This is a genomic window from Streptomyces sp. NPDC087310 (genome assembly GCF_044744405.1).
GTDB lineage: Bacteria > Actinomycetota > Actinomycetes > Streptomycetales > Streptomycetaceae > Streptomyces.
Genome location: NZ_JBIUYF010000002.1, coordinates 497,892 through 613,234, shown reverse-complemented (window position 1 = coordinate 613,234; position 115,343 = coordinate 497,892). Strand labels below are relative to the sequence as shown.

The 115,343-nt window shown below is 72.3% G+C and carries 93 protein-coding genes and 2 pseudogenes (2 of these 95 cut by a window edge); 54 read left to right on the top strand and 41 right to left on the bottom strand.

What is annotated here, in order from left to right; genetic code table 11:
* The 3 genes from ACIO3P_RS08480 to ACIO3P_RS08470 form a co-directional block, all read right to left on the bottom strand.
* Positions 1-1,257, bottom strand: the 5' portion of a protein-coding gene (locus ACIO3P_RS08480; RefSeq protein ID WP_401848451.1) for a family 43 glycosylhydrolase. Its footprint begins 648 nt before the window's first position; the window shows 1,257 of its 1,905 coding nt (coding positions 1-1,257); its start codon is at positions 1,255-1,257; its stop codon lies off the left edge, out of view.
* A gap of 190 nt (positions 1,258-1,447) precedes the next feature.
* Positions 1,448-2,323 carry a hypothetical protein gene (locus tag ACIO3P_RS08475; protein WP_401848452.1) on the bottom strand — a complete coding sequence of 292 codons (876 nt, stop codon included), beginning with the start codon at positions 2,321-2,323 and terminating at the stop codon, positions 1,448-1,450.
* 136 nt (positions 2,324-2,459) lie between these two features.
* On the bottom strand, positions 2,460-3,695 hold the full coding sequence (locus ACIO3P_RS08470) for an erythromycin esterase family protein (protein WP_401848454.1): 1,236 nt from the start codon (positions 3,693-3,695) through the stop codon (positions 2,460-2,462).
* Between the two features lie 113 nt (positions 3,696-3,808).
* Between ACIO3P_RS08470 and ACIO3P_RS08465 the strand changes: the two genes are divergently transcribed.
* Positions 3,809-4,516, top strand: coding sequence for a MerR family transcriptional regulator (locus tag ACIO3P_RS08465; RefSeq protein WP_329828091.1), 708 nt, complete (start codon positions 3,809-3,811; stop codon positions 4,514-4,516).
* Between the two features lie 10 nt (positions 4,517-4,526).
* Here the strand turns inward: ACIO3P_RS08465 and ACIO3P_RS08460 are convergent, their stop codons facing one another.
* Positions 4,527-5,582 carry a zinc-dependent alcohol dehydrogenase family protein gene (locus ACIO3P_RS08460; protein ID WP_401848455.1) on the bottom strand — a complete coding sequence of 352 codons (1,056 nt, stop codon included), beginning with the start codon at positions 5,580-5,582 and terminating at the stop codon, positions 4,527-4,529.
* A 188-nt stretch (positions 5,583-5,770) separates the two neighbouring features.
* On the opposite strand from ACIO3P_RS08460, the gene ACIO3P_RS08455 reads away from it, so the two are divergent.
* Complete coding sequence (locus ACIO3P_RS08455) at positions 5,771-5,992, top strand: hypothetical protein (RefSeq protein WP_329828089.1); 222 nt, start codon at positions 5,771-5,773, stop codon at positions 5,990-5,992.
* 176 nt (positions 5,993-6,168) lie between these two features.
* Here ACIO3P_RS08455 and ACIO3P_RS08450 read toward each other — a convergent pair whose 3' ends face one another.
* A complete protein-coding gene (locus ACIO3P_RS08450) occupies positions 6,169-6,363 on the bottom strand; it encodes a hypothetical protein (protein ID WP_329828088.1) in 195 nt (64 codons plus the stop codon).
* Here ACIO3P_RS08450 and rsgA point away from each other — a divergent pair.
* The gene (rsgA, locus tag ACIO3P_RS08445; protein ID WP_401848456.1) at positions 6,350-7,435 is read left to right on the top strand and encodes a ribosome small subunit-dependent GTPase A; all 1,086 of its coding nucleotides are present in this window, start codon (positions 6,350-6,352) and stop codon (positions 7,433-7,435) included. The two genes, ACIO3P_RS08450 and rsgA, sit on opposite strands and share 14 nt — an antisense overlap.
* A gap of 147 nt (positions 7,436-7,582) precedes the next feature.
* On the top strand, positions 7,583-9,109 hold the full coding sequence (locus ACIO3P_RS08440) for a bifunctional transcriptional activator/DNA repair enzyme AdaA (protein ID WP_401848835.1): 1,527 nt from the start codon (positions 7,583-7,585) through the stop codon (positions 9,107-9,109).
* On the opposite strand, the gene ACIO3P_RS08435 is transcribed toward ACIO3P_RS08440, so the two are convergent.
* The 3 genes from ACIO3P_RS08435 to ACIO3P_RS08425 are packed head-to-tail and all read right to left on the bottom strand — an operon-like array spanning position 9,051 to position 11,001.
* A complete protein-coding gene (locus ACIO3P_RS08435; RefSeq protein WP_399287916.1) occupies positions 9,051-9,416 on the bottom strand; it encodes a PPOX class F420-dependent oxidoreductase in 366 nt (121 codons plus the stop codon). The two genes, ACIO3P_RS08440 and ACIO3P_RS08435, sit on opposite strands and share 59 nt — an antisense overlap.
* Positions 9,417-9,469: 53 nt before the next feature.
* Complete coding sequence (locus ACIO3P_RS08430; RefSeq protein WP_401848458.1) at positions 9,470-9,955, bottom strand: DUF456 domain-containing protein; 486 nt, start codon at positions 9,953-9,955, stop codon at positions 9,470-9,472.
* 53 nt (positions 9,956-10,008) lie between these two features.
* On the bottom strand, positions 10,009-11,001 hold the full coding sequence (locus ACIO3P_RS08425; protein ID WP_329828083.1) for a helix-turn-helix domain-containing protein: 993 nt from the start codon (positions 10,999-11,001) through the stop codon (positions 10,009-10,011).
* 396 nt (positions 11,002-11,397) lie between these two features.
* Here ACIO3P_RS08425 and ACIO3P_RS08420 point away from each other — a divergent pair, with 396 nt between their 5' ends.
* Both ACIO3P_RS08420 and ACIO3P_RS08415 read left to right on the top strand, forming a co-directional pair.
* Positions 11,398-12,660, top strand: coding sequence for a protein phosphatase 2C domain-containing protein (locus ACIO3P_RS08420; protein WP_329828082.1), 1,263 nt, complete (start codon positions 11,398-11,400; stop codon positions 12,658-12,660).
* A gap of 149 nt (positions 12,661-12,809) precedes the next feature.
* On the top strand, positions 12,810-14,552 hold the full coding sequence (locus ACIO3P_RS08415; RefSeq protein WP_329828081.1) for a pyruvate dehydrogenase: 1,743 nt from the start codon (positions 12,810-12,812) through the stop codon (positions 14,550-14,552).
* A gap of 66 nt (positions 14,553-14,618) precedes the next feature.
* Here the strand turns inward: ACIO3P_RS08415 and ACIO3P_RS08410 are convergent, their stop codons facing one another.
* Positions 14,619-17,729, bottom strand: coding sequence for an alpha-mannosidase (locus ACIO3P_RS08410; RefSeq protein ID WP_401848461.1), 3,111 nt, complete (start codon positions 17,727-17,729; stop codon positions 14,619-14,621).
* Between the two features lie 222 nt (positions 17,730-17,951).
* Between ACIO3P_RS08410 and ACIO3P_RS08405 the strand changes: the two genes are divergently transcribed.
* On the top strand, positions 17,952-18,344 hold the full coding sequence (locus ACIO3P_RS08405) for an ATP-binding protein (protein ID WP_399287900.1): 393 nt from the start codon (positions 17,952-17,954) through the stop codon (positions 18,342-18,344).
* Positions 18,345-18,544: 200 nt separating this feature from the next.
* On the opposite strand, the gene ACIO3P_RS08400 is transcribed toward ACIO3P_RS08405, so the two are convergent.
* Positions 18,545-19,600 carry a DUF2637 domain-containing protein gene (locus ACIO3P_RS08400; protein WP_329828078.1) on the bottom strand — a complete coding sequence of 352 codons (1,056 nt, stop codon included), beginning with the start codon at positions 19,598-19,600 and terminating at the stop codon, positions 18,545-18,547.
* Positions 19,601-19,811: 211 nt separating this feature from the next.
* A complete protein-coding gene (locus tag ACIO3P_RS08395; protein WP_329828077.1) occupies positions 19,812-20,660 on the bottom strand; it encodes a (2Fe-2S)-binding protein in 849 nt (282 codons plus the stop codon).
* A gap of 152 nt (positions 20,661-20,812) precedes the next feature.
* Here ACIO3P_RS08395 and ACIO3P_RS08390 point away from each other — a divergent pair, with 152 nt between their 5' ends.
* Both ACIO3P_RS08390 and ACIO3P_RS08385 read left to right on the top strand, forming a co-directional pair.
* Positions 20,813-21,685, top strand: coding sequence for a GntR family transcriptional regulator (locus tag ACIO3P_RS08390; RefSeq protein ID WP_401848462.1), 873 nt, complete (start codon positions 20,813-20,815; stop codon positions 21,683-21,685).
* A gap of 408 nt (positions 21,686-22,093) precedes the next feature.
* Complete coding sequence (locus ACIO3P_RS08385) at positions 22,094-24,001, top strand: acyl-CoA dehydrogenase (protein WP_329828075.1); 1,908 nt, start codon at positions 22,094-22,096, stop codon at positions 23,999-24,001.
* Positions 24,002-24,025: 24 nt separating this feature from the next.
* Here the strand turns inward: ACIO3P_RS08385 and ACIO3P_RS08380 are convergent, their stop codons facing one another.
* Genes ACIO3P_RS08380 through ACIO3P_RS08360 form a run of 5 tightly spaced genes read right to left on the bottom strand, consistent with a single transcriptional unit; the run spans position 24,026 to position 27,944 of the window.
* On the bottom strand, positions 24,026-25,393 hold the full coding sequence (locus ACIO3P_RS08380) for a cytochrome P450 (protein WP_329828074.1): 1,368 nt from the start codon (positions 25,391-25,393) through the stop codon (positions 24,026-24,028).
* Between the two features lie 11 nt (positions 25,394-25,404).
* Positions 25,405-25,995 carry an ATP/GTP-binding protein gene (locus tag ACIO3P_RS08375; RefSeq protein WP_329828073.1) on the bottom strand — a complete coding sequence of 197 codons (591 nt, stop codon included), beginning with the start codon at positions 25,993-25,995 and terminating at the stop codon, positions 25,405-25,407.
* Positions 25,970-26,350: a DUF742 domain-containing protein gene (locus ACIO3P_RS08370; protein WP_329828072.1), complete on the bottom strand. Its 381-nt coding sequence runs from the start codon at positions 26,348-26,350 to the stop codon at positions 25,970-25,972. The genes ACIO3P_RS08375 and ACIO3P_RS08370 overlap by 26 nt, the downstream gene beginning before the upstream one ends.
* Entirely contained in the window at positions 26,347-26,757 is a 411-nt protein-coding gene (locus ACIO3P_RS08365; RefSeq protein ID WP_329828071.1) for a roadblock/LC7 domain-containing protein, read from the bottom strand. Before ACIO3P_RS08365 ends, ACIO3P_RS08370 begins: the two co-directional genes overlap by 4 nt.
* Positions 26,754-27,944, bottom strand: a complete 1,191-nt coding sequence (locus ACIO3P_RS08360; protein WP_401848465.1) for an ATP-binding protein — start codon at positions 27,942-27,944, stop codon at positions 26,754-26,756. Before ACIO3P_RS08360 ends, ACIO3P_RS08365 begins: the two co-directional genes overlap by 4 nt.
* Before the next feature lie 518 nt (positions 27,945-28,462).
* Between ACIO3P_RS08360 and ACIO3P_RS08355 the strand changes: the two genes are divergently transcribed.
* The 6 genes and pseudogenes from ACIO3P_RS08355 to ACIO3P_RS08330 all read left to right on the top strand — a co-directional run bounded on the left by ACIO3P_RS08355 (position 28,463) and on the right by ACIO3P_RS08330 (position 36,730).
* On the top strand, positions 28,463-30,214 hold the full coding sequence (locus tag ACIO3P_RS08355) for an ABC transporter transmembrane domain-containing protein (RefSeq protein ID WP_401848466.1): 1,752 nt from the start codon (positions 28,463-28,465) through the stop codon (positions 30,212-30,214).
* Entirely contained in the window at positions 30,211-32,025 is a 1,815-nt protein-coding gene (locus ACIO3P_RS08350; protein WP_401848468.1) for an ABC transporter ATP-binding protein, read from the top strand. The genes ACIO3P_RS08355 and ACIO3P_RS08350 overlap by 4 nt, the downstream gene beginning before the upstream one ends.
* A 355-nt stretch (positions 32,026-32,380) precedes the next feature.
* Positions 32,381-33,667, top strand: a complete 1,287-nt coding sequence (locus tag ACIO3P_RS08345) for an ABC transporter substrate-binding protein (RefSeq protein WP_401848470.1) — start codon at positions 32,381-32,383, stop codon at positions 33,665-33,667.
* A gap of 10 nt (positions 33,668-33,677) precedes the next feature.
* On the top strand, positions 33,678-34,688 hold the full coding sequence (locus tag ACIO3P_RS08340; protein WP_401787511.1) for a carbohydrate ABC transporter permease: 1,011 nt from the start codon (positions 33,678-33,680) through the stop codon (positions 34,686-34,688).
* Positions 34,678-35,547 carry a carbohydrate ABC transporter permease gene (locus ACIO3P_RS08335; RefSeq protein WP_329828065.1) on the top strand — a complete coding sequence of 290 codons (870 nt, stop codon included), beginning with the start codon at positions 34,678-34,680 and terminating at the stop codon, positions 35,545-35,547. Before ACIO3P_RS08340 ends, ACIO3P_RS08335 begins: the two co-directional genes overlap by 11 nt.
* Positions 35,548-35,687: 140 nt before the next feature.
* A pseudogene (locus tag ACIO3P_RS08330) lies at positions 35,688-36,730 on the top strand (LacI family DNA-binding transcriptional regulator).
* Positions 36,731-36,820: 90 nt separating this feature from the next.
* On the opposite strand, the gene ACIO3P_RS08325 reads toward ACIO3P_RS08330, so the two are convergent.
* The 3 genes from ACIO3P_RS08325 to ACIO3P_RS08315 all read right to left on the bottom strand — a co-directional run bounded on the left by ACIO3P_RS08325 (position 36,821) and on the right by ACIO3P_RS08315 (position 40,053).
* The gene (locus tag ACIO3P_RS08325) at positions 36,821-37,087 is read right to left on the bottom strand and encodes a hypothetical protein (protein WP_401848472.1); all 267 of its coding nucleotides are present in this window, start codon (positions 37,085-37,087) and stop codon (positions 36,821-36,823) included.
* A 13-nt stretch (positions 37,088-37,100) separates the two neighbouring features.
* Positions 37,101-37,886 (bottom strand): hypothetical protein, encoded by a 786-nt coding sequence (locus ACIO3P_RS08320; protein ID WP_329828063.1) that lies wholly within the window; start codon positions 37,884-37,886, stop codon positions 37,101-37,103.
* Between the two features lie 367 nt (positions 37,887-38,253).
* On the bottom strand, positions 38,254-40,053 hold the full coding sequence (locus ACIO3P_RS08315; protein WP_401848474.1) for a PucR family transcriptional regulator: 1,800 nt from the start codon (positions 40,051-40,053) through the stop codon (positions 38,254-38,256).
* A gap of 386 nt (positions 40,054-40,439) precedes the next feature.
* Here ACIO3P_RS08315 and ACIO3P_RS08310 point away from each other — a divergent pair, with 386 nt between their 5' ends.
* The 5 genes from ACIO3P_RS08310 (at position 40,440) to ACIO3P_RS08290 (ending at position 47,283) form a co-directional block, all read left to right on the top strand.
* A complete protein-coding gene (locus ACIO3P_RS08310; RefSeq protein WP_401785600.1) occupies positions 40,440-41,339 on the top strand; it encodes an FAD binding domain-containing protein in 900 nt (299 codons plus the stop codon).
* A 2-nt stretch (positions 41,340-41,341) separates the two neighbouring features.
* Positions 41,342-41,905: a (2Fe-2S)-binding protein gene (locus ACIO3P_RS08305; RefSeq protein ID WP_401848476.1), complete on the top strand. Its 564-nt coding sequence runs from the start codon at positions 41,342-41,344 to the stop codon at positions 41,903-41,905.
* Positions 41,906-41,910: 5 nt separating this feature from the next.
* Entirely contained in the window at positions 41,911-44,298 is a 2,388-nt protein-coding gene (locus tag ACIO3P_RS08300) for a xanthine dehydrogenase family protein molybdopterin-binding subunit (RefSeq protein WP_401848837.1), read from the top strand.
* 293 nt (positions 44,299-44,591) lie between these two features.
* Positions 44,592-46,064 carry an NCS2 family permease gene (locus ACIO3P_RS08295; protein WP_401848478.1) on the top strand — a complete coding sequence of 491 codons (1,473 nt, stop codon included), beginning with the start codon at positions 44,592-44,594 and terminating at the stop codon, positions 46,062-46,064.
* Positions 46,065-46,131: 67 nt separating this feature from the next.
* Positions 46,132-47,283, top strand: a complete 1,152-nt coding sequence (locus ACIO3P_RS08290) for an XdhC/CoxI family protein (protein ID WP_329828057.1) — start codon at positions 46,132-46,134, stop codon at positions 47,281-47,283.
* A 366-nt stretch (positions 47,284-47,649) separates the two neighbouring features.
* On the opposite strand, the gene ACIO3P_RS08285 is transcribed toward ACIO3P_RS08290, so the two are convergent.
* The gene (locus tag ACIO3P_RS08285; protein ID WP_329828149.1) at positions 47,650-48,684 is read right to left on the bottom strand and encodes a LacI family DNA-binding transcriptional regulator; all 1,035 of its coding nucleotides are present in this window, start codon (positions 48,682-48,684) and stop codon (positions 47,650-47,652) included.
* A gap of 215 nt (positions 48,685-48,899) precedes the next feature.
* On the opposite strand from ACIO3P_RS08285, the gene ACIO3P_RS08280 reads away from it, so the two are divergent.
* Positions 48,900-50,177 carry a VWA domain-containing protein gene (locus ACIO3P_RS08280; RefSeq protein WP_401848480.1) on the top strand — a complete coding sequence of 426 codons (1,278 nt, stop codon included), beginning with the start codon at positions 48,900-48,902 and terminating at the stop codon, positions 50,175-50,177.
* On the top strand, positions 50,177-51,040 hold the full coding sequence (locus ACIO3P_RS08275) for a hypothetical protein (RefSeq protein ID WP_401848482.1): 864 nt from the start codon (positions 50,177-50,179) through the stop codon (positions 51,038-51,040). The genes ACIO3P_RS08280 and ACIO3P_RS08275 overlap by 1 nt, the downstream gene beginning before the upstream one ends.
* A gap of 104 nt (positions 51,041-51,144) precedes the next feature.
* On the opposite strand, the gene ACIO3P_RS08270 is transcribed toward ACIO3P_RS08275, so the two are convergent.
* Positions 51,145-52,026: a response regulator transcription factor gene (locus tag ACIO3P_RS08270; protein WP_401848484.1), complete on the bottom strand. Its 882-nt coding sequence runs from the start codon at positions 52,024-52,026 to the stop codon at positions 51,145-51,147.
* Positions 52,027-52,132: 106 nt separating this feature from the next.
* Between ACIO3P_RS08270 and ACIO3P_RS08265 the strand changes: the two genes are divergently transcribed.
* Together ACIO3P_RS08265 and ACIO3P_RS08260 are read left to right on the top strand one after the other, a co-directional pair.
* Positions 52,133-53,857 carry an AMP-binding protein gene (locus tag ACIO3P_RS08265; protein ID WP_401848486.1) on the top strand — a complete coding sequence of 575 codons (1,725 nt, stop codon included), beginning with the start codon at positions 52,133-52,135 and terminating at the stop codon, positions 53,855-53,857.
* Positions 53,854-55,470 carry an AMP-binding protein gene (locus ACIO3P_RS08260; protein ID WP_401848487.1) on the top strand — a complete coding sequence of 539 codons (1,617 nt, stop codon included), beginning with the start codon at positions 53,854-53,856 and terminating at the stop codon, positions 55,468-55,470. The genes ACIO3P_RS08265 and ACIO3P_RS08260 overlap by 4 nt, the downstream gene beginning before the upstream one ends.
* Here the strand turns inward: ACIO3P_RS08260 and ACIO3P_RS08255 are convergent.
* From ACIO3P_RS08255 to ACIO3P_RS08245, 3 genes are all read right to left on the bottom strand, one after another.
* Entirely contained in the window at positions 55,433-56,005 is a 573-nt protein-coding gene (locus ACIO3P_RS08255) for a GNAT family N-acetyltransferase (protein WP_329828051.1), read from the bottom strand. The two genes, ACIO3P_RS08260 and ACIO3P_RS08255, sit on opposite strands and share 38 nt — an antisense overlap.
* A 50-nt stretch (positions 56,006-56,055) precedes the next feature.
* Positions 56,056-56,841, bottom strand: coding sequence for a hypothetical protein (locus tag ACIO3P_RS08250; protein ID WP_401848489.1), 786 nt, complete (start codon positions 56,839-56,841; stop codon positions 56,056-56,058).
* Positions 56,842-57,037: 196 nt separating this feature from the next.
* On the bottom strand, positions 57,038-57,880 hold the full coding sequence (locus tag ACIO3P_RS08245; protein ID WP_401848491.1) for a TIM barrel protein: 843 nt from the start codon (positions 57,878-57,880) through the stop codon (positions 57,038-57,040).
* A gap of 151 nt (positions 57,881-58,031) precedes the next feature.
* Here ACIO3P_RS08245 and ACIO3P_RS08240 point away from each other — a divergent pair, with 151 nt between their 5' ends.
* Together ACIO3P_RS08240 and ddaH are read left to right on the top strand one after the other, a co-directional pair.
* The gene (locus tag ACIO3P_RS08240) at positions 58,032-58,532 is read left to right on the top strand and encodes an Lrp/AsnC family transcriptional regulator (protein WP_329828048.1); all 501 of its coding nucleotides are present in this window, start codon (positions 58,032-58,034) and stop codon (positions 58,530-58,532) included.
* A gap of 138 nt (positions 58,533-58,670) precedes the next feature.
* Positions 58,671-59,504: pseudogene (ddaH, locus tag ACIO3P_RS08235) on the top strand (dimethylargininase); the annotation flags it as partial.
* 62 nt (positions 59,505-59,566) lie between these two features.
* Here the strand turns inward: ddaH and pcaD are convergent.
* From pcaD to ACIO3P_RS08205, 6 genes are read right to left on the bottom strand one after another with little or no spacing between them, the layout of a single operon-like run.
* A complete protein-coding gene (gene pcaD / locus ACIO3P_RS08230) occupies positions 59,567-60,727 on the bottom strand; it encodes a 3-oxoadipate enol-lactonase (RefSeq protein ID WP_401848493.1) in 1,161 nt (386 codons plus the stop codon).
* Entirely contained in the window at positions 60,724-62,121 is a 1,398-nt protein-coding gene (gene pcaB, locus ACIO3P_RS08225; RefSeq protein ID WP_401848839.1) for a 3-carboxy-cis,cis-muconate cycloisomerase, read from the bottom strand. Before pcaB ends, pcaD begins: the two co-directional genes overlap by 4 nt.
* A gap of 2 nt (positions 62,122-62,123) precedes the next feature.
* Positions 62,124-62,705, bottom strand: coding sequence for a protocatechuate 3,4-dioxygenase subunit alpha (pcaG, locus tag ACIO3P_RS08220; RefSeq protein WP_401848495.1), 582 nt, complete (start codon positions 62,703-62,705; stop codon positions 62,124-62,126).
* Positions 62,705-63,490 (bottom strand): protocatechuate 3,4-dioxygenase subunit beta, encoded by a 786-nt coding sequence (gene pcaH, locus ACIO3P_RS08215; RefSeq protein ID WP_401848496.1) that lies wholly within the window; start codon positions 63,488-63,490, stop codon positions 62,705-62,707. The genes pcaG and pcaH overlap by 1 nt, the downstream gene beginning before the upstream one ends.
* On the bottom strand, positions 63,487-64,161 hold the full coding sequence (locus ACIO3P_RS08210; RefSeq protein WP_401785641.1) for a CoA transferase subunit B: 675 nt from the start codon (positions 64,159-64,161) through the stop codon (positions 63,487-63,489). Before ACIO3P_RS08210 ends, pcaH begins: the two co-directional genes overlap by 4 nt.
* On the bottom strand, positions 64,161-64,916 hold the full coding sequence (locus tag ACIO3P_RS08205) for a CoA transferase subunit A (RefSeq protein ID WP_329828042.1): 756 nt from the start codon (positions 64,914-64,916) through the stop codon (positions 64,161-64,163). The genes ACIO3P_RS08210 and ACIO3P_RS08205 overlap by 1 nt, the downstream gene beginning before the upstream one ends.
* Before the next feature lie 201 nt (positions 64,917-65,117).
* Here ACIO3P_RS08205 and ACIO3P_RS08200 point away from each other — a divergent pair, with 201 nt between their 5' ends.
* The 4 genes from ACIO3P_RS08200 to ACIO3P_RS08185 all read left to right on the top strand — a co-directional run bounded on the left by ACIO3P_RS08200 (position 65,118) and on the right by ACIO3P_RS08185 (position 66,933).
* Complete coding sequence (locus tag ACIO3P_RS08200) at positions 65,118-65,576, top strand: MarR family transcriptional regulator (RefSeq protein ID WP_329828041.1); 459 nt, start codon at positions 65,118-65,120, stop codon at positions 65,574-65,576.
* Positions 65,577-65,661: 85 nt separating this feature from the next.
* Entirely contained in the window at positions 65,662-66,165 is a 504-nt protein-coding gene (locus ACIO3P_RS08195) for a peptidylprolyl isomerase (RefSeq protein WP_329828040.1), read from the top strand.
* 79 nt (positions 66,166-66,244) lie between these two features.
* Complete coding sequence (locus ACIO3P_RS08190) at positions 66,245-66,517, top strand: thiamine-binding protein (RefSeq protein ID WP_329828039.1); 273 nt, start codon at positions 66,245-66,247, stop codon at positions 66,515-66,517.
* Positions 66,518-66,570: 53 nt separating this feature from the next.
* The gene (locus tag ACIO3P_RS08185) at positions 66,571-66,933 is read left to right on the top strand and encodes a helix-turn-helix domain-containing protein (RefSeq protein WP_401787516.1); all 363 of its coding nucleotides are present in this window, start codon (positions 66,571-66,573) and stop codon (positions 66,931-66,933) included.
* A gap of 46 nt (positions 66,934-66,979) precedes the next feature.
* On the opposite strand, the gene ACIO3P_RS08180 is transcribed toward ACIO3P_RS08185, so the two are convergent.
* Positions 66,980-68,365, bottom strand: a complete 1,386-nt coding sequence (locus ACIO3P_RS08180) for a glycoside hydrolase family 43 protein (RefSeq protein WP_401848497.1) — start codon at positions 68,363-68,365, stop codon at positions 66,980-66,982.
* A gap of 288 nt (positions 68,366-68,653) precedes the next feature.
* On the opposite strand from ACIO3P_RS08180, the gene uraD reads away from it, so the two are divergent.
* The 3 genes from uraD (at position 68,654) to ACIO3P_RS08165 (ending at position 72,031) form a co-directional block, all read left to right on the top strand.
* Positions 68,654-69,583, top strand: coding sequence for a 2-oxo-4-hydroxy-4-carboxy-5-ureidoimidazoline decarboxylase (uraD, locus tag ACIO3P_RS08175; protein ID WP_401848498.1), 930 nt, complete (start codon positions 68,654-68,656; stop codon positions 69,581-69,583).
* Between the two features lie 6 nt (positions 69,584-69,589).
* The gene (pucL, locus tag ACIO3P_RS08170) at positions 69,590-70,564 is read left to right on the top strand and encodes a factor-independent urate hydroxylase (RefSeq protein WP_329828036.1); all 975 of its coding nucleotides are present in this window, start codon (positions 69,590-69,592) and stop codon (positions 70,562-70,564) included.
* 90 nt (positions 70,565-70,654) lie between these two features.
* Complete coding sequence (locus ACIO3P_RS08165) at positions 70,655-72,031, top strand: 8-oxoguanine deaminase (RefSeq protein WP_329828035.1); 1,377 nt, start codon at positions 70,655-70,657, stop codon at positions 72,029-72,031.
* Between the two features lie 90 nt (positions 72,032-72,121).
* On the opposite strand, the gene ACIO3P_RS08160 is transcribed toward ACIO3P_RS08165, so the two are convergent.
* From ACIO3P_RS08160 to ACIO3P_RS08145, 4 genes are all read right to left on the bottom strand, one after another.
* Positions 72,122-72,928 carry a chitosanase gene (locus tag ACIO3P_RS08160; protein WP_401848499.1) on the bottom strand — a complete coding sequence of 269 codons (807 nt, stop codon included), beginning with the start codon at positions 72,926-72,928 and terminating at the stop codon, positions 72,122-72,124.
* A gap of 144 nt (positions 72,929-73,072) precedes the next feature.
* A complete protein-coding gene (locus ACIO3P_RS08155; protein WP_329828033.1) occupies positions 73,073-73,669 on the bottom strand; it encodes a TIGR03086 family metal-binding protein in 597 nt (198 codons plus the stop codon).
* A gap of 75 nt (positions 73,670-73,744) precedes the next feature.
* Positions 73,745-75,376 (bottom strand): malate synthase A, encoded by a 1,632-nt coding sequence (gene aceB / locus ACIO3P_RS08150; protein WP_329828032.1) that lies wholly within the window; start codon positions 75,374-75,376, stop codon positions 73,745-73,747.
* A 165-nt stretch (positions 75,377-75,541) separates the two neighbouring features.
* Entirely contained in the window at positions 75,542-76,216 is a 675-nt protein-coding gene (locus tag ACIO3P_RS08145) for an NTP transferase domain-containing protein (protein WP_401848500.1), read from the bottom strand.
* Positions 76,217-76,499: 283 nt separating this feature from the next.
* Here ACIO3P_RS08145 and ACIO3P_RS08140 point away from each other — a divergent pair, with 283 nt between their 5' ends.
* Positions 76,500-76,817: a DUF5955 family protein gene (locus tag ACIO3P_RS08140; RefSeq protein ID WP_329828030.1), complete on the top strand. Its 318-nt coding sequence runs from the start codon at positions 76,500-76,502 to the stop codon at positions 76,815-76,817.
* A gap of 54 nt (positions 76,818-76,871) precedes the next feature.
* Here ACIO3P_RS08140 and ACIO3P_RS08135 read toward each other — a convergent pair whose 3' ends face one another.
* Positions 76,872-77,684, bottom strand: coding sequence for an IclR family transcriptional regulator (locus ACIO3P_RS08135; RefSeq protein WP_329828029.1), 813 nt, complete (start codon positions 77,682-77,684; stop codon positions 76,872-76,874).
* A 347-nt stretch (positions 77,685-78,031) separates the two neighbouring features.
* Between ACIO3P_RS08135 and allB the strand changes: the two genes are divergently transcribed.
* The 4 genes from allB to ACIO3P_RS08115 all read left to right on the top strand — a co-directional run bounded on the left by allB (position 78,032) and on the right by ACIO3P_RS08115 (position 82,565).
* The gene (gene allB / locus ACIO3P_RS08130) at positions 78,032-79,330 is read left to right on the top strand and encodes an allantoinase AllB (RefSeq protein ID WP_401848840.1); all 1,299 of its coding nucleotides are present in this window, start codon (positions 78,032-78,034) and stop codon (positions 79,328-79,330) included.
* Complete coding sequence (gene alc / locus ACIO3P_RS08125) at positions 79,327-80,517, top strand: allantoicase (protein ID WP_401848842.1); 1,191 nt, start codon at positions 79,327-79,329, stop codon at positions 80,515-80,517. The genes allB and alc overlap by 4 nt, the downstream gene beginning before the upstream one ends.
* A gap of 123 nt (positions 80,518-80,640) precedes the next feature.
* Positions 80,641-81,867, top strand: a complete 1,227-nt coding sequence (locus ACIO3P_RS08120) for a histidine kinase (RefSeq protein ID WP_329828026.1) — start codon at positions 80,641-80,643, stop codon at positions 81,865-81,867.
* Complete coding sequence (locus ACIO3P_RS08115) at positions 81,864-82,565, top strand: response regulator (protein ID WP_401785670.1); 702 nt, start codon at positions 81,864-81,866, stop codon at positions 82,563-82,565. The genes ACIO3P_RS08120 and ACIO3P_RS08115 overlap by 4 nt, the downstream gene beginning before the upstream one ends.
* Positions 82,566-82,613: 48 nt before the next feature.
* On the opposite strand, the gene ACIO3P_RS08110 is transcribed toward ACIO3P_RS08115, so the two are convergent.
* Entirely contained in the window at positions 82,614-83,618 is a 1,005-nt protein-coding gene (locus tag ACIO3P_RS08110) for a Gfo/Idh/MocA family oxidoreductase (protein WP_329828024.1), read from the bottom strand.
* A 101-nt stretch (positions 83,619-83,719) separates the two neighbouring features.
* Between ACIO3P_RS08110 and ACIO3P_RS08105 the strand changes: the two genes are divergently transcribed.
* The 6 genes from ACIO3P_RS08105 (at position 83,720) to ACIO3P_RS08080 (ending at position 89,538) form a co-directional block, all read left to right on the top strand.
* Positions 83,720-84,541, top strand: coding sequence for a GntR family transcriptional regulator (locus tag ACIO3P_RS08105; protein ID WP_329828023.1), 822 nt, complete (start codon positions 83,720-83,722; stop codon positions 84,539-84,541).
* 130 nt (positions 84,542-84,671) lie between these two features.
* Entirely contained in the window at positions 84,672-85,685 is a 1,014-nt protein-coding gene (locus tag ACIO3P_RS08100) for a sugar ABC transporter substrate-binding protein (protein ID WP_329828022.1), read from the top strand.
* On the top strand, positions 85,682-86,704 hold the full coding sequence (locus tag ACIO3P_RS08095) for an ABC transporter permease (RefSeq protein WP_329828021.1): 1,023 nt from the start codon (positions 85,682-85,684) through the stop codon (positions 86,702-86,704). The genes ACIO3P_RS08100 and ACIO3P_RS08095 overlap by 4 nt, the downstream gene beginning before the upstream one ends.
* Complete coding sequence (locus ACIO3P_RS08090) at positions 86,701-87,516, top strand: ATP-binding cassette domain-containing protein (protein ID WP_329828020.1); 816 nt, start codon at positions 86,701-86,703, stop codon at positions 87,514-87,516. Before ACIO3P_RS08095 ends, ACIO3P_RS08090 begins: the two co-directional genes overlap by 4 nt.
* A 265-nt stretch (positions 87,517-87,781) precedes the next feature.
* On the top strand, positions 87,782-88,939 hold the full coding sequence (locus ACIO3P_RS08085; RefSeq protein WP_401848501.1) for an ROK family glucokinase: 1,158 nt from the start codon (positions 87,782-87,784) through the stop codon (positions 88,937-88,939).
* Positions 88,936-89,538 (top strand): hypothetical protein, encoded by a 603-nt coding sequence (locus ACIO3P_RS08080; RefSeq protein ID WP_329828018.1) that lies wholly within the window; start codon positions 88,936-88,938, stop codon positions 89,536-89,538. Before ACIO3P_RS08085 ends, ACIO3P_RS08080 begins: the two co-directional genes overlap by 4 nt.
* A gap of 19 nt (positions 89,539-89,557) precedes the next feature.
* Here ACIO3P_RS08080 and ACIO3P_RS08075 read toward each other — a convergent pair whose 3' ends face one another.
* From ACIO3P_RS08075 to ACIO3P_RS08065, 3 genes are all read right to left on the bottom strand, one after another.
* On the bottom strand, positions 89,558-90,784 hold the full coding sequence (locus ACIO3P_RS08075) for an FAD-dependent monooxygenase (RefSeq protein WP_401848502.1): 1,227 nt from the start codon (positions 90,782-90,784) through the stop codon (positions 89,558-89,560).
* A gap of 8 nt (positions 90,785-90,792) precedes the next feature.
* Complete coding sequence (locus ACIO3P_RS08070) at positions 90,793-98,115, bottom strand: amino acid adenylation domain-containing protein (protein ID WP_401848504.1); 7,323 nt, start codon at positions 98,113-98,115, stop codon at positions 90,793-90,795.
* 61 nt (positions 98,116-98,176) lie between these two features.
* Positions 98,177-104,479 (bottom strand): SDR family NAD(P)-dependent oxidoreductase, encoded by a 6,303-nt coding sequence (locus ACIO3P_RS08065; protein ID WP_401848505.1) that lies wholly within the window; start codon positions 104,477-104,479, stop codon positions 98,177-98,179.
* 579 nt (positions 104,480-105,058) lie between these two features.
* On the opposite strand from ACIO3P_RS08065, the gene ACIO3P_RS08060 reads away from it, so the two are divergent.
* From ACIO3P_RS08060 to ACIO3P_RS08020, 9 genes are all read left to right on the top strand, one after another.
* Positions 105,059-106,162: a glycoside hydrolase family 43 protein gene (locus tag ACIO3P_RS08060; protein WP_401848507.1), complete on the top strand. Its 1,104-nt coding sequence runs from the start codon at positions 105,059-105,061 to the stop codon at positions 106,160-106,162.
* 182 nt (positions 106,163-106,344) lie between these two features.
* Positions 106,345-107,637, top strand: a complete 1,293-nt coding sequence (pcaC, locus tag ACIO3P_RS08055; protein WP_329828010.1) for a 4-carboxymuconolactone decarboxylase — start codon at positions 106,345-106,347, stop codon at positions 107,635-107,637.
* 89 nt (positions 107,638-107,726) lie between these two features.
* Positions 107,727-108,359, top strand: coding sequence for an MBL fold metallo-hydrolase (locus ACIO3P_RS08050; protein ID WP_329828009.1), 633 nt, complete (start codon positions 107,727-107,729; stop codon positions 108,357-108,359).
* 76 nt (positions 108,360-108,435) lie between these two features.
* Positions 108,436-109,215: an exodeoxyribonuclease III gene (locus tag ACIO3P_RS08045; protein WP_401785686.1), complete on the top strand. Its 780-nt coding sequence runs from the start codon at positions 108,436-108,438 to the stop codon at positions 109,213-109,215.
* Positions 109,216-109,297: 82 nt separating this feature from the next.
* Positions 109,298-109,735, top strand: coding sequence for a DUF6278 family protein (locus tag ACIO3P_RS08040; RefSeq protein ID WP_329828006.1), 438 nt, complete (start codon positions 109,298-109,300; stop codon positions 109,733-109,735).
* Positions 109,736-109,863: 128 nt separating this feature from the next.
* Complete coding sequence (locus ACIO3P_RS08035; protein WP_329828145.1) at positions 109,864-110,607, top strand: amino acid ABC transporter ATP-binding protein; 744 nt, start codon at positions 109,864-109,866, stop codon at positions 110,605-110,607.
* A gap of 101 nt (positions 110,608-110,708) precedes the next feature.
* Positions 110,709-111,596 carry a glutamate ABC transporter substrate-binding protein gene (locus tag ACIO3P_RS08030; RefSeq protein WP_329828004.1) on the top strand — a complete coding sequence of 296 codons (888 nt, stop codon included), beginning with the start codon at positions 110,709-110,711 and terminating at the stop codon, positions 111,594-111,596.
* A gap of 9 nt (positions 111,597-111,605) precedes the next feature.
* Complete coding sequence (locus tag ACIO3P_RS08025) at positions 111,606-112,250, top strand: amino acid ABC transporter permease (RefSeq protein WP_329828003.1); 645 nt, start codon at positions 111,606-111,608, stop codon at positions 112,248-112,250.
* On the top strand, positions 112,247-113,104 hold the full coding sequence (locus ACIO3P_RS08020) for an amino acid ABC transporter permease (protein WP_329828002.1): 858 nt from the start codon (positions 112,247-112,249) through the stop codon (positions 113,102-113,104). The genes ACIO3P_RS08025 and ACIO3P_RS08020 overlap by 4 nt, the downstream gene beginning before the upstream one ends.
* A 138-nt stretch (positions 113,105-113,242) precedes the next feature.
* On the opposite strand, the gene ACIO3P_RS08015 is transcribed toward ACIO3P_RS08020, so the two are convergent.
* Positions 113,243-113,986: a hypothetical protein gene (locus ACIO3P_RS08015; protein WP_329828001.1), complete on the bottom strand. Its 744-nt coding sequence runs from the start codon at positions 113,984-113,986 to the stop codon at positions 113,243-113,245.
* Positions 113,987-114,111: 125 nt separating this feature from the next.
* Here ACIO3P_RS08015 and ggt point away from each other — a divergent pair, with 125 nt between their 5' ends.
* On the top strand, positions 114,112-115,343 hold the 5' portion of the coding sequence (gene ggt, locus ACIO3P_RS08010; RefSeq protein WP_401848509.1) for a gamma-glutamyltransferase. 595 nt of this gene lie beyond the right edge of the window; 1,232 of the gene's 1,827 nt are visible here — the first part of the coding sequence; it begins with the start codon at positions 114,112-114,114; its stop codon lies beyond the right edge, outside the window.

Sequence of the window (115,343 nt, the reverse complement as noted above, 5' to 3'; positions counted from 1 at the left end):
GATCAGGCTCGGGTCACGTATCAGCCCCGAGGGCGGGGTGTACGCGGGCCCCTTCAGCAGCGTGTACCCCAGCGCGTCCGCCGACTCGTACACGTACATGTTGGACTCGCTGGAGTTGGTGAACGCCGTCATCGTGTACCGCGTCACCGCCGCGGAGGTGTCAGGGACCGGCACGTCGGCCACCGGCACCCCGAAGTCCGGGGTGCCGTCCGCCTTCCAGCCGAGACCCTGGATCCGGGTGTGCCGGTTCGGGTCGTTGAGCGGATCGCCGGTGATCTCCTTGTACTGCCGCGCGTGGTAGACGAGCACGTCCGTCCGCCCGTCCTCGGCGACGGTGAACGAGTTGTGGCCCGGACCGTACTGCCCGTTCGCCTCGCTGCTGACGAAGACCGGCGTGGGCGACTTCGACCAGGACGCGGGGTCGAGCAGATCGCTGTCCGCGCCGGCGGTGAGCAGCCCCATGCAGTAGTGGTGGTCGGTGGCGCTCGCCGAGTACGAGAGGAAGACCCGGCCGTTCCGCTGGATGACGGCCGGCCCCTCGTTGACCTTGAACCCGATGGTCTCCCAGGCGAACTCCGGTGTGCTGAGCCGTATTTGGGGGCCCTTCAGGGTCCACGGGTTCGCCATCGCGGAGAGGAAGAGACCGCTGTTGTTGTCGAGTCCTGGCTCCTGCTGCGCCCAGGCGAGATAGCGGGTGCCGCGGTGGCTGAAGGTGGTCGCGTCGAGGGAGAAGGTGTCCCAGGCGGTGGTGATCCGCCCCTTCTCCGTCCAGGTGCCCCGGAACGGGTCCGGGTGGTCGTTCTCCAGCACCCAGATCCGGATCTTCCACACGTCGTCGGCGCGTCCCGCGGCGAAGTAGATGTACCACTTCCCGTCGATGTGATGGATCTCCGGCGCCCAGATGTGCGCGCCCATGTCGCCGCTCGTGTGTCTGCGCCAGATCACCGACTCCTCGGCGGTCGACAGCCCGCGCAGGGAGCGGGATCGGCGCAGGATGATGCGGTCGTACTCGGGCGACGTCGCCGTGAAGTAGTAACGGCCGTCGGTGTGCCGGTGGATGTACGGATCGGCCCGCCGCTCCACCAGCGGGTTGCGGTACGCGGGCCCCGCGGCGGGCGTACGGTCCGCACCGGGGCCCGCGGCGTGGGGGGCGCCGGGCGTGGCGGCGTGAGCGAGGCCGGGTACGGCGGCGAGGGCGCCCGCGCCGAGCGCCCCTTTCAACAGCAGGCGTCGGCCGGGGACATCACTGCGGCTCATGCAGTCTCCCTTTCCGGGACGGTTCCGGAACAGTTCCGGGACAGAGGGAGCGTTCGGGATGCCGAACGCCATCTGTGATTCCGAACGCCGAAACCGTAAGGGCGTGTTACAGGGAGGTCAACGGGCCGGACGGGACGAACCTCGCCCCCGTCCCGCCCGCCCCGGGGCCGAGGCCCGCCCGCCGGATGCGTCAGAGCCCGTAACGGCTCTTCATGTGCCGCCAGAAGTCCCGGTACATCCACTGGTCGAACTCCGTGATGCGGGTGGCGCTGCCCGCCTTCATGATGAAGCCGCCGACACCGGTCGGGGTCCAGTCGTAGAAGTCGTCCAGACCGTAGGTGTGTCCGATCTCGTGCTCCAGGATGTGGATGTCCTCCTGGCCCCGCGCGCCGACCATGTACTCGCTGCCGATCCGCTGCCCCCAGTCACCGCCCGCGCCGCCCTGGAACCCCTTGGTCAGCCACAGCGACTGGTCGTAGTGGCGGGCCGCTCCGCCGGGACACTTGGAGTAGTCGCCGTTCTGGTGGAAGAAGCGCCCGCAGTCGGGTGCGCACTGCGGCGCGCCGCCGCCGTCCAGGACGTTGGTGTAGATGTCGACGGAGTTGTCCGTCCACTGGAGCGTCGAGCGGTTCTTGACGGCCCAGCCGACGATGTCGACCGGGACGTTCTGGTACGGGAAGCCCTCGAAGCCCGCGACGGTGTCCGTCCACTTCTTCGACTGGCGCTTGAGCGCGGTGTGGATCTCGTCGCGCAACTGCGCGCTGACCGGCTGGTCGGACTCCCAGCGGACGCAGTAGGAGATCCGGCCCTTGTTGGCCATCACCTGGTCCCAGCCGTAGTTCCGGAACCCGTACAGGTCCGGGTACGTGGATTCGACGTGCCGCCAGACCTCGTCCAGCGGCTGGACGAGCTGGGCGGGCGGGTTCCAGGCCGCCGCGGCCACGGTGGTCGGTGTGGGGTCGGCGGTGACGACGGGCGCGGCGCCGGCGGGTGTGACGAGACCGAGGACGGTCAGGGCGCCGGCCGCGAGGGAGATCACGGCGGTACGGAGCGGGTGCAAGGACATCACGACTCTTCCCGGGTGGGGGGCAGGGGGTGTGGGCACGGTCGCCCACACCCCCAGGTCTCCACCGGGCGCCGAAAGGTTGCCGTCGCGCGGACGGCCGGGCCGCTCCCCGGGAACGCGCGCGGCCCGGCGGTCGCTACGCCGCTTCGGCCGCCGGCCCCGGCGGGTCGAGGTGGGGCAGGAACAGGACGGCGTCGAAGTCGTCGAGCGCCCCGGGATCGAGCGGGAAGTAGCTGGGGTACTCGCTCGCGCGCGTGGTCAACTCGCCCTCTCGCGCGGCCAGTTCGGTCAGCTCGGCCGCGGTCACGAGACGCGGCGCCGACGCGGTCGCGGCCAGCAGCCCCTCCAGGGTGTCCGCCGGTGGTGCGCCGATGCCCAGGTGCGGTGCGGAGCCGATCGCCGTGGCGACGACCGCGTAGTCAGCACCGTACGTACGGGCGAGATGGGCACCGGCCGGGCTCCACACCACGTCCATGGCGCCGAACCGGGTCCGCGCCGCGTTGCGTCGCAGATGCAGATTGTGGGCGAAGGCCAGGACCGGGCCCCGGCCCTGTTCGCGGGCGGCGAGCGCGCCCAGGTTGGCCGCCATCATCGCGTCGCGGATCCCCGTGCACCGCGCCAGCCGCTCCTGGGGATCGGTCCGGGCCAGGACCGCGTGGTAGGCGAGCAGCCCGGCGGCGGCGCGGGCGCCGAGTTCGGCGTCGCGCAGCGCCTCCGCCGAGCCGTCCACGGTGAGATGAGGTGCGCCGGAGCTGAGCAGCCAGGCGAGATCATCGGTGATCACGCGCAGTTCGCGGGCCTCCGCCGTGTCCCCGATGGAGTGCGAGGGGTCCATCGTGGCGCGGGGATCGGACCAGCGGCTGTCGTCGCCGAGCAGCGCCTCGATCCGGCTCCACGGGTGCGGCACCGTCGCGCCGCTCGCGGTGAGGAAGGTGTGCAGCAGGCGCAGGGCCGCGCGGGGGCTGTACGCCCCGCTCTCCGCGCTGTTCTCCATCGGCGCGTCGAACCCGGCGAACCGCACCTGATCGGCCGGGGGCCGGCTGCGGTTGTGCGCGGCGATCCACTCGACCAGCGCGCGGTTGGCGGGGAGGGCCCCGAACCCGTGGCTGAAACCGTCGGCCATCACCTGGTCGACATGCCCGTCGCCGCCCCGGACATGGTCGTCGACCAGGCGCCCCGCGAGGCAGTCCGATTCCAGCGTCACACAGCGGCACCGCTCCTGGGCGACGAGCCCTTGGAGGAGGCTGTTGCGCAGGCGCGGGAGGGTGTCGTCGCCGTGCAGAGCCTCGCCCAGGGCCAGCACGCGGGGCCGCCGCGCCCGCTGGTCCAGGAACCGCTCGACGGCCGTGTACATCAACTCGTCTGTCGTCATGGCTTCGACGGTATCGTTGATGTTTCGGTTGAAGGTTGGGCCGAAAAATCCCCGAAGAACACCGGAATCAACGGTGACAACCTTCAAACCGAGCGACACCCGGAGGAGAACGCATGAGGCCCGTGGACCTGGCGCGCCCGCACGGACTGTCCGGCCAGGCGGTCCGCAACTACGAGGCCGCCGGCATCCTGCCCGCCGCCGAGCGCACCCCCTCCGGCTACCGGCGCTACACCGGCGAGCACGCCGCCGCGCTGCGGACCTTCCTCGCCCTGATCCCCGCCCACGGCCACGCCGCGGCCCGGTCGGTCATGACCCTGCTCAACGCCGGCCGAACCGACGAGGCGCTCACCGTCATCGACCGCGGCCACGCCGAACTGCTCACCGACCGGGAGACGTTGGACGCCATCGAACAGGCACTCACGGAACTGGCGCACGTACCCGACGAGCGGCCGGCCCACGGCCCCACCACCGTCGGGGCCCTGGCCCACCGGCTCCGGCTCCGCCCGGCCACCCTGCGTCGGTGGGAACGGGCCGGTCTGCTGCACCCGGGCCGGGATCCCGCCACCGGGTACCGGATCTACACCCCGGCCGACGTCCGGGACGCCCACATCGTTCACCAGCTACGACGCGGCGGGTATCCGCTCACCCAGATCGCGCCGCTCCTGGGCGAACTGCGCGAGGCCACCTCACCCGCCTCGGCCGCGTCCGCGATCGCCGCCCGCCGCGACCGCCTCCACACCCGCGCCCTCGCCATGCTCCACGCGTCCGCCGAGACCGGTCACTACCTCCAGGAGCGCGACAGGTACGCCGACCGGAACTGACCGTCGGCCGTCAGCCCGGTACGAGCACGGCGGCGCCGGTCACCCGGTCGGCCGCGAGATCGGCGAGCGCCCGGTCCGCGTGGTCCAGGGGGTACGGGGTGACCGTGACGCGGATACCGATCCGGTCGGCGACCGCCAGGAAGTCACGGCCGTCCCGCCGGGTGTTGGAGGTGACGCTGCGCAGGTCGCGCTCCTGGAAGAGATGGCGCTGATAGTTCAGTACCGGGATGTCGGAGAGATGGATCCCGGCGACGGCGAGCGTGCCCGCCCGGTCCAGGGCCGCCAGCGCCACCGGCACCAGATCGCCCACCGGGGCGAAGAGCACCGCCGAGTCCAGCGGCTCCGGCGGCGCATCGTAGGCATCGCCGGCGGAGGACGCGCCGAGATCCAGGGCGAGCGCACGCGCCCGCGGCGACCGGGTCAGCACATGGACGGTGGCACCCTCGGCCAGCGCGACCTGCGCGGCCAGATGCGCGGAGGCGCCGAAACCGTAGATCCCCAGCCGCCCGCCCGGAGGGAGCGCGCTGCGGCGCAGCGACCGGTAGCCGATGATCCCCGCGCAGAGCAGCGGCGCCAGCGAGGCCGCGTCACGGTCCTCCGGCAGCCGGTACGCGAACGCGGCGGGGACGATCGCGGTATCGGCGAAGCCGCCGTCCGCGTCCCACCCCGTGTAGCGGGACCGGGGGCAGAGGTTCTCCCGTCCGGAGCGGCACCACCGGCACTCCCCGCAGGTCGAGCGCAGCCACGCCCCACCGGCCCGGTCGCCGGTACGGAACCGGTCGACCCCGTCGCCCGCGGCCACCACCCGGCCGACGATCTCGTGCCCCGGCACGGTGGCCGGGCGGTGCGGGGCCAGATCGCCCTCGGCGAGATGCAGATCCGTACGGCACACACCGCACGCCTCGACGCGCAGCAGCAGCTCACCCGGGCCCGGCACCGGCGCCGGGCGGCGGATCCGTACCAGCGGACCGGTGCGGACCGGGCCGGGTGTCCCCACGGCCCAGCCGCCGAGGAGCGCGCCAGGCTCGTCCTTCGCCTCGTCCTTCGCGGGAACGGAAGCAGCCATGCTTCCAGCCTGCGTCCGCCGCCCGCCACCGGCAAACGCCGCCACCCGGGGTGTGCGACCGATGGCCGGAAGTGACCGTACGGCCCGTTTCTTGGGAACCCCTTTACCTTGCGCGGGCGTTCAGCCTGCGGCCGTACCCGCGGCCGCCCGCCGCAGCGGTGGGGCTCCCCGTACTCCAGGAGGCAGCAGTGGCCCAGATCGACCTCGACAAGGTGTTGGACAAGGCGTGGGCGGACAAGGACCTGCCCGCCGTGCTCGACGCGCCGGTCTCCGCGCTGAAGGGGGTCTCGGACCGCCAGGGCAAGCTTCTTGACGAGGCGTTCGGCGTCAAGACGGTGGCAGATCTGGCCAACCTGAAGTACGCCCGCTGGGCGCAGGCGCTGGCGACGCTCGATCCCTCCGCCAAGTAGCGTTCCGTACCGCTGAACAGGCCCCGGGACACGGCGCGGAAAATACCTCGCGCCGTGTCCCGGGGGCCGGTTAGAGTGACCGCGTCAGCCGTTGAGCGCGCAGTGCGCGAGCGCACGGAAAGCGACCGGGAGGTGAGGACATTGATGACTGTCACGGCGCTGGGCGCTGCCCAGGTTCAGAAGATCATCATTCTCACCCCTGTGGTCTCCGGCTGACTCTCCTTCTCTTTCCACGCCCGTGCGGGCGTGCCGGGGCCACCCTTCGAAGGGTCACCCTTGTCTTTCCCGCTCGCCACCACCAACTCCTCCAACTCCTCGAACTCTTCCAGCTCCTCCGGTTCTTCCGGCTCTTCCGGGGTGCCGTCCGTCACGCACCCGCTCACCCCGTACGGCTGGGACGCGGGCTGGGCCACGGCGTTCGCCCCGTACACCGAGCGGGGGCTGCTGCCCGGCCGTGTCGTACGGGTCGACCGCGGCCAGTGCGACGTGGCCACCGCCGAGGGTGTCGTACGGGCCGACACGGCCTTCGTGACCCCGCACGATCCGCTGCGGGTCGTCTGCACCGGCGACTGGGCGGTCGTCGACCCGGACGGTGACCCCCGGTTCGTCCGGGAGTACCTGCCGCGCCGTACCGCCTTCGTGCGGTCCACCTCGTCCAAGCGGTCCGAGGGGCAGGTCCTCGCCGCCAACGTCGATCACGCGATCATCGCGATCTCCCTGGCCGCCGAACTCGACCTGGGCCGGGTCGAACGGTTCCTCGCCCTCGGGTGGGAGAGCGGCGCCCTCCCGCTCATCGTGCTCACCAAGGCCGACCTCGTCGAGGACCCCGCCGTACGGGCCCATCTCGTCGAGGACGTCCAGACCACCGCCCCCGGGGTGCAGGTGCTCGCCGTCAGCTCGGAGACGGGGGAGGGGATCGAGGTGCTGTCCGCCGTGCTGTCGGGCGGTACGAGCGTGCTGCTCGGCGCGTCCGGGGCCGGGAAGTCGACGCTCGCCAACGCCCTGCTCGGGGCCGATGTGATGGAGGTCCAGGCCACGCGTGACGTGGACGGGAAGGGCCGGCACACCACCACGACCCGCAACCTCCTCGTCCTGCCCGGGGGCGGCGTCCTCATCGACACCCCCGGGCTGCGCGGCGTCGGGCTGTGGGACGCGGTGACCGGGGTCGGACAGGTGTTCTCGGAGATCGAGGGCCTGGCGGATGAGTGCCGCTTCCAGGACTGCGCCCATACGGCGGAGCCCGGATGCGCCGTGCTCGCCGCGGTCGAGGACGGCGCGCTGTCCGTACGGCGGCTGGACAGCTACCGCAAGCTGCTGCGGGAGAACCAGCGCATCGTCGCCAAGACCGACGCCCGGCTGCGGCACGAGATCCGGCGCGACTGGAAGCGCAAGGGCGCGGAGGGCCGCGCAGCGATGGAGGCCAAGCGCGGCCGGGTCCGCTGAGCGATCCCGGGTCCGCTGGGCGACGGCGGGGGCGGGTGACGCGGGGCACGTGCGGAGGCCGGGGCGGGCGCGGTGGGCGCGGTGGACGGATGCGACGTCCGAAAACCGCGAGTACGCCCGCCCCGGCCGGCGCACACTGGACTCGTGATGGACGAAGAGACCAGGTACGAGGCGGTCGCCAGCCGCGACGCCCGGTTCGACGGCGCGTTCTTCTTCGCCGTCGAGACCACCGGCATCTACTGCCGGCCGAGCTGCCCCGCCGTCACCCCCAAGCGCAAGAACGTCCGCTTCTACCCGACCGCCGCGGCCGCCCAGGGCCACGGCTTCCGCGCCTGCCGCAGGTGCAGGCCGGACGCCGTGCCCGGGTCCGCGGAGTGGAACGTACGCGCCGATGTCGTCGGCCGCGCGATGCGCATGATCGGCGACGGGATCGTGGACCGGGAGGGCGTGCCGGGGCTGGCCGGACGCCTCGGCTACAGCACCCGGCAGATCCAGCGCCAGCTCACCGCCGAACTGGGCGCGGGCCCCGTCGCCCTCGCCCGCGCCCAGCGCGCGCACACGGCCCGGGTCCTGCTCCAGACGACCGGCCTGCCGGTCACGGAGATCGCGTTCGCGGCCGGGTTCGCGAGCGTGCGCCAGTTCAACGACACGATCCGGCAGATCTACGCCCGTACGCCCAGCGCGCTCCGTACCGAATCCGGTACGGGAACGGGCGCCCGGCGCGGCGCCCACGCCGCCGCGACCGCCGGGGCGCCCGCCCTCGCCGGAATCCCCCTGCGGCTCGCCTACCGGGGCCCGTACGCCGCCTCCGACGTCTTCGACCTGCTCGCCCTGGAGGCCCTTCCGTCCGTCGAGGAGGTGACGGGGCAGCCCGGCGCCCGCACCTACCGCCGTACGCTGCGGCTGCCCCACGGCCCCGGCGTCGTCGCCGTCGACGAGGCACGGCCCGTGGGCGGCGACCCCGCGGGGCGGTCCGCCAACGGCTGGCTGGAGGCGCGGATCCACCTCACCGAGCTGCGCGACCTCACCACCGCCGTACAGCGGCTGCGCCGCCTCTTCGACCTCGACGCCGACCCGTACGCCGTGGACGAACGCCTCGGCGCCGACCCGGATCTCGCCCCGCTCGTCGCGGCCCGCCCCGGGCTGCGCTCGCCCGGCGCGGCGGATCCGGCGGAGTACGCGCTGCGCGCGCTCCTCGGGGACGCCGCCGCGCGGGCCGTGGAGACATACGGGGAGGTGGTGGAGCGCCCGTGCGGCGGGCTCACCCGGCTCTTCCCCGGGCCCGAGGCGCTGCGCGAGGACCCGGTGGCCGGCCCGCTCGCGACCGCGCTCGCCGACGGCACCGTACGGCTCGACGCGGGCGCCGACCGGGACGCGGCCGAACAGGCGCTCCTGGCCGTCCCCGGGCTCACCCCCGCCGTGGCCGCGCTGATCCGGACGCGGGCCCTCGGCGACCCCGACGTGGCGCCCGAGGGGGAGCGCGACGAGGAGGCGTGGCGGCCGTGGCGCTCCTACGCCGCCGGGCACCTGCGCGCGGCCCGCGCCCGCGCCCGCGCCCGCGCTTGCGCTTGCCGGGACGGCGCGGTGCCGGTCGGTCGGGTCGGCGCGGCGCCGGTCAGTCGAGACCCCAGCTATGGATCTTGTGCGGATGGATCCGGATCAGCTCCTCGCTGAAGTGCGGGCCGAGGTCATGAGGGCCCGTCAGCAGTTCCGCCTCGCCCCGGACGTCGACCCCGCGCACCGTCCACGGCGTCGTGCTGACGATGTCGTCGACGACCAGGGCGACCCGCGGATTGGCCTGGAGGTTGCGCCACTTCTTCGTCGTACCGAGGGCGAAACCACCGATCAGGATGGTCCCGTCGTCCTGCGGGAAGAAACCGACCGGATTGGCCTGCGGCTGCCCCCGGGGATCGACGGTCGCCATCCGGCCCAGCCGCTGGGTCCGCAGATACGCGCGTTCGGCCTCGCTGAATTCGGTCATGACCCCACCTTCACACGGGACCCGGGCCCGCCGCACCGGTCCCCGTCCCGCCGTCAGCCCCGGGTCAGGACCACGCCCAGCCACCCGCCCACCACCAGCAGACACGCGAACAGCTCCACCAGCAGGGACGCCCCCGCGGTCCGCATGACGGTACGGGTCGACGCCCAGCCGTCCCGGTGGCTGCCCAGCCGTACCCGTTCCGCGCCGTAGATGCCTCCGACGAACCCCAGGATCCCGCCCACCACCGGCACCACGAAGAACCCCACGATGCCCGCGACGCCACCGGTCAGCAGGGTGCGGCGCGGCACCCCCGCCCTGCTGGGCCTGCGGGCCGGCAGCAGCGGTCTGAGCGCCTGGTTGAGCAGCAGGAGTGCCGTCGCGCCGATCAGCAGGGCCCAGGCGGGGCGGGTGGTGTCGGTCAGCGCCCACCAGAGCACGGCGGCCCAGACGATCGCCTGGCCCGGCACACCGGGGACGAGCACGCCGAACACACCGAGCAGCATGACCAGGGCGACCAGCACGAGCTGCCACACTTCCATCCGCCAACTGTGCAGGACGCCGCCCGTTCCCGCAGGTCGCGCCCGCGGCGTGTTCAGGCCCCGGGCCCGCGCGCCACCCAGCCCCGCTCGTACGCGTGCCACCCGAGCTGGAGCCGGGTCGTCACCCCGCTCAGCTCCATCAGCCCCTTCACCCGGCGCTGTACGGTCCGCAGCCCCAGGTCGAGCTGTTTGGCGACGCTCGCGTCCGTCATCCCGGCGAGCAGCAGCGACAGGATCTCCAGGTCGGTGGGGTCGGGGCCGGGCGGACCGTCCTCCCGTACCGCCCCGTCCGTGCCCAGCCGCAGCGGCAGCCCCTCGCGCCACACCGCCTCGAAGAGCCCCATCAGCGACTCCAGCAGCCCGCTGGCGTGCACGACCAGCGCGGCGGGCCCGACGCCGCGGCCCGTCAGCGGCACCATCGCCAGCGCGCGGTCCGCGACCACCAGCTTCGTCGGTACCCGCTCGGTGACCCGGACCCGCTCCTGCCGGCCGAGCGCCGCGGCCAGTTCGGTGAGCCCGGTGGGCTGGGCGAGCACCTCGCGCTCGATCACCACCCGATAGGCGACCCCCCGGCTCGCCGCGCCGTCCTCGGCCTCGTTCTCCCGCCCCGTCACGGCGACGGGCTGCCCCGTGACCAGGGCGCAGACCTCCTCCGTGGCGCCGAGCTGGAGCTGGAGGAAACGATGGGCCACGGCGCTGGCGCCCGTCACCACCTCGATCAGATCGTGCACGGCGGGCTCCGCCGCCTCCGCGCGGTACTCCTCGGCGAGCAGCACCGCCGCCAGCTCCGCCTGTTCGAGCTGATGACGGTGCTGGGTCAGCAGCGCGCCCAGCGCGACGGCGGGCGGCGCGGCGACCCACCGGCCCGCCCGGGAGGAGGACTGGGCGGCCAGACCCTGCCGCTCCAGCCTGCGCAGCGCCCGTTCGGTGTCCGGCTCGGGGAGGGCGAGCCGGTGCGCCAGATCAGCGACCTCCGCGGCCCCGATCGCCACCAGCGCCCGGTACGCGGCCTCGTGTCTCTCGTCAAGACCTATGGCTCCCAGCACCCTGCCCACCCCTCCCCGCTCACCCCGCGCGACCTCCTCGGACGCGTCGGTACCCCGGCCCACAGTGGCGGATACCGGCCACGGCGTAAACCCGCCGTGCTCATCATCCCCTGTAAGCCCCGGCACTCTGTCATGGTGGCGCCATCACAGCAGCAACAGTCCCGGTCATATGCCTCCGCGCCGCTTCGGCCGGGGTGTGCCGGGAGAGCGATACGCGTGGCCGGGCGGCCCGCGTATCCGCCCGCGCTGGATCTGTGACCGTTCGCCGGGCGTCCTTCCCGTGGGGGGTGGGGTCGCCCGGCGGACTCGAACCCACCGGCACAGCCAAGCGGCGTCGCGGTCCTATTTTTGGCGATGCCCGTTTTCGCTCCCCGGGAGCGGTCGACAATAAGGGACATGAGCGAGCAGGGGGAGCGACCGACCGCCGACGACTGGTGGAACCGCCTGTACGACGCGTCGGCGCCGGACACGGGCCCCGCCGCGAAGTCCGGGGACACGCTCGACGACCGCTTCGACTCGGCGGCGGGCGCGGTGAACGGGGGCGCGACCGCTCCGGGACCTACGGCGCCCTCGGCGGCCGCCGCCGCGGTGGCGGCAGCGACATCGGCGCGGCCCGCAGCTCCGGACCCGCGGCCCGCGGCTCCGGTTCCCGACCCGCGGTCCGCGCGGCCGGCGGGCGCACCCGCCCCCGCCCCGGATCGCGCGCGGGTCACCCATCTCGGAGACCGGCCGCCCACCTACGCGCCCGAACCCACCGCACTGCCCGCCGCCCACCCCGACCGGCTGGACGAACTCGTCGCCGACACCGTCCTCGACGGCGCCTCCTACGGGACGTACACCCTGCGGGCCGTGTCCGTACGGGGCGACTCCGCGCGGTTCCGGGGCGAGCCCCGGCGCGACGCGCTGCTCACCGCCCGGTTCGGGGCGGGCCCCGGCGCGCTCGTCCTCGTCGCCGTGGCCGGCGGCGCCCGCGCGGCCGAGGACGCCCACCGGGCCGCGGGCGACCTGTGCCACTGGATCGGCGGCGCCGTCGGGCGCAGCCACAGCAGGCTCTCCGAGGACATCAGGGCCGACCGCAGGGACGCGCTCAGATCCGGTCTGCACCGGCTCACCGACCGGGGGTTCGGCAGGCTCAGGGCCCACGCCGCCGAACGGGGCCTGGCGCCGGAGGAGTACACCGCCGGTCTGCGCTGTCTGCTGCTCCCCGCCGATCCCGGCTGCCGGACCCGGGTGTTCTTCGGCGCCGGCGCCGGTGGCCTCTTCCGGCTCAGGGACGGCGGCTGGCAGGACTTGGAGCCCCCGGCCGCCGCCCCCGCGGCCGCCGCGACCGGCCCGCCCGCCGAGACCCCCGAGGGCGACCGGACCACCATGGACCTGACGATCACCAAGAGCCACGCCCCGTACATCGAGGGCCCGCTCCCGCCACCGCCCGAACCGTTCCGGTTTCGGGCGTCGGCCGCCCGGCCGGGCGACACGCTCGTGCTGTGCAGCGCCGGGTTCGCCGAGCCGCTGCGCGGGGAGCCCGCGTTCGCCGGGGAACTGGCCGGCCGCTGGAAGGCGCAGGAACCACCGGGGCTGGCCGACTTCCTCGCGGACACCGCGCTCAGGGTGAAGGGGTACGCCGACGACCGTACGGCGGTCGCCGTCTGGGAGGCATGACCCCCGCGAGGCATGACCCCCGCCCGTACGCCCGCCCGGCGTGTGCCGTGGTGGCGTAGCTGCGGAGGCGCGAGGGGCCCCGCCGTGGGTTGATGGAGACCGCAGGGCGGGCCGGCGGCCCGGCCCGTCACCGGAGAGGGCTCGGATCCATGGCCAAGCAGAACGTGGCGGAACAGTTCGTCGACATCCTCGTCAGGGCGGGCGTCCAGCGGCTGTACGGAGTCGTGGGCGACAGCCTCAACCCCGTCGTCGACGCCATCCGCCGGACCCCCGCCATCGACTGGATCCAGGTCAGGCACGAGGAGACCGCGGCCTTCGCGGCCGGTGCCGAGGCCCAGGTCACCGGCGCGCTGGCCGCCTGCGCCGGCTCCTGCGGCCCCGGCAACCTGCACCTCATCAACGGCCTGTACGACGCGCACCGATCCATGGCCCCCGTCCTCGCCCTCGCCTCCCACATCCCCTCCGCCGAGATCGGCCTCGGCTACTTCCAGGAGACCCACCCCGAGCGGCTGTTCAACGAGTGCAGCCACTACAACGAGATGATCTCCAGCCCCCGGCAGATGCCCCGGCTGCTCCAGACGGCCATCCAGCACGCCATCGGCCGGAGCGGGGTCAGCGTCGTCACCCTGCCCGGTGACATCGCCTCCTCGCCCGCCCCGGAGAAGGCGGTGGAGCACGCCCTCGTCACCTCGCGGCCCTCCGTACGCCCCGGGGACGCGGAGATCGAGAAGCTCGTCCGCATGATCGACGAGGCGGACCGGGTCACCCTCTTCTGCGGCAGCGGTACGGCGGGCGCGCACGCCCAGGTGATGGAGTTCGCCGAGCGGGTCAAGTCCCCGGTCGGCCATGCGCTGCGCGGCAAGGAGTGGATCCAGTACGACAACCCGTACGACGTCGGGATGAGCGGGCTGCTCGGCTACGGCGCCGCCTACGAGGCCACCCACGAGTGCGATCTGCTGATCCTCCTCGGCACGGACTTCCCGTACAACGCCTTCCTCCCCGACGATGTCAAGATCGTGCAGGTCGACATCAGGCCCGAGCGTCTGGGTCGCCGCTCCAAGCTGGACCTCGCCGTGTGGGGCGACGTCCGCGAGACGCTGACCTGTCTGACCCCGCGCGTGCGCGCCAAGGCGGACCGCCGCTTCCTCGACAAGATGCTGAAGAAGCACGCCGACGCCCTGGAGGGCGTGATCAAGGCGTACACCCGCAAGGTCGAGAAGCACACCCCGATCCACCCCGAGTACGTCGCCTCCGTGCTGGACGAACTCGCCGACGAGGACGCCGTGTTCACCGTCGACACCGGGATGTGCAACGTGTGGGCGGCCCGCTATCTCACGCCCAACGGGCGCCGCCGGGTCATCGGCTCGTTCAGCCACGGCTCGATGGCCAACGCGCTGCCGCAGGCCATCGGCGCGCAGTTCACCGACCGGAACCGGCAGGTCGTCTCGATGTCCGGGGACGGCGGATTCTCCATGCTGATGGGGGACTTCCTCACGCTCGTCCAGTACGACCTGCCGGTGAAGGTCGTCCTCTTCAACAACTCGGCCCTGGGCATGGTGGAGTTGGAGATGCTGGTGGCCGGGCTGCCCTCGTACGGCACCACCAACCACAACCCCGACTTCGCCGCGATCGCCCGCGCCGCCGGTGCCTACGGGGTACGGGTCGAGAAGCCCCGGCAGCTCGCGGGCGCCCTCAAGGACGCCTTCAAGCACCGGGGCCCCGCGCTGGTGGACGTGGTCACCGACCCGAACGCACTCTCCATCCCGCCGAAGGTCAGCGCCGAGATGATGACGGGCTTCGCCCTCTCCGCGAGCAAGATCGTGCTGGACGGCGGGGTGGGCCGGATGGTGCAGATGGCCCGCTCCAACCTGCGGAACATGCCCCGGCCCTGACCCCGGCCCTGAACCCGCCCACCCTGACCCCGGCCCTGAACCCGGCCCGTCCCTGGGGCGGGCGGCTCACGCCGGGGTGAGCCGCAGCGTCAGGATCTGGAACGGCCGCAGCCGCAGCCGTACCCCCTCCTCGCCCGGCTCCGCGTCGTGCAGCGGCCGTTCCAGCAGATCGGTCACCCGCGCGCCGCGCACCGGGAAGCCGACGCGCAGCGTGGTGTCGGCCCGGCCGCCGGCCGACTCGTAGAGCCGTACGATCACATCGCCGCTCCGGTCCTCGGCGAGCTTGACCGCCTCCACGGTCACCGCGGAGTTGTCGACGTCGACCAGCGGCGCCAGTTCGGGGGCCGCCGCCACCCGCAGCGGCAGATTGAGCGCCAGCCCCTCCTGCACGGTCTCCTCCACCGTGGCGCCGGGCAGCAGCGCGTAGCGGAAGCGGTGCGTGCCCTGATCCGTCTCCGGGTCCGGGCTGTGCGGGGCGCGCAGCAGCGTCAGCCGTACGGTCGTGCCCAGGCCCTCCGCGTGGGGCGTCCGCGTCACGTCGTGCCCGTACGTCGAGTCGTTGAGCACCGCCACCCCGTAGCCGGGCTCGGCGACCCGCAGCCAGCGGTGGGCGCAGATCTCGAACCGGGCCGCGTCCCAGCCGGTGTTGTCGTGCGTGGCCCGGTGCACATGGCCGAACTGGATCTCGGCGGTGGACCGTTCGGCGTGCACATCGAGCGGGAACGCGGCCTTGAGGACCTTCTCCGACTCGTGCCAGTCGATGTCGGTGACGACATCGATCCGATTGCTGCCCGCCGTGAGCCGGATCTCCTGTGTGATCCGGGACGCCCCGAACTCCCGTACCACCCGCACCGATGCCCGCAGCGGGCCCGTCTCCACCAGCTCGACGGACTCGGCGGCGGTGAGATCGGTGTGCCGGTGCCGGTAGTGCCGGTCGATGTCCCAGGCGTCCCACTGGTTGGGGTGGTCGGGGTGGAGCTGGAGCAGATTGCCCCGGCCGCCGGGCGCCAGCACTTCGCGGCGCGCCACCAGATCGCGTACGGAGGAGAGGAGCCCGTCCGCGTCGACCACCACCTCCACCAACTGGTTCCGGAGCGTGATCGACCCGCCCTTGGCCGCACCGGAGACCCCCGACCGGTCCAGGGCGCCGGTGAACGACCCCGACGCCAGCGACCGGGTGAACGCGGCGGCCAGCACCCGGCCGCCCGCCAGCGGCTGCGCCCGCACCGAAGCGGGCACGTCGGCCGCGTCGAACTCGACCGGCTCACGGCGCGCGAACGGCGCCGCGTTCAGCACGGCGGGCCGCCCGCCGCCCAGCGCCGCCACCGCCTCGGCGACGATCCCCTCCAGCTCCTCCCGTACCGCCCGGTACGTGGCACGCGCCTCCCGGTGCACCCAGGCGATCGACGAACCCGGCAGGATGTCGTGGAACTGGTGCAGCAGCACCGTCTTCCAGATCCGGTCCAGCGCCTCGTACGGATAGGCGTACGGCCGCGCCCCCGGCCCCCCGCGCGCGTGCAGCGCCGCCGCCGTCGCCCACAACTCGGCCTCCCGCAGAAGGTGTTCACTGCGCCGGTTGCCCTGCTTGGTCTTGGCCTGGGTGGTGTACGTCGCCCGGTGCAGTTCCAGGTACAGCTCGCCCGACCAGACCGGCGCCCGCTCCCCGTACTCCTCCCGCGCCGCCGCGAAGAACGCCGCCGGGTGCTCGATCTCCACACGGGGCGAGCCCTCCAGGGACTTCAGCCGCCGCGCCTTCTCCAGCATCTCCCGGGTGGGGCCGCCCCCGCCGTCCCCCCAGCCGAACGGCACCAGGGAGCTCGACGCCCGGCCCTTCTCCGTGAAGTTCCGTTCCGCGTGCGCCAGTTCGGAACCATGGAACTGCGCGTTGTACGTGTCCACCGGCGGGAAGTGGGTGAAGACCCGCGTGCCGTCGATGCCCTCCCACCAGAATGTGTGGTGCGGCATCCGGTTCGACTGGTTCCAGGACAGCTTCTGCGTGAGGAACCACTTCACCCCCGCCAACTGCGCCAACTGCGGGAACGCCGCCGTGTATCCGAAGGAGTCCGGCAGCCAGATCTCCTCCGTCTCCACCCCCAGCTCCTCCTGGAAGAAGCGCTTGCCGTGCACGATCTGCCGGGCCAGCGCCTCACCGCCGGGCATGTTGGCGTCGGACTCCACCCACATCGAGCCCACCGGCGCCCACGTACCGTCCTTCACGGCCTGTTTGATGCGCTGCCAGATGTGCGGCTGGTGGTCCCGCACCCACGCGTACTGCTGCGCCTGCGAACAGGCGAAGACCAGCTCCGGATAGTCGGCCGCGAGCGCCGTGACATTGGCGAACGTCCGCGACGCCTTCCGCACCGTCTCGCGCAGCGGCCACAGCCACGCCGAGTCGATATGGGCGTGGCCCGCCGCCGAGACGCGGTGCGCGCTCGCCGACGCGGGCCGCGACAGCGCGTCCGCCAGCTCCCGGCGAGCCCCGGCCGCCGTACCCGCCACGTCGTGCAGGTCCAGCGCGTCCAGCGCCGACTCCAGGGCGCGCAGGATCTCGTGGCGCCTCGACCGGTCGGTGGGCAGCTCGGCCATCAGCTCGGAGAGCACCTCGATGTCCAGGACGAGATGCCACACCTCCTCGTCCAGGACGGCGAGTTCGGCCGAGGCGAACCGGTACAGGGGGCGGTCGCCCGCCGTCAGCACGTCCCCGAGGAGCGTCGGCTCGAAGGAGCGCAGCACGGCCGGGTTGGCCGCCGCCTCCAGCAGCAGGTCCACGGACTCGCCGCCCTCCGCCGGGGCGGCCACCGGGATGTGCCGGTTGCGCGGATGGATGCCCTTGAGCGGCACCCCCGACGCGTCGTACACCAGCCCCTCGGCCTGGAACCCGGGCCCCTCACCGGTGAACCCGGGGTCGATCACCGCCTCCACCCGGCGCCCCGCCCAGCCCTCCGGCACGGTCCCCGTCAGCCGGAACCAGCTCGTCGACCACGGCGAACCCCACTCCGTACCCGTCGCGAAGGGCTCGTAGGCCCCGCGCAGCGCCCGCTCCACCGGTACCGGTTCGCCCGGCGCGTGCCAGACGGCGAGCGTCAGCGGCTGCCGCGCCGCGTACTGCGCGGGGCGGATGAACTGGCGCAGCGCGCGCTCCAGCCGCCCTTCCACCTGAGTGCGGTCGTCGTGCATCGGGGCTCCTCGCTCCTCGGAATCGCTCTCCCCAGGACTTCCCCGCAGCCGCCGTGCGCATCCACCCGGCCGTGGCGTACGGCCGACGGGAGGCCGACAGTGACGAACACCATGAGTGGCCCATTCCGGCAAGGGGAATACACCTCTTGTACGCATGCGCACGAGCCATTTCAGGCGGGGGCCGGACGGGGGGTCAGAAGTGACGAGCGGGGGGACCGAGTGATGAGAGGGCTACGGCGCAGAGTGGGGGGCGCCGATCTGGCGGCCGTCCCCGAGGTGCGGCACGCCTTACGGGAGATGCTGGGCCACTGGCGGGAGCGGGACTCCGCCGCGGTGGCCGAGCTGCTGATGAGCGAGCTGGTGACGAACGCGCTGGTGCACACGGAGACGGGGGCGGTGGTCACGGCGACCGTCGCGGACTCGCGCCTGCGCGTGGAGGTAAGGGACTTCGTCGCCGCGCTGCCCGCGCCGCCGGAGCCGCACCGTCCGGTTCCCGACGACGCCACGAACGGCAGGGGGCTGGCGCTGGTGAGGAGCCTCGCGGACGACTGGGGGATACGGGCGAGGCCGGTGGGCAAGGTGGTCTGGTTCGAGCTGGACGGTGAGGCCGCGTAGCGGGTGGAGCGTGAACGGGGCCCGTCACGGCGGGTGGTGAGGGGGGAACGGCAGCGGACCGGCGTGACGGTCGTCCGTCACACCGGTCCGAAGGATGCCGCTGCACAGCCTTGCCCGGGTCCACCCATGGTGCTCGTGTCACCGGTACCGCTGGTACTGCTGGTACTTCCTGTACTACGGGCACTACAGGTACTACGGACTCAGCCGAACTGCCGCTCCATCTCCTTGAGCTTGCGCTCCAGGGAGTCGAGCCTCGGCAGTGCCTGGGTGTCGTCCTCGGCGGTGAGGTCGACCGTACGGGGCTCAGTACCCTTCACGGGCTGAAGGGAGAGCCGGGAACGCTGGGGAAGTTGCGGCTGCTCTCCTATAGCAGGCTCCGCTGCGGCCTCGACGGCCGGCGGCGAACCCGACCCCGAGCCGGCCGAGGGCAGGGCGACCTGACGGCCGCCGCGGCCCCGACCCCAGGAGGCGCGGTGCTGCCGGTTGAGCGCCTTGATCTGCGCCCGGTCCAACTTCCCCTGCTCGCGCCTGCGGTGACGGCTCTGTTCCTTCTGGCGCCGGTCCTCGCGGACCTCGTCGACGGCCTCGTCCAGCGTGCGCACGTTCTCGAGAAGCATCAGCGACCAGGCACCGAAGGTCTCGCGCGGCGCCCGGAGCCACCGTACGATCCGGATCTGCGGCAGCGGACGGGGGACGAGCCCCTGCTCGCGCAGCGCCGCCCGGCGGGTCTGCTTCAGCGCGCGGTCGAAGAGCACCGCGGCCGAGAGGGACATGCCGGCGAAGAAGTGCGGGGCGCCCTCGTGACCGAGGCCCGTGGGCGCGTGCACCCAGTTGAACCAGGCGGCGGCACCGGCGAACGTCCACACGAGCAGACGCGAACCGAGGGCCGCGTCACCGTGGCTGGCCTCGCGCACCGCGAGGACCGAGCAGAACATCGCCGCGCCGTCGAGACCGAACGGTACGAGGTACTCCCAGCCGCCCGAGAGGTTCAGGTTCTCCTGGCCGAAGCCGACCAGACCGTGGAACGAGAGCGCCGCGGCCACGGCGGCACAGCAGAAGAGCAGCGCGTAGGACGCGATGCCGTAAATGGCTTCCTTGCGCCTGCGGCGCTCCTCGCTCCGCTCCCAGGAGTCCTCGACGGCCGGCTTCTCCCTGGCGCGCTTGCCACCGGCGAGCACCGCCACCGCCACCAGGGCTCCGACGATCAGCACGACGCCGGGAATCAGCCAGTTCAGCGATATGTCTGTCAGTCGCATGCGGTGTTCCTTGCATCGCAGTAGGGCGTTTGAGACGCCATTTTGGCGGAAGTGCGGTGCCCCTCAGAGGGTTTCGGGACAAGAGAACACCAACGAGGCGGTGTGGCACACAAATATGCACGATCGGCTAGAGCTGCCGTTCGGCAGGTGGCTGTCATGTTCGATTAATATCACTACTGAGGGTGGCGTGGAATCCACGGGTGACGGAGGGTCAGACGGTGGCGCTGAGCTTCCTGACCCGGTCGTCGTCGCAGGTACGCGGACACGTGACGCAGGTGTCCGCGGGGCGCAACGTGTAGAAAAGGCAGCAACTCGCTCGGTCACGGGTCGGCAAAGATTCGCCGCCGGGACCCGTCAGCTCGCGGAACCCCGCCGCGCCGACGTACGGCTTGGTCGCCCCCGGCAGCAGCAGCTCCAGCTCCGCCATCGCGCGCCGCTCCTCGCCGAGCAGATGCGCGACGTACCAGAGCCCTTCGACGATCTCGTCGGTCGCCATGCCCCACAGCGCCCGCCTGCCCCGCCGCATGCGCGGGGCGAACCCCTCCAGGACCGGGCCGAGATGCTCGGCGACGGCCGTCCGCACCTCGTCGCGCAGCGCCTCCTCGTCCGGTACGACACGGGCGCCGGGCAGGGCGGCGGCGGGGTCGTCCGGGAGGCAGGCGAACTCGTCGACACGGACGGTCATCCGGCCCAGCGCCCGCTGGAACGAGACGGACCCGACCGGGATCCGGGGCACCCGGCGGTGCAGGAACCACGGCACGGTCATCAGCAGACAGGCCGGCCAGGCGTAGCGGTGCAGCGCGAAGCTGGCGATCACGTCGGGCCGGGCCCGCTGCCCGTAGTCGCGCAGCACCTGCGCCTCGTCCCAGGCGAGGAACGTGTCCAGGGCAGGGCCGCCGGCCGCCAGCTCGGTCGCGCCGACCCAGCCGCCCCCGACGGGCGGCTGCTCACTGTCCGTGAGCTGATCGATGCTCAGCGCGGGAAAAACCTCGGTCAGACGGGCGTACGCGCCCGTCACGGGAGAGGCGAGAAGGCCGGGCAGCACAGCGGGCACGGTCATGCAGGGACCACCGAATCGGGATCGTTTGCAGGTAAGCCTTACCTTACCCGATGTGATCGAGGTTTGAACTGCGCCCCTGTCGGCCTATCGTGCACAGGGAGGATCCGGCCCTCCCGCGAGCCGGGCTGACGGGACGGCCGAGGAGGACCCGGGTGGAGCAGGGCAGAGCGCGTGAGACCACCGCGCCGGTGGCGCCCGCGCCACGGGCGCCCGAAGGGGTTCGGGTGCCGGAACAGGCGCGTACGGACGCGTGCGAGCCGGTGCGAGGGGAGCACACGCACGGTGAGCGTCCGGCGCCGCCGCGGGGACGGACCCGGACCGGGACGGGCTCCGGGGCGGGCTCCGGCTCGGGCTCCGGTTCCGGGGCAGGGGGCCGGGCGGGGAACCCCGGTCACTCCGTACGGCGGCACTCGGTACGCGGCCAGATCCTCGCCGCCCTGCGGGACGCGCTGGTCGGTGGTGAGCTGGTGCCGGGCGAGGTCTACTCGGCCCCCGTGCTCGCCGAACGCTTCGGGGTCTCCGCCACCCCCGTACGCGAGGCCATGCAGCAACTCGCGCTGGAGGGGGCGGTGGAGACCGTCCCGAACAGGGGGTTCCGGGTGACCCGGCGCACCCCCGGGGAGATCGCCGAACTGGCCGAGGTGCGGGCCCTGCTCGAAGTGCCGGTGATGCTGCGCCTCGCCCGCACCGTCCCCGCCGAACGCTGGGCGGAGATACGGCCGCTGGCGGAGGCGACGGGGAGGTCCGCCGCGCTCGGTGACCGCGCGGCCTACGCGGAGTGCGACCGCGCCTTCCACCGCGCGCTGCTCTCCCTCTCCGGCAATCAGCACCTGGTCGCCGTCGCCGACGACGTACACCGGCGCTCGCAGTGGCCGCCGGCCGGCGCCCCCGCCGTACGCCGCGCCGACCTGATCGCGCACGCGGCCGAACACCTGGCGCTGCTGGAGGCGCTGACGGCGGGTGACCTGCCGCTCGTGCAGTCGCTGGTACGCGCGCATTCCACGGGGGAGTGGAACACCGCCTGAGAGGAATTGCGGTAATTCCCCGATGGGCTGTCCGGTGCCGTGAAAAAGTCTTCCATATACCCGTGATTTCCCCTCGGGGGCGAATGTCCTTTCCGTCTTTCTGTGGTGGTCGCGCCGGGCCTGCCGGACGGGGCGCCGTCCCTGCACGGCTCCGTGGACGGGTAAATGTCCTATGACTTCCCAGGCTGGATGGGGTGTAACCTCGGGTTTCCGCTGATTCGGATGTTTACGCCGTGGAGTCGAGTGGGAGCCGAGGGTAATGGAGCCCGGGTGGTTTCTCAAGCCCACCGGCCGGTGATCTTCGGCTCAAAAAAAGATCATGTCAGCTCTGGAACAGGACGCGTTGGCCGGTATTCAATTGTTTCAACTTTCCGTCCATCGGTGTAAGGCGTCCATGCGGAGCAATTCATGACCATGCTGCCATTCCGTGACAAGGACCTCCCTGGAGCTGAGCCGGAGCGTGCGCGCCGCGTCCCTGAGCTGAGCCACGAGCTGACCTACCTCCTCTTCGACGGAGAGGACCGCGCTCAGGTACACGGTGCCTGGCGTGAACTGATCGCCCGGGACGACTTCCGGCACCGTTCCACGCTGTCCACCGCCGAGCGCGTCCAGCTCTCGTACTCCCGGCTCGCCCTGGTCAACGACGCCGCCGGCGAAGCCCGGGAGCTGGCCCTCGACCCGCGCCGGCTCGCGGCGCTGCACGAGTGGACCGGGGTCGTGGACAGTGGTCTGGGCACTCTGGCGGGCATCCACTACAACCTGTTCCTCGGCAGCCTCCTCGAACAGGACGGCGGCGCCGACCCGCGCGACCTCTCCGACTTCACCTCGATGCGGCGTACGGGAACGTTCCTCTGCACCGAGGTGGACCACGGCAACGACGCCTCGGCTCTCCGGACGACCGCCGAGTTCGAGCCGGCGACCGGCGAGTTCATCCTGCACACGCCCACGCCGGGCGCGCAGAAGTTCATGCCCAACACCAGCCTGACCGGCGGCCCCAAGAGCGCCGTCGTGGCGGCGCGGCTGCTGGTCAACGGCGAGGACCAGGGAATCTTCCTGTTCCTGACCCCGCTGAGCGATCACCGCGGCCATCTGCCCGGCGTACACGTCCGGCGGCTCCCCGACCGTACCGGCACCCCCGTCGACCACTGCCTCACCTCCTTCGACCGGGTACGGCTGCCACGCGAGGCGCTGCTCGAAGGCGAGCACGGCCGACTCGACCGGGACGGGAACCTGCGCAGTACCCTGGGCAGCGCCCGCAAGCGGTTCCTGCACTCGATAGGACGCGTCACCAGCGGAAAGCTCTGCATGAGCGGGGGCAGTGTCGGTGTGTCACGGGCGGCGCTGGTCATCGCCGTACGGCACGCCCACTCCCGGCACATCAGCGGGCCGAAGCTCGGAGAACGCGTCCCGCTGGTGGCGCACCGCAGCCATCACGGAAGGCTGCTGGACGCGATCGCGACGGCGTACGCCATGACCTTCCTCCACCGGGAGGTGGTGAACCGCTGGGTCACGCACACCCCGGAGAACCGGGCGGACACCGAACGCCTGGTCGCGATCGCCAAGGGGTGGATCACCTGGCAGGCCCGCGCGATCGCCATCGAGTCCCGGGAACGGTGCGGGGCGCAGGGGTTCTTTCCGGTCAACGGTCTGTCGGACCTGCCGCTGAACATAGAGGGCAGCATCACCGCGGAAGGTGACAATCTTGTCATCTGGGTGAAGGCCGCCTCCGAGATGGTCTTCAACCACCAGGCGGAGCGCCGCCAGGACTCCGCGACGCCGCTGGCCGAGAGATCGCTGAACGATCTCGCCTTCCTGCGCGATCTCCTCGCCCGGGTCGAGGCCGCCGCGCAGACGCGGGCGCGCGAGGCCCTGCGCAGGGGGCCGTCGGGGGATCCGCTCGGCCGCTGGAACGAGGCGTCCACCCCGGCTCTGGAGATGGTCTCGGCGCATGCCTGCCTCCAGGCCGCCGACGCCTTCGTCGCCGCTGCGGCCCGGGCCGCCGACCCGATGGCACGCAATCTGCTGGAGGATGTGTGCCTGCTGTTCCTGGTCCGTCAACTCGCCCCGCACACAGGGACGTTGCTTGCCGAGGGCGAGCTGACCGCCGATCATGTCCGGGCGTTCCACGAGACCGGCGACGCCCTGGTGGCCGGTCTGGCGCCGCATATGATGACGCTGGTGGACGCGTTCGATCTGCCCGCGGAGTTCCTCTCCGCCGTCCCGATCGCCCGTGGTGGCGGGATCGGTGACGAAGAGGACACCTGGTCCACCTGGAGCCTGCGCACCTCGGACCGGCACGAGGCCGCGGTACGGTGACGGTCGCCCGGCCCGGTCGGGGTGCTACCCCTTCCACCAGGCCAGGAAGCCGCTCCAGAACTTGCCCTTCTGCGGCGAGGCGTACGGCACCGGGGCCTGGGGGCCGCCGACCGTACGTGCCGCGGGGGTGGCGGGTCCGGGGCGCGACTGCGCCCTCCGCTCGGGGGTGAAGCGGGCCGGCAGCGAGCCCAGCGCCCGGTGGAACGGACCGGGCCGGTAGACCAGGTCGTCCGGGGAGACCGACAGCTCGATGTCGGGCAGGCCGTTGAGCAGCCTCTCGATGGCCTGCACCGATATCAGCAACGCGGGATCCTTGGCGGGGCAGGCGTGCGGCCCGGCGCCCCAGGCGAGATGTGCGCGCTTGCTCAACGTCTGCCGGCCCATGGAGAGATTCGGGTCCGTGTTGGCGGCCGCGAAGCTGATGAGCACCGGGTCCCAGGCGTCGAGCTTGACCCCGGACAGATCGACGTCCTGTACGGGGAAGTGCGTGGCCCAGTTGGCGATGGGTGCGCTGTTCCACAGGATGTCGTTGATCGCGTCCTCGACCAGCAGACTGCCGGACTGCTCCCCGTCCGCGTACTTGTCGTCGGAGAGCAGGACCCGCAGCGAGTTGGAGATGAGATTCGACAGCGGCTCCGTGCCACCGCCGATGAGCTGGAGGATCTGCGGGATCATCTCCTCGTCGGTCAGCTTGACCGGATGCTGCATCAGCCACGAGGTGATGTCGTCGCCCGGCTGTGACCGCTTCAGCATCACCAGCTCGACCAGGGCCTCCTGGAGGACCTCGTTCGCCTTCGCCGCGTCGACCCCGTCGAAGATGCCGGAGATGCCGAACACCATACGGTCGCCCAGCTCACCGGGGCAGCCGAAGAGGTCGTTGAAGACGAGCAGGGGCAGCACCTGCGCGTACTCGCTGACCAGGTCGACCTTGCCGCGGCCGCTGAACTGGCTGATCAGATAGGTGGCGGTGCGCTCCACCAAGCGGGTCAGCCGGTGGGTGTCGATCCGCGCCAGACTGTCGGTCGCCGCCTGACGGAGCCTCAGGTGCTGGGCTCCGTCGGTGAGGAGGGGGCCCGGCATGTACGCCATCATCGGCAGGACAGGGCTGTCCAGCGGTACCCGGCCCTCGTTGAGGGCGCGCCAGCGCCGCGAGTCCCGGACGAACATGTCGGGGTTCTGGAGCACATGGAGCGCGGCGGCGTAGTCCGTGATCAGTGACGCCTCGACGCCGGGCGCCAGTTCCACGGGCGCCGCGGGGCCGAAGTTCCGCATGTACGCGTAGTGCGTGGCCGGGTCCTTCACGAACTCCGGCGTGTACAGGGGGACTCCCCGGCCGCTGTTGTGTGCTGGGCAACCCGGTGGCGGTGCGGGGAACTCCGAAGGGGATTGCATCTGCCGGACTCCTAGTTGAGACGTGACTGAAGGTAACGGACGAGACTGATGAGGGCGTTCGCCGAGGAACGCTGGTCACGCGCGTCACAGTTGACCAGGGGTGTCTCGGGGAGCAGATCGAGGGCTTCCCGTATCTCCTGGTCCGCGTGGTTCGGACGGTCGTCGAATCGGTTCACCGCGATCGCGTACGGGATCCCGTAGTGCTCGACGAGGTCCATCACGGGGAAGGACTCCTCCAGACGCTCCGGATCGACCAGCACCAGGGCCCCGAGCGCACCCCGCGTCATGTCCTCCCACACCTGGACGAAGCGCTGCTGTCCCGGTGTGCCGAACAGGTAGAGGACCAGCCGGTCGCTGAGGGTGAGGCGGCCGAAGTCCATCGCCACCGTCGTGGTGGTCTTGCCGGGGGTGCCCTTGAGGTCGTCGACCCCCTCGCCCGCCTGCGTCATCACCTCTTCGGTGCGCAGCGGAGGGATCTCGGACATGGTCCCGATGAATGTCGTCTTGCCGACGGCGAAATGCCCGACGACAAGAATCTTCGCCGCGGTCTGCACCGACTCACGTAGATAGACACCGTCATCCAAAACGGGCTTGAAGGCCATTCAGCACCTCCTCAAGTATGTGCCGCTCGACCAGCTTCGCGGGAGGTATGGGGGCACGCGTGACGAGATACCCCTCCTGCGTGAGATCGGACAGCAGGATTTTCACGACCCCGACGGGAAGCTGGGTGTGTCCGACTATCTCGGCGACGGAGAGGTGGCCGCCCGCGCACAACTCCAGAAGATCGCGCTTCTCAGGATCGAGATGTCCCGCTCTGGGAGCGTCCTGAGCCGTCGTGACCAGCGTGATCAGTGAGAACTCGTGGTCATCGAGCAGACTGCGGCCGTTGGTGATGACATACGGACGTACTAATTGCGGGGCTTCTGGTTCCTGATCCGGCTCTTCTGGTGTGGTCATGCTTTCGTGTCAGCAATCTCGCGAGGGGGACTGGTCAGGGCCTTGCCGAGCTGGCCGACAAGCTGCTGCATACGGAAGGTGATCTCGGCCATGTCCACCTCCGGTGTCGCCGAGACACCGAGGTAGGCGCCCTCGCCGGCCGAGATGAGGAACGCCCAGCCGTGGTCGAACTCGACCACCGTCTGACGCCATTGCGCCCGGTTGTTCGGCGGGGTGCCACAGAATTCCGCCAGTGTGCGGCTCAGCGACTGCATACCGCTCATCGCGGCGGCGACGGTGTCGGCGTGGTCCTTGCCGACCTCCTTCGACCGCGCCATGAGGAGACCATCGGCGGAGACGAGAATCGCGTGACGCGCTTCGGGCACTTCCAGAGCACTGTCAAGCATCCATGACAGATCGTAATTCACTGATTCTCATGCCCTTCACTGCTTGCGTTGTTGAAACGACGGCCTGATTGCGTTCCGCGCTGGAACGCTCCCATCACGGAAGCCGCCTGCTCACTGTCACGAGCCGGCGCCTCCTCGCTCTCGGCAGATGGAACGATCGATATCGCGCCTCTGCGACGGCGTTTCGGGAGACCGCCGAAGGTGGTCGAAGGGGCCGCCGGAGTCTCTTCGGGCGGCATCGGGGAGGACGCGGCCACGGTGGGGAACTCCTTGGGCTCGGGCTGGGGCGCGGGACGGGGCGCGGGCTTGAGCTCGGGCTGGGGAGCGGGCCTGGACTCGGGATCCGGCATGGCGGTGAGCAACTCGTCGGGGAGGAGCACGACCGCGCGCACCCCGCCGTAGGGCGAGGTGGAATCCACGGACACGGTGAAGCCGTACCGGGCGGCGAGCACGCCGATCACGGTGAAACCGAACTGCGGCGGATTGCCGAGACCGGAGACACCGGGCGAACGCTCACTCGACAGAAGCTTCGCCGCCCTGCTCTTCTCCTCCTCGTTCATACCGACACCGGCGTCGTCGACGACGATGCAGACGCCCTTGGGCACGGGCCGGATATTGATCTCGATGATCGTTTCCGGCGCGGAGTAACTGGTGGCGTTGTCGAGGAGTTCGGCGAGCGTGAGCGCGACGGGCTCCACGGCCCGGCTGACGATGGCGAAGTTACTCTGGGCCCGGATCTCCACACGGGTGAAGTGGCGAATACGGCCCTTGGCGCTGCGCACCACGTCGTAGAGCGACGCGGCGGACCGCTGCCGGCCCAGCCAGCCGTCGCAGAGAACGGCGATGGACTGCGCGCGCCGTGCGAACTGCGAGTTCATGTGGTCGATGTCGAGGAGGTCCTGGAGAATCTGGAGTTCTCCGTACTTGTCCTGAAGCTTGGTGATCGCGAGCTGCTGTTCGCTCGCCAGACCCTGAAGCGTTCGCATCGCCGACTTCAGCGCGGTCTTGGTGTCCTCTTCCGCCCTGTCCTTGGCCTCTTCGACGGCCTCGGTGTAATGCTCTTCGAGGTTCGCGTAGTGCGCCTTGAGTTCCTGTTTCTCCTTTCTCAGCTCGGCAATCGACCTTCTGCCGCGAATGATCGCGGTTGCGGCGACAGGAGTACCGGCGATCAAACCCCAAATCGCTGGATCCTGAAAGTATTGCGTCATAAGGCTCTCTTCGGGCGAGTGGGCCACCGGGTACTGAATGTCTGGAGTGTGCGTTGAAAAGGGCTCGCGGTCACAGACAAACGGAATAGGCCGCGCACGCTCGCCTGCCGGACTGCCTTGAAAGGCCCGGCTAATGGCATAGTTCTCCCCGGGGTGGCGGATTTCTGGGCCGATGCGCTGACTTTCCTTTATGCCATAGCGGGTTTGGTGCCACTTGGCAAGCCTGGTGATCTTATCACCAGGGCATGTGCCTCCGGCCAGGTCGATCTGTTCTGTTTCTGACGTCTGACAGTAATTCAGCGGCGTTTCCCTTTTGGGGTCGTTGGGGGCTGTTAGGCGCCCGTCGGGGACCCCTCGGGATCGGGGGCGTTGCATGTCCTTGTGTGGAAACCTCCCTTATGTGCCGGAGCCGGTCACGTGCCAGAGGCATGTTCGTGAGGGGGCCGTGACGAGGACGTGGGGAGGTCGTGCGGATGCGTGTGGGCGTGTGTGACGGAGGTGTCGTTAGGGTGCGGGGAATGGGTGACATGGACAGGGACCCCGGGACGCCGGACCGACGGGGCGCCTGGCGCTACCTGTGGTGGCTGGTGACCAGCCAGCGGGGCCGTGTGACGGCCGGCGCCATGTGGGGCAGCGTCTGGATGGTCGGGCTCACCCTGCAGCCGTACCTGCTGTCGCGGGCGATCGACGACGGCCTCGAACCCGGGGACCGGGGCGCCCTGTGGGCCTGGGCCGGGGCGCTGTTCGCGGTCGGGGTGGCCAACGCGCTGGTGGGTATGGCGCGTCACCGCACCATGACCCGGGTCCGGATGGACGCCACCTTCCGTACCGTACGCGTCGTCGTCCGCCAGGCGACCACGCTCGGCGCCACACTGCCCCATCGGATCACGGCCGGAGAGATCGTCACCATCGGCATCTCCGACGTCATCGGGATGAGCCAGAGCCTGACCGTCACCGGCCCCGGGGTCGGCGCCGTCCTCGCCTACGCGGTGGTCGCCGGGCTCCTGATGTCCGTGTCCCCGGTCCTCGCCGCCGTCGTGCTGCTCGGCGTACCGCTGCTCGCGGTCGTGGTCGGCCCGCTGCTGGGACGGTTGCAGGGCAGGGAGACGGCCTACCGCGAGCGGCAGGGCGCACTGGCCGCGCGCTTCACCGACATCGTCGGCGGACTGCGCGTGCTCGGCGGACTCGGCGGCAAGGACGTCTACGCGGCCCGCTACCGGCGCGACTCCGAGCGGCTCAGGGACGAGGGCTACCGGGTCGGGGCGGTGACGAGCTGGATCTCCGCGTTCGGCCTCGGTCTGCCCGTGCTCTTCCTGGCCGCCGTGACCTGGCTGGGGGCCAGGCTGGCCGCGCAGGGGGAGATCACGGTGGGTGAACTGGTCGCGGTGTACGGCTACACGGCCGTCCTCGTCGTCCCCGTGGGCTTCTTCATCGAGGGCGGTTACGACGTGAGCCGCGGCCTGGTCTGCGCGCGCAGGGTCATACGGTTCCTGGAGCTGGAACCCGAACACACCGACACGGCGGTGGTGACGACGGACGGGGACGGTGGCGCGCCCGCGTCGCCCGCCCCCTTGCGCGACCCCGCCTCCGGCGTCGAGGTGGCACCCGGGAGCCTCACGGTGCTCGTCGCCGCCCGGCCCTCGGACGCCACCGAAGTGGCCGACCGGCTGGGCCGGTTCACCGCCTCCGACGCGACCTGGGGAGGCGTGAGGCTCGACGCGATCCCCCTCCGCCAGGTCCGCGACCGCATCCTCGTCGCCGACAACGAGGCCGACCTCTTCGCGGGCACCCTGCGCGACGCCGTCGAAGGCCGCTGGAACCGCGCGGACGAGGCCGTCGAGGCGGCCCTCGCCGCGGCGGCGGCCCAGGACATCGTCCTCGGTCTGCCGGACGGACTCGGCTCCCGCCTCCTCGGCCGGGGCCGCAACCTCTCCGGCGGCCAGCGCCAACGCGTACGGCTGGCCAGGGCGCTGCTCGTCGACCCCGAGGTGCTGATCGCCGTGGAACCCAGCTCGGCCGTCGACGCCCACACCGAAGCCGCACTCGCCGCCGGGCTGCGCGCCGCCCGCTCCGGCCGCACCACGCTGGTCACCAGCACCTCGCCACTGATGCTGGAGCACGCGGACACCGTCCACTACCTGGTCGACGGCCGTACGGAGGCGGTCGGCACCCACCGGGAACTGCTCGCCGGACCGACGGGCTACCGCGCCCTCGTGTCACGCGGCACGGACGACGACGAACCGGACCGGTACCAGGAGGCCGTGCGATGACCGTACGCGAGACGAGGACGACCGGCGGGCTGCCGGTCGCCGATCCCCCGCGGGTACGCCGCGCCGCGCTCGCGCTGCTGCGCCAGGACGCACCCGCCTTCGCCGCCGCGATCGGCCTCAACGCCCTGGCGGCGGCCGCCGGACTCGCCGGACCCTGGCTGCTCGGCCGGATCGTCAACGCCGTCAGGGCCGGGGAAGGCGTGGACACCGTCGACCGGTACGCGCTGATCCTCCTGGTGTGCGCGCTCGCCCAGCTCCTGCTGGCGCGCTACGCCCGCTTCGTCGGACACCGCTTCGGTGAGCGCACCTCGGCCCGGATCCGCGAACAGTTCGTCGACCGGGCGCTCGGGCTGCCCGCCCCGGTGGTCGAACGCGCGGGCCCGGGCGATCTGACGGCGCGCGGCACGACCGACGTCACCACCGTCGGCACCACGCTGCGCGACGCGGGCCCGGACGTCTTCATCGCCGGGATCCAGGTGCTGTTCATCCTCGGCGCGGTCGTCGTGCTGGCCCCGCCGCTCGGCGCCTGCGCCCTGCTCGGCCTGGTCGGGATCTGGTTCGCCACCCGCTGGTACCTGCGGCGCGCGCACGCCGCGTACCTGGCGGAGGGCGAGGCCAACTCGGCCCTGGCGGAGATCCTTTCCGCGACGGCGGCGGGCGCGCGTACGGTCGAGGCGTTCGGGCTCCAGCGGCGCCGCCTCGACGCCTGCGAGGAGGCCGTCGGCCGCTGCGCACGCACCCGTACCAGGACCCTGTTCCTGCGCAGTGTCCTCTTCCCGGCGGTCGACGCCTCGTACATCGTCCCGGTCGTGGCCGTCCTGCTGGCCGGTGGCGCGCTGCACGACCACGGCGCGGTGAGCCTCGGGGCCGTCGTCGCTTGCGCGCTGTACATGCGACAGCTCGACCAGCCGCTCGACGAGATCCTGCGGTGGGTGGAGCAGATGCAGAGCAGCGGGGCGTCCTTCGCCCGGGTGGAGGGGCTGGCGAGGACGCCGGGGGAGAAGGACGGGTCCGGCAACCGCCCGCCGGGGGACCGGCCCACCGGGAGCCGCGCTCCGCGGCCCCGTGTTCCGGCCGACGACCGCATCGAGGTCGCCGGTGTGCGGTACGCGTACGACGGCGGGCGCGATGTGCTGCGCGGGGTCGATCTGGCCGTAAGGCCCGGCGAGCGGCTGGCCGTCGTCGGCCCGTCGGGCGCCGGCAAGTCCACCCTCGGCAGGCTGCTCGCGGGCATCGACAGGCCGCGCGAGGGAGCGGTGACGGTGGGACGGGTACCGATCGCCGCGCTCGATCCCGAGGAACTGCGCCGGCAGGTGGTCCTGGTCACGCAGGAACACCATGTCTTCCGCGACAGCGTCCGGGCCAATCTGCTGATCGCCGCACCGGGGGCCACGGACGCGGAGGTACGCGCGGCCCTCGCCGCCGTCGGCGCCGACTGGGTCGACGAACTGCCGGACGGCCTGGACACCGAACCGGGCGTGGGCGAGACCTCCCTGGACGGCGCACAGGCCCAGCAACTGGCCCTGGCGAGAGTGGTGTTGGCCGATCCGCATACGTTGATCCTGGACGAGGCCACCGCCCTCCTCGACCCCGCGTCCGCGCGCCACGCGGAACGGGCCCTGGCGGCGGTCCTCGACGGCCGTACGGTCATCGCCATCGCCCACCGCCTCCAGACGGCGCGCGACGCTGACCGGGTGGCCGTGATGGACGACGGCCGACTCACCGAACTGGGCACGCACGACGAGCTGGTGGCCCGGGGCGGCGCGTACGCGGCCCTGTGGCGCTCGTGGCACGGGGATCCGCCGCGGTAGGGACGGGGCTGGCGAGGTGGTGCCGGTTGGTCATCGGTGACGGCGACAGAGCCGACCACGGTGACGACGCAGCCGACCACAGTGACGACGACACAGCCGACCACAGAGCCGACCACATAGGCGTTGCACGTCTCTTGACACTGGTTTTCGGCCGCGCCGATACTCAACGGCAACGTTCACGTGAACGTTCACGGCCCCCGAAACGCTGTTGGCCAGAGCCCAGGAACCACCGCCGACATCGTTGTCAGAGTCGAGTCGTCACGTACTTCCTCACCCCGTCAGCGGGCCGAGTCGGCGCCATGCCCTGGCCGAGCCGTGTCCGGAAAGCGAGTGCGAGCCCATGGAACACCGAACGATGTCCCGCAGGCGTCTGCTGGGCGCCTCCCTGGGGGGCGCGGGCGCCGCCCTGCTGGGCCTGTCGGGATGCGGGGCGGGCAGCGGCTCGGCCTCGGCGGGCACCGACCACCTCAGCATCTGGTACTGGAACGGAGCACTGAGCGAGAAGCTGCTCGCCGCCTCCGCGCGGTCCGTCCCCGGGGTGTCCGGACTGAAGGTGAAGGGTTCGCCGATCGCCGGCGACTACAAGTCGAAGCTGCGCACCAGCATGGCCGCCCAGGCGTACGTACCGGACCTTGCCTGCGTGAACTCCGGTATCTCGGAGTTCTTCCCGGACGAACAGGAGTTCCTGGACCTGCGGGACCTCGGTGCGGGGGCCGTCGAGGACCAGTACCTGGAATGGAAGTGGAAGAGCGGCATCAGCCCCTCCGGACGGCTGATCGGCTTCCCGCTCGACGCGGGCCCCACCGCCCTCTACTACCGGCCGGACCTCTTCGCGAAAGCCGGACTGCCCACCGAGCCGGGAGAGGTCGCCGAGGCCACCTCCACCTGGGAGAAGTACCTCTCGGCCGGCCGGACCCTCAAGGCCAAGGCGCCCGGCAAGCCCTTCCTGGTCTCCCAGATCAGCTACATCTTCCGGATGGTCCTGTACCAGAGCCCGCGCCAGTTCGTCGACACCGACGACCGCTTCATCGGCGACCAGGAGCACGTCAAGCACGCCTGGGACGTGGCCGTGGAGGCACACCGGCAGGGGCTCAGCGCCGGGTTCCTGGACAACCAGCCCGACTACAACGCGGCCGTGAGCGGCGGCCGGGTCGCCTCCCTGCTCAACGCGGTGTGGGGCATCAACGGCCTCAAGAACGTGGCGCCGAAGACCTCCGGGTCCTGGCGGCTGACCGCGATGCCGGCCGGGCCGACCAACTACGGCGGCTCCTACGTGGGCATCACCCGCTACTGCCGTGACCCGGAAGGGGCGTTCGCCTTCCTGAAGTGGATGCTCGGCCCCGAGAACCAGTTGAAGAGCTACCAGGAGATGGCGCTCTTCCCCACCACCCCGGCCGTCTACACCACGTCCGCGATGCGCAGGCCCGACCCCTTCTTCGGCGGCCAGATCCCCGTCGACGTCTTCGGCCCGGCCGCCGAGAAGGCCCCGGTCATCTACTCCAGCCCCTACGAGGCGACCGCCAACACCCCCGTCTTCCAGGAGCTGACCAACGTGGAAACCCTCGGCAAGAACCCCGACAAGGCATGGCGGGACGCCATGAACGCCGCCGAAACCGCCCTGTCCCAGCGGGGGGTGAGCTGACATGGCGAGCATGACGGAAGCGGCCAAGGCTCCCGCGGCCGACAGCGGCAGGAGGGCGGGCAACCGCCGTACCGGCACCGGGGGCCCGCGCGCACGGTGGCGGCGCCATCTGCCGTCGTACCTCGCCATCTCCCCGTACTACCTGCTCTTCGCCGCCTTCGGCGCCTTCCCCGTCTTCTTCTCGCTCTACCTCTCCTTCCAGGACTGGGACGGCATCGGGGACATGCGCTTCGTGGGGCTCCAGCAGTACTACTGGCTGCTCCACGACCCGGTGTTCTGGCACGCGATCCTCAACACCTTCGAGATCTGGTTCCTCTCCACGGTGCCGATGCTCTTCCTGTCCCTGGGGCTCGCCTTCCTGCTCCACTCACAGGTGCGGTTCTCCGCCACCTACCGGGTCGCGTACTTCATCCCCAACGTCACGTCGATGGTCGCCATGACCATCGTCTTCGGCTCGGTCTTCGCCCAGACCGGCCTGGCCAACTCGCTGCTCAAGGCGGTCGGGCTGGACGGCGTCGGCTGGCTGAGCTCCTCCCTCGGCATCAAGTCGGCGCTCTCCATCATGATCATCTGGCGGTGGGTCGGCTACAACGCCCTGATCTTCCTGGCCGGTCTGCAGGCCATCCCCACCGAACTCTTCGAGGCCGCCCGGGTCGACGGCGCGAACAGCCGGCAGCTCCTCTTCCGCGTCGTGGTCCCGCAGTTGCGGCCGGTTATCCTCTTCGCCGTCATCACCTCCACCATCAACGGCCTGCAGATCTTCACCGAGCCCCAAGTGCTCTTCTACTCGGACGACCCGGGATCCACCGGCGGGCCCGGCCAGGAAGGTATGACCATCGTGCTCTATCTGTGGCAGAGGTCCTTCAACGACCTCCAGTTCGGTTACGGGGCCGCGATGGGCTGGCTCCTGTTCGCGCTCATCGCCCTCTTCGCGATCATCAACTGGCGGCTGGTGTCCGGCTCCGACCGCGACGACCGGCGCGGCATCGCCCTGCGCAAGGGGGCTCGCAATGGCCGCTGACCGTACGAACTCCCACGCGGGGCTCGCCATCGGCGCGGGCAGCAGGGCGGCCCGGATCTGGGTCCGGGTGGCCCTGATCCTCGGGGTGCTGGTCTCGATGTTCCCCTTCTACTGGCTGGTGGTGATGGCCTCGGTCACCACCCAGGACATCCTGAGCTACCCGCCCAAGCTGGTGCCCGGCACCCAACTGCTGCACAACATGCAGGAGGTGATCCATCGCATCGACTTCTTCACCTCGCTGTTCAACACCGTCGTGGTCGCCGTGACGGGCACGGTGCTGGTGCTGTTCTTCGACTCGCTGGCCGCCTTCGCCTTCGCCAAGTACGACTTCCCGGCCAAGAAGCTCCTCTTCGGTGCCCTGATGGCGACGTACATGATCCCCGCGCAACTCTCGCTGGTGCCGCAGTTCGTCACCATGGCCGAGTTCGGATGGGCCGGCACACTGAAGGCGCTGATCATCCCCGGCGCCGCCAACGCCTTCGGGATCTTCTGGATGCGCCAGTACGCGCAGAACTCGCTGCCCGACGAACTCCTCGACGCCGGACGGATCGACGGCGCGGGCTTCTTCCGGCTGTACTGGCAGATCGCGCTGCCGCTCTTCCGGCCCGCGCTGGCCTTCCTCGGCATCTTCACCTTCATCCAGATCTGGAACGACTACATCTGGCCGCTGGTCGTGATGGTCGACCCCGACCGGCTCACCCTCCAGGTCGCCCTCGCCAACCTCAACGTCGCCTACAACACCGACTACGCCGTCGTGATGGCAGGGGCGTTGATGAGTGTCATCCCGCTGATCGTCGTCTTCCTGATCGGGGCACGGCACTTCCTGCGGGACCTCGCCGCCGGAGCGACCAAGATGTGACCGCCCGCGGTACAAGGAAGACCACGCGCGACACCAGGACGACCATCCGCGGAACCGGCCGACGGCGACCGGGAATCGCCCGGGTTTCCCGCACGGGCCACCCGGCGCCGGCGCCGTCGCCACCGGCTACAGTGCACAGCGTGTGGGCCGACAACCAGCAACGGGAGCCACGATCGACGAGCCTGACGGCCCTCACCACCGGGCCACGATCCACGATGTCGCACGACTGGCCGGGGTGTCACGCCAGACGGTCTCCCGTGCGGTCAACAACAAGGGAGAGATCGACCCGGCCACGAAGGCACGCGTGCTGGAGACCGCACGCCTGCTGGACTACCGGCCGAGCCGGTTCGCGCGGGGACTCGTCCGCAAGGGGGCGGTGACGGCGGGCCTGGTGATCCCGGACCTGATGAACCCCTTCTTCCCCGAGGTGGCCGCCGGTGTGCTGGAGGCCGCCGAGCAGCGCGGCTGGCAGGTGGTGGTGTGGGACTCCCGCACCGACGACGCCAGGGAGCGGGAGGCCCTCGACGTGCTGTCCCATCAGGCGGACGCGGTCGTCGGCTACTTCAAGAACGAGGACGACGCCCTCGCCAGGCATCTCGGCGGTGTGCCGCTCGTGCTGCTGGAACGCGGCCCGCAGCAGACCCGGTTCGCCGCCGTGGGCATCGACGCCGCCGCGGGCCTGGAGCAGGGCATCGCTCATCTGGTCCGGGCGGGGCACCGCAGGATCGGCATGCTGGACGGCGACCGGCCGGACGCCCCCGGCCCCCGGCGCGAGGCGTTCCTCGCCGAGGTGCGCCGGCACGGTCTGCCCCTCGACGAGAGCTGGATCGTGCTCTGCCCCGACCACAGCGTCGCGGGCGGCGAGGCCGGGCTGGAACGGATGGTGGAGGTACGGCCCGAGGTCACCGCGGTCTTCGGCTTCAACGACCTGATCGCCGTCGGAGCGATACGCGCCGCCCGGCGCCACGGCCGGCGCGTACCCGACGACCTGGCCGTCATGGGCTTCGACGGGCTCTCCCTGGGAGAACTCGTCGAACCCGCCCTGACCACCCTCCACCTCGACAAGCGGCAACTGGGACGGCTGGCCGTCGAACAGGTGGCCCGGCTGCGCGCGGGCCAGGAACCACTGACCGGCGCGGACGCGTGGGTACGGCCCGAACTGGTGGTACGGGCCTCCGCCTAGGGCTGGCCACCGCCTGGTACGGGCAAACCTCCGCCTGGTACAGGCGGGCCTCCGCCTGCTACAGGCGGAGGCCCGCCCTGGGCGAGTCCGTCACCGCCATTGCTTCGGTACGTTCCGCAACTGCTCCCTCGGGTCCCAGCCCGGCGGGCGGCACGACGGGTCGTGGAAGGGGAACCCCTCGCTCTCCCACCGGGCCCTGATGGTCCGGACCCCCGGAAGCGTGGTGTCCCCGTACCCGGACTGGACATCGCAGCACTCACAGATGTCGTGGCTGGGCTCTCCCGCCTTCCACACGGGATGGCCGTCGTGGTCGTAGCCGCACACACGACAGACGTACTCGTCGTCACCGATCTCCATGGACCGTAGCCTCTCAGACCACCGGTGCCGGCGGCGTGGGCGTGAGCTGGTCCGCCAGCCAGGTGGGGACGCCGCCCAGCAGACGGAACAGGCGGCTCGCCTCGGCGCGGAGACGGGTGGCCTCCGGTTCGGGTTCAGCGTCGGCCAACGCGGCCAGGGCCGGCGCCGTACCGACGAGGTAGCCCAACTCCTCCCGGATACGGAGCGATTCGCCGAAGCCGTGCCGCGCCTCGGCCAACTCACCTTCCCTCAGGGCCAGTCCGGCGAGATGGCGCCAGGTGAAGGAGAGCAGCAGCGTTTGGCCGTGCGCCGTCGCCGCGGCGTGGGCGCGGCGGTAGGCGGCGCGCGCCGACTGGGGGGAGTCCGCGAGGTGTTCGGCCACCAGCCCGCGCCGGAAGTCGAGCAGGGCGCGGCCCGGCGCCGTCGGGTCCAGCAGCGCCGCAGCCCGTCCCAGGGCCGAGCGCGCCTCGTCCGCGCGGTCGCGGACACCGAGGACGGTCGAGGCGTAGGCGAGATGGCCGCGTTCGCACGCGGCGGCGCCCCGCTCACCGTCCTCGCGGGCCGTGGCCTCCGCCGAGCGCAGCGCGTCCTCGGCCTCGGGCCAGCCGTCACCGGTGAACAGGCAGCGCTCCACGAGCAGCGCGGCCCGCTGGAGCGCCGGGCCGGGGGAGTTGGCGTGGGGGGTCAGCAGGGCCGCTGCGTCGGTCCAACAACCGCGCGAGCGCAGCCGCCATACCGCGGTCTGGAGTGGGTCGTCACCAGCGGTGGTTCCGGAACCAGACATGGCGGTATACGCCACATTGCCCTCCCCTAGCGCGCCATTGTGCTGTTGAGTGTGGACGCATCTCAGCATGGATCACCACGCCGGGCCAATAGGTCAGGTGAAAGAATTCACAATCACCGGGGCGCCCGCGGTGGTATCGGGGGAGCGCGGCCCGGGTGCCGACCAGGGGCCGCGCTACGGCCGTACGCCCCGGGCCCACCGGCCGTCAGGGCTGTCACCTGGGGTGATCGTCCCGTCCCGCGGTGACCCCGGCGACCGCCGCCCGTCTCCGCTCCCGCCGGGCCCGACGGCTGAACGCTCCGTGGCCGTTTCGGGTGACGGCGGTCAACACGATGCGACGCCGGGCATGGTCCGCGCGGCCGAGGCCGCGTCCGCCACCGCCTCAGGTCATGCGCAGCGCCAGGAAGAAGTCCAGCTTGTCCTCCAGCCGCGACAGGTCACGGCCCGTCAGTTGTTCGATCCGGCCCACCCGGTAGCGCAGCGTGTTCACATGCAGATGGAGGCGCGCCGCGCAGCGCGTCCAGGAGCCGTCGCAGTCGAGGAACGCCTCCAGCGTGGCGATCAGCTCGGCGCGGTGGCGGCGGTCGTAGTCGCGCAGGGGGTCGAGCAGCCGCGCGGTGAAGGCCCGGCGTACGTCGTCGGGTACGAACGGCAGCAGCAGGACGTGCGAGGCCAGTTCGTGGTGGCCCGCCGCGCAGACGCGGCCCGGCCGGGCCGCCGCCACGCGACGGGCGTGCCGTGCCTCCTCCAGGGCGCCCCTGAGCCCCTCGGCCGAGTGCACCGCGGCGCTCACGCCGAGCGTCAGCCGGCCCTCGTCGCCGAGGCCCGCGGCGAGCGGGGCCCGTACGGCGGCCAGCAGCGAGTCCGCGTGCAGCCGGGGGTCCTCCGGCACCGGACCGGCCTCGGCAGCCGCCCCCGAGTCCGCGCCCGAAGCGGAAGCCGTTCCCGAAGCTGGACCCGCCCCCGAAGCCGGAGCCGCTGGAGCCGGAGCCGCGCCCTCCTCCGCCATCGCCAGCGGTACGAGTGCGATCGCCTCGTCACCCATGTGGCCCACGGCGATACGGTCCGCCGAGTCGACGCCCGCCGGACCGCCCGGACCCGCCGGACCGGCCGCCCCCACCAGGATCTCCTCCAGCAGCGACTGCGCCACCGGGGCGCCGGACGCGTCGCCCCCGCCCTCGCCCCCGCCGTCCCGCGCCCACTCGATCCGCGCCACCACGACCTGCCAGTGCGGCGCCGTACCGCTCAGTCCCGGCAGCAGGACCGGGGCCGCCACCCGCAGCCGGGCGGCGATCTCCGCCGGGGCCGCGCCCGCCTGGACCAGCTCCAGGACCTCCTGGGCGAGCTGGCGCCGTACCGTACGGGCCGTGTCCCGCCGGTCGCGCTCGACCGCGATGAGCTGGGTGACGCCCTGGAGCAGATCGAGCCGGGCCTCCGGCCAGTCGCCCGCGTCCGCCTCGACCGCGAGCAGCCAGTCGGCCAGCGCCGCCCCGCGCGGCTCGGCCGCCTCCCGGCCCTGCGTACGGATCGGGAAGAGGGAGTACGCCGTACCGTCGACGGCCGTACGGTGCGGGCTCCTGAGGCCCGCGCGGGTGGCCGAGAGGTGGTCGCCCGCGAGTGCGGCTCCCCGCGCGGCGGGCAGCGGTGCGCCCGATCCCGCGATCTGCCGGCCGGTCGGGGAGAGCACCCAGGCCCGCAGGTCGAGATCCGAGCCGAGGAGGTCGAGGACCACATCGGGGCCGCCGCCCGCCGGGCCCGAGGTCATCAGCCTGCGGTGCCGGTCGACGACCGCCGCCAGATCACCGGCGCGCTCCCCGGACACCTGGCGGACCACGTACTCGGTGATCGTGGCGAACGCGACCTTCTCGTGCACCGCGAAGAGCGGCAGCCGGTGCCGGGCGCACGCCGCGACCAGGTCGGCGGGGATGTCGCCCAGCTCCGCCTCGCCCGCCGCGAGCCCGGCGACCCCGGCGCCCGCGAGGATGCGGACGAAGGGCTCCGAGTCCTCGGCCGCCCGGCGCCAGGCGAGGCCGCTGAGGACCAGCTCGCCGCCCGAGAGATAGCGGCTCGGGTCGCGCAGGTCGGTGGTCATCACCCCGCGTACGGCCCGGTTCAGCTCGTCCTCGCCGCCGAGCAGCCGCAGCCCCAGCGCGTCGGTCTCCAGCAGTGCGCGCAGCCGCATCGTGTCGCCGCCGATCTCTTTCCTCGTCCGTCGTCCGGGGGTCGCCCTCTCGGAGCTGCCGCCCCGACGGAAGTGTCTTACGTTTCGACGGGAAGGCCGTTCGGTTTCCGGCATCCCATCATTCGTTCGAATCTACAAGACGGAGTGGTGGACCAGCCAACTCCTTCATGGTTTCGGTGACTGCACCGGGGGCGTCGGCGGCTTGTGTACTGGTGAGAAGCCCTTCGGAGCTTCAGCCATTCACCTGCCACCCCTGAGCCACCCGTGCACGAGCACCACCCGTGCACCAGCACCACTCACGTGCCACTCAGGCGCCACCCTGTGCGAGGACCGGCCGTCCCCGGGCCCGGCGACAACGATCGTGACGATCGGGAAGAGAGCCGTTCATGGACTTCCTTCGCCCCGGAAGCTGGGAGGAGGCGCTCGCCGCCAAGGCCGAGCACCCCGGCGCCGTCCCCATAGCGGGCGGCACGGACATCATGGTCGAGATCAACTTCGACCACCGGCGGCCGGACCAGCTCCTGGACCTGAACCGCATCGACGAACTGCGCGAGTGGGAGGTCGGCGCGGACGAGGTCGCGCTGGGCGCCTCCGTCCCGTACACCCACATCATGGAGCATCTGCGCGCCGAGCTGCCGGGCCTCGCGCTCGCCTCGCACACCGTCGCCTCGCCGCAGATCCGCAATCGCGGCGGCGTCGGCGGCAACCTCGGCACCGCCTCCCCGGCGGGCGACGCGCACCCGGCGCTGCTGGCGGCGGGCGCCGAGGTGGAGGCCGTATCCGTACGGGGCTCCCGGCGCATCCCGATCGACGCGTTCTACACCGGGGTGAAGCGCAACGCGCTCGCGCCCGACGAACTCATCAGGGCCGTCCACATCAGGAAGGCGGACGGGCCGCAGCAGTACTCGAAGGTCGGCACGCGCAACGCGATGGTCATCGCCGTCTGCGCCTTCGGGCTCGCGCTGCACCCGGACACCCGTACGGTCAGGACGGGCATCGGCTCCGCAGCGCCTACCCCGGTCCGGGCGCGCGACGCCGAACTGTTCCTGAACGCGGCGCTCGACGAGGGCGGTTTCTGGGACAGCGGAAAGATCATCACACCGTCGATCGCGAAGCAGTTCGCGGACCTCGCCGCGGCCGCCTGCAACCCCATCGACGACGTACGCGGCACCGCCTCGTACCGGCGGCGCGCGGTCGGCATCATGGCCCGCCGCCAGCTCGGATGGGCCTGGGAGCGGTACCGGGCCACCGGCCACGGCCCCGGCGGACTCGAAGGAGCTGCGTAACCATGCGTGTCCATTTCACGGTCAACGGGCGCGAGCAGGAGGCCGACGACGTCTGGGAAGGCGAGAGCCTGCTCTACGTGCTGCGCGAGCGGATGGGCCTGCCGGGCGCCAAGAACGCCTGTGAGCAGGGCGAATGCGGTTCTTGTACGGTACGGCTCGACGGCGTCCCGGTCTGCGCCTGCCTGGTCGCGGCCGGTCAGGCCGAGGGGCGGGACATCCTCACCGTCGAGGGCCTGGCGGACCACGCCAGGAAGCGCGCGGGCTCCTGCGGGGCCGGCGCCACCGACAGCACCGGCGCCACCGGGGCCGACGTCACCGAGGCCGGCGAACTCTCCCCCGTCCAGCAGGCGTTCGTCGACGCGGGCGCCGTCCAGTGCGGCTTCTGCACCCCCGGTCTGCTGGTCGCCGCCGACGAGATGCTGGAGCGCAACCCCTCCCCGAGCGACGGGGACATCCGCGAGGCCCTCTCCGGCAACCTCTGCCGCTGCACGGGGTACGAGAAGATCCTGGACGCGGTCCGCCTCGCGGCCGCCCGGCAGGCCACGCGCCAGGAAGAGGCGGTGTGACAGCCATGGCCACCACCACCGGCATCCCCACCAGCCTCACCCAGGGGTCCAGGACCCGCGGCGGAATAGGCGAGTCGACGCTCCGCCCCGACGGCACCCTCAAGGTCACCGGCGAGTTCGCCTACGCCTCCGACCTGTGGCACGAGGACATGCTCTGGGGCCACACCCTGCGCTCCACCGTGGCCCACGCCGAGATCTGCTCCATCGACATCTCCCAGGCCCTGGCCACCCCCGGCGTCCACGCCGTGCTGACGTACGAGGACCTCCCCACCGCCGTCAAGCACTACGGCCTGGAGATCAAGGACACCCCCGTCCTCGCCCACGGCAAGGTCCGCCACCACGGCGAGCCGGTCGCCCTCGTCGCCGCCGACCACCCGGAGACCGCCCGCCGCGCCGCCGCGAAGATCAGGGTCGACTACGCCGACCTGCCCGTCGTCACCGACGAGGCGTCGGCCACCGCCCCCGGCGCCCCGCTGGTCCACGAGAACCGCACCGACCACTACGCGGGCCATGTCCCGCACCCCAACGTCCTGCACCGCCAGCCGGTCGTCCGCGGCGACGCCGCCCTGGCCGCCGGGCGCGCCGATGTGATCATCAAGGGCGACTACGTCTTCGGCATGCAGGACCAGGCGTTCCTCGGCCCGGAGTCCGGCCTCGCCGTACCCGCCGAGGACGGCGGCGTCGACCTCTACGTCGCCACCCAGTGGCTGCACGCCGACCTCGCCCAGATGGCGCCCGTCCTCGGCCTGCCCGAGGACAAGGTCCGGATGACGCTCTCCGGCGTCGGCGGGGCCTTCGGCGGCCGGGAGGACATCTCGATGCAGATCCACGCCTGCCTGCTGGCGCTGCGCACCGGCAAGCCGGTGAAAATGGTCTACAACCGCTTCGAGTCCTTCTTCGGCCATGTCCACCGCCACCCCGCCCGACTCCACTACGAGCACGGCGCGACCCGCGACGGCAAGCTCACGCACATGAAGTGCCGGATCGTGCTCGACGGCGGCGCGTACGCCTCGTCCTCGCCGGCCGTCGTCGGCAACGCGGCGTCCCTCTCCGCCGGACCGTACGTCGTCGAGGACGTCGACATCGAGGCGCTCGCCCTCTACACCAACAACCCGCCCTGCGGCGCGATGCGCGGCTTCGGCGCCGTCCAGGCGTGCTTCGCGTACGAGGCGCAGATGGACAAGGTGGCCGCCGCGCTCGGCATGGACCCGGTGGAGTTCCGCCGGATCAACGCCATGGAACAGGGCACCCTGCTCCCGACCGGCCAGCGCGTCGACTCCCCGGCGCCCGTCGCCGAACTGCTGCGCCGCGTCAAGGCCCGGCCGCTCCCGCCCGAGCGGCAGTGGCTCCTCGCGGGGGAGGAGGCGGACGTACGGGCGCTGCCCGGCGGCCTCTCCAACACCACGCACGGCGAGGGCGTGGTCCGGGGCGTCGGTTACGCGGTCGGCATCAAGAACGTCGGCTTCTCCGAGGGCTTCGACGACTACTCCACCGCGCGGGTCCGGCTCGAAGTGATCAACGGGGTGGCCGTCGCCGTCGTGCACACCGCGATGGCCGAGGTGGGGCAGGGCGGGGTCACCGTCCACGCGCAGATCGCCCGGACCGAACTCGGGGTCACGCAGGTGACCATCGTCCCGGCCGACACCCGGGTCGGCTCGGCGGGCTCCACCTCCGCCTCCCGGCAGACCTATGTCACCGGCGGCGCCGTCAAGAACTCCTGCGAGCACGTGCGGGAGCGGGTCCTGGAGATCGGGCGGCGCCGCTTCGGCACGTACCACCCGGCGTGGGCCACGGCCGAGCTGCTGCTCGAAGGCGGCAAGGTCGTCACCGACGGCGGCGAGGTGCTGGCCGATCTGGTGGACGTCCTGGAGGACGAGGCGGTCGAGGTGGAGCTGGAGTGGCGCCACCGTCCGACCGAGGCGTTCGACCTCCGTACGGGACAGGGCAACGGCCATGTCCAGTACTCGTTCGCCGCGCACCGCGCGGTGGTGGAGGTCGACACGGAACTCGGGCTGGTCAAGGTGGTCGAACTCGCCGTCGCGCAGGATGTCGGCAAGGCGCTCAACCCGCTCTCCGTCCTCGGCCAGATCCAGGGCGGCTCCACGCAGGGGCTGGGCGTCGCGGTGATGGAGGAGATCATCGTCGACCCCGTGACGGCGAAGGTGCGCAACCCGTCCTTCACCGACTACCTGATCCCCACGATCCTCGACACCCCGACCATGCCCGTCGACATCCTGGAACTGGCCGACGAGCACGCGCCGTACGGGCTGCGCGGCGTCGGCGAGGCGCCGACCCTCTCGTCCACGCCGGCGGTCCTCGCCGCGATCAGGGCGGCGACGGGTCTGGAGCTGAACCGGACACCCGTACGGCCGGAACACCTCACCGGCACCTGACCACCAGCACGTGATTACCGGTACCTGACCACCGGCACCTGATCGGCACACGGCATCCGGTCCCGCCCGGCATCCCCGGCGCCGGAGCCTCGCCGCCGCGTGCCCGTAAGACTCCGTGCTGTGTACACGTACAGGAATGTCATACTTTCCGGTCGTGCGTCCGGTCGTGCGCACGGCCGGACCCCGCCCGCGCTCCGCTCTCCGCGGCGCGGCACCTCCGGTTCGCCTCGGGCCGTCCCCCGGGTCGTGCGGCCCATGCGTCAACCCCCTTTGAACCTCGGGAGCAGGCACCCATGACCCAGCCGTCCGTGCAGTCCAGGAACCCGTCCGAGGGCGGCGGCCCAGCCCCGGACCGGGGCCGCCGTCCATCGGCCGGAAAGTCCTGGCCCGACCGGTACTTCCACATATCCGAGCGCGGCTCCACCGTCGCCCGCGAGGTGCGCGGCGGTGCCACGACCTTCATGGCCATGGCGTACATCCTGCTGCTCAACCCGCTGATCCTCTCCGGTGAGGACGTCGCGGGGAACACCCTCGGGCGGCCCGCGCTGATCACCGCGACCGCGTTCGCCGCGGCCCTGTGCACGTTGCTGATGGGCTTCGTGGGCAAGGTGCCGCTCGCGCTCGCCGCCGGGCTCTCCGTCTCCGGGGTGCTGGCCGGCCAGGTCGTGCCGGTGATGACCTGGCCGCAGGCCATGGGTATGTGCGTGCTGTACGGAGGCGTGATCTGCCTGCTGGTGGTCACCGGCCTGCGCGAGATGATCATGAACGCCATCCCGCTCGCGCTCAAGCACGCGATCACCATGGGCATCGGCCTGTTCATCGCACTGATCGGCCTGGTCAAGGCGGGTTTCGTGCATGCCTCGCAGGGCGGCGGCCCGGTCACCCTCGGCCCGGCGGGGGAGCTGGCCGGCTGGCCCGTGCTGCTCTTCTGCGTCACCCTGCTGCTGATCTTCATGCTCCAGGCCAGGGGGCTGCCCGGCGCGATCCTGATCGGCATCGTCATCGGCACGGTCATCGCCGTCGTCCTCGACGCGACGGGCACGATCAGCCCCAAGGCATGGGGCAGCGGCCCGCCGGAGTTGGCCGGGGGCGCGGTGTCGATGCCGGACTTCTCGCTCTTCGGGCAGGTCGGGTTCGGCGGCTGGGGCCAGGTCGGCGTGGCGACCGTCTCCATGATCGTCTTCACTCTGGTGCTGGCCGGTTTCTTCGACGCCATGGCCACCGTCATCGGCGTCGGTACGGAGGCGAAGCTCGCCGACGAGCGGGGCCGGATGCCCGGACTCTCCAGGGCGCTGTTCGTCGACGGCGCGGGCGGCGTGATCGGCGGCGTGGCGGGCGGGTCGGGGCAGACCGTCTTCGTCGAGTCCGCGACCGGCGTCGGGGAGGGCGCGCGCACCGGGCTCTCCGCCGTCGTCACCGGCCTCTTCTTCGCCGCCTGCCTCTTCTTCACCCCGATCACCCGTCTCGTCCCGGGCGAGGTCGCCGCGGCGGCGCTGGTCGTCATCGGCGCGATGATGATGCAGAACGCGCGGCACGTCGACTGGGGCGACCGCGGTGTCGCGATCCCGGTCTTCCTGACCGTCGCCCTGATGCCGTTCACGTACTCCATCACCGCGGGGGTCGCCGCGGGCGTCATCGCGTACACCGCGATCAAGGTCGCGGAGGGCAGGGCCCGCGAGATCGGCGCCTTCATGTGGGGGCTGACCGCGATCTTCGTCGTGTTCTACGCGCTCCACCCGATCGAAGCCTGGCTCGGCGCCTCCTGACCCCGTGCGCCGCCGCGCCCGCCCCACCGACAGCCCCCTTACGGACAAGCCCTCTGAGGAGACCGACATGCTGGACATCGCGGAGGAGCTGCACCGGTGGGTCGGCCAGGGCCGCGACATCGCCGTCGCCACGGTGGTGGCCGTCGGCGGCAGCGCGCCCCGGCAGCCGGGGGCCGCGCTCGCCGTCGACGGCGACGGCGCGGCGATCGGCTCCGTCTCCGGCGGCTGCGTGGAGGGCGCCGTGTACGAACTGTGCCGACAGGCGGTGCGCGACGGCGTCACGGTGCTGGAGCGGTTCGGCTACAGCGACGACGACGCCTTCGCCGTCGGACTCACCTGCGGCGGCGTCATCGACGTCCTGGTGACCCCGCTGCGGTCCTCCACCCCGCTCGGCGCGGTGCTCGCCGCGGCCCTCGCCGCCGCCGCGCACGGGGAGCCCGCGGCGCTCGCGCGCATCACCGAAGGCCCGGCCGAACTGCTCGGCCGCGCCCTGCTCGTACGCCCCGACGGCTCGTACGAGGGCGGCTTCGGCGGCCATCCGGATCTGGACCGTACGGCGGCGGACGAGGCGCGCGCCCTGCTGGACACCGGCGGTACGGGCCAGGTCCTGACCGGCGAGCGGGGATCGCGGTGCGGACGGCCGCTGACCCTGCTGGTCGAGACGTGCGCCGAGCCCCCACGCATGATCGTCTTCGGCGCGGTCGACTTCGCCGCGGCGCTGGTCTCCACGGGGAAGTTCCTCGGCTACCACGTGACGGTCTGCGACGCGCGCCCCGTCTTCGCCACGCGCGCCCGCTTCCCGGCCGCCGACGAGGTGGTGGTCGACTGGCCGCACCGCTATCTGGCGAGGACCGCGGTCGACGGCCGTACGGTGCTCTGCGTGCTCACGCACGACGCCAAGTTCGATGTGCCGCTGCTGGAGGTGGCGTTGCGGCTGCCCGTCGCGTTCGTCGGCGCGATGGGGTCGCGGCGGACCCACGAGGACCGGGACCGGCGGCTGCGCGAGGCCGGTCTCACCGACGCCGAACTGGCCCGGCTGCACTCGCCGATCGGCCTGGACCTCGGTGCCCGTACGCCCGAGGAGACCGCGCTGTCGATCGCGGCGGAGATCGTCGCCGCCCGGCGGGGCGGCAGCGGCGCCTCCCTGACGGGCGCGCGCACGCCGATCCACCACGACGCGGCGCGGACGCCGCGGCCCCGGGTCGGGTCCGCGGCCTGAATGCGCGAAGGCCCCGGCGTGCCGGACGGCCCCCATACCGCCCCCGGACGGCTCCCATACCGCCCCCGGACGGCTCCCATACCGCCCCCGGGCGGCCGTCGGGCGCCGTTCCGTCCCGCGTCCCCCACGGATGCGGGACGGAACGGCGCCTCAGCCCGCCTGGTGGGCAGGGTCGCGCCCCCGCGCCGGGTTACGGCAGTCCGAGCGGGGCGGCGATGTCGGGAACCGCCTCCTCCGGTGTGGGAGCGCTCCCATGAGCCTTGTCGAGGCGTCGTCCGTTGTCAAGGCCGGTGCGGGAGCGGGGCGTTGGATGGTGGTGTTATCGGCCAGTGCGCGGTGCGGTGCTCCGGGGCGCCGCACCGCGGGTCACCCCGAGGTGCGCCGCACCAGTTCCGTACGGAGCACCACGTGCTGCCAGGCCGCCGAGGAGTCGTTGATCGTCTCCAGCAGCACCCGGGCCATCGTGCGGCCCATCTCCTCCACCGGCTGCCGTACGGAGGTCAGCGGGGGGTCGGTGTGGCGGGCGATGGGGGAGTCGTCGAACCCCACCACGGCCACGTCCTCGGGCACCCTGCGCCCCACCGCCCGCAGCGCGTGCAGGGCGCCCACCGCCATCACGTCGGAGGCCGCGAACACCGCGTCGATGCCGGGGTTGCGGGCCAGCAGCTCCGTCATCGCGCGGCGTCCGCTCTCCTCCGTGAAGTCGCCGTGCGCGATCCACGAGGGCCCGGGGCCGGCGCCGCCGCCCGACGTGTCCCGTACGGCCTCCTCGTACCCCCGGAGCCGGCACTGCGCCACGTACATGTCCAGCGGTCCGGTGATCGTGCCGATCGCGCGCCGCCCGGACTCCCAGAGGTGGCGCACGGCGGCACGGGCGCCGCCCACGTTGTCCGAGTCGACGTACGACACGGACTCCTCCCCGGAGCGCCGGCCGCTCAGGACCGTCGGCATCTCCATCTCCGCGAGCAGGTCGGGCAGCGGGTCGTCGCCGTGCACGGAGACCAGCAGGACGCCGTCGATCCGGCGGGCCCGCGCGTACTGGAGGAAGCGCTGCCGCTCGCTCTCCGTACGGACGAGGGTCAGCAGGAGCTGGAGATCGGTGTCGGCGAGCCCGTCGCCCACACCGTGCACGATGTCGGAGAAGTACGGCTCGGCGAAGAACCGCTTCTCGGTCTCCGGTATGACCAGCGCGACCGCGTCCGTACGGCTTCCGGCGAGGGCTCGGGCGGCACGGTTGGGTATGTAGCCGAGCTGGGCGATCGCCTGTTCGACGAGGTGCCGGGTGGTGTCCTTCACGCGCGGCGAGTTGTTGATGACGCGGGAGACCGTGCCCCGGCCGACGCCCGCGAGCGCCGCGACCTCCTCCAGGGTGGGCTGGCCCGTGCGTGCCTTCGTCACCATCGTGCGACCTCCAGTCAGCCTGAACCCGGCCTGATCGGTGCGCAGGGCACGGGCTTCAGTCATCCAACCACTGGGAGCGCTCCCATGCACGAAATCACCCTGAGGTACACCCCCGCTACCACTGAGGACACCGGCTCGTCACCTACCGTACGAAGAGATGACGGTCCGTCAGTTCCCGTTTGTTCCCCCGGGCGCGTTATCACTATCATCCGGCGATGATCATAAGTAGACGGTCGGTAGCCGCCGTGTGCGGTCTGGTGGCCACCCTGGCCGTAGGGCTCTTTCCTCCCGCCGCCGCCGCCGATGAACCCACCGGTCAGCCCGCCCCGAAGGTCGATCTCGTCCTCGACGTCAGCGGCTCGATGCGGACCCGCGACATCGACGGCCAGTCCCGGATGGCGGCGGCGAAACAGGCGTTCAACGAGGTGCTCGACGCCGTTCCGCAGGAAGTGGAGCTGGGCATCCGCACGCTCGGCGCCGACTACCCGGGGAAGGACACCAAGGTCGGCTGCAAGGACACCAAGCAGCTCTACCCCGTGGGACCGCTGGACCGCACGGAGGCGAAGACCGCCGTCGCCACCCTCGCCCCCACCGGCTGGACGCCCATCGGCCCGGCCCTCCTCGGCGCCGCCCAGGACCTCGAAGGGGACGACGAGGCCACCCGCCGGATCGTCCTGATCACCGACGGCGAGGACACCTGCGCACCCCTCGACCCCTGCGAGGTCGCGCGCGAGATCGCCGCCAAGGGCATCCACCTCACCATCGACACCCTGGGCCTCGTCCCCGACGACAAGACCCGCCGGCAGCTCACCTGTATCGCCGAGGCCACCGGCGGCACCTTCACCTCCGTCCAGCACACCGACGAACTCTCGCGCCGCGTCACCCAGTTGGTCGACCGCGCCGCCGACCCCGTCGTCACCCCCGTCGCGACCGAGGGCGCCGCGCGCTGCGCCGACGCCCCGACCGTCAAGCCCGGCCTCTACAGCGACCGCGAGAAGTTCTCCGAGCACCGCTGGTACCGCGTGGACGTCCTCCCCGGCCAGGAGCTGCGCGCCTCGGTGAGCATCGCCGCCGACCGCGCCGTCGACCAGGACTACGGCGTGCTGCTGCGCGCCGTGACCGTCCACGGCCGGGAGATCGTCCGCGGCTCCGAGGCGGGCGACGGACGTACGGACGTGATCTCGGCCGGGCTGCGCTACCCGAAGCCGGAGAGCGACGACTCCGACTCCGACTCCGACGAGAAGCCGGCCGCCGAGACGGTCTGCCTCCAGGTCAGCAACGCGTTCTCCGCGCCCGCCTCCGTCAAGACCACCCCGGGCCTGCCCGTCGAGCTGACCGTCGACCTCGTCGACGCGCCCGACACGGCCTCCGACGCCGCCGCGTTCGGCCTCGGCCGCGGCTGGTGGCTCCTCGGCGTCCTGGCGCTCACCGGTCTGCTCGCCGGACTGCTGTGGGGCTGGATCTCGCGCCTTCGTATCGTCTGGAGCAACTGATGCGTATCGCCGGTCTGTTCACACCCACCAGAGCCACCCGGTCCATGGTCACCGGGACCCTGCTCGCGGGGGCGCTGCTCCTCGGCACGGCGGGCGCCGCCGTCGCCGACGACACCCCCTCGCCCTCCACCACGGCCACCGACGACTCCGACAGCGCGCAGGCGCCGACCGAGGCGGGCACGTCGTTCCGTACGGCCACCGCCTTCCGGCCGGGCCAGACGGCCACGGCGGACGGCTCCTCGGGCGACTACCTCTACTGGGTCTTCCCCGTGGACACCGGGCAGCGCGCCACCGTCACCGCCAAGGTCACGCTCCCCGAGTCCGCCGCCGCGCGGCAGGGCTCGGCCACCTGGCAGGTGGACGTCTACGACGGGCTGCGCCGCCGCCAGCCGTGCGTGTACGGCGCCCGGACGAAGGCGCTCGCCGCCGACGCGAACACGGTCGAGCTGCGCTGCGTGCTCCGTACCGTACGGGCGTGGGCCGAGCCGTGGTCCAACGATCCGCTGCCCGGCAGCTACTACGTACGGCTCACCGTCCGCGACGCGCAGGAGAAGGACCTCGGCCTGCCGGTCCGGGCGGAGATCAAGGCCGACACCCCCGACCAGGGCGGCGCCCACGCGGTCGACGGCGCACTGGCCGTACCGCTGACGCCCGGCCGCACCACCGTCTCCCAGGAGGGCGGCGGAGCCTCCGCCGAGGGCGCCAGGCTCGCCGCGTCCGGCGTCGAACCCGAGGGCGGCTGGTCCTCCGGCTGGTGGACGGACCGCTGGCTCTGGACCCTCGCCGGGGGCGTGATCGGCGCGCTCGCGGGCATCGGCGGCTACACCCTGGCCCGCCCCGCCCGCCGGCCGACGGCTCCGTAGGCCCTGTCCGACGCGCGGCGACACGGAACGGGAGGCGGCCCGGGGAACACCCGGACCGCCTCCCCGCGCCCGCGAACCGGCACGCCGTCGGACCGCGGCAGCCGCTACGGCAGCAGCCCCGCGCGCCGCGCCGCCACCACCGCCTCCAGCCGGGTGTGCGCGCCCAGCTTGCGCATCGCCGAGCGCAGATAGCCCTTCACCGTCTCCGGGCGCAGCCCCAGCAGTTCGGCCGCCTTCGCGTTGGTCGAGCCCGCCGCGACGCAGGCCAGTACGTCCGTCTCGCGCGGTGCCAGCGCCATCGGCGGCGGCTGCCCGTGCCGGGCGTCCGGGGGGCCGGCCGCGCCCGCGAGGCGGCCGCAGACGGTGAGCAGTTCCTCGCGCAGCTCCGTGTCGAGTATCCGCGGCGCCAGGGCCCGCAGTTCGCTGTGGGCCGCGCGGACCTCCTCCCAGGCGCCGGGGCCCGCCGGCAGTTCCCGGGTCGCCGAGAGCAGCCGCCGCACCTCGTCCCGTACGACCAGGGCCTGTTCCACGTCGCGCGCGGCGGCCACCGCCGCGTCGAAGGTGCGTTCGCCGATCGGCAGGGCGCTGCGCAGGGCGCCGTACAGGACGCCGCGCACCTTGCGCCGTACCACCACGGGCACCGCGAGCACCGAGCGCAGGCCCTCCGCCGCCACCGCCGCGTCGTACTCGTGGCTGATGTGGCGGGCCACCGCGTAGTCCGTGACCGCGCAGGGCCGTGACAGGGCCATGGACTTGCCGCCCAGGCCGTTGCCCGAGGAGATCGCCAGGGTGCGCAGCGCGCCGGTCGCCGTGCCGTTCAGCTCGGCGATCCGCAGATGCCCCGACTCGGGCAGCAGCCCGCCGAAGGCGACGGGCAGCCCGGTCGTCCTGCGCAGCCGCCCCAGCGCGGCCCGCATCTCCACCGCCTCGGCCACATCGGCCGCGCCGGCCGGCCGGGCCGTCTCGGCCCTGCCCTCTTCGGCCATGCCCTTTTCCCTCCGCCCGCGTCGCCACCACCCCCGTCCGGGGGTGGTGAGACCTGCGTCACTGATTACACGATGTTAGTGAACGGTCCCGCAACGAGGAGGACATATGACGGCAAGGACACCGACCGGGCGCCCGGGTCCGCCCGGTGACACCGTGACCGACCGGTTCCGGGCCGCCAGGGACTTCCTCCTCGCCCACCGCGAGGACTACACGACGGCGTACGAGGGGTTCACCTGGCCGCGCCCCGACCGCTTCAACTGGGCGCTCGACTGGTTCGACCGGATCGCCGAGGGCCCCGACGGGCGGGGCAACGACCGGCTCGCCCTGCACATCGTGGAGGAGGACGGGAGCCGCACCCGCGTCACGTACGCCGAGATGGCCGCCCGTTCCAACCGGACCGCGAACTGGCTGCGCGAGCGCGGGGTACGGGCCGAGGACCGGATCGTCGTCATGCTCGGCAACCAGGCCGAGCTGTGGGAGACCGCCCTCGCCGCGATGAAGCTGCGGGCCGTCGTCATCCCCGCCACCCCCCTCCTCGGCCCCGCCGACCTGCGGGACCGCGTCGAACGCGGCCGGGCCGCCCATGTGATCGTGCGCGCCGAGGACACCGGGAAGTTCGCGGATGTCCCGGGCCGCTACACCCGTATCGCCGTGGGCGGTGCCCCCGAGGGCTGGCACGCGTACGAGGACGCCCGCGACCGGTCCGCCGACTTCGAGCCGGACGGTGTCACCCACGCGGACGACCCGCTGATGCTCTACTTCACCTCCGGGACGACCGCCCGCCCCAAGCTCGTCGAGCACACCCATGCCTCGTATCCGATCGGCCATCTCGCGACGATGTACTGGATCGGGCTGCGGCCGGGCGACGTCCATCTCAACATCGCCTCGCCGGGCTGGGCCAAGCACGCCTGGTCGAACCTCTTCGCGCCGTGGAACGCCGAGGCCACGGTCTTCCTCCACAACTACACCCGCTTCGACCCGGCCCGCCTGATGGCGGAGATGGACGGCGCGGGCGTCACCAGCTTCTGCGCCCCGCCCACCGTCTGGCGGATGCTGATCCAGGCCGATCTCTCGCTGCTGCGCACCCCGCCGCGCGAGGCCGTCGCGGCGGGCGAACCGCTCAACCCCGAAGTGATCGAGACCGTACGCCGCGAGTGGGGGGTGACGGTCAGGGACGGCTTCGGGCAGACGGAGACGGCCGTCCAGGTCGCCAACTCGCCGGGCCAGCTCCTGAAGGCGGGATCCATGGGGCGGCCGACCCCCGGCTTCAAGGTCGAGCTGCTGGACCCGGTGACCGGCGAACCGGGCGTCGCCGAGGGCGAGATCTGTCTCGACCTCGCCGCCCGCCCGGTCGGCCTGATGACCGGCTACCACGGCGAGCCGGACCGTACGGCGGAGGCGATGGCGGGCGGCTACTACCGGACCGGTGACATCGGGGCGCGCGACGCGGACGGCTACATCACGTACGTCGGCCGCTCCGACGACGTCTTCAAGGCGTCCGACTACAAGATCTCGCCGTTCGAGCTGGAGAGCGCGCTGCTGGAGCACGAGGCGGTCGCCGAGGCCGCCGTGGTCCCCGCGCCCGACCCGCTGCGCCTCGCCGTGCCCAAGGCGTACGTCGTCCTCGCCGAGGGGTGGGAGCCGGGCCCCGACACGGCCAAGGTGCTCTTCGCCCACTCGCGCGCGCTGCTCGCGCCGTACAAGCGGATCCGCAGGCTGGAGTTCGCCGAACTGCCCAAGACCGTGTCGGGGAAGATCCGCCGTATCGAACTGCGCGAGCGGACGGCCGAGGGCTCCGGCGCGGAGTACGACGAGGGGGAGCTGCGATGACGGCGCGGGCGGCGCGGTCGTACACGCACGGAACGGGGACGACGGAACTGCTGCACGAGACCATCGGCGCCAACCTGGACCGGACGGCCGCCGCCTTCCCCGACCGGGAGGCGCTGGTCGACGTGGCGTCGGAACGGCGCTGGACCTACCGGGAGTTCGACGCGGCGGTCGGGACGCTGGCGCGGGCGCTGCTGGGGCACGGGGTGGCCAAGGGCGACCGGGTCGGGATCTGGGCCGTCAACTGCCCGGAGTGGGTGCTCGTGCAGTACGCCACGGCGCGGATCGGCGCGATCATGGTGAACATCAACCCGGCCTACCGGGCGCACGAGGCGGAGTTCGTGCTCAACCAGTCCGGGATCTCCGTGCTGTTCGCGTCCCTCGCCCACCGGAGCAGCGACTACCGCGCCCTGGTCGACCAGGTGCGCGGACGCTGCCCCGAACTGCGCTCCGTGCACTACATCGGTGATCCGAGCTGGGACCAACTGCTGTGTGCGGCTTCAGAAGTGACGGAGGATCAGATCCGGGAGCGGGAGGCCGGGCTCTCCTGCGACGACCCGATCAACATCCAGTACACGTCGGGCACCACCGGCTTCCCCAAGGGAGCCACGCTCTCCCACCACAACATCCTCAACAACGGCTATTTCGTGGGGGAGACGGTCGGCTACACCGAGCGGGACCGGGTCTGTCTGCCCGTGCCGTTCTACCACTGCTTCGGCATGGTGATGGGCAACCTCGCCGCCCTCTCGCACGGCGCGTGCGTCGTCATCCCGGCGCCGTCGTTCGAGGCGCCCGCGACCCTGGACGCGGTCCAGCGGGAGCGCTGCACCTCGCTCTACGGCGTGCCCACGATGTTCCTGGCCGAGCTGGACCTCCCCGGCTTCGGCTCGTACGACCTGTCCTCCCTGCGCACCGGGATCATGGCGGGCTCGCCCTGCCCGGTCGAGGTGATGAAGCGGGTCGTCGCCGCGATGAACATGCGGGAGGTGTCCATCTGTTACGGCATGACCGAGACCTCGCCGGTCTCCCTCCAGACCCGGCGCGACGACGACCTGGAGCGCCGTACGGGCACGGTCGGACGGGCGCTGCCGCACATCGAGGTCAAGGTGATCGACCCGGCGACCGGGGTGACGCTGCCGCGCGGCGAGCCGGGTGAGCTGTGCACGCGCGGGTACAGCGTGATGCTCGGCTACTGGAACGAGCCGGAGCGCACGGCCGAGGTGATCGACGCCGGGCGGTGGATGCACACCGGCGATCTCGCGGTCATCAGGGAGGACGGCTACGCGCAGATCGTCGGCCGGATCAAGGACATGATCATCAGGGGTGGCGAGAACATCTATCCGCGCGAGATCGAGGAGTTCCTGTACGGCCACCCCAAGGTCGCCGACATACAGGTGATCGGGGTCCCCGACCAGCGGCACGGCGAGGAGATCGTGGCCTGTGTGATCCCGCGCGACCCGTCGGACCCGCCGTCGCGGGACGAGATCGTGGCGTACTGCCGGGAACGGCTCGCGCACTACAAGATCCCGCGCCAGGTGGAGATCGTGGACGGCTTCCCGATGACGGTCAGCGGAAAGGTCAGGAAGAACGAACTGCGGGAGCGCTTCTCGGCGTGAGCGACCGGCGCATACAGACCCGGGGCCAGCGGTCGAGTCCGTGTGCGGCCTCCGCACGGCGGATCTCCCGCAGCCCGTCGGTCAGTTGGTCCTCGGTGAGCGTGCGGAAGCCGAGACGCGCGTAGTACGGGGCGTTCCACGGCACGTCGGCGAAGGTCGTGAGGGTGAGCGCGGTGAACCCCTCACCGGCGGCCCGCCCGGCCAGGTGGTCGATCAGCGCCCGGCCGACACCCATCCTGGCGGCGTCCGGGTGCACCGACACCTGCTCGACATGGGCGGCGCCGTCGACCGGGTCGTGGAGCAGATACGCGACGGGCGGCCCGCCGGGCACGGTCTCGGCCACCCAGGCGCGGCCGGCGCTCCGGTAGCGCTCCAGTTCGGCGAGGGAGGGCGGCGCGTCGTCGGCGACGGCGGCCATGCCCAGCGCGCGGAACGCCTCGCCCGCCGCCGCCTCGATGTCCTGGAGGACGGGCAGATCGATGAGGGTGGCGGGGCGGATGAGCGGGCGGCGCGCGAACGTGGGACGGTGGGGCATGGAGCGAGTATGACGGCGTACGGGCGGCGCCGCGTGCGGATTTCCCGTGGTCACGCCCCGGCCGAGACCAGTTCGTCCGCCGGGCCGTTGACCGGTCTCGGGGAGCCGGTGAGGTCCATGACGAAGAGCGGCAGCCCGAGGTCGTCGGCGCGGGCGCGGGCATCGTCCGCGTACCCCGCCAGGGAGAAGTAGACGCTCACCGCCGACGCGTTGAGCCCGTTGAGCCAGAGGCATTCGACGGAGCGCACGGACGCCGGGCTCATCGTCGGGTCGACCTGGGCGATCACATCGGGGCCGCGCAGATCGATACCGGAGGCGGGCCGCTCGTCCGCCTGGACGACGCTCTTGAAGCCCAGCCAGCGCAGATAGAGCCCGGCCGCCGTCACCGCGTCGTGGGACGTACGGATCGTCAGCGGGCGGAAGGCGGGGCGGGGCGAGGCGGCGGTCCTGGGCAGCGGGATATGAGCGGGCCGCTCGGGGGTCCCGGCGGGCCGGGACCGCTCCGGCGACTCCGGCCGCTCGGCCGATCCGGCCGATCCGGTGGGTCCGGTGGGTCCGGCGGGGTCGTCAACGGGAGTGGTCCGTACGGGAATCCGCAGCACCGCACCGCACGGGCAGCCCAGTTCGGGGCGTGGCTGCTCGCACGCGGTTCCGCACTCGTCGCAGCGGACGGTCACCCACTCGTCCTCCCAGGTGCGGTGGGTGGCGAGCTCCACCGGCGCGCCCGGGGCGAGCGGCGGGGTCACCGGAGCGCCGCACACACAGGGGTAGACCGACGCCGTGAAGGTGTGACCACTGCCGCAGGACGGACAGCGCACCGGAAGACTCTCACTCATCACGACCCCCACCGTTCGATTGCGCTCAGTGTTCCATCGTCCACCAAGAGCGAGGCGACGGGGAGAGGCTTTGGCCATCACATGACGCGAGAGGGGACCGTACGGCGCGGGAGGCGACCGGGTGGGGCCGGGTGGGACCGGGCGGCGGCGGTGCCGGGCGCGACCGTACAGGTGTCGGTGCCGCCGCCGCCCGGGATCAGGGGGTGCGCCAGCCGAAGGACTCGGCGCTCGGGCGGTCGCCCGGCTTGTACTCCAGGCCGATCCAGCCGTCGTAACCGGCCTTGCGCAGCCGGCCGACCAGCTCCTCCAGCGGCAGCGTCCCGGTGCCCGGCGCGCCGCGCCCCGGGTTGTCCGCGATCTGTACGTGGCCGGTCCGGTCGGCGTACCGGTCGATCACCTCGGCCAGGTCGGCGCCGTTCATCGACAGGTGGTACAGGTCCAGCAGGAACGCGGCGTTGCCGAGGCCCGTGGCCTCGTTGACCCGGTCGGCGACCTCGACGGCGGAGGCGGCGCTGATCAGGGGGTAGTCCGGCGACTCGGGCCGGTTGAGGGCCTCGATCAGCAGGAGCGCCCCGATGTCGTGGGCCGCGCGGGCGGCCGGCACCAGGTTCTCCAGGGCCAGGGCGTCCTGGGCCGCCGGGTCCACACCGGGTACGCGGTTCCCGTACAGCGCGTTGAGCGCCCTGCACCCCGTGGCGGCGGCGAACTCGGCCGCGACCTCCACATTGGCGCGGAACCGCTCGGACTCCTCGCCGGGTACGGAGAGCGCGCCCCGGTCGGGCCCCGGCAGCAGGCCGGCGTAGAAGTTCAGCCCCACCAGTTGGGTACCCGCGTCCGCCAGGGCCGCGCGAAGATCGTCGAGTGCGGCGCGCGGCGGGGTGGGGGTGTCGGTCCAGGGCCACCACAGCTCCACCGCGGTGAAGCCCGCCGCCGCGGCGGCGGCCGGGCGTTCCAGCAGGGGGAGTTCGGTGAAGAGGATGGACAGATTCACATCGAATCGCTGCTCTGTGCCGCGCCAGGGCGGGGAGACATAGGCCATGGGGAGTCCACCTCTACTTCCGCATAGTGAAAGTGTTTTTCTGCTTCATGGAATGTTGCCTGTGTGCTTCCGTGCTGTCAAGGAAATCGGCGCGGCGGGACACGGCACGATGCGCAGGGCAGACCTCGCATGACAAGAGACGGAGACTTCGGTGACCTATCAGCAGCCGGTGCTGGACGACCTCGACCGGCAGATTCTCGCGGCGCTCGTCGCGAACGCGCGCACCAGCTTCACGGAGATCGGCCAGTCCATCGGGCTCTCGGCCCCCGCGGTGAAACGGCGGGTCGACCGGATGCGTGAGGCCGAGGTGATCACCGGCTTCACCACGATCGTGCGGCCGGCGGCCCTCGGCTGGCGTACGGAGGCGTACGTCGAGGTGTTCTGCGACGCCGCGGGCCCGCCCCGGCGCCTCGCCGAGGTCGCGCGCACCTACCCCGAGGTGGTGGCCGCGGTGACCGTGACCGGCGGGGCGGACGCCCTGCTGCACATCAGGGCCGCCGACATCGACCACTTCGAGGCGGTGCTGGAGCGGATCAGGGCCGAGCCGTTCGTCACCCGTACCAACAGCTTCATCGCGCTGACCCATCTGCTGCCCAACAGCCCCGAGGCCGGCAGCCCCGGCACACCACCCGACGAAACGAACTGCTACTGAATAGCTTCCACGCGCAAGATTCCTGCGTGCACGCGCAGCGGTTCTTTCTTGAGTGTCGCTGTGTCCGCTTCTTATCGTGGAGAGCACCCCCCGCAGTGACGAGAGGATGCCTCCGTGCCGCAGACCGGTGTGCCCCGTGTGTCCCGTGTATCGCGAACATCCCGCGTGTCCCGACCGTCTCGTGCGTCCCGTCCCCGGCGCTATCTCCTGTGCGAGCCGCGCTACTTCGAGGTGCGGTACGCCATCAACCCCTGGATGCGCGCGGACGTACCGGTCGACACCGGCCTGGCGCTCGCCCAGTGGAAGTCGCTGGTACGGGCCTACCGGGGCCTGGGCCACACCGTGGAGACGGCCGAACCCGTCGCCGGGCTGCCGGACATGGTGTTCGCCGCCAACGCCGCGCTCGCCCTGGACGGCCGGGCCCTGCGCTCCCGGTTCCACGCCGAGCAGCGCCGGGCCGAGGCGGTCGCGTACGCGGCCTGGTTCACGGCGGCCGGGTACGAGGTGCGCGGCGCCGCGTCGGTCTGCGAGGGCGAGGGGGACCTCACCCCGGTCGGCGGGGTCGTCCTGGCCGGCACCGGGTTCCGTACGGCGGCGACCGCACACCAGGAGGCGCGGGAGTTCTTCGGGGTCCCGGTCGTCGCCCTGCACCTGGTCGACCCGTACTTCTACCACCTCGACACCGCGCTGTTCGCCCTGGACGACGAGAACATCGCGTACTACCCGGGGGCGTTCGCGCCCGGGAGCCGTGCGGTACTGGAGCGGCTGTTCCCCGACGCGCTGATCGCCACCCGGGACGACGCCCTGGCCTTCGGGCTGAACTCGGTCTCCGACGGCGCGCACGTGATCGTCGCCCCCGCCGCGACCGGGCTGATCGGACAGCTCGACCGGCGCGGCTACATCCCCGTGCCGGTCGACCTCTCCGAGTTCCACAAGGCGGGCGGCGGGGCGAAGTGCTGCACCCAGGAACTGCACGGAACGCCCCCGGCGCCGCTGCCCCCGGAGCCGCTGCTCCCGGCGCCGGGCAGCGCGCGTCAGGAGCCCGCCGGGTCCTCCTCCGCCAGCACCCGCCCGGCCACCGCGAACGCCGAATTGGCCGCGGGGACACCGCAGTAGACCGCCGACTGGAGCAGCACAGCGCCGATCTCCTCCGGTGTCAGACCGTTCCGGCGTGCGGCCCGTACATGCATGGCCAGCTCGTCGTGGTGGCCGCCCGCCACCAGCGCCGTCAGGGTGATCATGCTGCGTTCGCGCCGGGTGAGGGTCGGATCGGTCCAGATCTCCCCCCACGCGTAGCGGGAGATGAAGTCCTGGAAGCGCGCGGTGAACGGGGTGGTCCCGGCCTGCGCCCGCGCCACATGCGCGTCGCCCAGCACCTCGCGGCGGACCCGCATCCCGCTCGGCGGCGCGCCGCCGAGATGGGCCCTGAGCGCGGCGGTCACCTCGTCCGGGCGCTCGGCGGGGGCGAGATGGGCGGCGCCCGGCAGTTCGACGAGCGTGGCGCCGGGCACCGCGTCCGCGATCTCCCGGGAGTGCGCGGGCGGGGTCGCCGGGTCCTCGCGGCCCGCGACGACCAGGGTCGGCGCGGTGACGGAGGGAAGCAGGTCGCGGATGTCGTACGCGCCCAGCGCCTCGCAGCACGCGGCGTACCCGGCGGGGTCGGCGCCGCGTACGTCGTCGACCAGCGCCTCCACCGTGAACCCGGGGGTGAACCAGCGGCTCGGCGACGCCTCGGCGATCCCGGCCATCCCCTCCCGGCGGGCGAGGGCGGCACGCTCCTCCCACGGCCCCCGGGCGCCGAAGTGCGCGGAGGAACAGACCACGGCCAGGCTCGTCACCCGCTCCGGGGCGTGCGTGGCGAGATGCAGTCCTACGGCGCCGCCGAGGGAGACCCCGGCGTACGCGAAACGGTCGAGGGAGAGCGAGTCCGCCAGCGCCAGTACGAGGTCCGCGAGATCGGCGACGGTCGCCCCGGGGCCGATCAGACCGGCGTCGGAGCCGCCGTGGCCCGGCAGGTCCCACCGTACGACCCGGTGGGAGAGCGCGAGTTCGGGTGCGACCCCGTCCCAGAGCGCCAGTGAGGTGCCGAGCGAGGGGCCCAGCAGCAGCGGGGGAGCGGAGGCGGGCCCCTCGGCGCGGTGGTGCAGCGCCGCGGAGGGGGTCGCGGTGGTCCCGTTCTTGTCCGAGGTGGTCAACGTCGCTCCAGGGCGCGGTCGGTGAGGGTTCCGGCGCTGCCGGTGTACCGGGTGGGGTCGGTGAGTTCGGCGAGATCCAGGCCCGTGAGCTCCGGCTCGTCCGCGAGCACCGCGGTGAGGACCGCGGCGAGGGTGGTGGACTCGGTACGGGAGCGCCGCGCGGCCTCGGTGAGCAGCGCCTTCGCGCGGGCCCGGCCGACGAGCGGGGCGAGTTCGGCCGACAGCCGCTCCGAGACGATCAACCCCTGCGTGAGATACAGGTGTTCCCGCATGGACCCGGCGTGGACCCGTAGCCCTTCCGCGAGTTCGGCCGCGTCCCGCGCCGCGCCGCCGACCAGGCGGAGCAGATCGCGCAGCGGCTCCCACTCGGCGTGCCAGGTGCCCGCGGGCCGTTCGTCCTCGGCGGCCATCGAGCCGAGCAGCGTCGCCGCGAGGGCGGGGGCGCGCCGGGCCGCGGCGGCGATCAGCGTGGCCCGTACGGGGTTCGCCTTGTGCGGCATGGCGGAGGAGCCGCCGCCCGCGCCCTCGGACACCTCGCCGATCTCGGTACGGGAGAGCGTGAGGACATCGGCGGCCGGCTTGCCGAGCGCGCCCGCCGTGAAGGCGAGGGCGGCGGCCAGGTCGGCGACGGGGGTGCGGAGGGTGTGCCAGGGCAACGCCGGTTCCACCAGCCCGAGTTCGGCGGCGAAGACGGCCGGCAGCCGCAGCCCGGCGCCGTCCTCGGTGCCGTCCGCCGGACCGGACGCCTCGCGCCCGTACGCCTCGAAGGCCGCCAACGTACCGGCCGCGCCGCCCAGTTGGGCGGGGAGCGTCGCGCGGACCGCGCGCAGCCGGTCGCGGGCGTCCAGCACCAGGCTCCGCCAGCCCGCCGCCTTCAGCCCGAAGGTCGTCGGGACCGCGTGCTGGGTGAGCGTACGGCCGGGCATCACCGTGTCGCGGTGCTCGGCCGCCAGCCGCGCCAGCGCCCGTTCCGTACGGTCCAGATCCGCCAGGACCGGTTCCAGCGTCCGCGCGGCCACCAGCATCGCCGCGGTGTCCAGGATGTCCTGGCTGGTCGCGCCCCGGTGGACGTACGGCGCGAACGCGGGCGGCAGCGCGGCGGTGAGGTCGGCCACCAGGGGTATCACCGGATTGCCGCCGTCGCGGGCGCGCAGCGCGAGATCCCGGGCGTCGAAGCGCGCCGCGTCGCACGCCGCGCCGACCGCCCGCGCCGCCCCGTCCGGGGCCAGACCCAGCGCCGCCTGCGCGCGGGTCAGCGCGGCCTCCGCGTCCAGCATCGCCCGGAGGAACGCCGGGTCACCGGTGGCGGTCTCCGCGCGGCAGCCCGCCCGGCCGGGGGCGAGCAGCCCGGTGTCCAGCGGCCCGGTGCCGTCGGCGCCGGGTGTGTCGTTCAGGCTCACCGGAACTCCAGAAAGACCGTTTCCCCTTCGCCCTGAAGGCGGATGTCGAAACGGTACGCGCGCGGTGCGCCGGACTCGGGAACGGCGAGCAGCGTGGCGCGCCGCCCGGCGTCCAGCGAGGTCAGCAGCGGATCGCCGGTGTCCTCCAGATAGGCGCGGGTGTACAGGTGGTGGAGCAGGCCACGGGCGAAGACCGCGACGCTGAGGTACGGGACACCGCCCGGCGGCAGCGTACGCACCGCCCAGTGCCCGTCGGCGTCCGTCGGGACCCGCCCGAAGCCGGTGAAGTCGACGCCGTTCCGCCCGATGACCCGGCCGGTGACCGGGTCGTGGCGCAGCGATCCCGGCTTTCCGGTGCGCGAGCCGTCGGGCGCGGGCTGCCAGGTCTCGACGAGCGCGTCGGGCACGGGGGCGCCGGCCCCGTCGTACACGTATCCGTGCAGGGTGAGCGTGTCGGGGTGACCGGCCGGGGCGATGTCGCCGCCGCCCTCGAAGGGCAGCGCGTACCCGTAGAACGGGCCGACCGTCTGGGACGGCGTCGGCCCGAAGGACCCGGACGCGGCAGTGGGCTTGGACATCAGTGGTCGCCGCCTTCCTCGAAGAGCGTGGCGGACGGGCCGTCCAGGACGATGTCCCAGCGGTAGCCCAGGGACCATTCGGGGACGGACAGATCGTGGTCGTACGCCGCCACCAGACGGGCCCGCGCCGACGCGTCGGTCACCGACTGGAGGACCGGGTCGTACGGGAAGATCGGGTCGCCCGGGAAGTACATCTGCGTGACCAGGCGCTGGCTGAACGCCGTACCGAAGAGCGAGAAGTGGAGATGCGCGGGACGCCAGGCGTTGACGTGGTTGCGCCACGGGTAGGCACCCGGCTTGACCGTGGTGAACGCGTAATGCCCATGATCGTCTGTCAAGCACCGGCCGAAACCGGTGAAGTTCGGGTCCAGCGGCGCCGGATGCTGGTCGAGCTGGTGCGCGTACCGGCCCGACGCGTTGGCCTGCCACAGCTCCACGAGCTGGCCGCGGACCGGCCGCCCCGCCCGGTCGAGCACCCGGCCCGAGACGGTGATCCGCTCGCCGAGCGGCTCGCCCTGGTGCTGCCGGGTCAGATCGCGGTCGAGCGCGGTGACGTCGGTGACACCGAACGCCGGCCCCGTCAGCTCCACGGCCTCGGGGTCCCGCAGCGGGATCAGCGGCTGCTTCGGATGGCGCAGACGGCTGCTGCGGTACGGCGGATAGTCGCGCGGCGGATGGTTCCCGGCGGCGGACGACCCCCGCGCCTTCGCGACCTCGGCGGCTTTGGCGACCTCGGCGTCGATCTCGTGCTGGCTCAGCCCGTCGGGCAGGGGAGTGGTGGTCACAGGGCGGCTCCGTGGGTACGGGGATGCGGCGGAACGGGGTCGGCGGTACGGACCGCGGCGGCGGTCCTGTCGACGATCTCGGCGGCGGTCACCCCGGGTGCGCACTCCACCAGCACCAGCCCGTCGTCGGTGACGTCGAGCACCCCGAGGTCGGTGATGATCCGGTTCACGCACCCCTTGCCGGTCAGCGGCAGGGCGCACTCCTCCAGGATCTTCGGGCCGCCGTCCTTGGCGGTGTGCGTCATCACGACGATGACCGTGCGCGCGCCGTGGACCAGGTCCATCGCCCCGCCGATGCCGGTGATCAGCTTGCCGGGGACGGCCCAGTTGGCGAGGTCCCCCCGGGCGGATACCTGCATCGCGCCCAGTACGGCGACATCGATGTGGCCGCCGCGGATCATGCCGAAGGAGAGCGCGGAGTCGAAGTACGAGGCACCGGGCAGGACGGTGACGGTCTCCTTGCCCGCGTTGATCAGATCGGGGTCGACCTCGTCCTCCGTGGGGTACGGTCCGACGCCGAGGACGCCGTTCTCCGACTCCAGGACCACTTCCACACCGTCCGGGAGGTGGTTGGGGATCAGCGTCGGCAGGCCGATGCCGAGATTGACGTAACCGCCGTCGGGGAGTTCCCGCGCGGCCCGCGCGGCCATCTCCTCCCTGGTCCAGGCCATCAGTGACGCACCGTCCTCTTCTCGATCCCCTTGTCGGCCGCCTGTTCCGGGGTGAGCGCCACGACACGCTGGACGAAGATCCCCGGGAGGTGCACCTCGTCCGGCGGGATCCCGCCGGGCTCCACCAGCTCCTCCACCTCGGCGACGGTCACCCGGCCCGCCATGGCGGCGAGCGGGTTGAAGTTGCGGCTGGACCGGTTGAAGACCAGGTTCCCGTGCCGGTCGCCCTTCGCGGCGCGGACCAGCGCGAAGTCGGTACGGATGCCGCGCTCCAGCACGTACTCCGTACCGTCGAAGTCGCGCACCTCCTTGGCCGGTGACGCGAGCGCGACGCCGCCCCGCCCGTCGTACCGCCAGGGCAGCCCGCCCTCGGCGACCTGGGTGCCGACACCGGCGGGGGTGTAGAAGGCGGGGATGCCGCAGCCGCCGGCCCGCAGCCGTTCGGCGAGGGTGCCCTGCGGGATCATCTCGACCTCGATCTCACCGGCCAGGTACTGCCGGGCGAACTCCTTGTTCGCCCCGATGTACGAACCGGTCACCCGCGCGATACGGCCCGCGGCCAGCAGCACGGCCAGCCCCGATTCCAGGGCGCCGCAGTTGTTGGAGACCACGGCGAGATCGCGGACGCCGCGTGCGTACACCGCCTTGATCAGCTCGTTCGGCACCCCGCTCAGACCGAAGCCGCCCACGGCGAGGGACACCCCGTCCCGGGTGTCGGCCACGGCCTCCGCGGCGGTGGCGACCACCTTGTCCATGCGTGAATCCCCTCTCGTCCGGCGCCCCGCACCCCTCGAATACTCAGGGCACTGACTATCTCTTCGAGGTCCGACACAAGCTGCCATCCGCCCCCACATCCGTCAAGAGCGGCGACGGAGCGTCATCGGGGCGCGTATCGTTCAGTGCACCAACGAAATCGCACCGGGAGTACCCGGTGCCGCGCAGCCCGAGGAGCGCATATGGCCGCGGTGGATCTGACCACGCACCCCGGGCATCTCGCCCGCCGTCTCCAGCAGGCGCACTACCTGCTGTGGAACACGATGGTCTCCGAGGAGACCACCTCGCCGCAGTTCGCCGTGCTCAACGCCCTCGTCGCCGAACCGGGCCTCGACCAGCGCACCGCCGGTGAACGGGTCGGCCTGGACCGCTCCACCATCGCCGAGGTGGTCACCCGGCTGAGCCGCCGCGGCCTGGTCGACAAGGTGCGTGACCCGCGGGACGGCCGCCGCTTCATGCTGCGCCCCACCGAGGAGGGGGAGCGGACCCACCGGAAGCTGGCGCTCCGCGCGGCCCGGATGAACCAGGTCTTCCTCGGCCCCCTCTCACCCGCCGAGCAGGCCGTCTTCTTCGATCTGCTCCGGCGGGTCTCCGAGGCGGCGGAGAGCCTGCGCGTCCCCGCGGAGCCGGTCGCGTACTGAAGCCGCCCGTTCGTGCGCGTTTCCGCTCCGTGCCTGGTCGGAGCCCGTCGGGCCGCGCGCGGAGCCTCCTGACAGAATGTCCCCCATGACTACTGACAACGTATTCTTCGACATCACGATCAACGACGAGCCGGCCGGCCGGATCACCTTCCGCCTCTTCGACGACGTCGTCCCGAAGACCGCCCAGAACTTCCGCGAGCTCGCCACCGGCGAGCAGGGCTTCGGCTACGCCGGTTCGAGCTTCCACCGGGTCATCCCGGACTTCATGCTCCAGGGCGGCGACTTCACCGCCGGCAACGGCACCGGCGGCAAGAGCATCTACGGGAACAAGTTCGACGACGAGAACTTCCAGCTCAAGCACGACCGGCCGTTCCTGCTCTCCATGGCGAACGCGGGCCCGAACTCCAACGGCTCGCAGTTCTTCATCACCACCGTGGTGACCTCGTGGCTGGACGGCAAGCACGTCGTCTTCGGTGAGGTCGTCGAGGGCCAGGACCTGGTCAAGAAGATCGAGTCCCTGGGCTCCCGCGCCGGCTCGACCGCGGCGAAGATCACCATTTCCGCGTCCGGTGCCGTGAAGAGCGCGTAACGACTAAGGTCGTGTGCCAGTGCCTGGGGCACCCGAACGGCCGCAGTGACCCTCCAGGCTTTCCGGCGGTGGAGGCACAGTGCGCTTGAGAGTGGAGTTCACGACCGAACCCTTCGACCTCGACGAGGCGCCCGCCCACGCGGTGGTGGCCCGCGAGGTCGTCCAGGGGGCGCAGCTCGACGCGGTCGACGTCGGACCGTTCGGCAACACCGTGGAGGGCGGCGCCGACACCGTACTGGCGGCGGTGGACACCCTCCTGCGCGAGTCGCTGGCAGCCGGTGCGACCCGGGTCTCGCTCCAGGTCAACGTGATCGGGAGCGAGCCCGGGACCGCCGCGGAGGGCGACCGGTGAGCGAGCTGCCCGACCATCCCTTCGTCGCGGCGGTCAAACCGCTGGTCGACGCCATGGGCGGACAGCTTCTGACGCCCGAGGAGGCCCGGCCGGACGATGTCGTCCTCGCCTGGGAGGGCGCCGACCTGCTGGCCGTACGGCTGCCGCAGCTCTCGGAATCCCTGGACCACATCCTGGCGGCGCTGGAGCGCGCCCACGGCAGGCCGCTCGCGGAGCTGGACCGCAAGGCCAAGCAGTCCGTCGTACGGACCCTGGAGGCGCGCGGCGCCTTCGCGGTACGGCACGGTGTGGAGACGGTGGCGACCGCGCTCGGCGTCAGCCGCTTCACCGTCTACAACTACCTCAATTACGCCGACGAGCAGCGGGCCAAGGCGCGCCGGGGAGACCGGCGACCGGAGCGGGAGCGGGACGGCTGACGCCACGCGCCTCCGCCGGTGCCCCCGGGCGGTCCGGCGCCTGGAGTCAGTGGCCGACGCGGAAGGTCGCGTCCTGTCGCTCGGTGGCGGTGGCGACCGGGTCGATGCGCAGGACGTAGTTCGCGTGGCGGAGGTAGCGGGTGGGGTTGTTGTACGAGCGGAACGACGACCAGCCGGCGTCCGCGAGGCCCGCCGTACGGTAGAAGGTCGCGTCCGCCGCGAACGTCGACGTGCCGTCTACGGCGTCCAGTTGGAGCTGGTAGTTGTAGTGCCGCAGGTAGCGGGTCGGGTAGTTGACCGACTGGAAGGAGACCCCGGCGCTGTCGGCGAGACCCGGGACCAGCCTCCACTGCGAGTCGGCGTACGGGTCGAAGGGGTACGGGTCGATACGGCCCACGTTGTTGGCGTGGCGGAGGTAACGGGCCGGAAAGTTGTAGGACTTGAGCCGGTTCCAGGCCGGGGCGCCCCACCGTGCCAGCAGGTTGTCGTACTCGGCCGTCGTGATCGTCGCGATGCCGCAGTGCTTGGAGTTGAGCGGCTGCGTGTAGCTCCTCTGGTCGAGCGCGGTCCAGGTGCCGGCCGACAGGTTGGTGGACTGCCAGGCGTAGAAGACGCCGTTGGGGGTGTACGTGTCCCCCCAGAGGTACCAGGTGTTCGACGTCAGGGACTTGACGACGGTCGGCGCCTCGGTGCCGCCCTGGGCGACGCCCGTGCCGAACTCGGTGAAGCTGCCCGGGTCGAGCGAGGTGGACCTCGCCCCCACCAGCGTCTGGTTCTTCTTGAAGTAGAGGTAGTTGACGCCGCCCACGCCGACGGCCATGTTCCCGTCGATCACGTCGTACCCCGGGTCGAAGAAGACCTGCGGGGCGGAGGCGGTCAGGAAGTCACTCGTGTGGTTCACCATGATCACGTTGTGGCCGCTGCCGTTGACGGCGGAGTAGATGAGCGCGTACTGGCCGCGTCCGGCGTCCCAGAACGCCTCCGGCGCCCAGGAGTGGGTGTTCATGTCGTGCAGCCTGAGCCGGTGGTAACCGGTGAAGGTGCGCAGATCGGTGGAGTTCCACACGTGCACGTACTGGCTGACATAGCTCCAGTCGGTGCCCTTGAGGTCGGTGGCGAGGACGACGAAGGTGCCGTCCCGCTTGCGCAGGATGAACGGGTCGCGCAGGCCGAGCGCGCCCGCGGTGGGCGTGACCACGGGGTTGTTCTGGTTCAGCGGGATCCAGTTGAGCGAGTCCGTGCTGACGGCGAGATGGAGGCCGTAGTCGGTGCCGTCACCGCCCGGGGACTCGGTGAAGTAGCACATCACGTACGCCGAGTCGGCGGCGTGGGCGGTTCCCGCGCCGAGGGTCAGCGCGCCGGTCAGGGCCAGTGGGGTGGTGGCGGCCATGCCGAGGAAGAGGCGGCGGGACGGGCGGGGGCGTGCGCTCATCGTGGTCTCCAGGCGGGATGATTGGCCGGTATCTCGAACGAGGTTCGGAAAATCGGTCAGAAGGTAGAGCGCGACCGTGTCCACGTCAATCGTTGCGGCGCGCTTCGGGTGGCGGGCTTCGCGCGGGCTTAGGGCGGGCTTAGGGCGGGCTTCGGGCGGCGCGGGGTGCGACAGCCGGCGCCGGACGCGCCGCCACGCGATATTTCAACAAAGTGTTGACGTTCTGCCGTGGACCGCGTTAGCTGGGCGCAGCCCGCCCAGCACCGCGCTCTGCCACGGAGGCTCCCCGTGACGTCGACACCACCCCCCGCCCCGGGCCTCACCCGGTTCAACGCCTCTCCCGACGGCGTGGCCCTGGCCGCGCTGCGCGAGGTGTGCGCCAGCACGGCGTGGGGCGAGGCGCTGCTCGCCCGCCGCCCGTACGCCACCGAGGACGAACTGCTCGCCGCGGGCGACACCGTGACGGCGGAACTCGCCGACGCGGAGCTGACCGCGGCCCTGGCCGGACATCCGCAGATCGGCCGCCCGGATCCTGGCGACCCCGTCTCGGCCCGGGAACAGCGCGGCATGGCCGGGGCCTCCGCGCCGCTCAGGGCCGAGATGACGGAGCTGAACCTGGCCTACCAGGAGCGGTTCGGCCATGTCTTCCTGATCTGCGCCACCGGCGCCACCGCCGAGGAGATGCGGGACGCGCTGAGGACCCGGCTCGGCCACACACCGGAGCGGGAACGGGAGATCGCCCGTGCCGAACTCGGCAGGATCAACCGCATCAGGCTCTCCCGGCTGATGGACTCCCGGCCGATGGCGGAGGGGCCCGCCCCCGCCTCGGTCTCCACCCACATCCTGGACACCGGCGCAGGGCGCCCCGCCGCCGGAGTCGCCGTCACCCTCGCGGCCCGCGCCGACGGCGGCCCCGACGCCGGCGCCGACGGTGCGTGGGTCGCGCTCGGCGGCTCGGTGACGGACCCCGACGGCCGCTGCAAGGACCTTCCGGCACTGGCGCCGGACACCACCCAGGTACGGCTCACCTTCGTGACCGGACCGTATCTCGACCGCAGGAAGACGGCCGAGGCACAGCAGGACGCCCCCGCGCTCCGGGACGGCGGTGCGCCGTTCTTCCCGGAGGTGGCGATCACGTTCACCGTCACCCCGGGCGAGCACTATCACGTACCGCTGCTGCTCAGTCCGTTCGGCTACTCCGTCTACCGAGGGAGCTAGTACGTCATGACCGACCTCTCCACCCCTGCCGACCCGGCCCCCGCGGGCCGTCCGGCGATGCTCGGCCAGAACCAGTACGGCAAGGCGGAGAACCGCGTCGTCCGGATCACCCGGGACGGCGCCACCCACCACATCAAGGACCTGAACGTCTCCGTCGCGCTCGAAGGCGACATGGACGACGTCCACTACTCCGGCTCCAACGCCCATGTGCTGCCGACCGACACCACCAAGAACACGGTGTACGCGTTCGCCAAGGAGTACGGCATCGAGTCGGCCGAGCAGTTCGGCATCCATCTCGCCCGGCACTTCGTGACCAGCCAGGAGTCGATCCACCGGGCGTGCATCCGGATCGAGGAGTACGCCTGGGAGCGCATCGCGGCGGCGGACCCCGGCCCGGACGCGGACGCGGGAGACGAGCCCCGGCACTCGTTCGTCCGCAGGGGCCAGGAGACCCGCGTCGCCCGGATCACCTTCGACGGCGAGAGCTGGCAGGTCGTCTCGGGCCTCAAGGACCTGACCGTACTGAACTCGACCCACTCCGAGTTCTGGGGGTACGCCAAGGACAAGTACACGACCCTCAAGGAGTCGTACGACCGGATCCTCGCCACCGACGTCTCCGCGCGGTGGCGCTACGGCTGGACGGGCGGCGAGGAGTCCGCGCCGGAGTGGGACACCTCGTACGCGCGGACGAAGGAGCACATCCTGCGGGCCTTCGCCGAGACGTACTCCCTCTCCCTCCAGCAGACCCTGTACCAGATGGGTGCGCGGGTCATCGACCACCGTGCCGAGATCGAAGAGATCCGCTTCTCGCTGCCGAACAAGCACCACTTCCTGGCCGATCTGTCACCCTTCGGGCTGACCAACGACACCGGTGACGGAGCGGTCTACCTCGCGGCCGACCGGCCGTACGGCCTGATCGAGGCCACCGTCCTGCGGGACGGGGCGGAGCCGGGCATACCGGCGGAGCTGACCCACCTGTGAGCCCGCGCGTACGCCCGCTCCCGGTCCGCCGGCCCGTGAGTCCGTCAGCCCGTGAGTCCGTGAGTCCGTGAGTCCGTGAGAGGAACCGCCGTGGCGACGTCACGCATTGTCATCGAGAACTGCGCCATCGCGACCGTGGACGCCCACGACACCGAGTACGCCTCGGGCCATGTCGTCGTCGCGGACAACCGGATCGAGTCCGTCGGCGCGGGCCCCGCCCCCGCGCGGCTGGAGGGCGTCGTCCGCCGGGTCGACGGCACCGGCCATCTCCTCACCCCCGGGCTGATCAACACCCACCACCACTTCTACCAGTGGATCACCCGGGGCCTCGCCACCGACCACAACCTCTTCGAGTGGCTGGTCGCCCTCTACCCGACCTGGGCGCGCATCGACGAGCCGATGGTCCGCGCGGCGGCGGGCGGCTCCCTCGCGATGATGGCCCGCGGCGGTGTCACCACCGCGATGGACCACCACTACGTCTTTCCGCGCGGCTCCGGCGACCTGTCCGGCGCGATCATCGGCGCCGCGGCGCGCACGGGCATACGGTTCACACTCGCCCGCGGCTCGATGGACCGCGGCGCGTCGGACGGCGGGCTGCCCCCGGACTTCGCGGTCGAGTCCCTGGACGGCGCGCTCGCCGCGACCGAGGAGACCATCGACGCCCACCACGACGCGTCCTTCGACGCGATGACCCAGATCGCCGTCGCGCCCTGTTCGCCCTTCTCCGTCTCCACCGAACTGCTCCGGCAGGGCGCGGAGTTGGCGCGCCGCAAGGGGGTACGGCTGCACACCCACGGCAGCGAGACGGTCGAGGAGGAGCGGTTCTGCGAGGAGCTGTTCGGCATGGGGCCGACGGACTACTTCGAGTCGACCGGCTGGCTCGGCCCCGACGTGTGGATGGCCCACTGCGTCCACATGAACGACTCCGACATCGCGGCCTTCGCCCGCACGGGCACCGGGGTCGCCCACTGCCCGTCCTCCAACGCCCGTCTGGCGGCCGGGATCGCGCGCGTCCCCGATCTGCTCGCCGCCGGTGTCCCGGTCGGCCTCGGGGTCGACGGCACCGCCTCCAACGAGTCGGGCGAGCTCCACACCGAGCTGCGCAACGCGCTGCTCGTCAACCGCCTCGGCGCCCACGGGAAGCGGGCCATGACGGCCCGTCAGGCGCTGCGTCTCGGTACGTACGGCGGCGCCCAGGTGCTCGGCCGCGCCGAACAGATCGGCTCGATCGAGGCGGGCAAGCTCGCCGACCTCGTCCTGTGGAAGATGGACACGCTGGCCCACGCCTCCATCGCCGACCCGGTGACCGCGCTGGTCCTCGGGGCAGCAGCCCCCGTCACCCTCTCCCTGGTCGACGGCAAGGCCGTCGTGGAGGACAGCCGCCTCACCACCGTGGACGAGGACGAACTCGCCCGCGCCACGAGGGGCGAGGCCCGCCGCCTCGCACGGATCGCCGCGGACGGCTGATCCCACCGGAACGTCCGGCCGAGGGGGACGGCCCTCGGCCGGACACCCCGGCCGCCGGCGCCGTGTTCGGCGCTATGTGTCGGACAGGGCCTAGCCGTCGATGCGGTAGGAGTCCCCGTACACCTTCCAGGCCAGCGGGGTACGCAGAGCGAGGTTGCCGTCGTCCAGGAAGACGCGCTGGGCCGTGTCGATCCTGCTGGTGTCGCTGTGGCCCCGCTCGCCGCGCATCGCGGTGACCCGCGCGTCCAGGAACGCGTCGAGATACGCCGTCTCGTCGCCCCCGCGCGCCGGGGCGTCGGCCTTCGCGAGCGCCTTCGCGCGGATCGTACGGAAACCGACCGTGTCCTTCGCGTCGGCGTAACCGTGCATCACATACGCGTCGTAGTAGACGAACTGCCCCAGCGCCCCCAGCCCGTCCGCCTTCGCCCGCGCCACGGCCGGGTCGAAGTAGATCCGGTCGCGCTCCTCGTCCTGGGCCGTCCGCATCCGGGGGTCCTCGGCCGCCTTCCGCCACGCGGTGGTGAACGCGGTGCCGAGCCCGTCATGGGAGTCGCCGCCCTTCACCGCACGGAGCGCGGGCAGGAAACGCGCCAGCCCGTTGTCCGGCCGCGCCCGCGTGTAGCGCTCGACGACCCGCAGCAGATCCCCGCAGCCGCTGCAGAACCCGACCAGACCGGCGGTGTACCCCCGGCCGTCGTCGATGTCCTCGATGTAGTCGTACTGGTCCTTCCAGTCGAGGGAGGAGTTCTCCGCGCTGGAGACCAGCCGCATGGCGATCTCCTTCTTCGCGGGATCGTCCAGATCGACCGAGGCCCCTTCGGCGGGGGCGCACGCGACACAGACGGCCAGCACCGGCACCAGGAGAGCAAGCAGCGTGCGGCGGAGCGCGTGGATCACGTGAACGGACCTTTCCCCCTGGTGTGCCCTGCGCGCACCGGCCTGCCACCGAGATTACGGGAGGGTCCCGGATGATCCGGTAGGGGCGGTGGACGGGGTACGCACCCTGCTGTACGGGGCGTTGTCGGACCTCCGGCCCGCCGGTCAGACCCCCGGCCGCCAGTCGGGGCGCCGGCCGCTGAGGCCGATCACCCGGTCGAGCAGCGGGGCGTCCCCGGCCGTCGGCACCGGCGGGCCGAACACGTCGGACGCCCCGGGACCGGCCTGCGACAGCATCCCGTACGACGCCCGGAGCCCCGCCTCGGCGGGGGCGTACGGCTGTCCGGTGGACCGCGCCAGGTCCCAGCCGTGGATCAGCACCTCGTTGAGGGCCACCAGCCCGGTCACGGCTCCCGGCAGATCGACGCCGCCGATCCGGGTCCGCCCGTCCCACGCCGCGGGCGACCGCCACGCGGCGGCCAGCTCGTCGAGGCGCCGGGGCAGCGTCTCCCGCCAGCCCTCGTCCAGCACGAGCGGGGCGCTCCCGGGCGCCGTGTCGGTCGTCGGCCCCAGCTCCTTGCGCGCGGCGTCCCGGAACCCGACGGTCAGGCCCATGAGGTGCGCGAGCACCTCCCGTACCGTGTACGCGGGGCAGGGCGTGACCCCGGACAGGTGCTGCTCCGCGACACCGCCCACCACCCGGGCCGTCTCCTGGCACACGGGACCGAGATCGAGCGGCTCCGGCTTCTTGTCTGTGTCCATACCGAAGTAGACCGCCGGAACCGCCCGAACTCATCGAACGCCACGCTGTGCGTCCGGTCAGCCGCGGAGCTCGTATCAGCCGCGGAGCTGCTCGTACGCCGGGAGCGTGAGGAAGTCCGCGTAGTCGTCGTCCAGCGCGACCGTCAGCAGCAGGTCGTGGGCCTGCTGCCAGCGGCCCGCGGCGAAGGACTCCTCGCCGATCTCGGCGCGGATCGCGGTCAGCTCGTCGGCGGCGAGTGTGCGGGCCAGCTCCGGGGTGACGCGGAGCGTCTCGCCCTCGTGGTCGAACTCGACGCCCGCGTTGATCCACTGCCAGATCTGCGAGCGGGAGATCTCCGCCGTGGCCGCGTCCTCCATCAGGTTGAAGATCGCGACCGCACCCATGCCGCGCAGCCACGCCTCGATGTAGCGGATGCCGACCTGGACGGCGTTGCGCAGGCCCTCGTACGTGGGGCGGGCGTCCAGCGAGTCGACGGCGATCAGATCGCCCGCGGCGACGGAGACATCCTCGCGGAGACGGTCCTTCTGGTTCGGGCGGTCGCCCAGGACCGCGTCGAAGGAGGCCATGGCGATCGGCACCAGGTCCGGGTGGGCGACCCACGAGCCGTCGAAGCCGTCGGCCGCCTCGCGGTCCTTGTCGGCCCTGACCTTCTCGAACGCGACCTTGTTGACGTCGGCGTCGTGCCGGGACGGGATGAAGGCCGCCATGCCGCCGATGGCGTGCGCGCCGCGCTTGTGGCAGGTGCGGACGAGGAGTTCGGTGTAGGCGCGCATGAACGGCGCCGTCATCGTGACCGCGTTGCGGTCCGGCAGGACGAACTTGGCGCCGCCGTCACGGAAGTTCTTCACGATCGAGAAGAGATAGTCCCAGCGGCCCGCGTTGAGCCCGGAGGCGTGGTCGCGCAGCTCGTAGAGGATCTCCTCCATCTCGTACGCCGCGGTGATCGTCTCGATCAGCACCGTCGCCCGGACGGTGCCCTGCGGGACGCCCACATAGTCCTGGGCGAAGACGAAGACGTCGTTCCAGAGGCGCGCCTCCAGGTGCGACTCCGTCTTCGGCAGGTAGAAGTACGGGCCCTTGCCCAGCTCGATCAGCCGCTGGGCGTTGTGGAAGAAGTACAGCCCGAAGTCGACCAGCGCGCCCGGCACCGGCTCGCCGTCCAGCACGAGATGGCGCTCCGCGAGATGCCAGCCGCGCGGGCGCATCACGACCGTCGCGAGGTCCGCCGCGTCCTTGAGGGCGTACGACTTGCCCGTGCGCGGGTCGGTGAAGTCGATGCGGCGCCGGTAGGCGTCCATCAGGTTGAGCTGACCGAGGACCACGTTCTCCCAGGTGGGCGCGGAGGCGTCCTCGAAGTCCGCGAGCCAGACCCGCGCGCCGGAGTTCAGCGCGTTGATCGTCATCTTGCGGTCGGTCGGTCCGGTGATCTCCACCCGGCGGTCGTCGAGCGCCGCGGGCGTCGGCGCGACCCGCCACGCGTCGTCCTCGCGCACGGACGCGGTCTCCGGCAGGAAGTCCAGGCTGGAGGTACGGGCGATCTCGGCGCGGCGCTCGACGCGGCGGGCGAGCAGCTCGTCACGGCGGGGCGTGAACCGACGGTGCAGCTCCGCCACGAACGCGAGGGCCGCATCGGTCAGTACCTCGTCCTGACGGGGCAGGGGTTCGGCGTCGACGATGGCCAGCGGGGAGGGCGCTGGTGCGGACATGAGCTGTCACTCCTTCACGAGCGGCGCGGGCGGCGAGGGCGCCGTGGCGGCCGGCGTATCGAGCGCACCGTTCGAGGTGTCGGGCGCTTCTGACCTGTGGATAATAGTTTCCTCATGGTGGAACTTCAATGCTTTGTTGATGTCCTCACTCCGTTGTGGGTGTCCTCACTCCGCCGAGCTCGCGGCTCTCCGGGGTGACGCCTGCTCAAGATGGGCCAGATCCTCCTCCGTGTCGATGTCGTACGGCCGGGCGACATCCCCGCATTCGACCAGAACGATCTCGCGTTCGCGCGCTTTCAGATAGGCACGTGCCCCGCGGTCGCCCCTCGCATCCGCCGCGATCTCCGCCCAGCGGTCCGCGCCGAACGCCACGGGATGGCCGCGCCTGCCGTCGTACGCCGCCGACACCAGCGCCTCCGGGCCCCGGCACGCGGCCACCACCCGGGCCACCGCCGCCGCGCCGATCCCCGGCTGGTCCACCAGCAGCACCAGGACCGCCCGCGCGTCCGTGCCCGCCAGCGAGGCCAGCCCCGCCCGCAGCGAGGACCCCATCCCGTCCGCCCACCCGGGGTTGTCGACCAGGACGGCACCCGGCAGCACCGCCCGCTCCCGTACCTCCGGCGCGGACGCCCCCAGCACCACGTGCACCGGCGCGCACCCCCCTTCGCGCAGGGCGCGCGCCGCGTGCTCCACCAGCCGGCGGCCCCGGTGTTCCAGCAGCGCCTTCGGCCGTCCGCCCAGCCGGCGGCCACCGCCCGCGGCGAGCAGCAGCCCGGCGACCGGTTCCGTGACCTCGTACGCCTCCGTCATGGGCGCGTCCGCGCCGTAGGTGTCTGACATGAACCCTGCTTACCGCACCGCGCCCCCGCGCGCCCTGTCGCGCCCCTCCGCGCGGTGAATGTTCCGCGTGCGCCGGTGATCACCAGGAATTCCTTTCGCATTCCGGCCGTCTTCCCGCCGTATTCGGTCCGTGGAGTGGCGCCTACCCTGCGCGATGGCGTTAACTTGCCCGCGAACCCAGGCGATTGACCACCGCCGAAGGGGAATGGTCCTACCAGTACGAAGTCGCGCCCGGCACGGAGAAATGCCGTGGGGCGCAGGGCGGAAAAGCATAGGGGGAGCTTTGTTGCGGAGTGTGGGGAAGTCGCCGGTGGCGGAGAAGGGCGAGGACCCGAGGATCACGGGGCTGCGCGCCGCCGTGTCCCGACTCCGGCGCGAACTGGCGGTCTACCCGTCGGAGTTCAGGGACCGCGCGATAGCCGAGGACGAACTGGCCGCGCTCGCCGCGATGGTGGCGAGCGGCGCCCCCGAGAACGCCCGGATGCGCCGCTCCCTGCTGCTGATCGTCGGCTCGATCGGCTCGGTCAGCGCCCTCGGCCCGGCGCTGATGGGCGTACGGAGCGCCGTCGACCTCTTCGGGGACCTGCCGCACCCCCGCTGACCGGCCAGGGGGCCGGTCCCGCCGGCCCCGCGACCACACGGTCGTGCCCCGCTGTCAGCCCTGCGCCTGCTGCGCCGCCGTGTTCGCCAGCGCCGCCGACAGGTCGCGCGCGACCTCCAGCAGTACGGGCACGATCCGGTCCGTGGCCTCCTCCGTCACCCGGCCCGCGGGCCCCGAGATCGAGATGGCGGCGGCGGTGGGGGAGTCGGGCACCGGGACCGCCAGGCAGCGGACCCCTATCTCCTGCTCGTTGTCGTCGATCGCGTACCCCGCGCGGCGCACCGTCTCCAGCGCCGCCAGGAAGGCGTCGGGCGTCGTGATCGTCTTCTCCGTGGCGGCCGGCATGCCGGTACGGGCCAGCAGGGCGCGTACCTCCTCCGGCGGGATGTGCGACAGCAGCGCCTTGCCCACACCCGTGGAGTGCGGCAGTACCCGGCGGCCCACCTCGGTGAACATCCGCATCGAGTGCTTGGACGGCACCTGCGCGACGTACACGATCTCGTCGCCGTCGAGCAGCGCCATGTTCGCGGTCTCGCCGGTCTCCTCGACCAGCCGCGCCAGATAGGGCCTGGCCCACGTGCCGAGCAGCCGGGACGCCGACTCGCCGAGGCGGATCAGGCGCGGGCCGAGCGCGTACCGCCGGTTGGCCTGCTGGCGCACATAGCCGCAGGCCACCAGGGTCCGCATCAGCCGGTGGATGGTGGGCAGCGGCAGGCCGCTGGCCGCGGAGAGCTCGCTGAGGCCGACCTCGCCGCCCGCGTCCGCCATCCGTTCGAGCAGGTCGAAGGCGCGCTCAAGGGACTGGACGCCACCGTTGCCGGAGGCGGATCTGGCGGCGTCGGTGCTGTTGGCGCTGGACGACGGCACGTCAACGGTCCTTTCGGGGCGGGCGGACAAGCAAGCAGCCTATACCGGCCCCGGCGATCGGGAGGGGGCCGGGGATGAGACGTCTCTGCCGGTCAGGTGGTGTTTGTCCGGGGTGTGCACGATCGCCTCGGCTGGGTAGGGTGTTCTGGCTGGTGAAAACAGTATTTCACGTTGCGGAAACATTGGCGGGCCGAGTGGCCTTGACGGGCTCCGGTCGGGAGTGAAGACTTCTTCAACAGTTCGTTGAATCGCGCCTGGTGGGGCCAGCCCCACGAGGCCAGTGAGGAGTACGGGTGCCCGAGGTGAGCCTGCTGCTGCGGTCGACGCGCGTCATCACCCCCGAGGGGATGCGGCCCGCCACCATCGCCGTCGCCGACGGCAGGATCTCGGCCGTACTGCCGTACGAGGCGGAGCCCCCGCACGGCGCCACGGACCGGACGGCCGTGGTCGAGGACGTCGGGGACGACGTCGTGCTCCCCGGCCTCGTCGACACCCACGTCCATGTGAACGACCCGGGCCGCACCGCGTGGGAGGGGTTCTGGACCGCCACCCGCGCCGCCGCGGCCGGCGGCGTCACCACGCTGCTCGACATGCCGCTCAACTCGCTGCCGCCCACCACGACCGTCGCACACCTGGGCGTCAAGCGGGACGTGGCCCGCGCCAAGGCCCATGTCGACGTCGGTTTCTGGGGCGGCGCCGTACCGGACAACGCCCAGGACCTGCGCCCGCTCCACGACGCGGGGGTCTTCGGCTTCAAGTGCTTCCTGTCGCCGTCCGGCGTCGAGGAGTTCCCCGAGCTGGACCAGGAGCGGCTGGGCCACGCCCTCGCCGAGATCGCGGGCTTCGGCGGACTGCTGATCGCGCACGCCGAGGACCCGCACGAGCTGGCCGCGGCCCCCGCGCGCGGCGGCCCCGCGTACGCCGACTTCCTCGCCTCCCGCCCGCGCGCCGCCGAGAACGAGGCCGTCACCCGTCTGATCGCCCAGGCGAAGCGGCTCGACGCCCGGGTGCACGTCCTGCACCTCTCGTCCTCGGACGTCCTGCCGCGGATCGCCGCCGCCAGGCGCGAGGGCGTCCGGATCACCGTCGAGTCCTGTCCGCACTTCCTCACCCTCACCGCCGAGGAGGTCCCCGACGGGGCCACGGAGTTCAAGTGCTGCCCGCCGATCCGCGAGGCCGCGAACCAGGACGCGCTCTGGCAGGGGCTGGCCGACGGCACGATCGACTGTGTGGTCTCCGACCACTCGCCCTGCACCGCCGACCTCAAGACCCCCGACTTCGCCTCCGCGTGGGGCGGCATCTCCTCGCTCCAGCTCGGCCTCCCGGCGATCTGGACCGAGGCCCGCCGGCGCGGCCACACCCTTCAGGACGTCGCGCGCTGGATGTCGACGGCCCCCGCCGCCCTCGCGGGACTGTCCCGCAAGGGCGCCATCGAGGCGGGCCGCGACGCCGACTTCACGGTCCTCGCGCCGGACCGGACCTTCACCGTCGACCCGGCGGAACTGCACCACCGCAACCAGGTCACGGCGTACGCGGGCAGGACCCTGCACGGCGTGGTCGTCTCGACCTGGCTGCGCGGCACCCCGATCCTCCGCGACGGCGTCCTCGCCGAACCCTCAGGCCGACTGCTCGAAAGGAACAACTGACCGTGTCCGACGCTCCGCCCCCCGCCGTGCCCGAAGCCCGCTTCACCGGTGACGCCCGCCCGTACGGCGGCGGCGACCCGTACGCCGACTACCGCACCGCGGACCTCCCCTTCACGCACCTCACCGATCTCGCCGACCGGCGGCTCGGCGCCGGGGTGCTCGCCGCCAACGACGAGTTCTTCGCCGAGCGCGAGAACATGCTGAGGCCCGGACCCGCCGTGTTCGACCCGGAGCACTTCGGCCACAAGGGCAAGATCATGGACGGCTGGGAGACCCGGCGCAGGCGCGGCGGAGCCGCCGGCCGGCCGCACCCCGCCCCCGAGGACCACGACTGGGCGCTGGTCCGGCTCGGCGCGCCCGGGGTGATCCGCGGGATCGTCGTCGACACCGCGCACTTCCGCGGCAACTACCCGCAGTCCGTCTCCGTCGAGGCCGTCTCGCTGCCCGGCTCCCCGTCCCCGGAGGAGCTGCTCGACCCCGGCGTCGCGTGGACGGTGCTCGTGCCCCGTACCGCCGTCGGCGGCCACGCCGCCAACGGGTTCCCGGTCGACGTCGAGCGGCGCTTCACCCACCTCCGCGTCAACCAGCACCCCGACGGCGGGATCGCCCGGCTGCGGGTGTACGGAGAGGTCGCGCCCGATCCGGCGTGGCTCGCCGCGCTCGGTACGTTCGACCTGCTCGCCCTGGAGAACGGCGGCACCGCCGAGGACGCCTCCGACCGCTTCTACTCGCCCCCGGCCAACACCATCGGCCCGGGCCGCTCCCGGCAGATGGACGACGGCTGGGAGACCAGGCGCCGCCGTGACCTGGACAACGACTGGATCCGCTACCGGCTGGCCGGACAGGGCGAGATCCGGGCGGTCGAGATCGACACGGCGTACCTCAAGGGGAACGCGGCGGGCTGGGCCGCCCTCTCCGTACGCGACGCCGGCACGGACACCGGTACGGGTACGGGTACGGACACCGGTACCGGTACGGACGCGGACGGCTGGACGGAGATCCTGCCCAGGACCCGGCTCCAGCCCGACACCAACCACCGCTTCGTCCTCGCGGCCCCCGCCCTCGCGACCGACGTACGGATCGACATCTACCCCGACGGCGGGATCTCGCGGCTCCGCCTCTTCGGCTCCCTCACGGAAGGCGGCGCGGCCCGCCTCGCCGCCCGCCACCGGGAACTGGGCGGCTGAGGACGGCGGCCGGGACCGGCGAAAGTCCGGGGCGCGTGACGAAAGCCGGGAGTCGCGCGACTTTGGTAGCTTCCGCCGCGCACCGGCGACCGTACCGCCCGCCACCTGCGTAAATTGGGTGGCATGACACGTACGGACTACCCCTGGCTGCTCCCCTCGGAGATGATCGATCCCCGAGGTCCCGAGCTGCCCGGCGACCGCGGCAGGGCCCGGCCGCGCCGTACGGTGCGCGACTGGATCATCGACACGCTGATGTTCGTCGTCGCCGCGGGCGTCGGGCTGCTCGCCGTCGAGACGCTCCAGAAGGCCCACAACCCCGAGCTGGTCGACGCCTTCGACCTGATCGCCGGGTTCCTGGCCTGCTGTTCCCTGTGGCTGCGGCGGATCCGGCCGGTGGAGCTGGCGATCGTGCTGTCGGTCGTGAGCATGGTGGCCCCGCTCGCCGGAGGGGCCTCGCTCGTCGCGGTGTTCTGTGTGGCCGTGCACCGGCCCTTCCGGCCCGTGCTGATCGTCAGCGCGGTGGCCCTGGTCACCGGGTTCGCCCAGGCGTACATCCGCCCGGATCCCACCTCCACTCTCACCTTCCTGCTCGTCGCGACCGTGGTCCTGCTCCTGCTGTCGGTCGGCTGGGGCATGCTCGTACGGTCCAGGCGCCAGCTCGTCGTCGCGCTGCGCGAGCGGGCGCTGCGCGCCGAGGCCGAGGCCGGACTCCGCGCCGAGCAGGCCCAGCGGCTGGCCCGTGAGGCCATCGCCCGCGAGATGCACGACGTGCTCGCGCACCGGCTGACGCTGCTCAGCGTCCACGCGGGCGCCCTGGAGTTCCGGCCGGACGCCCCGGCGCCCGAGGTCGCCAGGGCGGCCGGGGTGATCAGGGACAGCGCGCACGACGCCCTCCAGGACCTGCGCATGATCATCGGGGTGCTGCGGGCGCCGGACGGCGACGAGAGCGACCGCCCCCAGCCCACCCTGGTCACGCTCGACGAGCTGGTCGCCGAGTCCCGCAGGGCCGGTATGGCGGTCGACCTGGACAACCGGGTCGCCGATCCGGCCGCCGTGCCCGCCGCCGTCGGCCGTACCGCGTACCGCATCGCGCAGGAGGCGCTGACCAACGCCCGTAAGCACGCGCCGGGAACCGGCTCCAGCGTCGAGGTCAGCGGCGGCCCGGGGGACGGGCTCACCGTCGAGGTCCGCAACGCCGCACCCACCGGCGCGGTGGCGAAGGTCCCCGGCTCGGGGCAGGGACTGATCGGACTGACGGAGCGGGCCGCCCTGGCGGGTGGCCGGTTCGAGCACGGACCGACGGGCGACGGCGGCTTCGCCGTCCGCGCTTGGCTACCGTGGGCCGCATGACCATCAGGCTGATCATCGTCGACGACGACCCGCTGGTCCGCGCCGGACTGACCTTCATGCTCGGCGGCGCCGACGACATCGAGATCGTGGGGGAGGGGGCCGACGGCACCGAGGTCGCCGCGCTGGTCGAACGGACCGCGCCCCACGTGGTGCTCATGGACATCCGGATGCCCGTCATGGACGGGCTGGCCGCCACGGAGACCCTGCGGCGTCTCCCGGGCGCCCCCGAGGTCCTCGTGCTGACCACCTTCCACGCCGACGAACAGGTGGTACGCGCGCTGCGCGCCGGGGCCGCCGGGTTCGTCCTCAAGGACACCCCGCCCGCCGAGATCGTCGACGCCGTACGGCGGGTGGCGGCCGGTGACCCGGTGCTCTCGCCCGCCGTCACCCGCCAGTTGATGACCCAGGTGGCCGGTCCGGGCGGGGGCACGGGGGCGGGCGCGGAACAGGCCGCCACCGGCCGCAGGGCGAGCGCGGCGAACCGGCTCGCGACCCTCGGCGAGCGGGAGCGGGAGGTCGCGCTCGCCGTCGGCCTCGGCCGGTCCAACGCGGAGATCGCCGCCGGCCTCTACATGAGTGTCCCCACCGTCAAGGCCCATGTCTCGCGCATCCTGGCCAAGCTCGACCTCAACAACCGGGTCCAGATCGCCCTGCTGGTGCACGACGCGGACCTGGCCCCGGACGGCGGCGAGCTCTGAAGGGCCGGGAGCGCGACCCCGCTCCGGACCCTTCAGAGCTCGCCGCTCTCACCCCCCGGCGATCTCCGTCAGCGCCACCGGACGGTGCTCGCTCCGCGACAGCTCGCACGCCTCCGCGATCCGCAGCGCGTGCAGCGCCTCCCGGCCGTCGCACGGATTCGCCAGCTCACCGTTGACGACCTTCACGAACGCGTCCAGCTCCGCCTCGTACGCAGGGGCGAACCGCTCCAGGAAGCCCGGCCACGGGTTGTCGCAGGCCGGCGGGCCCTTCGGCTCGGTCGAGGTGATCGGCGTACGGTCGTCGAGTCCCACCGCGAACTGGTCCAGCTCGCCAGCGAGTTCCATCCGTACGTCGTAGCCCGCCCCGTTGCAGCGGGTGGAGGTCGCGGTCGCGAGCGTCCCGTCGTCCAGGGTCAGGACCGCGGCGGCCGTGTCGATGTCCCCCGCCTCGGCGAAGATCGCGGGGCCCGCGTCCGAGCCCGTCGCGTACACCTCCACCACCTCGCGCCCGGTCACCCAGCGCAGGATGTCGAAGTCATGGACCAGACAGTCGCGGTACAGACCGCCGGAGAGCGGCAGGTACGAGGCGGGCGGCGGCGCCGGGTCCGAGGTGATCGCGCGTACGGTGTGCAGCCGGCCGAGCCGCCCCGACCGTACGAGCTCACGCGCCGTGCCGTACCCCGCGTCGAAGCGGCGCATGAAGCCGAGCTGGAGCGCCGTGCCCGCCGACTCCACCTCGTGCAGCGCGGCCAGCGTGCCCGCCAGGTCCAGGGCGATGGGCTTCTCGCAGAAGCAGGGCAGTCCGGCGCGCGCGGCCCGGCTGATCAGTTCGGCGTGGGACGAGGTCGCCGACGTGATCACCACGGCGTCCACGCCCCACGAGAAGATCTCGTCCACGGAGGGCGCGGCCGTGGCGCCGATCCGCTCGGCGACCCGCGCCGCCCGTGCCGCGTCCATGTCCGCGACGACCAGGGATCCGACATCGCGATGGCGGTTGAGTACGTCCGCGTGGAAGGTGCCGATACGGCCGGTGCCGATGAGTCCGATGCGCATGGCCCCAAGGTGGCCGTACCCTGATCACCGTGTCAAGGCTTTGTCCTGACAACCGGACTTCTCTACTTCCCGTCAACAGGGCATGCGACTACGCTCGGCCCGTGCCCCATCAGCCGAGATCAGTCCGAACCGGACAGGAGACGACCGGCCGGGCCGACCCCGTCGGCCCGGAGCCGGACCTTGCCCCGCAGCTCAGGCTCGGCGTCGACCGCACCAGTCCCGTACCGCTCTACTTCCAGCTCGCGCAGCAGTTGGAGGGTGCCATCGAGCGCGGCAGGCTGGCGCCCGGCAGCCTGCTCGGCAACGAGATCGAACTCGCGGGCCGGCTCGGACTCTCCCGCCCGACCGTCCGCCAGGCCATCCAGTCCCTCGTCGACAAAGGACTGCTCGTACGCCGCCGGGGCGTCGGCACCCAGGTCGTGCACAGCCAGGTCAAACGCCCCCTGGAGCTGAGCAGCCTCTACGACGACCTGGAGGCGGCCGGCCAGCGCCCCGCCACCCGCGTCCTGCGCAACACCCTGCACCCCGCCACCGCCGAGGTCGCCGCCGCGCTCGGGGTGCCGGAGGGCGCGGAGGTGCTGCTCGTGGAGCGGCTGCGGTACGCGCACGACGAGCCGATGGCGTATCTGCGCAACCATCTGCCCGCCGGCCTCCTCGACTGCGACACACGGCGCCTCGAAGCCACCGGCCTCTACCGGATGCTGCGCTCCGCCGGGATCACCCTGCACAGCGCGCGCCAGACGGTCGGGGCGCGGGCCGCCACCACCGAGGAGGCCGAGGTGCTGACCGAGCCCGCCGGGGCGCCGCTGCTCACCATGGAGCGGACCGCCTTCGACGACACGGGGCGGGCGGTGGAGTTCGGCTCGCACATCTACCGGGCCTCGCGGTACGCCTTCGAGTTCCAGCTCCTCGTCCGTACGTAACCGCCTCGCCACCGCCCCGCGGTACCCGCTGGCCACCCCCCGACCAGCCATGACCGATACTTGGGCGGCCGGGTTCCGCACGGACGAGCCCCGGCCGCACCGAGGAGTACAGCAAGAAGGGCACGGCGTCGTGGCAAGGGTTCGGACAGGGGTACGCGCGCTGAGCGCCGTACTGGCGGCGGTGCTCGGGGCCACGGCCCTCGCCGGATGCAGCAGTACCGGCGGCAAGCGCGCCGAGGAACGGGCCCAGCAGGCCGCCCAGGGACGGGCCGCGGTGGACACCCCGCGGTGGACCGTGGCCATGGTCACCCACTCGGGCAGTGGCGACACCTTCTGGGACATCGTGCAGAACGGCGCCAAGCAGGCCGCCGCCAAGGACAACATCAAGTTCCTCTACGCCAACAGCGACGAGGGCCAGCAGCAGGCACAGCTCGTGCAGTCCTACATCGACAAGAAGGTCGACGGGCTGATCGTCACGCTCGCCAAGCCCGACGCCATGAAGGCCGTCGTCGCCCAGGCCACCCGGGCCGGCATCCCGGTGATCACGGTGAACTCCGGCGCCGCCGAGTCCAAGAAGTTCGGCGCGCTCACCCATGTCGGCCAGGACGAGACCATCGCCGGCGAGGCCGTCGGCGAGGAACTCGACCGGCGCGGCAGGAAGAAGGCGCTCTGCGTCATCCACGAGCAGGGCAACGTCGGCCACGAGCAGCGCTGCGCCGGGGCGAAGGAGACCTTCGGCGGGCAGATGCAGAACCTGTACGTCGACGGCACCAACATGCCCGACGTCCAGGCGTCCATCGAGGCCAAGCTCCAGACCGACCGCTCCGTCGACGCCGTCGTCACCCTGGGCGCGCCCTTCGCGGACGCCGCCGTCAAGGCCAAGGAGACCGCGGGCAGCAAGGCCGAGATCGACACCTTCGACCTCAACGCCAAGGTCGCCGCCTCCCTGACCTCCGGCACCCTCGGCTTCGCCGTCGACCAGCAGCCGTACCTCCAGGGGTACGAGGCGGTCGACCTGCTCTGGCTCTACCGCTACAACGCCGACGTCCTCGGCGGCGGGCGCCCGGTGCTCACCGGACCGCAGATCATCACCAAGAAGGACGCCGGGGCGCTGGAGAAGTACACGGAGCGGGGCACCCGGTGAGCGCGGACGAACGCCTGCTGCACACCTCCCCGCTCCGGGGGCTCCTCGGCCGGCCCGAGCTGGGCTCGGTCGTCGGCGCGGCGGCCGTCTTCCTCTTCTTCGCCTTCGTCGCCGACTCGTTCCTCCAGCTCTCCAGCTTCGGCACGGTCCTGTACGCGGCGTCCACGATCGGCATCATGGCCGTCCCGGTGGCGCTGCTGATGATCGGCGGCGAGTTCGACCTCTCGGCCGGTGTGATGGTGACCAGCTCCGCGCTGGTCTCCTCGATGTTCAGCTACCAGATGACGGCGAACGTCTGGGTCGGCGTCCTGGTGTCGCTGCTGGTCACGCTCGCGTTCGGGGTCTTCAACGGGGTCATGCTGACCCGTACGAGACTGCCCAGCTTCATCATCACGCTCGGTACGTTCCTGATGCTCACCGGACTCAACCTCGGTGTGACGAAGCTGATCAGCGGCACCGTCTCGACCAAGACGATCGCCAACATGGAGGGCTTCCCCTCCGCCCGGAAGGTCTTCGCCTCCCAGCTCACCCTCGGCGGCGTCGACCTGAAGGTCACCATCCTGTGGTGGGCCGGGCTGGTCGCCCTCGCCACCTGGATCCTGCTGCGCACCCGCCTCGGCAACTGGATCTTCGCGGTGGGCGGCAACGCGGACGCCGCCCGCGCCGTCGGCGTCCCCGTGGAGCGGACCCGGATCCTGCTCTACATGGGCGTGGCCTTCTGCGCCTGGATCGCCGGGCAGCACCTGCTCTTCTCGTTCGACGTCGTCCAGTCCGGCGAGGGCGTCGGCAACGAGCTGATCTACATCATCGCGGCCGTCATCGGCGGCTGTCTGATCACCGGCGGCTACGGTTCGGCGATCGGCTCCGCCGTCGGCGCGTTCATCTTCGGCATGACGAGCAAGGGCATCGTGTACGCCGAGTGGAACCCGGACTGGTTCAAGTTCTTCCTCGGAGCGATGCTCCTTCTGGCCACCCTGCTCAACGCGTGGGTGCGCAAGCGCGCGGAGGCGTCACGATGACCGCACTCGTCGAACTGGACGACGTCAGCAAGTACTACGGCAACATCCGCGCCCTGGAGGGCGTCTCGCTGGAGGTCCACGCCGGTGAGATCACCTGCGTCCTGGGCGACAACGGGGCCGGCAAGTCCACCCTCATCAAGATCATCGCCGGGCTGCACGGCCATGACGCGGGCGACTTCCTGATCGACGGCGAGAAGGCGGCGCTCTCCTCCCCGCGCGACGCGCTGGACCGGGGCATCGCCACCGTCTACCAGGACCTCGCCGTGGTCCCCCTGATGCCGGTCTGGCGGAACTTCTTCCTCGGCTCGGAGCCGCGCAAGGGGTACGGGCCCTTCAAACGGCTCGACGTGGCACGGATGCGCGAGACCACCCGCGCCGAGCTGCTGCGCATGGGCATCGACCTGCGCGACGTCGACCAGCCGATCGGCACCCTCTCCGGCGGCGAGCGCCAGTGCGTGGCCATCGCCCGCGCCGTCCACTTCGGCGCGAAGGTCCTCGTCCTGGACGAGCCGACCGCCGCCCTCGGGGTCAAACAGTCCGGGGTGGTCCTCAAGTACGTGGCCGCCGCACGTGACGCGGGACTCGGAGTGGTCCTCATCACGCACAACCCGCACCACGCGTATCTGGTGGGCGACCGCTTCGTCCTGCTCAAGCGGGGCGTCATGGCGGGCAGCCACACCAAGGACTCGATCACCCTGGACGAGCTGACCCGGCAGATGGCGGGCGGCTCCGAGCTGGCCGAACTCAGCCATGAGCTGGAGCGCGCCCCCACCCCGAGGCTGAAGAAACCCCCGGCGGGCGACGAGGACTGACCCGGGGCGGGCCTGCCCCGCCGGGACCGGTACGGGTACGGCGCCCCCGGACACGGGCGTGGCGCCGCCCGCCGGGCCGCACAGCGACCCCGCCCGCCCCGGATGGCACAATCTGGCAGGGCGGACACCCGTCCGCCGCCGCTGCCCACCCGGGCCTGGCGGCCCCCGACCCCGCAGGGACGACACGACTCGTGCGAGCACCCAGCCGCCGCCCCACTCGGTACGGCACGACCGATCCGACGGACGACACACGAGGAGCGGGCCGATGAGTACGTACCGTGACATCACCCACCGCGGTACGGCCCGCGCCACCGTGCTGCGGACCGTCGGCACCCGGGAGCGCCGCTCCCTGCTGACCGCGCCCCGCGTCCCGACCGTCGGCATCGACATCGGCGGTACGAAGGTGATGGCCGGGGTCGTCGACCCGGACGGCAACATCCTGGAGAAGATCAGGACCGAGACGCCGGACAAGTCCAAGAGCCCCCGCGTCGTCGAGGACACCATCGTCGAGCTGGTCCTCGACCTCTCCGACCGCCACGACGTGCACGCGGTGGGCATCGGCGCGGCCGGCTGGGTCGACGCCGACCGCTCCAAGGTGCTCTTCGCACCCCACCTCGCCTGGCGCGACGAACCGCTCAGGGACGCGCTCTCCTCCCGGCTCGCCGTCCCCGTCATGGTCGACAACGACGCCAACACCGCCGCCTGGGCCGAGTGGCGCTTCGGCGCCGGACGCGGCGAGGACCACCTCGTCATGATCACGCTGGGCACCGGCATCGGCGGCGCCATCCTGGAGGACGGCCGGGTCAAGCGCGGCAAGTTCGGGGTCGCCGGCGAGTTCGGCCACATGCAGGTCGTGCCCGGCGGCCACCGCTGCGCGTGCGGCAATCGCGGCTGCTGGGAGCAGTACAGCTCCGGCAACGCCCTCGTACGGGAGGCCAGGGAGCTGGCCGCCGCCGACTCACCCGTCGCGTACAACATCATCGAACGCGTCAAGGGCAACGTCCAGGAGATCACGGGCCCGCTCATCACCGAGCTGGCCCGCGAGGGCGACGCCATGTGCATCGAGCTGTTCCAGGACATCGGGCAGTGGCTCGGCGTCGGCATCGCCAACCTCGCCGCCGCCCTCGACCCGTCCTGCTTCGTCGTCGGCGGCGGCGTCAGCGCCGCCGACGACCTGCTCATCAACCCGGCCCGCGACGCCTTCCGCCGTAACCTCACCGGCCGCGGCTACCGCCCCGAGGCCCGGATCGCCAAGGCGGAACTCGGCCCCGAGGCGGGCATGGTCGGCGCCGCCGACCTCTCCCGGCTGGTCGCCCGGCGCTTCCGCCGCGCCAACCGCCGCCGCGTGGAGCGCCATGAGCGGTACGAGCGGTACGCGCAGGTGATCCGCACCGCCCGCCCCGGCCAGGAGCCGCCGGCATGACCGGGGACCGGACCGGACCGGGCGCCGCGCAGGACCCGGAGGAGGCCGCCGTGATCGGGGCGAAGCCGCCCGAGGACCGCCGCCACCGCAACCGCCGCCGCTGGCTGACGGCGATCGTCATCGTGCTGCTCATCGGCATCCCGGCCGGGTACCTCGCGATCTCGGCCGGGCAGAGCCGGGACAGCGGCCGGAACAAGGAGATCGAGTCCTCGGCCACCGGCCTCCAGGAGATGCGCCCCTCCAAGATGAAGCGGCGCGTCTTCGAGGTGCCGATCCCGCCGGGCTCGTCCCGTATCCGCTACTACGAGACGAGCAACTGGAAGACCAGCCGGCTGTACGTCCAGTTCGACGTGACCTCAGGGCGTCTCGACGCCTTCCTCACGGAGATGGGCACCAGCCGCTCCGCCCTCAAGGACGGCGAGATCACCATCAGCCCCCGCGACCGGCACACCGTCGGCTGGGACTTCGACCTCCCCGGTCACGACCTGGCGGGGCTCCACCACCGGCAGCAGAGCCCGCGCCCCAGCCAGGACGTCGTCGTGGACCTGACCGACCCCGGGTTCCCCCGGGTGTACGTGGTCTCCACCACCACCCCGTGACCGTCCCGGCGCGCCCCGGTCACCGGTCCGCACCCGCCCGCGCGGACCCGTCGTCCGCGCCGAAGCGGGGAGGCTCGTACGTCATCGCCTTCTCGAAGGGGCGCATCAGCAGGGACGTCGGCGCGTAACGCATCAGGGTGTCGCGCACCGCCGTCGCCAGCGGGCGCTCCTCCTGCTCGTTCCTGCTCAGGGAGTAGGAGTTGTCGACCAGCCATCGGGTGCGGTCGCGGCGGGCCGCCTCGTACGCGCGCAGCCCGGCCGCCGGGTCGGACGCCGCCGCGCAGCTCCGCGCCAGGACCACGGCGTCCTCGATCGCCGTGCTCCCGCCCTGGGCGAGGGCGGTCAGCATGGGGTGGGCGGCGTCCCCCAGCAGCGTCACGGGACCCTCGCCCCAGCGCTCCAGGAACGGCCGGTCCTGCGCGGGGACGGCGTGGACGGACTCCTCGGGGGTGGCCCTGATCACCTCGCCGACCACATCCGCCCAGCCGTCGAAGGCGCGGGCGATGTCCTCCTTGTCGCCCTTCCAGCCGCGGGCGGCCTCGGCGGACATGTTCCGCGTCCCCCACCAGTAGACCTGCCCCTGGCCGATGTCGTGCAGCCCGAAGCGCTGCCCCCGGCCCCAGTAGTGGCCGTTGAAGCCCGGGGTCAGTCGCGGATGGTCGAACGGGGTGACGGCGAGCCAGCAGAGGTAACCGGCCTCCCGGAGCTCCTCCGGTCCCGCCAGTTGTCTGCGGACCGCCGAGTGGATGCCGTCGGCGCCGATGAGCAGGTCGGCGTGGGCTTCCCGCCCGTCGGCGAACCGGACCCGTACCCCGTCCTCCTCGACGGTGTACCCCGTGGCGGCCGACCCCAGACGGATCGGGCAGTCCCCGGCCGCCTCCAGCAGGGCCGCCTGAAGCTCACTGCGGGAGACGCACACGCTCGGGGCGCCCAGCCGCTCGGTGAGCTCCCGGTAGGGCAGCGTCTTGATCCGGCCGCCCGTGCGCGTCATCAGCTCGGCGGTCTCGATGACCCGGCCGCGCTCCGCCAGGCGCAGATCGATGCCGAGCGAGGCCAGCGCCGTCATGGAGTTGGTCATGACGGACAGGCCGGTGCCCGCCGGGCGCAGCTCGCCCGCCCGCTCGTGGACCTCGACGTCGATGCCCACGCTGCGCAGCGTGACGGCCGCCGCGAGGCCGCCGATCCCGGCGCCCACGACGATCGCCGTCCTGCGACGGGTACCGCTCGTTCCGTTTCCGCTGCTCATGTCCGCCGTCACCGCTTTCCTCGGATTCCGTTGCCGGTGCCCGGCAGGCTCGCCGTCACCAGATGAGTGATCTGCTCCGCCACGTACTTCACGTACGGCTCCTCCACGACCCGCAGATGGTCACCGGGGACGTCGACGACCTCGATGTGTCCGGTCGTCCTGGTCCGCCAGCCGTTCGTGGGGTCGCCGTGCAGGGAGCCCGCCCCCTCGTGCAGGGGCTTGAGCACGTCCGGCAGGTCGCCCTGGGCGTGGAGGAGGGTGAGGTCCAGCTCGCCGACCTCGGCCCGCTCGTCCATCAGCGCCTGGTAGTTCGCCTGGAAGACGGCGTGGAGACGGCGGGCCGCGTCGTGGGAGTCGCCGGGCGGAAGGATCCCGTTCCGCGCGGCGACCTCGGCCACGCGCCGGAACACCTCGTCCTCGGTACCGACCTCGCGGGTCAGCTCCTCGACGGGGGTGTCGCTCCCGCTGTCCGCCCAGAGGAGTTCCCAGAAGAAGAAGTGCAGCAGGGACACGTCGCTCACGTCCCGGGGGGCGTCCGGGCTGAGCGCGACCGTGTCGAGGAGGATCGGGGGCAGCACCTCCTGGCCGGCCCGCCGCAGCAGCCGCGCCATCTCGAAGGCGACGAAGCCGCCGAACGACCAGCCGCCGATGACGTACGGACCGGTCGGCCGCACCCGCCGGACGGCCTCGACGTACCGGGCGGCCATCTCGGGGACGGAGCGGTCCGGCTCGGTGCCCGGTACGAACCCGGCCGACTGGAGTCCGTAGAAGGGCTGGTCGTCGGGGAGGTGCCGGGACAGCGCCAGATAGCAGAGCACGTTGCCGCCCAGCGGATGGACGAAGAAGACCGGCGGCCGGCCGCCCTCCCGGCGGAACGGCACCAGTACGTCGCGGAGGCCGGACGCCGTGTCCGAGGTACGCAGGAGCTCAGCGACGGCGGCGGGCGTGGGGGCCGCGACGAGCCCGGACAGCGGCAGCCGCACACCGAGGCGCTGTTCGACCAGCATGACCAGGCGCATGGCGGTGATCGAAGTGCCCCCCAGGTCGAAGAGGCTGTCGTGGACGCCCGGCGCGGGGACGTCGAGCAGTTCGGCGAACACCTCCACGAGCGTCCGCTCGTACGCGTCCCGGGGCGGCCGGCCCTCCCGGGGCGCCGCCGCCGTCAGCTCGGCCGCGCGCAGCGCCGCGTCGTCCCGTTTGCCGCTGGGCGTGAGCGGCATACGGGGCAGCCACGTGTAGTGGGAGGGGACCAGGTACTCCGGCAGGGTCGCCCGCAGATCGTCCTTGAGCCGCCCGAGGTCGGTCAGCTCCGGGTCCCCCACGAGGAACGCGGCGAGGAAGGAGTCCGTCCCGCGCCGCCGGTCCACGACCGCGACCTCACGGACGCCGGAACCGTGCGCGGCGTGCCGGGCGACGGCGAGCTCCACCTCGGCGGGCTCGACCCGGAAGCCGCGTATCTTGACCTGGCTGTCGGCGCGCCCGGCGTGGACGACGGCGCCGCCCGGCAGGACGTAACCGAGGTCGCCGGTCCGGTACAGCCGCCGGTCGCCGCCGTCCGGATGCGGGACGAACCGCTCCGCGGTCAGCTCGGGCGCCCCGGTGTACCCGTCGGCCAGACAGGCGCCGCCGAGGTGGATCTCCCCCCTGACCCCGACCGGGACCGGCCGCATCCGCTCGTCCAGGACGAGGACCTCCGCACCGTCGATCGGCGTGCCGATCGGCGGCAGCGGCGGGAAGGCGGCCGGGTCGCCGGTCATGGTGAAGCTGGTGACGACATGCGACTCGGTCGGGCCGTACTGGTTCTCCAGGACCGCGCCCGGCAGCAGGGCGCACAGGCGGCGGATCTCCTCGCTCACCCGGAGCTGTTCGCCCGAGGAGACCAGCGTCCTCAGCCGGCGGGGCACCGGGCCGAGCGCGCACGCGGCCTCGGCGAGCTGCTGGAGGGCGACGTAGGGCAGGAAGATCCGCTCGACGCCGTGCCGGTCGAGGAGACGCAGCAGCGCCGGCATGTCGCGCCGTTCGTCGTCGGTGGCGAGGACGAGGGTGCCGCCGGAGCAGAGCGTGGAGTAGATCTCCTGGAACGAGACGTCGAAGCTGAGCGGCGCGTAACTCACCGTGGTGCCCCCGGCGGCGGCGCTGGGCGCGCTGTTCTGCCAGTTCACCATGGTGGCGAGCGAGCGGTGGGGCATCACCACGCCCTTGGGCCGGCCCGTGGAGCCGGAGGTGAACAGGACATAGGCGGTGCTGTCCGGATCCACCCCGGGGAGGCCGGGGCCGCCGTCGCGATCGTCCTCCATTACGTCCGTTACATCCGTTACCTCCGGTACGAGGTCCTCCGCGAGCAGCAGCGTGTCCGGGTCGCCGACCAGACCCGCGTGGGCGCGGTGCGCCACCACCCGTACCGGCCGCGCCTGTTCCAGCATCGCGGCGATCCGCTCCGCCGGGTAGCCGGTGTCCAGCGGCACGCACGCGGCGCCCGCCCGCGCGACGGCCAGGATCACCGCCACCGTCTCCGGCGCGCGGTCCATGGCGACACCGACCCGGGCACCGGCCCCCGCGCCGAGGCCGGTCAGCCGCCGGGCGATCCGGTCCGCGGCCCGGTCCAGTTCCCGGTAGGTCCACCGCCGGGTCCCCTGCACCACGGCGACGGAGTCCGGGGCGCGGGCGGCCTGCCCCGCGAAGAGGCGTACGACGTCCACCGGCGCCGCGGGCTCCGGGGCGCGTACCGCGGGCGCGACGGCGAGCGGGCCCGCGGTGGCGAGGAAGCCGAGGTCGGCGGGGTCGTGCGGGCGGTCGAGGACACGGGTGAGGATCTCGGTGTAGGCGCGGGCGACCAACTCCGCCTGTTCGGGGGTGAAGAGGCGGCCTTCCCCGTCGATACGCAGCCAGAGACCGCCGTCGCCCGGGTCGGTGACGGCGTTGACGAGGAGCTGGAAGTCGGTCTCCTCGAAGGTGCGCACCGACCGCAGTTCGACGGCGGGGTGGTCGAGAGCCTCCGCCAGGACATGGAAGTTGACGTAGTTGAACGCGGTCCGCACGGCCGGTCCGTGCGGGGAGTCCTCCTGGATGGCGCTGAGCGGGTAGTGGCGGTGCGGATGGCTGCGCCGCTCCTCACGGTGGGCCTCGCGGACCGCGGCGAGCCAGGTGGAGGCGGCGTCGTTCATCCGGACGGGGATGGTGTGGACGAACAGACCGGCGGTGCGGTCGCCGTCGGCGCGCTCCGGACGGCCGTGCGTGAGCAGCCCCGTGGTCAGGTCGTGCTGCCCGGAGAAGAGCCGCAGCGTCAGGCAGTGCGCCGCGAAGAGCACGGACTTCACGGAGACGGCGTGCGCGCGGGAGAAGGCGCCGACCCGGTGTTCCAGCCCCGCGGGCAGGGTGGCCCGGTGGGTGACGAAGCCGCTCGGCCCGGTCACCGGCGTGGCGGGCCGGAAGCCGTCGAGGCCGACGCCCCGCGCGCCGTCCAGCCGCTCCTGCCAGTACCGCCGGTCGTCCGCGGACTCCAGGGCCGCGCGCTCGGCGAGGACATGGTGGGCGGGGGAGGGCGGCGGGCCGTCCTGAGCGGGGTCCGTACGCTCGCCCAGGGCGCGCAGATGCTCCTCCAGCAGCTCCCGCAGCAGGCTCGCCACACTGCCGCCGTCGAGCAGCACATGGTGGAAGCTGAGCACCAGCTCCACGGTCTTCTCGCGGACATGGACACGGAAGTGGCAGAGCGGCCCGGTCGCCATGTCGTAGCTGTGATGGCGCTGCCGCTCGATGTGCTCGTCGATGACCGCGTCCGCCTCGGCCTCCGGAAGGCCGCGCTGGTCGACGACGAGGAGCCCTCCCGTCGCCTGACGGTGGACGATCTGGAGCGGTTCGCCGTGCCCGCCGAGGTCGATCGAGGAACGCAGCGCGGGGTGACGGGCGACGAGCCGGTCGAACGACCGCCGGAAGGAGGACTCGCACCAGGGCAGCCGGAAGGAGTAGTGGAAGACGTCGTGGTAGACGGCGGACCCTTCCCTGGCCGAGCTGTGGTAGATCAGCCCGAGCTGGAGCCGGGTCAGCGGGAACGCGTCCTCGACGTCCCCCGCCCGCAGCAGCCGGGCCCGTGACTCCTCGGGGATCAGCGCGAAGGGGGCCAGGTCCGCGTCCTGTTCGCGCGCTCCGGTGGTGCAGCGGGTGGCCAGGGCCGCCACGGTCGGATGCTGGACCAGGTCGTTCGGGGCGAAGTGGACGCCGAGCCGGGCGGCCCTGGCCTGGATCCTGATGGTCAGGAGGGAGTCGCCGCCCAGCGCGTAGTAGTCGTCGTGGATGCCGACGTTCTCCTGCCCCAGCACCTCGGACCAGACGGAGACGAGCGTCGCCTCGGTCCCGTCGCGGGGCTCGGCGGCCTCCTTCCCGGACGTCCCGCCCGCGGTCGGGGGCGCGGGCAGGGCGCGGCGGTCGGCCTTGCCGTTGGGGGTGAGCGGAACGCGGTCGATACGTACCAGATACGCCGGGATCATGAACTCCGGCAGGTTCAGGGCGAGATGGGCGCGCAACGCGGCGTCCTCGGCCGGTTCGTCCGCGACGTAGTACCCGACGAGCTGGGTGCCGCGTGCCGACGTCACACTGGTGACGACGGCGCCGCGCACGCCGGGGGCGGTCGCCAGATGGTGCTCCACCTCGCCGAGTTCGATCCGGTTGCCGCGGATCTTCACCTGCCCGTCGATCCTGCCGAGGTACTCGATGGTGCCGTCGGCGAGCACCCGCGCCAGGTCCCCGGTGCGATAGAGGCGGCCACCGGGGGCCGAGGGGTGCGCGGTGAACTTCTCCCGGGTCAGCTCGGGGCGGCCGAGATAGCCGCGGGCGACGCCGGCCCCCGCCACGCACAGCTCGCCGGGCACCCCGAACGGCTGTGGCTCGTCCTGGTGTTCACCGAGCACGTACAGCTCGGTGTTGTCGATCGGCCTGCCGATCGGAATCCGCGCCACGGGATGCGCGGGGTCGGCCGGGCACGCGAACCAGGAGACGTCGACGGTCGCCTCGGTCGGCCCGTAGAGGTTCACCAGCTCCGGCGCCGGCCGGTCGCCGTCGCCCGCGCCGAAGATCCGGTTGAACTGGTCGACCCGGGAGGGCGGCAGGGCCTCGCCGCTGCAGAAGACGTACCGCAGCGAGCGGACCTCGGCGCGCGACTCCGGCGACTCCTCCAGCAGATCGAGGAACGGGCCGAGCATCGAGGGCACGAAGTGCGTGACGGTCACCCGCCGTTCGGCGACGGTACGCGCCAGCGCCCGCGGGTCCTTCTCGGCGCCGACCGGGGCCGGCGCGACCGCGGCCCCTTCGACGGCCCACCAGAACAGCTCCCACACCGAGACGTCGAACGAGATCGGCGTCTTGTGCAGGATCACGTCGTCCGCGCCGATGGGGTAGGCGCGCTGCATCCAGGCCAGCCGGTTGACGACCGAGCGGTGCTCGACCATGACGCCCTTCGGCCTGCCGGTCGAGCCCGAGGTGTAGATGACATAGGCGAGATCACGCGAGGTGGCGGTGGGCTCGGGCGGGGTGGCCGGGCCGTGCAGCAGCTCGCCGACCCGCAGCACCTCCGTAACCCCTGTCGGGTCCGTACCGCCCACGCCGGGCGAGCCGGGGCCCACCAGGACGACCTTGGCGCCGCTGTCCTCCAGTACGTATGCGATCCGCGCGGGCGGATGACCGGGGTCGACCGGTACGTACGCGCCCCCGGCCTTGAGCACGCCCAGCACCGCCACGAGCGTCAGCGGACCGCGCTCCAGCAGGACGGCCACCCGGTCGTCGGGGCGGACCCCGGACGCCCGCAGGGCATGGGCGACCTGGTTCGCCGCCGCGTCGAGCTCCCCGAAGGTCAACGGGGTGCCGTCCGTCGCGGTGCCCGGCCGCACCGCCTGGCGGTCGGGGGTGCGCGCGGCCTGCTCCTCGAAGAGGCTGTGCAGGGTCCGGTCGTCCGGGTACGCCACCCGGGGGCCGCGCGCGGCGCTCTCCAGGTTCCGGCGCTCGGCCGCGCCCAGCACGGGCAGCGTCCCGATCGGCCGGTCGGGGTGCTCGACCGCGCCCCGGATCAGGGCGGTGATGTGGCCGGCCAGCGCCCCGACGCGGAAGTCCTCGTCGAGGACGTCGCGCCCGTAGGTGAGGGTGATCCGCACGTCGTCGGTGCCCCGGGTGTGCAGGACGTGGACGGCGATGGCGTCCTGCGCGTGCGCGGGGGCGGACCCGCTGGTCTCGCGGACGAGACCGGCGACGGCGGGACTGGGGGGCATCGGCAGGTACGACAGCGTCACGTCGAAGAGCTGCGGCGCGCTCCCGCTGCCGCGCGGCAGCGTCCTGAGCACATCGCCGAGCGCCAGCCGTTCATGGCGCCGCAGTTCCTCGCCGCCGCTCTCCACGGCCTCGCCGACCTCGCGCATCGTCGCCGTACCGGGGGTCCTCACCCGCAGGGGAAGGATGTTGGCGAAGTGGCCGACGGTCGCCAGCTCCTCACCGGTCCTGCGGTTGAGCATGGGGATGCCCAGCACCACCTCCGGTACGCGGTGGATCCGGCCGAGATAGGCGGCGAACGCCGCGGCCACGACGGGGAACACCAGCCGCTGCTGCTCGCGCAGCCGCCGGACGAGGGCGCTCTCCACGGTGAAGGAGTACCGGCCGGTCGGGGAGTACGGGCCGTCCGACGGGGCGGCGGGCGCGGCGGTACGGGTGAACAGGGCGGGCACCGCGTCGGCGTGCGCCCCGCGGTGGAAGTCCTGGTCCCGCCGGAACTGCGGCGAGGCGGTGTAACGGGCCTCCTCGCCGACGAAGTCCACATACGACGGGGCCGCCCCGTCCCGGGGGGCGCCGCCCGCCTTCACCCGCCCGTACTCCTCGAAGACCTGCTCGGTGAAGAGGAAGATGCCGTAGCCGTCGGTGATGATGTGATGGGCCTTGACGACCAGATGTACGGCGCCGGGCCCCTCCCTGAGCAGCGTCAGCTCGAACATCCGGCCGCGGCGCAGCGGGAACGGGCGGGCCATCGACCGTTCGACCCAGGTGGCGCACGCGGCGCGCGGGTCGGGCTCGTCGGTGAGGTCCACGACGGCGACGAGAGCGCTGTCGGGGGCGGAGCCGACTTCGGGGTCCTTCCACTGGTGGGGTATCTCGTCCCGCGCGTCGAAGAACAGCGAGAACGCGTCGTTGCGCCGCACCGCCCGGGCCAGGCAGGCCCGGAGCGCGGGCACGTCGACCCGTCCCGTCAGACGTTCGTGCACGACACAGTTGAACTGCGGGTGGTTCTCGTCGAGGGCGCTCGCGACCCAGATGTCCCGCTGGTAGGCGGTCAGCGGCAGGCGCAGGGGATCGGACATTTCTCCTCCTCGGATGACAGGCTGGTGCTCATCGCCGCTGAACGCGGCGCGGCGGTCCCGGTCAGCGGGCGGACGGTGGCGCGGCCACCAGCTCCTCGACCAGCGCCCCGGACAGCGCCCGTACGGTGCCGTGGGTCCACAGCAGGGTCGGGGACAGCGTGGTGCCGAACGCGGCCTCCAGCCGGTTGCGCAGCTCCAGGCTCATCAGCGAATCCAGGCCGAGCGTCTTGAACGGCGTCTCCGGGCCGACGCGTTCCGGCGGGAGCCGCAGCACCCGCCCCGCCAGCTCGCGCACCGCGGCCTCGCCGATGTCCGCCCTGGCGTCCGGGGAGGCGCTGAGCAGACGGTCGCGCAGCCCGCCCGACGGCGGGGCCGCCGCGCCGCCGTCGGCCGCCGCGCGCAGCAGCTCCCAGCTCGGCAGCGCCGCGGTGTCGGGGTAGGCGTCGAACCACTGCGCCGGGTCGAGGGGTACGTAACCGACGACCGGCTCGTCGTGCTCCAGCATCCGCGTCAGCGCCGGCCATGCCTCGTGCGCGGGGAAGCCGCCCATGCCCCGTTCCGTGAGCCGGGCACCGCGCCGCTCGTCCGAGGCGGCGAGCCCGATGCCGGTGAACGGCCCCCACTGCACGCTCAGGGCGGGCAGGCCCCGGGCACGGCGGGTCTCGGCCAGGGCGTCGAGGTAGGCGTTGGCCGCGGCGTACGCGGCCTGCCCGGCGTTGCCGACCAGCGCGGCGGCGGAGGAGAACAGCACGAACAGGTCGAGCGGGTCCGCCGAGGTCGCCGCGTCCAGGTTGCGGGCGCCCACGGCCTTGGGCGCCAGCACGGCGGCGGTCCGGTCCGGGGTCAGCGTGTCGATCGTGGCGTCGGCGAGGACACCCGCGGCGTGGAAGACGCCCCGCAGCGGCGGCATCTCCTCCCGTACGCGGCGCAGCGCCGCGTCGAGGGACCGCTCGTCGGCGACGTCGCACCGTACGGTCTCCACCCGCGTGCCGGCCTCCCGCAGCGCCGCCAGGCGCCGTTCGGCGTCGGCGGTGGGGGCCGACCGGCCCAGCAGCGCGAGCGCGCCCGCGCCCCGGTCGGCCAGGAACTCAGCGAGGGACAGGCCGAGCGCTCCGAGGCCGCCGGTGACGAGGTAGGTGGCATCGGCCCGGAACCGGCCGTCCGGCAGCGGTACGGGCGCCACCGCCCCGACGGACTCCGGGTCGGTGAGGACGAACTTGCCGATGTGGTCGCCGTGGGACATCTCGCGCAGCGCGGTCGCGGCCTCGGCGAAGGGGTGGGTGCGTACGGGCAGCGGGGTCAGCCTGCCCTCGGTGATGTGCTCCCAGACGTCGGCGAGGATCCGGGCGAACCGCTGGGGCCGGCGCTCCATCAGCCCGGCCAGGTCCACGGCGGAGAAGCTGACGCCCTTGCGGAAGGCGTCCAGGGAGATCCGGTGGCCGCCGTGGATGTCCTTCTTGCCCAGTTCCACGAAGCGCCCGTCCTCGGCGAGCACGTCGAGACCGGCCTCGATGGCCGCCCCGGTCAGGGAGTTGAGGACGACGTCCACACCGCGTCCGCCGGTGGCGGCGCGTACCGCCGACGCCCAGCCGAGGTCCCGCGAGTCGAACACGTCGGTGACACCGAGGCCGGCCAGGTACCGGCGCTTGGCGGCGCTCCCGGCGGTGGCGACGACCCGGGCACCGAGGAGCCGGGCGACCTGGAGGGCGGCGAGGCCGACGCCTCCGGCGGCCGAGTGGATCAGGACGGTCTCGCCCCGCTCCAGGCGGGCGAGGTCGGCGAGCCCGTACCACGCGGTGGCCATCGCGAGCGGCAGGGCCGCCGCCTCCGGGTCGCCGAGGGCCTCGGGGACGGGCCTGGCGTGCTCGGCGCGTACGGTGACCTGGTCGGCCAGCGAGCCGAACGCACAGGCCACCACGCGGTCCCCGGGGCGGAACCCGGTCACGTCGGGGCCGACGGAGACGATCCGGCCCGCGCACTCCCCGCCGAGCAGCCGGGCGCTGCCCGTGGGGTCGGGATAGGTGCCGAGCGCCTTCATCACGTCGATGAAGTTGAGCCCGGCCGCGGTGACCTCGATCCCGATCTCCCCGGGCCCCGGCGGCCGTCCGGCCAGCGGGAGACACACCACGCCCTCCCACCGTCCCGGCAGCGTGGCGGCGACCCGGAACGGCCGGCGCGCGGCGCGCAGGGGCGGGCGAGTGGTGTCCGGTTCCCCGAAGCCGCCCGCCCGGGTGAGCCGGGCGGCCAGCCGGGTGTGTCCGCGCAGGGCGACCTGGTCCTCGCGGTCCGCGCCGAGGATTTCCACGGCGCAGGCCGCGGTCCAGCCCTCGTCGGCGGGGTCCACGTCGACGACGCGCGGCTCCAACTCCCCGTGCTCACGCCGCAGTACCCGGGTGTAGCCCCAGTAGAGGGCGGCGCCGGGGTCGGGCCGGTCCCCGGCGGTGGCCGCCTGGCCGAGGGGGGTGACCACGGTCAGCCGTGGTGCGGCGGGCAGGGCGGCGCAGGCACGGACGACGTCGGTGAGCGCGTCGAGCCCCCGCCGCTGGGCCGGGAGGCCCGCGTCGGCCGGGGGAGCCGCGAAGACGACGCCCGCGGCCTCGCGCAGACCACCGAGCGCGCCGTGCGCCTCCTCCGTGGTTACGCGGGTCACCTCGGCGCCCTCGGCCGTCAGCGCGTCGGCGAGCGGGTCGGCGAGGCCGCCCGGGTCGCCGCAGACGAGCCACGGTCCGCGCGGCGGGCTGACGTTCCGTGGCGCCCCGGCCACCTCGGTCCACCGCAGCCGGTGCAACCGGGCCGCGTCCGCCGCGTCGGATCCGGCGTCAGCGGCCAGCGCCGCCAGCCGCAGCCCCTCCATGGCCAGCACCAGCCGGCGTTCACCGTCGAAGACCCGTACGTCCACGATGCCGTCCTCGTGCCGGACGGCATGGGACCACACCCGGTCCACCGGCGGCCCCGCGGGGCGCTCCGGCACCCGGATCCGGCGTATCGCGGTCGGCACCAGGGCCGTGTCCGCCGCGTCCTCCTCGAAGAGCGCGAGCGAGACCTGGAGGGCGCCGTCCCACAGCGCCGGGTGCAGCGGATACGATCGCGCGCCGGGCAGCAGCGCCGCGTCGAGCACCGCCTCGCCCACCGCCTCGCGCCCGTCGGGACCCCGGTACAGCGCGCGCACACAGCGGAAGGCGGGCCCGTAGTCGAGCCCCCGCCCGGCGCACGCCTCGTAGAACGGCCCCGGCTCCGTGGCCCGCGCCGTGTCCAGCCAGCCGGGAAGGCCGGGCAGGGCCTCGCCGTCGTCCCGGTAGTCGGCGCGCGCCGTGGCGTGCTCGGTCCAGGCGGTGCCGCCCTCCGGCAGCGACAGGAGGCGGAAGCTGCCGCCTTCCGCGACATCGTCCCGCCACTCGGCGGCCAGCCGCTCGGGTCCCTCGCCGAAGGCGACCGCCGCGCTCAGGGTGATGTCGTGCAGGGCGCGCGGCGCCGAACCGGTCCTGGCCCGCGCGGTGTTCACCGCCAGCGCCAGGGTCGCGGCGCCCGGCAGGACGGCGGTGTCGTGCACCCGGTGGTCGGCGAGCCAGGGCAGGTCGTCGACGGCGAGTTCGGTGGTCCCGTGCCAGACGTCCCGCTCCCCGGGCGAGGGGGTGAGCCGGACGTCGAGGCCGCGGGCCGCCCCGGAGCGCGCCGCCGCCGTACCGTCGGGCAGCCAGTGGCGCTCCGGCCGCATCGGATGCGCGGGCAGCGGGACGGGACGGCACCGCGGCAGGCCGCCGAAGGGTTCCAGCCCTGCCGCGTAGCCGCGCGCGAGGGCGCGGGCGAACGCGTCGGGGCCGCCGTCACCCCGGCGCAGGGAGGTCAACGCGGCGGCGGGCCGCCCGTGTTCGGCGATCAGTTGCTCGACGGCCGGGGTCAGCACCGGATGCGGGCTGATCTCCACGACATGGCTGACACCGTGGTGCAGCGAGCGCGTCAACGTATCGGCGAACCGCACGGTGCCGCACAGGTTGTCCACCCAGTAGGCCGCGTCCATCCCGCCGCCGTCCATCGGCTCCCCGCGCACCGTGGAGAGCAGTTCGACACTCCCTTGCCCGGGAGTGGCCGCCGCCAGCTCGACCAGCAGGTCGTCGCGGAGCTCGGCCATCTGCGGGCTGTGCGAGGCGTAGTCGACCTGGACGAGACGGCAGTACGTACCGTCCTCCTCCAGCGACTCCTTCAGCGCGAGGACGGCGTCACCGTCCCCGGACAGGACGCAGGAGGTCGGCCCGTTGTGCGCGGCCAGCGCGACCCTGCCCCCGAAGGGTTCGACGGCGGCCAGGGCCGCGTCGCGGTCGAGATCCACGGCCAGCATCCGGCCGCGCCCGCAGGTCCGGCGGACGACCGCGCTGCGCCGTGCCACGACCAGCGCGCCGTCCTCGTACGACAGGATCCCGGCGACCGTGGCGGCGGCGATCTCGCCCTGGCTGTGGCCGACGACCACGTCGGGCTCGACACCGGACGCCCGCCACAGTTCGGCCAGTCCCACGGACATCGCCCACAGGACGGGCTGGAGTTCGTCGACCCGCTCCAGCCACGCGTCGCCGGACTTCCCGGTGAAGACGTCCAGCGGATCCCACGTCAGATGCGGACGCAGCGCCCGCGCACAGCGCTCCACGACCTCGGCGAACAGCGGGCTCTCCCGGTACAGCTCCTGCCCCATACCGCTCCACTGGGAGCCCTGCCCGGGAAAGACGAACGCGGTGCGGCCCCGGGCGACGGCCCGTCCCGTCACCACGGCCGCGTGCTCGCCGTCCTCGGGCCGTTCCGACACCTCCGTGAGCGCGGTGGAGAGGGCGTCGGGCGTGGTGGCGAGCAGCGCCGCCCGCACCGGGAGGTGGCCACGGCGCCAGGCGAGCGTCCCGGCCAGCGCGTGGACGGCCGCCTCGCTCTCCGGCACATGGTCCAGGAGCTGCGTGGCCCGCTCGGCGAGCACCGAGGGCGACTGGGCGGACAGCGGTACGAAGGCGGGCAGCCCGGTGGACGGGCGGCCGGACAGCCGGGTCCCGGCTCCGGTTCCGGTCCCGGTTCCGGCTCCGGCGGAGGGGAAGCCCTCCGTTCCCTCGGGCGGGGCGGCCACGACCACATGGGCGTTGGTGCCGCCCCAGCCGAAGGAGCTGACGCCGAGCCGGACGGGTCCGGTCCGCGGCAGTTCCAGCGGCTCGCGCACCACCCGAACGTTGAGATCGTCGAAGGGGATGTCCGGGTTCAGCACCTCGGCGTGCAGGCTCGGCGGCACGACCCGGTGCCGCAGCGCGAGCAGCACCTTGAACAGCGAGCCCATGCCCGCGGCGGCCTCCAGGTGCCCGATGTTCGTCTTGACCGAACCGATCGGGACGGGGCCGTTCGTACGGTGCCTGCCCACGGCCCGGCCGATCGCGGTGGCCTCCGCGGGGTCGCCGCGCCGGGTCCCCGTTCCATGGGCCTCGATGTAGGCGACGGAGTCCACGGGGACGGCGCCGGGGCCGTCCCCGTACACGCTGCTCAGCAACTCCTCCTGGGCGCGCGGGTCCGGTGTGACCAGGCTGTCGCCCCCGCCGTCGTTGTTCACCGCCGTACGTTCGACGACCCCGTGGATCCGGTCCCCGTCCGCCAGGGCGCGGTCCAGGGGTTTGAGACAGACGGCGGCCACGCCCTCGCCCCGGACGAAGCCGTTGGCGGAGGCGGCGAAGGCGGCGCAGCGCCCGTCGGGCGAGAGTCCGCCGAAGTGGGTGAGCCCGACGGAGACGTCGGGCGCCAGTATCAGATTGACCGCGCCGACGACCGCGGCGTCCACCTCGCCCTGCCGCAGCGCCTGTACGGCCAGGTGCAGGGCGACCAGGGAGGAGGAACAGCCCGATTCGACCGTGAGGCTCGGGCCGCGCAGCCCCAGGAGATAGCTGATCCGGGCGGCGAGCACATCCAGCGCGCCGCCGACCAGGCTGTGCTGCGTGGGCGGAACGCCGCGTTCCGTACGGAGGATCTCGTAGTCGTGCCACGAGGCGCCGACATAGACCCCGGTCCGGGAGCCTTCGAGATCCGCGGGGCGTAATCCGGCGTCCTCCACGGCGCGCCAGGCGGCCTCCGCGAGCAGCCGCTGCTGGGGGTCCATGTCGGCGGCTTCCCTCGGGGAGATCCCGAAGAAGCCCGCGTCGAACTGGTCTACCCCGTCGAGGAAGCCACCGACGGCCTGTACGTCCTTGCCGGGGGCGAGGGGAAGCGTGGCGTCCCAGCGGTCGGCGGGGACGGGGCGGACGGACTCCCCGCGCTCCGTCATGATCGTCCACAGACTCTCGGCGTCGGGCGCGCCGGCGAACCGGCCCGACATTCCGACAATGGCGATGACGTTCGCATTATCGTGCATATGATAATTTCGTCCTTTGCCCACGTCGTATCGGCGGAGGGATAATGCGGAGTGTAATGCCGCACCACGATTTCGTGTACGGTCCGAAGGTGCCCGTTTCCCGGCGTGGCGGCGCCCGATATCCAGGTCGTCCGCTTTTACGGCGGCACGTCACCGTTCACCCCCGACTGCGTCCGTCCTTCCGTCGGCCGGGCGAAGAGGTGCTGGTGGGCGGTGCGTGTGGTGAGGGTGTGTGGCCTTTCGTGACACCGGGGCGGAATTCAGGTGTCCCAGTGGAGAATTTCCGGGTGGGGATCTGCCGGTGGTGAGAATGTTCCGGTGCGGCCCGAGTTTCGTCTGCGTCTTCCTTGGGTATTTTCTGGCGCTGGTTGAAGCGTGAAAGAAATGGTGTCGCGTCGGGCGGTGAATCCGCGGCACGGAAGGTGCTCGGTGATTTTGTGCCGAAAGGGAGGAAATCGGGATCCCTGTTCCAGTGACGGTCGTGCGCCTGCCGAGCCGCTTCCCTCTGTTGACGGTCGCCCGCCGTGTGGCGAACATGGAGAGCGCTCTCTGTCGTGGACATGATCAGGAGGAAACCTGATGTCCCCTGCGCGATGGCTCGCCGGCGTCGTTTCCCTCGGGCTCGCCGGCGCGCTCGTCCTCGGGCACGTGGCCACCGCCGGACCCGCGGAGGCCGTCATCGCGGCGACGGACGACCGGCCGTCCACGCTCGGCACCCCCCTCGTCGGCGGCGCCGACCCGAGCGTCATCAAGGTCGGCGACCTCTACGTCTCCGCCAAGTCCGTGGACGGCGGCATCGCGGTGCGGTCGGCGTCCACCCTGGAGGGCGTCGCCACCGCGCCCAAGCACCAGGTGTGGCGGGACACCGGCAACCTCGGCGAGGTCTGGGCCCCGGAGATCGTGCACCACGACGGTCGGTACCGCATCTACTTCGCCGCCGGCAGCGGTGCCGCCCACCGGATGTACCACATCAGTTCGGCCGCCCCGGACAGCGGATACTCCGCCGCCGCCAAGGTCGCCCTGCCCGGTGACGCCTGGGCCATCGACGGGGTGCCCTTCACCTTCGGCGGTCAGCGCTGGTTCGTGTGGTCCGGCTGGTCCGGCGACACCAACGTCGAGCAGAACCTCTACATCGCCAGGATGAGCAGCCCCACCACGACCACCGGCGGCCGTCACGTCATCTCGCAGCCGCGCGAGCCGTGGGAACGGGTCGTGGGCGACCCGTACATCAACGAGGCGCCCCAGCCGGTGGTCGACCCCAGCGGGCAGTTGCACATCGTGTACTCCGCGAACGGCAGTTGGAGCAGCAAGTACTGCATGGCCGATCTGCGGCTGCGGGCCGGCGGCGATCCCACGTACGTCTGGGACTGGTACAAGAGCAACGGCTGCCTGTTCGGCTCGTACGCCCCCTCGATGATGCCGGGCTGGACCCCCACACTGAACGTCGACGGCCCCGGCCACCACACCTTCGTCCTGCCGCGCGGCGACGCAGCCGCCGGCCCGCCGTCCGGCAACCGGTTCCCGACCATGTTCCACGCGGTCGCCAAAGGCACCCCGTACTCGTGGTCCAACCGCTACTGGTACACCGGCACGGCCGTCTGGTGGAGCAACACCACCTACCGCCGGGCCAACGTCCCCGGCGCCCCCACCGACGCCGGGTACAGCCTCAAGTTCTTCGAGTAGCGCGCCGCCCTGGTGGACAAGCCGTTCCCGCCGCCGACCCGGTCATGCGCACAGGTCGGAGATCACGTACCCGGCCCCTCAAGGGGCCAAGCGGTGCAGGACCTGTCGCAGCGAGGTGAACAAAAGCTGATGAGTCCGCCCTGACCCCGTGGGATCCCGGGAGACATGAGAGGGTCGTGCGGGTGAGCGAGACACCACCCAAGACCCTGCAGTACCGCATGGACGGTCCGGAGGACGCCCCCGTCCTGATCCTCGGCCCCTCCCTCGGAACCACCTGGCACATGTGGGATCGCCAGGTGCCCGAGCTGGCCCGGCAGTGGCGGGTGTTCCGCTTCGACCTGCCCGGACACGGGGGCGCGCCCGCGCACCCCGCCACCAGCGTCCCCGAACTGGCCCAGCGGCTGCTGACCACCCTCGACGGGCTCGGCATCCAGCGCTTCGGCTACGTGGGCTGCTCCATCGCCGGGGCCATCGGCGCCGAGCTGGCGCTGCGCCGGCCCGACCGGATCGCCTCGCTCGCGCTGGTCGCGGCCTCGCCCCGGTTCGGCACGGCCGACGAGTTCCGTCAGCGCGGGGTGATCGTCCGGGCCAACGGGCTGGACCCGATGGCCCGCAGCGCGCCCGAGCGCTGGTTCACCCCCGGCTTCGCCGCCGCACAGCCCGCCATCGTCGAGTGGGCCGTCCAGATGGTCCGTACGACCGACCCCGGCTGCTACATCGCCGCCTGCGAGGCGCTCGCCGCCTTCGACATACGCGCCGAGCTGGGCCGTATCACCGTGCCCACGCTCGTCCTGGTCGGCGCCGAGGACCAGGTCACCGGGCCCGCCGAGGCACGCACCCTGGTCGCGGGGATACCCGACGCCCGGCTGGCGCTGGTCCCCGGGGCCTCGCACCTGGCGCCCGTCGAGCAGCCCGCCGCCGTCACCGACCTGCTCGTGCACCACTTCGCCACCGCCTGGTACAACCCGTCGGACACCGCCACCGGGCTGACCGTGATGCCCGACCTGGGAAACCGGCCCTCGGTCTCCGCGACGATCGGCCCGGTCGCCGAGATCGCCCCCGCCGAGCAGCCCCAGGCCGTCGCCAGCGGGCGGCACGACCCGTACGACGCGGGGATGCTGGTCCGCAGACAGGTCCTGGGCGACGCCCATGTGGACCGCGCCATGGCCACCGCCGACGACTTCTCCGGCGACTTCCAGGAGCTGATCACCCGCTACGCCTGGGGCGAGGTGTGGACCAGGGAGGGTCTGGACCGCCGTACCCGCAGCGCGGTGACGCTGACCGCGCTCGTCGCGGGCGGGCATCTGGAGGAGCTGGCCTTCCACACCCGGGCCGCGCTGCGCAACGGCCTCACCCCGGCCGAGATCAAGGAAGTGCTGATCCAGAGCGCCGTCTACTGCGGCGTCCCCGCGGCGAACTCCGCGTTCCGGGTGGCCAGGACCGTGATCCAGGAGGAGACCCGGCCCGAGGCGTAGCAGGATGGTGGGTGAGGACGACGACGAGGCCGGCGGGGCCGACAGGGGGACGGACAGCGGTTCCGCGTGAGGAAGAGAGGCGGTCAGCGGTGAGGCTCACCAAGAAGACGCACGCTTGTGTCCGGCTGGAGAAGGACGGGCGCACGCTCGTCATCGACCCCGGGACCTTCACGGAGCAGGACGCGACGCGGGGCGCGGACGTCCTGCTCGTCACGCACGAGCACCCCGACCACTTCGACGAGGACCGGCTGCGGGCCGGCCTGGAGGCCAACCCGGGCGCCGAGCTGTGGACGCTGCGCAGCGTCGCCGAGCGGATGTCCGCCGCCTTCCCCGGCCGGGTCCACACCGTGGGGCACGGCGACACGTTCTCCGCGGCGGGCTTCGACATCCGGGTCTACGGCGAACTGCACGCGGTGATCCACCCGGACATCCCGCGGATCACGAACGTTGGCTATCTCGTGGACGGCTCGGTCTTCCACCCCGGCGACGCGCTCACCGTCCCCGACCACCCCGTCGACACGCTGCTGCTGCCCGTCCAGGCGCCCTGGAGCAAGATCTCCGAGGTGATCGAGTACGTACGGGAGGTCAAGCCCGTGCGCGCCTTCGACATCCACGACGCGCTGCTCACGGACCTCGCCCGGCCCATCTACGACACACAGATCGGCTCGCTGGGCGGCGCCGACCACGGCAGGCTGGCCCCCGGCGCCTCGGCCGAGCTGTAGCCCCGGAACCCCCTCCGGGACCCGCCCCGTACCGCCGTACCCCCGGCTGTCGGACCCCGCCGATAGGCTGTCACGCATGCGCATCGCCACCTGGAACGTCAATTCGATCACCGCCCGCCTGCCCCGGCTGCTGGCCTGGCTGGAGAGCAGCGGTACGGACGTGCTCTGCGTCCAGGAGACCAAGTGCGGCGAGGAGCAGTTCCCCGTCGAGCAGCTCCGCGAGGCGGGGTACGAGTCGGCGGTGAACGCCACGGGGCGGTGGAACGGGGTGGCGCTGCTCTCCCGCGTCGGCCTCGCGGACGTCGTCAAGGGGCTGCCCGGGGGCCCGCTGTACGAGGGCGTGGAGGAGCCGCGCGCGATCTCCGCGACCTGCGGCCCGGTCCGGCTCTGGTCGGTCTACGTGCCCAACGGGCGCGAGGTCGGCCACGACCACTACGCGTACAAGCTGCGCTGGTTCGAGGCGCTGCGCGACGCGGTCGCGGCGGACGCGGCGGGCCCGCGCCCGTTCGCCGTCCTCGGTGACTTCAACGTCGCCCCGGCGGACGAGGACGTCTGGGACCTGTCCCGCTTCGAGGGCGCCACACACGTCACCCCGGCCGAGCGCGCCGCGCTGGCCGCGCTGCGCGAGCAGGGCCTGGACGACGTGGTGCCCCGCCCGCTCAAGTACGACCGCCCGTACACCTACTGGGACTACCGGGAGCTGGGCTTCCCGAAGAACCGGGGCATGCGCATCGACCTGGTGTACGGGAACGGGCCGTTCGCGGGCGCCGTCAAGGACAGCTACGTCGACCGGGAGGAGCGCAAGGGCAAGGGCGCATCCGACCACGCCCCGGTCGTGGTCGACCTCGACGTCTGAGGCGGCAGGCGCCCCGCCGGGCCGGTGGGGCGTTCCGCGCGCCGTATGGTGCCCCGACAGGGGGAGTGGCAGGCTGAGCGGTATGAATTTCTCCTTCCTGGACAACTGGCGCAAGCGGCACGACAGCGCGGACGGTACGCCGCTCGCCTCCGCCGTCGGTGAGCCGGAAGGCGTGGCCGAGCTGCTCTCCGAGTGCGAGCTGCTGCGCGCCAGAGCGGGGCAGCACGGCCTGGAACTGGACGACTCCCCGGCCTCGTTGGAAGCGCTCGACCAGCTCCCCCCGCGCTGGCGCGACGACCCGGAGGAGCTGCCCTGGCTGGGCAACGACGCCGGTCTCTATCTGGGTACGGTGATCGTCCGCACCGTCCCCGGCGCGGTCTGGCACATCTGGCCGGGCGGTCACCCCGTCGTACGGCTGACGTCCGGGCGGGAGATCCAGGTCGTCGAGGCGGGTCTCGACTGGGCCGCGACCGGGGCGCCCGAGCTGTCCCAGGTCTACGCCGAGGCCGCCGAAGCCTGACGCGACAGGCTTTCAGCAGTAAATACGGCTTATGCCCCATATGTGCGTGTCGTGCGCGAAGTCCCTTGGCGGGCTGGATAGTTTGCGCTGACCTCGACACAGCCGAGAGTGAGTGGGTGGGGCAGCGTATGGCCGGCGAACCGTTGATCGAGCTGCGTGGTGTCAACAAGTACTTCGGGCAGTTGCACGTCCTCCAGAACATCGACCTCACGGTCGACCGCGGCGAGGTCGTGGTGGTCATCGGACCCTCGGGCTCCGGCAAGTCCACCCTCTGCCGGACGGTGAACCGGCTGGAGACGATCGATTCGGGCCGGATCACCATCGACGGCAGCCCGCTGCCCGCCGAGGGCCGCGGGCTCGCCCGGCTCCGTACCGAAGTGGGCATGGTCTTCCAGTCGTTCAACCTCTTCGCGCACAAGACCGTGCTGGCCAATGTCTCCCTCGCGCAGATCAAGGTCCGCAAGCGCAAGAAGGAGGACGCCGACCGGCGCTCCCGGGAACTGCTCGACCGCGTCGGCCTCGCCGACCAGGCGGACAAGCTGCCCGCCCAGCTCTCCGGCGGCCAGCAGCAGCGCGTGGCCATCGCCCGCGCGCTCGCCATGGACCCCAAGGCGCTGCTCTTCGACGAGCCCACCTCTGCGCTCGACCCGGAGATGATCAACGAGGTCCTCGAAGTGATGCGGCAGCTCGCGGGCGAGGGGATGACCATGGTCGTCGTCACCCACGAGATGGGCTTCGCCCGCTCCGCCGCCAACCGCGTCGTCTTCATGGCCGACGGCCGCATCATCGAGGACCGCACCCCGGAGGACTTCTTCACCGCCCCCGCGAGCGACCGGGCCAAGGACTTCCTCTCCAAGATCCTCAAGCACTGACGGGGGTGCGGTTCGTGAGACGCCCGCTGAGACGCCCGCTGAGACGCCCGCTGAGACGCCCGCTGAGGCACCCGCTGAGACGCCCCAGGACCGCCAGGACGGTGCTCGCCGCACTCCTGCTCGCCCTCCTCGCTGCGGGGTGCGGCAAGGCCGGCAGCCCGCCCGTGAAGGGCCCCCGGCCCGACGCGCTGCCCCGCTACCACGTCGACCAGGGCTTCCGGCTGCCCTCCTCGCCCACCTGGGAGAAGGCCAAGCGCCGCGGCTACCTGATCGTCGGGGCCAAGGAGGACCAGCCGTACATGGGCGAGAAGGACCCCGCCACCGGCGTCTACTCCGGCTTCGACATCGAGATCGCCAAGATGATGTCGGCGTCCCTCGGCTTCGACCCGAAAACCATCCGCTTCCGCACCATCGCCTCCGCGAACCGCGAGACCGCCCTCCAGAACGGGCAGATCGACTACTACGTCGGCACGTACACCATCAACGCCAACCGCAAGAAGCTCGTCGGCTTCGCCGGTCCCTACTACATGGCCGGCCAGTCCCTCCTCGTACGGACCGACGAGCACGGCATCGAGGGGCCGCGGGACCTCGACGGCAAGCGCGTCTGCTCCGCCTCCGGCTCCACCCCGTACCAGCGGATGCAGCAGGACTACCCGCGCGTCCAGCTCGTCGGGTACGACACCTATTCCGTCTGCGTGGACAACCTGCTGACCTTCCAGGTCGCCGCCGTCACCACCGACGACACCATCCTCCAGGGGTACGCGGCCAAGGTGCCCAAGGAGCTGAAGGTCGTCGGCAAGCCTTTCTCCAAGGAGCCGTACGGCATCGGCGTCCCCCGCTCCGACAACGCCCTGCGCCTCGCGCTGGACGACGCCCTCGCCGTCCACGAGCGCGACGGCGACTGGCAGAAGGCGTACGACGCGACCCTCGGCCTCTCCGGCCGCAAGGCGACCCCGCCCCCGCCCATCGACCGCTACCCGGCGAGCTGAGGCCGCGCCATGAACGTACTCACCGACAACTTCGCCCTCTACGGGGAGGGTTTCCTCGGCACGGTCGAACTGACCGTCTACGCCTCGCTGCTGGCACTCGCCCTCGGCTTCCTCATGGCCTCGTTCCGGGTGTCGCCCGTACGCTCCCTGCGCGCGCTGGGCACCGTCTGGGTCACCGTGCTGCGCAACACCCCGCTGACGCTGCTCTTCTTCGCCGTCGTCCTCGGGCTGCCGCGCTTCGGACTCGTCCTGCCCTTCCAGCTCTTCGCGGTCCTCGCCCTCGGCTGCTACACCTCCGCGTTCATCTGCGAGGTGCTGCGCTCCGGCATCAACACCGTCCACAAGGGGCAGGGCGAGGCGGCCCGCAGCCTCGGCATGAGCTTCGGTCAGACGCTCGGTGACGTGGTCCTGCCGCAGGCGTTCCGTACGGTCATCCCGCCCATCGGCTCCACGCTGATCGCGCTGGCCAAGAACTCCGCGATCGCGGGCGCGTTCAGCGTCACCGAACTGCTCGGCACCTACAAGGTCCTCAGCGAGAGGGGCTACAACATCGTCTGGTCGTTCGTCTGGATCGCTGTGGGCTATCTCCTCATCACCCTGACCATCAGCGCGCTGTTCAACGTGATGGAGAAGCGCTGGGGAGTCGCCCGATGAGTGAATCGACCGCCCTCTACGACATCCCCGGTCCCCGCACCCGGCGCCGGCACCGCACCTACGGGCTGGTGTCGACGGCCGTGATCGCCGCGCTGATCGGCTGGCTGCTCTATCTGCTCTTCGACACCGGCCAGTTCACCGCCGTCAAGTGGGACCCCTTCACGTACCAGGGGATCCAGGACCTGCTGCTGCGTGGACTCGCCAACACCCTCAAGGCGTTCGGGTACGCGGCGGTGCTCTCGCTCGCGCTCGGCGCGGTCCTCGCCTGCGGCCGGCTCTCCGCGCACCGGCCGGTGCGCTGGCTCGCCACCGTACTGGTCGAGTTCTTCCGGGCCATGCCCGTACTGGTGATGATCTTCTTCATCTTCGTGGCGCTGAAGGTGCAGGCCCTGCCCGCGCTGGTGGCGGGTCTGACGCTCTACAACGGCTCCGTGCTCGCCGAGGTCTTCCGTACCGGAGTCCACGCGGTGGAGCGCGGTCAGGGGGAGGCGGCGTACGCGCTCGGCATGCGCAAGACGCAGGTCATGACGTACGTGCTGGTGCCGCAGGCGGTCCGCGCCATGCTGCCCACGATCATCAGCCAGTTGGTGGTCGCTCTCAAGGACACATCGCTCGGTTATCTCATCACCTACGAGGAGTTCCTCCATGCCGGCAAGCTCATCGCCTCGAATCTCGACTACGATTTGCCGTTCATCCCTGTGGTGATGGTGATTTCGCCGATCTACATCGGGATGTGCATGCTGCTCTCCTGGTTCGCCCACTGGCTGGCCGGGCGTCAGCGGCACAACCCGAGAACCGAGGCCGTGGGAGCCGCCCCGGCCGCACCAGGGACGCTGCTGCCGGGCGGGCAGTAGCGCAGGGCAGTGGCCCGCCCGGCAGACAGCCGGAGATCACTTCTCGTACGGCGGCGGTACCCGGCGGAGACGACGGGCGGCCGGCGCACGGGGGGAAGGTCAGCTGTCCGCCGGTCGGGTTGTGCTCGGGCCGCACGCCTACTCGGCGGGCCCGGTCGCCGGGGCGGGCTCCGGCAGTGGGGTCCGGGCCGCGCGCGTCACATCGGCGACCAGCTCCACCACATCGGGGCCGTACGCCTCCGAGTTCACCACCTTCAGCAGCAGACAGAACGAATCCGTGCCGTACTTGCGCGTCAGCCGCTCGTGATGGCGGGCCAGATAGCGCGTGGCCGCCTGATTGGTGATGGCCCGCTGGCCGCAGCAGAGGAAGACGGGCCGCGCGCCCTCCCCGACGGTCAGCCGCGCCAGCAGGACGTACTCCAGGACCCCCGCCTCCGCGAGATACCGCTCCGTCCCGATCCGGAAGGCGCCGTGCTCGGCCACCTGATCGGAGTCGGTGGTCACCCGCACCCCGGGCAGCAGGGAGGTGAGATGGGCCGCCATCCGCCGATTGGTCGACGGGCCGCCGAGGCAGAACTCCGTACGCTCCCCGAACCCCTGGCGCGCGGTGTCGTGCTGGACGATGTCGGCGTGCGCGCCGCAGTCCTTGATCAGCGCGGAGAGTTCCAGCAGCGCGGAGACGTCGTGGCGGTGGACGGCGCCGTCGCTGCCCGCCTTGCGGTTGACGACCAGCAGGCACTCGGAGTTGCTGGGCAGCCCGAAGAACGCCTGCTTCCTGCGCAGTCTGCGCTGCCAGAGAGCGGTGCGGGCGAGCCAGCCCAGCGCGGCGCTGACCCCGGCGGCGACAACGCCGAGCACGATGTTGCGTATGTCGTCATTCATGGGCGCGCATCGTAGCCGGACCACGCGCCCGTGTCAGAGAGGCGGTCCTGACGACGCCGGTGCGCGGCGGTTACGCTGCGCGCGGACAGTCGCCGACTGGCCCCACCGCTGACTGGAGGTACCTGATGCGTCGCTCCGCCGTGCGGAATGTCTCCCTCATGGCCGTCGCCGCCGCGCTGCTCTCGGTCGGCGCCGCCGCGCCGCCCTCGGCGCCCACGGCGGTGTCGCAACGGACGGGCCCGCCCGTGAAGGTGCCGGTCGCGGCGGGGTACGGGGGAGCGGTCGCCAGCGTCGACGCCGACGCCTCGGCGGCGGGCATCGAGGTGCTCAGGAAGGGCGGCAACGCCGTGGACGCGGCCGTCGCCACCGCCGCCGCCCTCGGGGTCACCGAGCCGTACTCCGCGGGCATCGGCGGAGGCGGCTACTTCGTCTACTACGACGCCAGGTCCCGTACGGTGCACACCATCGACGGGCGGGAGACCGCGCCGGCCTCCGCCGACAGCTCGCTCTTCCTGGAGAACGGCAAGCCGATCCCGTTCGCGGAGGCCGTGACCAGCGGACGCGGCGTCGGCACCCCCGGCACCCCGGCCACCTGGGACACCGCGCTCGACGCGTGGGGCAGCCGGTCGCTCGGGCAGGTGCTGAAGCCCGCGGAGCGGCTGGCGAAGGACGGCTTCACGGTCGACGCGACCTTCCGCTCGCAGACCCAGTCGAACCAGGAGCGGTTCGCCGACTTCCCCGACACCGCCGAGCTCTTCCTGCCCGGCGGCCAACTGCCCGTCGTGGGCTCGGTCTTCAAGAACCCCGACCTGGCCCGTACGTACCGGGAGCTGGGCCGCGAGGGCACCGGAGTGCTCTACCGGGGCGCCCTGGGCCGCGACATCGTCCGTACGGTCCGCACACCCCCGGTCGACCCGGCGGCCGGCCGCACGGTGCGCCCCGGCGACCTGACGGCGCGGGACCTCTCCACGTACCGCACGAAGCGCCAGGCACCGACCAAGGTCACCTACCGCGGTCTCGACGTGTACGGCATGGCGCCCTCCTCGTCCGGCGGTACGAGCGTCGGCGAGGCGCTCAACATCCTTGCCCGTACGGACCTTTCGAAGGCGACGCAGGCCGCGTACCTGCACCGCTACATCGAGGCGAGCCGGATCGCCTTCGCCGACCGGGGCCGCTGGGTCGGCGACCCGGCCTTCGAGGACGTCCCCACGAAGGGACTGCTCTCGCGGCGCTTCGCGGACTCCCGCGCCTGCCTGATCAAGGACGACGCGGTCCTCAAGAGCCCCCTGGCGCCCGGCGATCCGAGCGACCCGACGCCGTGCGCGCCGGGCGGCACCGCGGCGCCGACCACGTTCGA

Coding starts and splice junctions, on each gene's coding strand:
- ACIO3P_RS08410 (WP_401848461.1), bottom strand. CDS start 17,729: ATGCACGACGACCGCACTCAGGTGGAAGGGCGGCTGGAGCGCGCGCTG.
- ACIO3P_RS08265 (WP_401848486.1), top strand. CDS start 52,133: ATGACGGCAAGGACACCGACCGGGCGCCCGGGTCCGCCCGGTGACACC.
- aceB (WP_329828032.1), bottom strand. CDS start 75,376: ATGTCCGCACCAGCGCCCTCCCCGCTGGCCATCGTCGACGCCGAACCC.
- ACIO3P_RS08115 (WP_401785670.1), top strand. CDS start 81,864: ATGACCATCAGGCTGATCATCGTCGACGACGACCCGCTGGTCCGCGCC.
- ACIO3P_RS08395 (WP_329828077.1), bottom strand. CDS start 20,660: ATGACCGTGCCCGCTGTGCTGCCCGGCCTTCTCGCCTCTCCCGTGACG.
- ACIO3P_RS08110 (WP_329828024.1), bottom strand. CDS start 83,618: ATGCGCATCGGACTCATCGGCACCGGCCGTATCGGCACCTTCCACGCG.
- ACIO3P_RS08435 (WP_399287916.1), bottom strand. CDS start 9,416: ATGACCGAATTCAGCGAGGCCGAACGCGCGTATCTGCGGACCCAGCGG.
- ACIO3P_RS08325 (WP_401848472.1), bottom strand. CDS start 37,087: ATGGAGATCGGTGACGACGAGTACGTCTGTCGTGTGTGCGGCTACGAC.
- ACIO3P_RS08270 (WP_401848484.1), bottom strand. CDS start 52,026: ATGGCCGAAGAGGGCAGGGCCGAGACGGCCCGGCCGGCCGGCGCGGCC.
- pucL (WP_329828036.1), top strand. CDS start 69,590: ATGACCGACCTCTCCACCCCTGCCGACCCGGCCCCCGCGGGCCGTCCG.
- ACIO3P_RS08385 (WP_329828075.1), top strand. CDS start 22,094: ATGACCATGCTGCCATTCCGTGACAAGGACCTCCCTGGAGCTGAGCCG.
- ACIO3P_RS08205 (WP_329828042.1), bottom strand. CDS start 64,916: ATGGACAAGGTGGTCGCCACCGCCGCGGAGGCCGTGGCCGACACCCGG.
- ACIO3P_RS08370 (WP_329828072.1), bottom strand. CDS start 26,350: ATGACCACACCAGAAGAGCCGGATCAGGAACCAGAAGCCCCGCAATTA.
- ACIO3P_RS08065 (WP_401848505.1), bottom strand. CDS start 104,479: ATGCACGATAATGCGAACGTCATCGCCATTGTCGGAATGTCGGGCCGG.
- ACIO3P_RS08080 (WP_329828018.1), top strand. CDS start 88,936: ATGACCGGGGACCGGACCGGACCGGGCGCCGCGCAGGACCCGGAGGAG.
- ACIO3P_RS08315 (WP_401848474.1), bottom strand. CDS start 40,053: ATGCGGCTGCGCGCACTGCTGGAGACCGACGCGCTGGGGCTGCGGCTG.
- ACIO3P_RS08415 (WP_329828081.1), top strand. CDS start 12,810: ATGGCCAAGCAGAACGTGGCGGAACAGTTCGTCGACATCCTCGTCAGG.
- ACIO3P_RS08035 (WP_329828145.1), top strand. CDS start 109,864: ATGGCCGGCGAACCGTTGATCGAGCTGCGTGGTGTCAACAAGTACTTC.
- ACIO3P_RS08085 (WP_401848501.1), top strand. CDS start 87,782: ATGAGTACGTACCGTGACATCACCCACCGCGGTACGGCCCGCGCCACC.
- ACIO3P_RS08285 (WP_329828149.1), bottom strand. CDS start 48,684: ATGGTGACGAAGGCACGCACGGGCCAGCCCACCCTGGAGGAGGTCGCG.
- ACIO3P_RS08185 (WP_401787516.1), top strand. CDS start 66,571: ATGGGCGGACAGCTTCTGACGCCCGAGGAGGCCCGGCCGGACGATGTC.
- ACIO3P_RS08355 (WP_401848466.1), top strand. CDS start 28,463: ATGGGTGACATGGACAGGGACCCCGGGACGCCGGACCGACGGGGCGCC.
- ACIO3P_RS08020 (WP_329828002.1), top strand. CDS start 112,247: ATGAGTGAATCGACCGCCCTCTACGACATCCCCGGTCCCCGCACCCGG.
- ACIO3P_RS08275 (WP_401848482.1), top strand. CDS start 50,177: ATGCGTATCGCCGGTCTGTTCACACCCACCAGAGCCACCCGGTCCATG.
- ACIO3P_RS08300 (WP_401848837.1), top strand. CDS start 41,911: ATGGCCACCACCACCGGCATCCCCACCAGCCTCACCCAGGGGTCCAGG.
- ACIO3P_RS08360 (WP_401848465.1), bottom strand. CDS start 27,944: ATGACGCAATACTTTCAGGATCCAGCGATTTGGGGTTTGATCGCCGGT.
- ACIO3P_RS08340 (WP_401787511.1), top strand. CDS start 33,678: ATGACGGAAGCGGCCAAGGCTCCCGCGGCCGACAGCGGCAGGAGGGCG.
- ACIO3P_RS08305 (WP_401848476.1), top strand. CDS start 41,342: ATGCGTGTCCATTTCACGGTCAACGGGCGCGAGCAGGAGGCCGACGAC.
- ACIO3P_RS08335 (WP_329828065.1), top strand. CDS start 34,678: ATGGCCGCTGACCGTACGAACTCCCACGCGGGGCTCGCCATCGGCGCG.
- allB (WP_401848840.1), top strand. CDS start 78,032: ATGCGGCCCGCCACCATCGCCGTCGCCGACGGCAGGATCTCGGCCGTA.
- ACIO3P_RS08460 (WP_401848455.1), bottom strand. CDS start 5,582: ATGGCTGCTTCCGTTCCCGCGAAGGACGAGGCGAAGGACGAGCCTGGC.
- ACIO3P_RS08155 (WP_329828033.1), bottom strand. CDS start 73,669: ATGGACACAGACAAGAAGCCGGAGCCGCTCGATCTCGGTCCCGTGTGC.
- ACIO3P_RS08180 (WP_401848497.1), bottom strand. CDS start 68,365: ATGAGCGCACGCCCCCGCCCGTCCCGCCGCCTCTTCCTCGGCATGGCC.
- ACIO3P_RS08040 (WP_329828006.1), top strand. CDS start 109,298: ATGAATTTCTCCTTCCTGGACAACTGGCGCAAGCGGCACGACAGCGCG.
- ACIO3P_RS08245 (WP_401848491.1), bottom strand. CDS start 57,880: ATGGCCTATGTCTCCCCGCCCTGGCGCGGCACAGAGCAGCGATTCGAT.
- ACIO3P_RS08290 (WP_329828057.1), top strand. CDS start 46,132: ATGCTGGACATCGCGGAGGAGCTGCACCGGTGGGTCGGCCAGGGCCGC.
- ACIO3P_RS08250 (WP_401848489.1), bottom strand. CDS start 56,841: ATGAGTGAGAGTCTTCCGGTGCGCTGTCCGTCCTGCGGCAGTGGTCAC.
- ACIO3P_RS08345 (WP_401848470.1), top strand. CDS start 32,381: ATGTCCCGCAGGCGTCTGCTGGGCGCCTCCCTGGGGGGCGCGGGCGCC.
- ACIO3P_RS08060 (WP_401848507.1), top strand. CDS start 105,059: ATGTCCCCTGCGCGATGGCTCGCCGGCGTCGTTTCCCTCGGGCTCGCC.
- ACIO3P_RS08295 (WP_401848478.1), top strand. CDS start 44,592: ATGACCCAGCCGTCCGTGCAGTCCAGGAACCCGTCCGAGGGCGGCGGC.
- ACIO3P_RS08420 (WP_329828082.1), top strand. CDS start 11,398: ATGAGCGAGCAGGGGGAGCGACCGACCGCCGACGACTGGTGGAACCGC.
- ACIO3P_RS08430 (WP_401848458.1), bottom strand. CDS start 9,955: ATGGAAGTGTGGCAGCTCGTGCTGGTCGCCCTGGTCATGCTGCTCGGT.
- ACIO3P_RS08350 (WP_401848468.1), top strand. CDS start 30,211: ATGACCGTACGCGAGACGAGGACGACCGGCGGGCTGCCGGTCGCCGAT.
- ACIO3P_RS08200 (WP_329828041.1), top strand. CDS start 65,118: ATGGCCGCGGTGGATCTGACCACGCACCCCGGGCATCTCGCCCGCCGT.
- ACIO3P_RS08475 (WP_401848452.1), bottom strand. CDS start 2,323: ATGTCCTTGCACCCGCTCCGTACCGCCGTGATCTCCCTCGCGGCCGGC.
- ACIO3P_RS08075 (WP_401848502.1), bottom strand. CDS start 90,784: ATGAGCAGCGGAAACGGAACGAGCGGTACCCGTCGCAGGACGGCGATC.
- ACIO3P_RS08405 (WP_399287900.1), top strand. CDS start 17,952: ATGAGAGGGCTACGGCGCAGAGTGGGGGGCGCCGATCTGGCGGCCGTC.
- ACIO3P_RS08280 (WP_401848480.1), top strand. CDS start 48,900: ATGATCATAAGTAGACGGTCGGTAGCCGCCGTGTGCGGTCTGGTGGCC.
- ACIO3P_RS08015 (WP_329828001.1), bottom strand. CDS start 113,986: ATGAATGACGACATACGCAACATCGTGCTCGGCGTTGTCGCCGCCGGG.
- ACIO3P_RS08310 (WP_401785600.1), top strand. CDS start 40,440: ATGGACTTCCTTCGCCCCGGAAGCTGGGAGGAGGCGCTCGCCGCCAAG.
- ACIO3P_RS08195 (WP_329828040.1), top strand. CDS start 65,662: ATGACTACTGACAACGTATTCTTCGACATCACGATCAACGACGAGCCG.
- ACIO3P_RS08145 (WP_401848500.1), bottom strand. CDS start 76,216: ATGTCAGACACCTACGGCGCGGACGCGCCCATGACGGAGGCGTACGAG.
- ACIO3P_RS08255 (WP_329828051.1), bottom strand. CDS start 56,005: ATGCCCCACCGTCCCACGTTCGCGCGCCGCCCGCTCATCCGCCCCGCC.
- ACIO3P_RS08120 (WP_329828026.1), top strand. CDS start 80,641: ATGACACGTACGGACTACCCCTGGCTGCTCCCCTCGGAGATGATCGAT.
- ACIO3P_RS08440 (WP_401848835.1), top strand. CDS start 7,583: ATGGACGAAGAGACCAGGTACGAGGCGGTCGCCAGCCGCGACGCCCGG.
- ACIO3P_RS08465 (WP_329828091.1), top strand. CDS start 3,809: ATGAGGCCCGTGGACCTGGCGCGCCCGCACGGACTGTCCGGCCAGGCG.
- ACIO3P_RS08090 (WP_329828020.1), top strand. CDS start 86,701: ATGACCGCACTCGTCGAACTGGACGACGTCAGCAAGTACTACGGCAAC.
- ACIO3P_RS08260 (WP_401848487.1), top strand. CDS start 53,854: ATGACGGCGCGGGCGGCGCGGTCGTACACGCACGGAACGGGGACGACG.
- ACIO3P_RS08070 (WP_401848504.1), bottom strand. CDS start 98,115: ATGTCCGATCCCCTGCGCCTGCCGCTGACCGCCTACCAGCGGGACATC.
- ACIO3P_RS08045 (WP_401785686.1), top strand. CDS start 108,436: ATGCGCATCGCCACCTGGAACGTCAATTCGATCACCGCCCGCCTGCCC.
- ACIO3P_RS08400 (WP_329828078.1), bottom strand. CDS start 19,600: ATGCGACTGACAGACATATCGCTGAACTGGCTGATTCCCGGCGTCGTG.
- pcaG (WP_401848495.1), bottom strand. CDS start 62,705: ATGTCCAAGCCCACTGCCGCGTCCGGGTCCTTCGGGCCGACGCCGTCC.
- ACIO3P_RS08375 (WP_329828073.1), bottom strand. CDS start 25,995: ATGGCCTTCAAGCCCGTTTTGGATGACGGTGTCTATCTACGTGAGTCG.
- ACIO3P_RS08025 (WP_329828003.1), top strand. CDS start 111,606: ATGAACGTACTCACCGACAACTTCGCCCTCTACGGGGAGGGTTTCCTC.
- ACIO3P_RS08470 (WP_401848454.1), bottom strand. CDS start 3,695: ATGACGACAGACGAGTTGATGTACACGGCCGTCGAGCGGTTCCTGGAC.
- ACIO3P_RS08380 (WP_329828074.1), bottom strand. CDS start 25,393: ATGCAATCCCCTTCGGAGTTCCCCGCACCGCCACCGGGTTGCCCAGCA.
- ACIO3P_RS08210 (WP_401785641.1), bottom strand. CDS start 64,161: ATGGCCTGGACCAGGGAGGAGATGGCCGCGCGGGCCGCGCGGGAACTC.